The sequence below is a fragment of the Methanocaldococcus infernus ME genome, assembly GCF_000092305.1.
In the GTDB taxonomy this organism is placed as follows: domain Archaea; phylum AGJL01; class Methanococci; order Methanococcales; family Methanocaldococcaceae; genus Methanocaldococcus; species Methanocaldococcus infernus.
Map to the genome: position 1 here is coordinate 683,538 of NC_014122.1, position 113,938 is coordinate 797,475.

Sequence of the window (113,938 nt, forward strand, 5' to 3'; positions counted from 1 at the left end):
TAAGATCCTTACAGCTAAGCCAACAATTCTTAAGCCTGAAAGAATTAGGAGAGTTATCAAAATTACCAAAAAATACTTAATTGGAAAGCTAAAATAGATGTTAAAAACTATATTAAAGAATGAAACTACTCCAGAGAGTGCAAAAACACAAGAAAGCCACATAATAATGCCTGAAGCTATCCCAATCCTTTTACCAAGAGTGTCATTAATAAATTTATATACTCCACCACTCTCAGAAATTTTTAGTGTTGCATAGGAGAAGGGTAGAGCCATAACTAAGGCAGTTGGGATTAAGAGGATCCAGCCATATATGGAAGAGGAGCCAAACATTAAGTATGTTAGAGGGGCTAAGATAAATATCCCTCCTCCAACAATTGAAGTTATAGTTAAAAAGATAGCATCTTTTAATGTTAGCACACTCTCACCAACTAATTTAGATATAAAAATTTAGTGAAAAGTAAAATTTATATAACACCAAATAACTTTTTATCCTTTAGCCTCTTCTTGTGGGGGTGTGGTGTAGCCTGGCCTATCATCAGGGACTCCAGTTGCCTATAGGGCACTGGACCAAGGCAGGAGAAATCCCTGGACCTGGGTTCAAATCCCAGCACCCCCACCATTTTTTAAACCTTTGGGATTGTTATGGAACTTAATATTATTTTAAACAATATAAAAAATTTGGAGAATCTTGATGAGGAAATTACTTTTTTATCCAATAAAATCCTAAATGCTAAGAGGGTTTTTATTTTTGGTGTTGGCAGAAGTGGCTATATAGGAAGATGTTTTCATATAAGATTATTACATTTGAATATAGATTCATATTTTTTAACAGATGCTCCAGCATTTAAAAGAGGAGATCTTTTAATAGTTATCTCTGGGAGTGGAGAAACTGAGAGTGTTGTTAATGTTGCTAAGAAGGCTAAGGAGATAGGGGAAGTTATAGGAGTGGTTTGTAAGTGTGGAAATTTAAAAGATATTAAGTTAATAAAGCTTCCTGTGGAGAAGAATAGTTTCCTTCCAATGGGGACAGCCTTTGAGGAACTTGCCTTAATATTCTTTGATTTGGTTATAGCTAAACTCATGAGAAAACTAAATTTAAGGGAAGAGGATATAATAAAGAATCATAACAATCTTCTATAGTGAGAGTATGAAAACTCTTATATTAACATGTAAAGATATAAGGAAATTTTTGAACATGAGAGAAACCATAGATAAGATGGAAGAGGCTTTTAAGCTACATGCCCTTGGAAAGGTTCAGATGCCACCTAAATCTTACTTAATCTTTGATAAAGGAGATTTAAGAGCTATGCCAGCTTGTTTAGGAAAGTATGCAGGAATCAAGTGGGTTAATTCTCACCCAGAAAATTATAAGTTTGGCTTACCAACAGTTATGGCTGTTTATATACTAAATGATGTAAAAACTGGCTTCCCCTTGGCAATTATGGAAGCTTCTGAGCTAACCAACTATAGAACAGGAGCTACAGGAGGTTTAGCTGCTAAGTATTTGGCAAGGAAAGATAGTGAAGTTATTGGCTTTATAGGTTGTGGTAGGCAAGCATATACTCAATTCTTAGCATTGAAGGAAGAGTTTGAGATTAAAGAAGTTAAAGCCTATGACATAAATGAAAGCTCTGCTAAAAAATTTGTTGAGTTTGTTAAATCTCATGGCATTGAAGGAAAAGTTATGAGTGCTAAAGAAACTTGCCAGTGTGATATTCTTGTAACAACAACTCCATCAAGGAAGCCAGTGGTTAAAGATGAGTGGATAAAAGAGGGAATGCATATAAATGCTATTGGTGCTGATGGCCCTGGAAAGCAGGAGTTGGATGAGAAAATATTATTGAGAGCTAAGATAGTTGTTGATGACATTGAGCAAGCTGTACATGGTGGAGAGATTAATGTAGCTATATCTAAAGGACTTTTGAGGAGAGAAGATATTTATGCTACTCTTGGTGAAGTTATCTTAGGAAAGAAAGTTAGGGAGAGTGAGAAAGATATAACTATCTTTGACTCCACAGGCTTAGCTATACAGGATGTAGCCTTAGCATCTTTAATTTATGAGAAGGCTAAAAGGGAAAATGTTGGTTTAGAGATAGATCTATTTAACTTAGAATAAGGTTTATATATCTTGAGAGAGCCAAGTTTATAGTGTAGGTGAGCATAATGTTATCAGCAGTAGAAGATTTTTATGAAGAATCTACATTTAATGAACCTTTTGAGGATTTTTTATCATTTGTAGAGATAGATAAAGGTATATTTGATAGTATAGATAGAAATATAAAAAATTTTGTTAAAAAATATTTTTCTAATGTGAAGTGTAAAGTTAAATATGATGTTGAGCTTGGAGAAAATATTCCTAAGGTAACTATTTTAATCAATAAAAATTTATCAATCTCAGAAAAAACTAAATTTATAAAAGATCTTTGGAAATACTTAAGAGATAGGGGATATAAGAAATTTTTAAAAGATGTTGATATAATAGTGCTTACTTTTTAAAGGCTATTTTGAGGTGAAAGTTGTTTAAGAAACATTATTTTGACATTGGTGAGTTTAAAAAATTAGGAGATAAGTTATCTAATGAAGATAAAGAAGGTTGTTATAGAACTACTATAAGTAGATACTATTACTATGTTTATCTAAAAATAAGGGACACTATATTAAAATATGATGAAAAGAATTTTAAATATTTTTAAAAATTCATCATCTCATAGGCTACTTACATCTTACTTAAAAGCTTTAGATGACATACTTAACTTAGATGGTGAGCTTGAAGTTATTGTAAATTATCTTTCAAATTTAAGAGAGCTTAGAAATATAGCTGACTATGAAACCTCTGAGCGAGTTAGAGCATGTTAATGAAGCTAAAGAGTTGGCTAATATTATTATAAGAGAGTTGGAGAACTTGAAATACAATAGATATAGAGGGCTTGAATCAATATTAGATAGTTTAAAGATATCAAACAACTTCCCAAAATTTAAAAGAAAAAACAATAAATACTATTTTGAGTAAATTTATTTTCATAAATTTTTTATTTTAAATGTTAGGGGATAATTATGAGATATGAGATAAAAATAGATGAGTATGGATATAAAATTATTAGATATTCAAAGGTTATCACTGATGAAGGAGAGGAAGAGATAGAGGAGATTTACTTAGAGAGGACAGCTGATGATTATGAAAGTATCTTAGGAGTTTATGAGCCCTTTCCTAAGGATATGAGTTTAAGATATGTTGGAAACCTTGATGATCTAAAGATAGCTAAAGGAACTGAGATGAGAACCTCTGTTCCTATCCCCCTATCAATATGTAAAGCCAAATATTTAAAAAAGTTGGAATATGAAGATGAAAGAATTGTTTATTTAGACATAAATGGAGCCCCAATACAGAGGGGAATAATAGTAGGGATTGTTGTAGGAGTTCAACATAGGAAGACAAGTACAGGGAAAGACTATACAATATTTAGAGTCTTTGATGGCTATGACTGGGGAAGGTTAAGGCTATTTGGAATTAAGGCTGATCCTGAACTCTATACAGGTCTCTTTATTAGAGGGTTTGTTAGATTTGGCTATTTAGAATATGGAGATGAGGAAGAGAAAGTAGGGGTTAGTATAACTCTAAATGACATCCCTGTTATCATACAACCAAAGGAATACTTTGTCCATAAAAACTTTATAGACTCTTCCATCATACCAAGAATTAAAGAGGATACTGATGATAATAATAGTCTCTCCAGAGGCTAAGAGTGAGACAGTCTATAGAATAAAGAGAGAGATAGAAAATTTTAGGAAGGACTGTAAAATCTTAAAATTAGCTTCTTCAAACTTTTTTATGGATGATTCCTTTTTTTTAGAAAATGTTGAGCTGATACATTCAAGATGCTCCATAGGGTTTTATGAAAATAACTTAACCCTATTCTCCTGGCAAGTTCTTCAGGCTCTTGAGGTTCATGGCTATAAATTTATTAACTCCTTGGACACAGTATATTTAACTTCAGATAAATTTAAAACTATAAAGCTTTTGAAAAAAAATAATATCTTAGCTCCAAAAACAGCTTTAATTAGAGACTATGAAGATGCCTTAAAATTTATGGAGAAAAATAATTTAGAGTTTCCCATTATTATTAAGTGTTGCTTTTCAAAGTGTGGGGAAACAGTTTTTAAGGTTAATAATTTAAAAGAGCTAAGAGAGAGGACAGAAAAAGCTTTATGGAAGAGCTTGATAGCTCAGGAGTATATAGACTTTAAGGTTGGTGAGCTTTACAAAGATATTAGATTATTGGTTATAGATGATGAAATCTTTGGCTATAGTAGAGTTTCAAAAAATTTTAAAACTAATCTATACTGTGGAAATAAGGTTGAGCCTATAAAAATAAATGATGAGCTAAAAGAGATAGCATTTAAGTGTAAAGAGGTTAGTGGAGCTAAGATTTTAGGCATTGACATCCTTCCTTATAAAGATAAGTATTATGTGATTGAGCTAAACTCTGCTCCTGGGACTAAGGGATTTTTAAAGTTAGGGATGAATGTTGATAAAAAGATAGCTGAACTCTTTGTTAGGGAAGCTAAAAGTTAAGAACTTTCAAGCCTCTCTTTAAGTTTTAAAGCCTCTTCTATCTCATGCTCTTTTAATGGCCTCTCAGAGGCTATGATAACTATAGCATTGTCTATAAAACTCCTCTTTATCCTCATCCCCTCAGGGAAGACTCTAAATGAGAAATCCATAATTTTGTCTAAGAAGTCTTTACTTGTATCATAAATGTCCATATCTAAGTCTATCTCAGAGTCTGTTACAATCTCAAACCTTGAGGGTTGGTCAAGGACATGAATCTTTTTTAGTAGATAGGGGAGATAGGTTTCATCAGTTATCTTTAACTTATAAATTACTTTATCCCCCTCTTTCTTCTGCTCAACAATCTCAGCCATATCCCTTAACTTGATCATCTTCCTGGTTGCCTTTGGCAATATTCCCAATATAAAATATGGCTCCTTCTCCTTGCAAATAAAGTCAACTCTTATTATAGACTTACCCAAAATTAAATCTTCTAAGGCTGTTTGTATAACCTTTGTATATATTCTCTTACTATCCTCTTCCTCACAATAAACATATATTTCAGCCATTTTATCCCTTAGCTAATAATTTTATTTAGCATATCAAGCTTTAAAGCTAACTTTATCTCCTTAGCTATTCTCTGTCCCATACTTAATGGCTCTCCTGAATATAGGAAAGAGTAAGGTGAGCCATTCATAAAGCTATTTGTTCCTCCATCAATTCTGGCACTCATCTCAAAGGCCACTAACTCTAAATTCTCAGTACATAAAGTTTGTAAGCAGAATGGTCCTATTATTCCTGGAGGCACTATCTTCTTTGTAGCTTCAACTAAGTTATCTCCCATATTAAATACTTCTACCAATAAGCTCTCTCTTATAACCACTGGAATATTCCCAGTGATAACATAGCTTGGATTTGCTTTAATATCTAACTGATCCTTAGCTGGAATTCTTACTAAGCCATCTATATTACTCTCATATCTCCTATCTATTCCTAATAGCTCAGTTTCTTTAGTTATTGGAGAGTAGAAGAAGTGTAAGCAGAAGTTTGTTCCTATAACATACTCTTCTATATGTGCCTTCTCAACATCTTCATCATCTATTAAATTCTTACTCTTTAACATTTCAATTTTTTTATAAAACTCTTCCTTAGAGCTTGCTATGAAATAGCCCCTACCTCCCCTTGCTCCTGGGAATTTGACTATAACAGTCCTATCTATCTCCTCTGGAGAATTGAACTTCTTAGGAACTCTTATATTTGCCTCTTCCAAAATCTTCCTCTCAAGCTCTCTCTCAGCTTCCCATCTTAATATCTTCCTATTCCCAAACATTGGCACTAAGAAGTTATTCTCTATATTATCTAAGCCACAATAGGCTATAAATGAGCCATGCGGGATAACTATAGAGTTTAGATCCCTAAGCTTCTCTTGAACCTCTTCTTTTGCAACATCCTTAAAATTATCAACATAGATAAATTTATCAGCTACCTTAAACCTCTTGTAAGGAACATCTCTTCCTTTCACAGTTATACAGACTGTAGAAAATCCTTCTAATTTAGCCCCTTTTAATATATGTAAAGCTGTATGGCTTCCAAGTGTAGCTATTGTTATCTCCTCCTTCTTATAGTTTTCAACTATCTCCATAACTTCCTCTTTTTTTATCAACTTCCCACCTCTAAAAATAATTAGCGCCCCGGGGGGGATTTGAACCCCCGATCTCCGGATCCGCAGTCCGGCGTTTTGTCCAGACTAAACTACCGGGGCAAAAGAAAAAGATTAGCAGAGCTCTTTTAATTCTCTAACTAAATTCCTGTCAATTCTTCCCTTATTTCTATCTCCTCCCTTACAAGCAGCTCCTCTTACTCCAACTATATCAGTTCCTATCTCTTTTAATATAGGGATGTGGTCCTTCTTTATAGTGCCTGCTAAGGCACACTTTAAGCCATAATCATGAACTTCAGAAACAAACTCTTCCAAAATCTCTTTACTTAAAAAGTCAAATAATGTTTTCCCATCCTTTATAGCTGTGTCTAACATAGCTACATCTGCTCCAGAGTCTCTGGCTATCTTTGGGATGACTAAAGGATCAACAGCTCCAACTCTGTAGGCATCTGCATAACCAGCAGCTACAACTATCTTGTTATCATCAAAATCTTTAACAGCTTTAACCACACTCTTCATTAGCTCAACAGCTTGATTGTAATTTTTAACTCCATAGAGTCCAACCTTTATATAGTCAGCCCCACTCATCCCAGCCCCTAAGGCTGCTAAGGAAACAGTTCCTGGCTTGTAAGGAACATCTCCAACAGTAGCACTAACCAATAGAGATTTAGGGGTTATCTTTCTAACCTCCCTAATAACCCAGGGAAAGTTTGCTCCTAAAGAGCCTTCTTTAGGATTTTTCACATCTATTATATCAGCTCCTCCCTCTATAGCTTCTTTAGCCTCTTCTACATCAATTGGGCTAACTAAGAGTAGCATAAGAGAATCACCACAAATTTTATAAGAGAAGATATTTAAGCCTAAGTTTATAAATTTTAGCTAGGACTATTTTATTAAAAATATCAATATCTTTTATTTTTTATTTTGATAGTTCATATTTTGTGAAAATTTGTTCAAAATAGTAAAAGTTATATACTTAATTTGGTTAAGAATAAGTTCAGAATAAAATTGGAGGTGAATTTATGCATATTAAATATTTAATATACATAATATTTTCAATTATTCTCCTTTCTCCAGCTTTTGCTGAAGAAAATTCCATATTTTTCGTTCATATGGCAGATATTCACTTATGTAATGATAGTGAAGTAAATAAGATATTTGGAGGATCAATTCCACCAGTAACTACAATGAAGAGTATGGTAAAAGAGATTCTTGCTTTTCATCCTGATACTGTAGTTCAAACTGGAGACATTGTAGCATTAGCTGATAGATACGATTTAGATACTGATCAGAGATGGTATGAGTTGGTTAATAAAACTGTAGTAGCACCAATAAAAAATGCAGGAATTCCATTTATATTTGCCCCAGGAAATCATGACCCAGCAGCATATAAGTTAAATGTAAATAAGTCTGATTGGAGATATTATAACGGACTATTATTAAAATACGTAGATTGGGGACTTGGAGCAAATAATACTGATCATCATACATATTACTCATATACAATTGGAAACTATCACTTTGTAGTTATTGATCCTTATGAAACTCCTGAAAGTGGTTACAGAGCTGTTATGCTACCAAAGGATCAAGTAAATTGGCTAAAGTCAGATTTAGAAAATAACTCTAATAAGTTTATAATCATTTGTTATCACCAACCATTAGGATCATGGTATAATGATAGCATAAATGAATTTTTAGGAATAATATCTAAATACAAAGGTCATATAATCCTACTTGCAGGACATACTCATGATGTCAGAACTTTGTATTGGAATGGAATTCCAGAGTATCAGGATGGAGCTGCTTGCGGAGATTGGTGGCAGACTGGAAAAACCCCAGATGGAAAACCTATGGGTTATGCAATATACTACATTAAAAAATTGGATAACGGAAGTTACTGCATATATAGATTTTATAAAGGATTTAATTTATCTGAACAAATTAATTTAGTTTCTCCAGAGGATGTTGTATTAAACGAATCTAAACCTTTAATATTGGACATATATACTGGAAATAAACAAATTGCCAGTGTAACTTACAAAACAGACAACGGCAAAGAAAGTTCTTTAAACTTTACATTAATTAATGCAACAAAAGTTTATTGGTACCATGTTAAAGGAATAATTAAACCTTCAACTTTTGACAATAAAAACCACAATATTACAATAATAGTCCATTGCAAGGATGGAACTTCATTTAATAAAACAATAGTTTATAAATTTTCAAAGCACGTAATAATGCCTATAAAAGAAATTATTGATGATACCAACTTCAAAAACTATTATGGAAGATTTGTTGTGATAAATGGAACCATAATTAATGTAGCTTACTCAGGAAACTTGTTACAGATTTCAGATGATACAGGAGAAATTGTTGTATGGGCAGGAGATTGTCACCATAAAGAGTTTAAAATTGGAGATGAAGTAATATTAAGAGGACAAATTACACAATTCAAAGGTACTAAAGAGTTAAAGTTAGTAAGAGATGAGGATGCAATTATTTATGGCTATAAAAATATTACCTCTAAAGTTATAAAAGTACCAAATATTCAAACTCTCTATGATAATTTTACTCAGTTAGAAAATAAGTATGTAGAGGTTTCTGGAGTAGCTACTGCAGTGTTTGGTGATGAAGTAGTAATTCAAGATACTACAAGAGGGATACAGCTTTGGCTTGGAGAAATTAAACATCCTGAAGTCAAAATTGGAGATAAAATTGTAGTTAGAGGGTTATTATCTAAATACAAAAATATGCCAGAAATCGTAGTTGGTTTAGATAAAGACTTTATAATAAATGGTACTGGAAAGGTTCCTGAACCAAAGGTAATAACAATAAATGAGATCCCCGAAAATATCGGTAATTTAGTAACAATCAAAAACTTAAAGGTTATTTCAGTAGATGATTATAAGATTATAGTTAGTGATGGTAAAAATACAACAGTTATTTACTGTAAAAAAGCTAACATTAATCCAAAAACCATTGTGAAAGTAGGAGACAAAATAGATGTTATAGGAATAGCTTATATTTATGAAAGTATATATGAAATTTGTCCAAGATTTACAAGTGATATCACTGTATTAGAAAACAATGAAGGAATTGTATATTTAAAAAGAGGGTGGAACGCTATATCTATTCCACATAATGGTAATGTATCTTATGAAGATCCTAATGCAGTAATAACTATAATAACATATTATAATAATACTTGGCATCAAGTTACTAAATTAAAAACATTATATGGATACTTTATTTATTGTAACAAATCCACAATCATGCATATAATATTCGTTAATATTTCAAATCCAATAGCTCCACCAAAAAGACCTATAACCAAAGGATGGAACTTAGTAGGAGTTAATCCAGCAAAGAATGATGTAGATGGAGTCTTATTAAAATCATTTGTAATTCCAATTGAAGATATATGGGCTTATCTAATAGATATGGATGGAAACTGTTACGATAAATATAACTGTGATGATGTTAAGTTAAAGCCTTACGAGGCTTATTGGTTATACTCAAAAGGGTATGGAGAACTTTGTGGGAGATCTTTAAATTAATCTTCTAAATTTTTTATTCTTTATTTTTTATTAAATTTAAATATATATTTTTGGTGATAAATAATGAAAAAATATGTAGGAATTATACTATTATTATTTATTTCAAGTGTGTTTGCCATAACTCCCCCATCATTACCAGCAGTATATTATGGAGAGATAGTTTCTATCACTCCAGTAAATGGATATTTAATAGCAAAAATAGACAACAAAGTTGTTGGTAACATTACAGTAAAAAATGGAAAATTTGGTAATTCAACATACAAAATGTTAATATATTCTCCATCTGATGTTGGTAAGACTATTAAATTCTATCTTAATGGCTCTACACTTTTACATCCAACACTAAAATATATCCCAGGAGATGTTAGAGAATTAAAACTCTATTATAACATAAAAACTATTAAGAAAAAGAACATAAATGTTTCAATTATTCCATTAAAAGAAATTCCTGTAAATATAACTATTCCTTTAGTTAATGTATCTTTAGATAAAGTATTAGAAAAAATTAACGAATCTGCTATCGAAAAAGTGATAAATGTTGTAAAAGTTGTTGATGTAGATGTTGAAAATATTTCTGAGTATATTAAGCCTGTAGCTGTAGCTTCAGAAGGGTTTAATATAACAAAGACTGATACAAATGTTAATGAAACAATAGTTAATAACAAAAAAATCGTCAAAGGAAAAATAACAATGAATGTTGTAAATACTTCAAAGAAAGGGTTCATAACCATAATAATTCCAATAGGAAACGTTGTTAGCCTAAATGTTACCGTAGATAATAAAGAGTTAAAAGAATTCAACGATCCAGAGGTTAATACTTCCTTAGGATGGTATGTCTATCAAGAGGGAATCTTAGAGATAACATTAGTTAAGGATCCTATCTTAGAAGTTGAATTTGTTAAGGAGATAAATATAACTAAAGAAGAAACCTATGAAAGAAGAAACACTTGGAAAACTTCTCCAGCTATAAGATATCATGATGTAGCCGAAGATGTTAAGTCATACATATTAAAAACATTTATTCAAGTCTCTAACGTTTATGCTGGAAATGATATAGACTTAAACTTCGCTAAAGAGTTAAAGAAAAATCCAGCCTTAACTACAAATGAAAAGATAACTAAAGACACTATCCTAATCGGAGGGCCTGTAGCTAATCCATTAACCAAGAAGTTAATGGATAAGTTCCCGATTAAAGTAACTAATGAATATCCAGGAAAGAATAAGGGAGTTATTGAAATGATCAAGTTGAATGTTAAGATCTCCGATCATCTCTACAAAGAGGTTAAAGTTCTACTCTTAGCTGGTTCAGACAGATGGGGAACTAAAGCTGCCGTAGAGTACTTTAAAACCCTTGATAATATTCCAGAGGAACCAATCTTCGTAGAATGGAAAGACGGAAAGGCCGTTAGAATAGAGAAGCCTTAAGGCTTTTTTATTTTTTATTCTATTTTTTTATTAATAGTTTATTTTAATTTTTGTATAATAAAATTTTTAATATAACAAAATAAAAAAGAACTTTTGAAACCAAGTGCTCTATTTTTAGTAAATTATTTATCTTTGTAAAAATAAATGGAAATTATAGTTATTTTTTATTCCATATGGTGGAAGTTATGAGGGTTATAGGAATAGTGGGATATAAAGATAGTGGAAAAACTTCTCTTATAGAAGAGATTATTAAAAACTCCAATAAAAAATTTGGAGTTATTAAGCATGTTCATGAAGAGATTGATATTAAAGACAAGGATAGCTATAGATTTAAAGAGGCTGGAGCTAAGATAGTGGCTTTAACCTCTGATAAAGAAGAAGTTATATTTGAAAACCCCAAAGGTTTGGAAGAAATTCTTTCATATTTCTATATGAAAGAGCTTGACTTTGTTTTAATAGAGGGATTCAAGAAGGAGCTTAATAAGTTAAATATTCCTAAAATAGTTCTCTTAAGGGATAGGGAAGAAGGAGAGCTAATAGATGATTATACAGCCTTAGTTATTGAGAATAACTATAATATTGATGAAGTCTTAAAAGTTATTGAGGAGAAAGCCATTATTCCAACAATGAACTTAAACTGTAAGCACTGTGGCTACAATTGTAAGGGATTTGTTAAAGCTCTTATCAAAGGAGAGGCTAAATGGGATGACTGTGTCTTAGCCAAGGGAAGGGTTAAGTTAGTAGTAGATGATAAAATCATTCCATTATCCCCCTTTGTTGATGACATAGTTGGGAATACAATAATAGCTATGATAAAAACCTTAAAAGGAGTGAAGGATCCTAAAAAAATAAATATTTCAATTAATGTGAAGGGGTGAATTTGTTATGAGTAATGAAGATACTATGAAAATTGTAGTTTTTAAATTAGGAAAAAATGAGTATGGGTTGGAGGTTGAAGAAGTTAGAGAAGTGCTAAAATTAAAAAAATCTGATATAACTCCTTTACCAAATGCTCCAAGTTATGTGGTTGGAGTTACAAATATTAGAGGAGAGATAACCCCAATAATTGACTTAAAGGGAAAGCTTGGAATTTATAATGACTATGGTGAAGAGGAAGGAAAGAAGGATGAAATCTTAATTATGGTTGTTGAGATAGAAGGGCAAACCTTTGGAATTATTGTTGATGGGGTTAATGATGTTATGCAAATAACTAAAGATCAGATAACACCAATCTCAGCTATAAAAAGAGCTGCAGGAGGAGATTATATAGAAGGAATCATTAAAATAGATGACAGATTAATAATTTTACTTAATATATCAAGCTTATTAAACCTTGAAGAACAATATTAAAGATAAAATAAACTTTAAATAATATAAGAGGTAATTTTAAAATTAAAATTTTAATTTAAAAGATAAGGAGGGGTAGATTGGCTAACAAGAAAATTAGAGTTTTGGTAGTTGATGACTCTGCATTTATGAGAAAGGTTTTATCTGATATCTTAAACTCTGATCCTGAAATAGAGGTTATTGGAACAGCTAAGGATGGAGTTGAGGCTGTAGAGCTTGTCCAGAAGCTCGAGCCTGATGTTGTAACAATGGATGTAGAAATGCCCAGAATGAATGGTATTGAAGCTGTTAAGAAAATAATGGAGATAAGACCAACTCCAATAGTAATGGTTTCTGCTTTAACAAGAGAAGGGTCAAGGGCTACATTTGAAGCCCTTGAAGCTGGAGCTGTTGATTTTGTTCCAAAGCCTTCAGGTAGTATCTCCCTTGACATTAGGAAGATAGGAGAAGAAATCATTAGAAAAGTTAAAGCTGCAGCCAGAGCTAAGGTTTTAGTTAGAAGGAGAATTTCAAGGCCAACTACAACAACAGAAACTATAGCAAAGCCTGAGGAGAAGAGAGAGGTAGTTTCAGAGGTTGAGCCACTACCATATCCTGATGAAGTGCTAAAAAGGATGTGTGTCATTATAGGTTCTTCAACAGGAGGGCCACCAGTAGTTACTGAGATTATTTCCAAGCTTCCTGGAAGAATGCCTCCTATCTTTGTGGTTCAGCACATGCCTCCAGGATTTACAAAGTTATTTGCTGAAAGAATAGATGCAGTATCCAAGTTGAAAGTTAAAGAGGCTGAGCATGGGGAGAGAGTAGAGGCTAACACAGTCTACATAGCTCCAGGAGATTACCACATGCTAATTAAGAAAAGAGGAAGTAATGTTTATATCCACTTAGATAACCAAATGCCTAAGGTAAATGGTACAAGGCCAGCTGTTGATGTTACTGCTGAAACTGTAGCTGAGGTCTATGGTGGAAAAACTGTTGGAGTAATTTTAACTGGAATTGGTAAGGATGGAGCCTATGGATTTAAGAAAATTAAGGAGAAAGGAGGAAAAATAATAGCTCAAAGTAAAGAGACTTGTGTAGTCTTTGGAATGCCTAAGGCTGTTATAGAGTTGGGAATAGCTGACGCTATCCTACCCCCATCTGAGATTCCTAAGGCTATTGTGAAGTTCTGTAAAGAAATATTAGGATAAGGGGTAGTATGTCAGAGGTTGCAATGGAGTATTTAGATTTATTTATTTCTGAGGCTGAGGAGCATATACAAAATATTAATGAGTGTTTGCTGGAGCTTGAGAAGGATCCTAATAACCTTGAACTCATTAATCAAATTTTTAGATCAGCCCATACTATAAAAGGAGCAGCAAGAACTGTAGGTTTAGCTCATGTTTCTGATCTAACTCACCATATGGAAGATATCTTAGACTATATAAGAAATGGACAAATCCCAGTTACTGAGGAAATTATAGACCTTCTTTTTAAATGTATGGATGCTCTTGAACAAATTTTAGAGGAGGTTAAAGAGGGAATAGTTGAAACTGAGGTAGATGTTCAGTCAATTATTGAGGAAATAGAAAGGTTAAAAAAGAAATATTTGGAGGGTAAGGTAGAAGTTAAAGAAGAGAAGAAAGAGGAGAAGAAAGAGGAAGAGAAAAAAGAAGAGCCTAAAGAGGAGAAGAAGAAAGAGGAAAAAGTAGTTAAAAAAGTTATAAAAAAATTGATTGCTAAATTTAAGAATCCTAAGAGTAAGGTTAAGGTTAAGAAGGTAACTAAAGAGAAGATTGAGATTAGTGCTGAAGTCTATGATGAGGAGATAGATGAAAAGATAGAAACCATAAAAAAATCAATAACTGTTTTTGAGTCTTTAGCTTCTGCCTTAAATGACAATACTTTAAAGGAATTTGTTGAGATTGTTAAAGACTATTTGAAAAAGATTGAAGAAAGAGATTTAACTGGAAAAATTAGAGAGGCTATAGATTATTTAACCTCAACCATTGAAAAGATAACTTCAGCCATTGAAGAAGGGAAGAGCTTAGAGGAAATTATAAACTTAGAAGAACTTAAAAATAAGTTAGAAGATTCCTTAAAGGAGGAAGAAGGAGGAGAAGTAAAAGAAATTGAGAAAATTGTTGAAGAAGAGATAGAGATAGATCATGAAATCTTTGATCTCTCTGAATATGCAGAATTGTTAAAAGAGAAGTTAGAGAGTGGCTATAAACTCTACCATATTAGAGTTAAAGTTGAAGATGCCTGTGAGTTAAAGTCTGCAAGGTTAGCTATAGTACTAACAAGGTTAAAGAATCTTGGAGAAATTGTAATTTCAAAACCCACTGAGGGGGAACTTAAAGAGAAAAGTTTTGATGTGTTAGATGTTCTCTTTTTATCAGAGAAAGATGCTGAAGAAATTGAAAAAGAGTTAAGATTACCTGAAATAGAATATGTTGCTGTTGTTCCTGTAGAGGTTGAGTTTGAAGAGGTTGAGGAAGTTATAGAGGAAAAAGTAACTGTTGAAAAAGAGGAAGAGGAAGAAGAAGTTTTAGATGAAGATGTTTATAAGGTTGAAGTTATTTTAGATGATGAATGCCTTCTAAGGGCTGTTAGGGCTTATATGGTTATTAAAGAGCTTCAGGAAATTGCTGAGATTGTTAAGACTAAGCCTCCACTTGAGGTTATCCAAGAGGGAACATTTAATGATTTAAGATTTACTATTTACCTAAAGCTTAAGGAAGGATATGAAGAGGATGACATTAGGGAGAAGATAAAGAGCATCCCTGAAATTAAAGATGTAATCATTGAAAAACCTGGTGAAAAGGCAGAAACTAAGGAGGAGAAGAAAGAGGAGAAGAAGGAAGAAAAGGTAGAAGAGAAAAAAGAAGAGCCTAAAGAGGAGAAGAAGGAAGAAAAGCCTGTTCAAAAACAGCCTCCTAAGGCTCAGCCTAAGAAAGAGGAGAAGAAGAGTTCTCAAACAATTAGAATTAACATTGAAAAATTAGATAAATTAATGAACTTAGTAGGAGAGTTAGTTATTACAAGAGCTAATTTTGCCCAGATAGCCAATAAATACCAAATAAAAGAGCTCCAAAATGCAATAAATAGGCTAAGTATGCTTATTAATGAGTTGCAAGAAGAAGTTATGGCTATGAGAATGATGCCTGTTGCCTATGTCTTTAACAGATTCCCAAGGATGGTTAGGGATCTTGCTAAAGCCTTAGGGAAGGAAGTTGAGTTTATCATGGAAGGTACTGATATTGAACTTGATAGAACTGTCTTAGATGAAATATTTGAGCCATTGGTTCACTTAATTAGGAATGCCCTTGATCATGGAATTGAGCCTCCTGAAGAGAGGGAAAAGTTAGGTAAGCCAAGAAAGGGTACTTTAAAGTTAATTGCTAAAAGAGAGAGGGATCATGTTATTATCATAGTTGAGGATGATGGTAGAGGAATAGATCCTGAGAAAATCAAGAAAAAAGCTATTGAAAGGGGGTTAATTACTCCAGAAGAAGCTGAAAAGATGAGTGATCATGAAATTATTAACCTAATATTCCTACCAGGATTCAGTACAGCTGAAAAGGTTTCAGATGTTTCTGGTAGAGGAGTAGGAATGGATGTTGTTAAAACAAAGATTGAATCCTTAGGAGGTTCAGTTGTTGTCTACTCTGAAAAAGGAAAAGGGACAAGAGTGGTTTTAAAGCTGCCATTGACAATGGCTATTATTACAGCCTTGTTAATGAGCTTAGGAGATCAGATATATGCCATCCCTATAACAAGTGTCTTAGATGTTATTAGAATAAGACCTGAGGATATTAAGAATATTGAGGGAATGAAGGCTGTTCTCTACAGAGATGAGATTGTCCCAGTAATTAAGTTAAAAGATTTCTTAGGCATGTCCCACTTACCAGATAAGGAAGATGAGGATATTATTGTAGTAATAGTAGAGAGAAGTGATGGAAAACTTGGAGTTATTGTAGATGACGTTATAGGAAGAGATGATATAGTTGTTAAGTCATTAACTGGAATTCTTAAAAACATCCCAGGACTTGCTGGAGCTACAATACTTGGAGATGGTAGGGTAGCTTTAATATTAGACCTAAGTAATGCATAAAAAAAAGAAAAATTTATTCTAAAACCTCTATTATTTTAGCCATTATTTTCCCTTTTCCTCCTCTTGGCTCAGCTAAAACCTTTCCACAGGCTAAGCACTTAACAATAGTTGCAGGCCTATCAAAGATGATCTGTTCATTGTTACACTCAGGACACTGAACCTTTAAAAACTTAGATCTTGGTTTTGGGATTATATCTTCCAAAGATTCTCACCTCACAAAAAATTATTTTTCTACAAACTCAAACCTTCCTGATCTAAAGCATCCACTTGCCTTAGTATGCATCTTTCCACAGACTGTACATTTAAATCTTAAGTCTATTTTCTTCACTGGCTTACTTCTCCCCTCTGGCTTAGGTCTTGGGAAACCTCCATAACCAGCTGTTACCCTTCTGAACTGTCTTTGACCCCAGGTTAACTCACTTGGCTTCCCTTTCTTAGCCTTCTCAACTGTATGTATAGTATGTTTCTTACAGTATGGACAGTATCTCCTAACCTTCTTAGGAAACTTCATGGTTCCACCTTAAACCTCTTAACTATTGAGTGTTTTTCTAAAATCTTAGCTATTTTTTCATCAATTGATAAAATATCATTTTTTTCTAAGTTATATATTCTCTTACCATCAGTAAAAGAAGGGAAATTTAAAAGAACTCTCACAAGTTCAATATTGTTTAAAGTATATATATCTTTTGGTTCCTCCTTTTTCTCTTCTTCATGGATTTTTTCAATACTTTCCAAAATTTTAACTTCTTCTTCAACTAAATTATCCCTATCTCCATAAAAAGCTTTGTAAAGCCTTAACTTTCTAAGCTCCCTATAAAAATATAAAGCCCTCTCCTTCTCTTCTCCCTGGAGAGTTTTAACATAGTCCCTAACTTCCTCATAAAAATTATTCTCTAACTCTAATAGCTTATCTTCTTTAATTTCCATTATAAAGGCTTTAACTAATTTCTCATACATAGCCATTATTCCTCTATTCTTGGTGCTAATAGGAACATCAATTCACATCCAGCTAAGCTATACTCCATCTTTAGAGGCATGTCATTACCAAGGTAGAGCTTTACTATATCCCCTTTACTCACTCCTTTAACCATATCTAACAAGTATTCTAAGTTAAAGGCACTCTTAACCTCTTCCTCTCCCTCTATGCTTATGATAGCATCATCTTCAGAGGAAAACTCAGCTGTGAAGTCATTTAAGTCTCCCTTAGCCTCTATCTTAAACTCATATGGGGAGGCTCTCATGATAACATGGTCTGAGATGAGATCAGCATCTTTCAAAGCCTCTTTTAGGGCATCTCCTTTAATGGTTATTACATTATGATACTCAAGCTCTGGCACTTTTGTAGTGGCTCCAGAGAGATCTAATAGGGATAAGGAGAATTTCCTCTTCCCTTGGTTTTCAAAGATTACATTTAGCCTATTCCTCTCCTCATCAAGCTCTAAAATTAGCTTATCCTTAGCCTTGGCTCTATTCATGATCTTCTTGAATGCCTCTAACTCTATCCCTATCTCATGCTCATCAGCTTGATAGTCTTCAAAGGCTATCCTTGGGATGTTTAATGAGAGGAGAGCTACATGGCTGGGATCCATTGCTGCTGCTCTAACTCCTTCCTCATTAACCTGTAAGCAGATCTCATCTAACAGAGTAGCCATAGTATCTACAACTTTCTTAAACTCCTTGGCACTTTCTAACTTTGCCTTGAACATGGTTATCCCCAAAATTTATTTATTTTTGGCTCAGATCGGGTAAGTTTCATCATCAAGTCAGATAACCCTCTTCTCATCATTGCCCTATTTTTATATGATAAAATGATATTTAAATTATTTTGTAGCTTTGATAATTTTAAGTTGATGGTGATCACATGGATTTAGGGACAGCTAAGTATATTATTCATGCTGAACTTATAGCTGATGGCTATATTGAAAAGAATGATATCATTGGAGCAATATTTGGACAGACAGAAGGGTTATTAGGAGATGAGTTAGACTTAAGAGAATTACAAAAAAGTGGAAGGATTGGAAGGATAGATGTTGAGCTAACCAACATTAATGGGAAGTCAATAGCTAAAATATCTATTCCCTCAAGTTTAGATAGGGTTGAAACCTCTCTAATAGCTGCTGCCTTAGAAACAGTTGATAAGGTTGGACCATGTAATGCCAAAATAAAAATTATTGATATTGAAGACATAAGGAAGAGAAAGAGGAAGTATATAGTTGAGAGGGCTAAAGAGATCTTGTCTGAGATGATGGAAGATATTGACATAAATGCTATAATTGAGGAGATAAGGAATAGTGTCAGAGCTAAGGAAATTGTTGAGTATGGTGAGGACAAACTTCCAGCTGGTCCAAATGTTGATAAGGATGAGGAAATTATCATAGTTGAGGGAAAGGCTGATGTCTTAAACCTTCTTAAGTATGGAATAAAGAATGCTATAGCAGTTAATGGCTCTTCAGTGCCTAAAACTATTATAGATCTCTGTAAGAAGAAAATAGTTACAGTCTTTACAGATGGAGATAGAGGGGGAGAGCTTATATTAAAAGAGCTTTTACAAACCTGTGATATTGACTATGTAGCAAGGGCTCCAAATGGGAGGGAGGTTGAAGAGCTAACCAAGAAAGAGATAATAAAGTGCTTAAGAAATAGAATTCCTTCCTACCACTACATAATAAAGGAGGAAGTGAAAGAACCTAAAAAGATAAATAAGTTCTCTAACTATTATGAGAAGTACCTTAAGCTAAATGAGGGAGAACTCTTAGTTATTGGAGATGAAGAAAAGCTTATGAAGTTAGAAGAGTATTTAAAAGAGCCTTGTGAAGCTGAGGCTTTGATAGTTAAGGGAGATATAACACAGAGCTTAGTTGATGCAAGCTATGACAAGGTTAAATTTATTTTTGGAAAAAGTATTAAGGTGGCTAAAAAACCTTTAAACCTCTCTCTCATCCCTTTTGGTGGTTTAGATGAACAAAGATGAGCTGATACAATTACATCAGCTACTAATTTACATAAGAAAATACATTCAAAAAAAATATAATGTGAGTGATGAAAAATTTGAGGAATATGACAATTTACACATCTATCCACATCATATACACAAAACAAAGATAGAGCATATATATGCTATCTTTATTTTGTCCTCAATTATCTCAAGGATATTATCTGAGCATGAGAAAGTTCCTAAGAGTATATCCAACTTACTAATGAACTGTAGCCTAAAAATTAGCAAGGAGATAACAAGAAAGAGGAGGATGAGATGATACTATTTGCCCTACCAAATAAAGGAAGAATCTCTGAGCCAGTAATGAAAATCTTGGAAAAGGCTGGGTTAAAGATAACGGCCCAAGGAAGAAGTTTGTTTGCCAACACTGTTGATAAGGATGTAAAAATTATGTTTGCCAGGGCTAAGGACATTCCTGAATTTGTAGCTGATGGTGTAGCTGATATAGGGATCACTGGCTATGACTTAGTCTTAGAGAGAGGAGTTGAAGATAAGGTAGATTTTCTATTAGACTTTAACTTTGGATTTGCAAGATTAGTTTTAGCTGCTCCAGAGAACTCTGAGATAAAGAGCTTAGAAGATATTAAAGATGGAGTTAGGGTAGCTACAGAGTTTCCAAACCTAACAAGGAAGTTTTTTGAGAAGCTTGGGAAGAGAGTTGAGATTATAGAGCTAAGTGGAGCCACTGAGATAGCTCCATTTATTGGAGTAGCTGATATAATATCAGATTTAACATCAACAGGAACAACTTTAAGGTTAAATAAGCTTAGAGAGATAGCTGAGATAGTTAGGAGTACAACAAGATTAATAGGGAACAAGGAGAGCTTAAAAGATGAAAGGAAAAGGAGGAAAATAGAGCAGTTAGTTTTAGCTATAAAAAGTGCTTTATTTGCTGAAACTAAGAAGTTAATAATGATGAATGCTCCAAAGGATAAGGTTGAGGAGATAAAGAAACTAATCCCTGGGATGTGTGGGCCTACTGTAGCTAAGGTTTTAAGTAATGATGAATATGTAGCTATCCATGCTGTGGTTAATGAAGATGACATCTATAACTTAGTGCCAAAACTTCATGAGTTGGGAGCAAGAGACATTTTAATTGTGCCAATTGAGAGAATTCTTTAATAGGGTTGTCTTATGAATAAGGTTTATTTTGACTATGTTGATAGCTATGATAAACTAAACAATAAAATTTTAGACTTAATTTTTAAAGATATTGATGACAAGGAGTTAATTGTTGTCAAGCCAAATATTTTAAGGCCAAGTAAGCCAGAGAGTGGGGTAGTTACTCACTACAAATTTGTAGATTGGGTTCTAAAATATTTGAAAAAGGAATTCTCTGGGAAAATAGTAGTTGGAGAATCTTCTGGCTTCTCAACCAATAAGGCTTTTGAAGTCTCAAAAATAAAAGATGTCTGCTTAAAAAATGATGTTGAATTTCTAAACTTTGAAAAGGATGAGCATGAGCTTTACAATATAGAGGGTTATAAAATAGCTCTACCAAAGACTGTTTTAGAGAGTGATCTAATTGTCAATTTGCCAAAGCTTAAAACTCATGTCTTAATGAAATATACTGGGGGAGTTAAAAACCTATATGGCTGTGTCCCTGGAGGTTTGAAGCCTAAGCTACATGGAGCCTTTCCAAAAGAGGAGGAGTTTGCAAGGCTGTTAATTGAACTTTATAAAATTATAGCTAAGGATAGGGAAATAATTAGTATTATGGATGGCATTGTTGGAATGGAAGGAAATGGCCCATCTAATGGTAGGGTTAAGAAGGCTAATATAGTTATAGCCTCAGACAATCCAGTGGCATTGGATAAGTTTGCCTCTTACTATATAGGTTATAAACCAGAGGAAATTTTAACTAATAATTTAATTGATATAAAATATAAGTTGTATCACTTAGATAGAGAGATTGATCTTAAAGATGTGAGAAGGGTTAAGTTCAAAAAGCCAGACACCATATTTTTAAATAAAGTTCTTCCATCTTTTATAGTTAGGCTAATCTTTAAATTCTTCACATTAAAGCCAGAGATTGATAAAAGAAGATGTGTTAAGTGTGGAATCTGTGAAAAAATTTGTCCAGTTAAGGCTATAAAAGATTTAAAAGTGGATAAGAAGAAGTGCATCTCTTGCTATTGCTGTCATGAGCTGTGTAAGTACAATGCAATAAAACTTAAGAGAGGGATATTTTGAAAAAAACCAAGGTTATAGTGCTTGCAGATAATGCTAAAACCTCTCCAAGTAGATTATTAAGATATATAGCTTCTTTAAAAATTCCTGGGATTATAGCAAAAGAAACCTGCTTTGGTGGCTATATAGAGGGGGAAGCTGAGTTAGTGGATGAGTTGGCTAAGAAAATTAGAGAGTTTGAGAGAAATAGAATATTCTGCAGAGATAGGGGTTATCCAATCTGGGATAAAAGAAGATGTAGAGCCTTCAGAGGAGGGGGACCAAGAGAAGGGTTCCATCAACTGGAAGCTGAGCAGAAGGTTTTAGATAAGATAGGCTTAGCTTTGGATAAGATTGATAAATATGGAGTTATGCCAATGGATGAAGTTTTAAAAAAGGAGGAGAAGTTATTAAAGAAGGAAAAACCTTTAAGTGTTGAGAAGTTTAAGGAAATTGTGGAGAGGGCATTAAAGAATGTATAAGAGAGGATATAGGTTTGAGATAAAGCTTAAGGAAATGTTGGAAAGGGAGGGATATTTAGTTATAAGGAGTGCTGGAAGTAAGGGAGTTGATCTAATAGCTGGGAAGGGAAGTAGGTTAATGATCTTTGAATGTAAGGCTACAAAGAAAGAAATGCTCTACATTGATAAAGAAGATGTCTTTAAGTTGTTGGAATACTCAAGAGCCTTTAAAGCTGTTCCTTACATAGCTGTGAAATTTGGTAAAGATATTTTATTTTTTAGCCCATACAATATAGAGGAGAAGGGAAAAAGCTTTTTAGTTAGAGTTGAGGAAGGCTTAAAATTTGAGGATATTGTGAGATGATGGATTACTCTATAGTGAGAGTTGATGTTGAAGAGAAAGAGATTATTATAGATAAAGGCTCATTAAAAACTAAAAGGAAGTTCTCTTTTTTGTTGGAGGAGGGAGAGTTAATATTAGAGAAAGGAGAGTTTTGGGCAAATGATGAGGTTGAAGTTGTTGTAAGCTATAGCCATTCAGATGATAAAAGGCCAAAGGAGAAGATAAAAGTTTATAAAATTAAAAAAATAGAGAGGTTCTAAAGATGGATGTTGAAGGAAAGTGCTGTCTAATTCATACTATTGGAGGGCTAATATTTGGATACTTTGCCAACTATGTCTATACTTTGGGCTTAGGTTTCTTCAGTGGCTTGGCAACACTAATATTTATCTTTATTGGCTCAGTAATCTTTGGCCACATATCAGCAAGAATCTTAGGGGAGAATAGCATAGATCAAAAGCAATGGTTTGGCTGTGGAGTTTTACCATTTTTCTTAGTGGCTATATTAGTTTGGATATTAAAATATAATGGTGTTATTTAGTGATCAACTACATCATTGGCCTTCTCTGTCTAATTTTAGGGAGTATTCAAGATATAAAAAAGAGGGAGGTTGAAGATTATATTTGGTTAGCTATGGTTGGCTTTGGCTTTCTCTACCATCTATTTTTAACCTTAAAATTTGGTAATATCTCTTTTTTAATTCTCTTTTTTGAGTCTCTCTTTATCTCTTTTATTTTAGGCTATTTTATGTTCCTCTTAGGCTCAGGTGGAGCTGATGGAAAGGCTTTAATTGGGATAGGAGCATTAGTTCCAAGTATGAAAATGCCTATCTATTCCTCTATTTTTAAAGTTTTAAGCTTACTTAACTTCCCAACCTTTCCAATTCTTGTTTTTATTAACTCTCTCTTCTTAATTATTTTTTATCCAATAGTTATATTTTTAAGGAATTTGAGGAGAGGAAAACCAAGAAACTTAAAAGAGTTATTATTAATGTTTGTTGCTGAAAAAATGAGATATGAAGAGATAAAAAAAGAGAAGAGAATTATTTTAGGGAAAGATGAAGAAGTTGAGATTTTTAAGCATGGAGAAGAGGCTTTAAACTATAATGGATATAAAGATGATGATCTACTATGGGCATCTCCAGCAATTCCTTTTATATTTATTATTTTACTTTCTTATATTCTAACCCCTTATATGGGTGACATAATTATAGCTAAGCTACTGGAGTTTTTAGGAATTTAGGTTTTTGGTGAAGCTTATGAAAACTCTTAATGAAATTAAAAAGATTCTTTTAGAGCATAAGCAAGAGCTTAAGGAGAAGTATAAAGTTAAGTCTATTGCTATATTTGGTAGTTATGCAAGAGGAGAACAGACAGAAAAAAGTGATATAGATATTTTAGTTGAATTCTATGAGCCAATTGGCTTAAAAATTGCCAGATTTGAAAGAGTACTTGGAAGAGCTTCTAAATATTAAAGTAGATTTGATAACAAAAAACTCAATTAAAAATCCATATATTAAAAAATCTATTGAGGAGGATTTAGTTTATGTCTAAGAGGGATGCTAAAAGAACTTAAATAACTTAAATAGAAGTTTAATTAAAAAAGTTAAAGGAGGGTAAAGAATGTTTAAGTTCAGAAAAGAGATTCTTGAGGAGATTGATAAAGAGCTAAAAAAGTACTTAGATAAAGATAACAACCTATATAAAGCTGCTAAACACCTAACCTTTGCTGGAGGAAAGAGGATTAGGCCCTATCTTTCAATACTAACCTACAACCTAAAAAAAGACAATATAAATGAGATCTTGCCAGCAGCTGTTAGTGTTGAACTAATCCATAACTATACTTTAATTCATGATGACATTATGGACAATGATGAGTTAAGAAGAGGAAAGCCAACAGTTCATATAGCCTATGGGGAAGAGATGGCTATCTTAGCTGGAGATTTACTATATGCTAAGGCATTTGAAGCCATTGGAAATATAAAGGATGAGAAAAAAGCATATAAAGTTTTAAAAGTCCTCTCTAAGGCTTGTGTAGATGTCTGTGAAGGGCAAGCTATGGATATGGAGTTTGAGAGCTATTGGCCCACATTGGAAGAATACTTAGAGATGATAAAAAAGAAAACAGGAGCTTTATTAGAGGCTTCAGCTGAGATTGGAGGGATAATGGCTGAGTTTAATGAGGAGGAGATGAAAGCTATAAAGAGCTATGCTGAAAAGATAGGCTTAACTTTCCAAATACAGGATGATATCTTAGACATCATTGGGGATGAGAAGAAGATAGGGAAGCCTGTAGGAAGTGACATTAGAGAGGGAAAAAAGACAATAATTATAATTCATGCTATAAATACACTAAATGAGGAAGAGAAAGAGAAGTTATTAAGTATCTTAGGGAATGTGAAAAGTGAAGAAGATATTAGAGAAGCTATTAAGATATTAGAACCATCTATAAACTATGCTAAAGAGCTATTAAATAAATTGACTGAAGAAGCTATAAAGAGCTTAGAAATATTTGATAAATATAGAAGGAAAGAGTTGGAAGAGTTGGCTAAATTTATAGCCAATAGAATCTACTAAAAGGTGAGAGGTTGAGAATTCCTAAGCTTTATGTTGAAGGTGAAGAGGGAGAAGAAAAGGTGGTTATAGAGAAGGATGGAAAAATAATAAGATTTTTAGACAAGGGAGAGAGTTATGAAGGAGAAGGAAAGGTTTTAGGGAAGGTTATTTATGATGACTTCCCTAACTATATCCTAATGGGAGAGGCTACAAGAGATATGTTAATAGTCTATGAAGTGGGAGGATTAAAAAAGATCATGTATTTAAAGAAGGGAACCAAGCTTTTAGAGGTTCCAGCTGAAGGTTATAAGGTTTATCCTATAGTTGACCATGGCTGTAGAATCCTTGAAGGGCATAGATTAGCAGCCCTCCAGAGTAGAAAAGGAGATATAAGGTTTGTAAATACTCCAGTTAATGGGATAGTTGTATTCTTAAGGGAAGTTCCTTGTAAAAGAGAAAATTATGTCTTCTACATCTTACCAGATGAAGAGATAAAATTTGAGTAAATTTTATTCAGGAACATTCCCTCCAGGAGACATAACACTAACTCTTACTAACTTAACTCCCTTAGTGGCACTTAACTTATTTGCCATCTCTCTAATTTTTTTAGCATCTCCTTTAACTAAGATGGTTTCTAAGCAGTGGTCTTTATCTAAGTGTATGTGAAGGGTAGCAACAATAATATCTGAAAATTCATGTTGAATATCTATAACCTTTCCCATCACATCAGGAGAATTATGGTCATAGATGACACTAACACTCCCAGCCCTCTCTCCTTCCATACTCTGAAGCCACTTATATTTAGTAATATAGTCTCTTATAGCATCCCTTATAGCTTCACTTCTACTTGCATAACCCTTTTCTGAAATAACTTCATCAAATTCTTTTAATAACTTAGCAGGAATACTTATAGAAATTCTTTCCATACTTCTATCATTCTCAGCCATCACTGTCACCATTTATAATATTTAGCTTAGGTGAAAATATTACTTTATAATATTATAGTTGCTAAAGTTATATAAAAATAGTTATATTAATTTTGTAAATTTTTGATGAAAAGAGAAAAAGAGGTTATGGGTTACTACTGTTTATTATTTTTTCAGCTACTGAATTGGTTATATTAACATCTGAATTGTCTTCTATTATAATTTTTGCTCCACCATCATATTTGTTAATTATTAAGTTGTAAATATTTGAATTGTCAATTATTTCAATCCTTGCATTGCTATTTACATTACCTTTAATGTACAATAGTGTTATGAGACTTCTATTAATTATTACCTTCCCATCTAAATTTCCATAAATTTCTAAACATTTAATTTTTGAATTATTACTTAATATAAGCTTTCCTTTAATACTCTCATTAATAATTAGTGTGTCAATAGTAGATCCATCTTTAATAGTTATCTTTGAATCTAAATTGTTAATATTTATACAGTTATAGACATTTGATTTAGATATGATAAGTTCTGAATTTTGGTTATTAATATTTTTAATGTTTATATTACCTATATTAGAATTATTAATTAACAATTTAGCAGTACTATCTATACATTCAATTTGTATATTTTTAACTTCCGAATTAATGATGTCTACTTTTGAGTTTTCACTATTAAGATTGCTTATCTTTAGTTCGTCTATATTAGTGCTGTCAAATAAAACTTCTGCATTGTTATCTATGTTATTATTAATTGACACATTATGGATAATATTTCCTATAAATTCTGTATGACTATAGGGGTGTATATAACTAAAATACACATTTTTTATATAGTATAAATTACCAAAGTATAATTCTGCTTTGTTATTTTTATCACCATCATCAGTTTTTATATCTCCCCAGATCGTTCCGTTTGCATTATACTTACCGATATTGTTTTTATTCACCACAATGTTAATATTACCAGATTTGTATGTTCCATTAGGTATTATATCTTTTTTTAAGGAGATAAATGAATACTTACCAACACTAATACTTAAATATGACGAGTTTCCTGGTATTATTTCAGAATTGTTGTCATCATTAGAATCGTTATTGTTAGTAGTATTAACATATTTTAAAATTACATAATCAATGTTATTAGATTCGTTGCTTTCTTTGACTATATTGTTGTAATCAACATATGCTATTATACTATATTCATTTCCTAACATGCTTATACTACACCCATTTCCATAACAATTTCTATATCCATCTCCATATCCATATCTATATCTATATCTATGACAGTAACACTTACCACATTTTAATCCGTCTTTTGTTACATTTACTGTAAAGTTAAATGCTACAGTTTCATTTACTTTTGATCCATTAATAGGAAATGTTGCAATTGTTCTATTACTTGTTCCTTCATAAATTCTAACCCAAAATGTCTTATTAACGTCAGCTGAACCGATATTTGATACTTTTATTTTAATAATAATTTTATCTCCAACTTTAATTTTTCCATGTCTAAATCTATTCTGTAGTTGTTGATTCTCACCCCTATTTCTAACTCTATGTTTTCCATGACAGCATAAAGAGCCGTTTTCATAATATGCAGAAATACTTACAGTTAGATCTGGTAGTTTAGTGATATTATCCTCTTGTTCTCCATTATTCTGTTCAGTTGAGTTTTGATTAGTCTCGTTATTTGTATTGTCACTATTATTATTTTCTTGCTGCTCATTTATTATACTACCATTTTCCTGTCCAGTTCCAGAATTTGATGTTAAAGAACCTGGACCTAAAAATACTCCTATAATATCTTTTTTAGCTGGTTCAGAGGATAAATTTAAATCTTTAGCTGGCTGTACAAGTTGAGTAGTTACAATAGCTCCTCCTAAGATAGCCAATAACATTAAAATTACAAATTCTAAAGATAGCTGTCCTCTCATAGGCATCACCATAAATTATATATACTACTATAAATCAATAGTTTATAAAAAGAGGTATATAAAAATATTTATCACTAAATTTAAATATCTTTAAACATTAATTGCCTTAATATTTGTCCTAAAGGTCCTCCAACTCTTAACATCTTCCCCTTTCTCAACTTTTCTATAGCATTCTTTGTAGTTTCATAGTATCTTAAAACTTCCTTAACTTCACTCTCAGAAGAGCCTGAGCCTCTTGCTATTCTTCTGATCCTTGAGGCTTTAATTATCTTAGGATTTTCTCTCTCCTCCATTGTCATAGAGTCAATAATAACCTTATATCTCTTTATCTTAGCCTCTGTTAGATGTGAGAGCTCTTTAGGCATTCCACTTAAGCCAGGGATCATACTTAAGATTTTTTTCATTGAGCCCATATTTTCAATAGCTTCCAACTGAGCCTTAAGCTCATTCAATGTAAACTTACCCCTCATTATAGCTTCTACACTCTCCTCAGCCTTCTCATCTATAATTTCATCAGCTTTTTTGAGTAAAGTGTCTAAGTCTCCTAAGCCTAAGAGTCTTGAAATAAACTTCTTAGGGTCAAACTCTTCAAAGTCATCTATCTTCTCTCCAGTACCAATAAACTTTATTGGAGCCTTAGTTTCAGCAACAGCACTTAATGCTCCTCCCCCTTTAGCTGAACCATCTAACTTAGTAACTATTATACTTCCAATCTCTCCAACAGCATCTTTAAAAGCTTTGGCCTGAACCCTTGCCTGTTGTCCAATGGTTCCATCAATAACTAACATGATTTCATCAGGGTTAGAGATCTCTTTAATTCTTTTCATCTCCTCTAATAACCCCTTCTCCTCCTTATGCCTTCCAGCTGTATCAATAATTACTACATCAACATTTTTAAATTTATTTAGTCCTTCTTTAACTATATCTTCTGGCTTCTTACTTAGATCTCCATATATTGGCACATCTATCTTTTCAGCAAGTTGCTTTAATTGTTCATAAGCTGCTGGTCTATAAGTGTCAGCTGCTATTAGCCCAACTCTATAACCTTTCTTTTTTAAATATTTAGCCAACTTAGCTGCTGTTGTAGTCTTTCCACTCCCCTGAATACCAACAAGCATAATAACATTTCTCCTACCAGGCTCTATCTTTAATGGCTTAGCCTCTTCTCCTAAAAGTTTGACAAGCTCTTCATAGACTATCTTAATAATATGCTCTTTCTTTGAGAAGCCTTTAGGAGGCTCTTCCTCTAAGGCTCTCCTCTCTATCTCTTTGGTTATTTTTAGAACCAACTTGACATTAACATCAGCCTGTATTAAGGCTCTTTGGATATCTTTAACAACCTCCTTTATTAGCTTTTTATCCACAAACATGGCATTTTTTATTTTATTTATTGCCTTGTTTAAGTTCTCACTAAGTTTTTCTAACATGCTCTCCCCCTTCCTTATTGTTAAGACTATTTAATTGTTAAGCCTCTAAAATATTTATATAATACATTTGTCATTATTATTAATGATAAATTACTTAGTGATCCTCATGAAAAAGATTTCAAGGAAGAAGTGTATTCATGTCATGCTTGTCTATACTGGAGGTTGTAATGGTTGTGATATTGAAGCTGTTAATGCTGTTTTCTCTCCTTACTATGATGCTGAGCAATATAATGTTTTTTTAACCTTCAATCCAAGGGAAACAGATATCTTAATAGTTAGTGGTTGTGTAACAAAATTTGTTAAGGAAAGCTTAAGGAAAATTTATGAGAAGATTCCTGAGCCTAAGGCTGTTGTAGCCATTGGAAGCTGTGCCTTAACTGGAGGAGTATATAAAAATATAGGTGGAGACTTAGGAACCTCTGACTTTGTTGCTGGGCCTGTTGAAAATATTATTCCTGTTGATGTTAAAGTTCCTGGCTGTGCTCCAAGGCCAGAGGATATAATAAGTGGGATAGTTAAAGCTATTCCCTTGGTGGTGGAAAGATGATCATTATATATACAACATTTCCAAATATGGAGAAGGCTAAAGAGGTTTGTAAAGCTCTATTGGAGAAAAAATTAGTTGGTTGTGTAAACTTAAGAGAGCATCTTGCCTTATATTGGTGGGAGGGAAAGATAGAGGAAGATGAAGAAATAGGAGCTATTTTAAAAACAAGGGATGAGCTGAAAGATAAGGTTATAGAGGAGTTAAAAAAGCTTCATCCCTATTCAGTGCCAGCCATTATTTGGTTTAAAGTTAATGCCAATGATGAATACTTAGATTGGTTAAAGAAGGTGACTGAATGATAAAGTTCTTAGCTCCAATAATTGCCTTTGCCCTCTCTACCTATCTCCCAGGAATTCAGAGAAAGATTGAGGCAAGAATTCAACAGAGGATAGGACCAAGTATCTTAGCCCCAGGATTTTGGGCATTTTTTAAATTTCTATTTAAGGAGTGTAGAAATCCAGATAGTAAGTTGCCTAAGCTTTATAACTATCTTCCAATCCTCTCTATTTTAGTCCTTATAGTTATTATTTACTCATGCTCCTTCTACAATATCAAAGTGTTATCAAATATTATTGTTATCTTAGGTCTTCTAAAGATAGAGGAGATGATGTACATCATCTTAGGCTCTCTTTCCTGTTCCATTATGGGTTATAGAATGCCATATATTGATGAGTGCTTAGGAGCTAAGGTTTATGAAGTAACTAAGTTGTCCCTTGAACAACTTGGAGCAATAAGGAGCTTTAAGATGATAACTATAACATCCTTCCCACTATACTTAGCTATCTTCCTACCATTTGTGAATGAGAAAACCATATTCTTAGACAGCATTATAGGGAAACCTTTTATCCTCTCCTTAGCTGGCATTTTTGGAGCCATAACCTTCTTTATTGGGTATATTATAGCTTTAAGAGAATATCCTTTCTCTATAACCCATGCTAAAGTAGATATTATAGAAGGCCCTACTATGGAGTTGATGGGAAAGTTTAGAACCTTCTACTTAGCTCTAAAGGAGTTACTTCTAATAACCTTAGGAATTTTATTTACAACCTTATACCTTGGCATTCCACCAGATTCTTTAATTAACCTTGCTATTAACTTTGCCATAGCCTTAACTTTCCCAATTATGGCTGCTGTAGTTAGGGCATTCTCTCCAATGCTGTTATTTAAACATCTTTACCATATATCATTTATAGCCACACTTCTTGGCTCAGTTGGGTTTCTCTTAGCACTACTCTGGCAATGATGAAAACTTTTAACTCTGACTGATGATGAAGCCTGGGACAGCTGAGCCAACCTAAAATTTTTTTGGTGAGAGAATGAGACTTCTAACCTTAGAAGAAGGAGAATTTGCAGTTAGATATGCAAGGGCTGTTATAGAATCTCATTTATCTGGAAAAGAGCTTATTTTAGAAAGCTATCCTGAAATTTTCAATGAAAAAAGAGGGTGCTTTTGTACTCTCCACACATATCCAGAGAGGGAGTTAAGAGGCTGTATCGGAATTCCTGAGCCAATTATGCCACTGATTGAAGCTTTAAGAGAAGCAGCCTTAGGGTCAATAAGGGATCCAAGATTTCCACCAGTTACCTTAGAGGAGATGGATCATATTGTAATAGAGGTTAGTATCTTAACCCCTCCACAGCTTATAGAGGTTAGTAATCCAAAAGAATACTTAGAAAAAATAAAGATTGGAGAGGATGGGCTAATTATTGAGTATGGCCCTTACAGAGGCTTACTCCTCCCACAGGTTCCTGTTGAGTATGGCTGGGATGTTGAAGAATTTTTAGCCCATCTCTGCTTAAAAGCAGGCTTACCTCCAGATATGTGGTTAGTAGAAGGAGTTAAAATTTACAAATTCCAAGCTCAAATTTTTGAAGAGCTTGAACCAAGAGGAAAAATAGTTGAAAAGAAGCTAACCGGTCCTCATTAGAGGTTCCCGGTTAGCAATCTCTACTGTTACCAACTTTTAAGTACTTACCAAATAAGCTTCTTTTAAGCTCTATCTTTACACTACTAAGCCATTGCTGAGCCACTTTATCTAAGAAGATTTTAAATTCATTGTCATAAATTAACTTATCATCTTCCTTAGGCTCAGCAATGGCTACCCCAAACCTTGGGCCACATCATCCAAAGCCATCAAAGTAAATTATTACACTATCTGAACCTTTTTTCTTTAACTTCTCCAAGATGAAATTTTTAGCATCATTACTTATCTCAACCTTCATCTTTTACCACCTCTACGTATTAACTTAGCATTTCTTATATATTAAGTTTATGGTTGTGGCAATATTATGAACATATATTAAGAAAATTAATAATTATGGACATTGATGTGGTTTTTATTTGAGTTTATTAATTTATATGTTAGAGTGTAACTTTCAGATTGTTTCCATCCCCTTAGGGGCGTTATTTTACTTTTGTTAGAGCATTTAAAGGAGACATACTATTACGATGTTTCCATCCCCTTAGGGGCGTTATTTTACTAATGTAATATTGGATTTGTCAGTTGTTGAGAAGCTAAAATTTGTTTCCATCCCCTTAGGGGCGTTATTTTACTATTTAAATTTTTCAATTGATAACTTTTGAATAAATCCAAAGTTTCCATCCCCTTAGGGGCGTTATTTTACTTACCACCCATTTATTGTTTTGTCGGTTAATTACTTAGGTTTCCATCCCCTTAGGGGCGTTATTTTACCTTTATAAGTTAAAAAATAAAGAATACTACTTTATGTTTCCATCCCCTTAGAGGCGTTATTTTACAAGTTCATTAAAAACCATAGAAATTAGAATATTTAATTGTTTCCATCCCCTTAGGGGCGTTATTTTACAAGGCAAAATTTTGCTTGTTTATATCATTTGCTCTTATAGTATATAAGCTTTATCCCTAATCAACAGACTGAAGGTTAGGTTCTTCTATTTATCTAAAAAGATCCGAAGTTTGATAAAAACCTTTACTTTCCTTAATACTAAAATAAAACCAAACCTCTAAACCAAAAACGAAATTTCCAAAGGGAAAATAAAATTCTAAAAATAAATAACCCAAAAAACTAAAAAAGCCCAATAATTCACAAAAACCGAATATTCAAATTAATAACATTAAGCTACCCTCCGAAGCCAACTAAAAACCAAATAAAAACCAACAAAATCATCTAAAAACAACAAAAACCTAAAAACAAAAACTTTAAACAAGATAAAACTCTAAAATAACCTAAAATAAATTATAAACATTCACACCTAAAAGAGTAAAAAAAATCTGAATAAAATTAGTTAAAAAAAATATAGAATAGAACTTACCCAAACATTCAAAAAAACTTAAGGCTGGAACTCAATGTAGTCAATGGCATGCTTGAAAATTAATAAATTTCTATTTTCAACCTTAACTATTATCTCATAGTTTGAGACTCCTGTAACCTCAGCATCTAACACTTCTCCATTCCTTAAGAATATTTTAACATTCTTCCCTCTTAACTTCCTTGCATACTCAAAATTTTGTATTTGCTTTTTTTGAGTATTTCTTTTTCCCTTATTATTCATTTTCTTCACCATTTAACTTAAATTAAAAATTAGCTTCTTAAAATTTATGAAGTGATATATAAACTTAACCTTTAACCACTCCCATAGGTTTCATTCTTGCAACCTTTAAAGAAATTCCAGCCTTATGACAGGTGTCAGCTACTAAGTCTATACTTTTATAAGCCTCAGGGGCTTCTTCAGCTAAGACAGCCTTAGAGTCACTTAACGCTATAATTCCCATCTCTTCCAGCCTTCTTTTTATCTCTGAGCCTCTCCATAACTTTAATGCCTTTGCTCTACTCAACTTCCTCCCAGCCCCATGGGCAGTTGATCCAAAGGTTTCTTCCATAGCCTTCTCTGTCCCTTTCATAACATAGGAAGCTGTTCCCATGTCTCCTGGTAAGAGGACAGGCTGGCCAATATCTTTATAGTCTTTTGGTAAAACCTCATGCCCAGGAGGGAAGGCTCTTGTAGCTCCTTTTCTATGGACTACAACTTTAACTTTTTTCTTCTCAATTCTATGCTCTTCCTTCTTAGCTATGTTGTGGGCTACATCATAAACTATTTCCATCTCCAAGTCTTCAGCATGTATCTTAAACACTTCTTCAAAGCTTTCCCTAACCCAGTGAGTTATCATCTGCCTATTAGCCCATGCATAGTTTGCAGAGCAACACATAGCCTTATAGTAAGCTTGTCCCTCTTCAGATTCAAATGGAGCACAGGCTAACTGTCTATCTGGGATAGAGATGTTATACTTCTTATAAGCCTTCTCCAAGATTTTTAAATAGTCAGTACAAACCTGATGTCCTAACCCCCTTGATCCAGTATGGACAAGGATAACAACCTGATCTTTAAATAACCCATAAGCTTCAGCTGCCTCTTCATCAAATATTTGTTCAACATACTGAACCTCTAAGAAGTGGTTTCCACTTCCTAAGGATCCAAGCTGAGCTCTTCCTCTATCTTTAGCCTTTTCAGACACATAGGAAGAGTCAGCATCTTCCATACAACCATTTTCTTCAATATATTTTATATCCTCTTTCCAACCAAAGCCCTCTTTAACAGCCCACTTAGCCCCTTCCTCTAAAACATCATCCATAACATCCTTACTAAACTTTATAATTCCTTTACTACCTAAACCTGAAGGAACATTCCTGAATAGTGTTTTAACCAACTCCTTTATTTTTGGTTCAACCTCTTCTCTTGTTAAATTAGTTCTTATTAGTCTAACTCCACAGTTATGAACAACAATTCCATTAGCTATGAAGTTATGGGCTTTATCTACTATAGAGATGTCATACAACTTAGAGTTATATGGGATTACTTCTATCTTCTCAACTTCATCTAAAACAAATCCTCCCATAACTCCATACTCTTTTACAAACTCTTTATATGTTAAAAAGTTCTTTGGTACTCTAACATTTTCTACTTTTTCATAAATTACCCTCTCTATAAATCTTCTATTTACCCACGTATTCTTAATAGAGGAATAAACATTAGAAAGACTTTTATGTTCATAAAGCTCTATAGCCTTTTTTATAGCCTTCTTTCTTATGGCTTTAACATATTCTTTATATTTTAGATATGCATAAGCTAACAATCCTTCCTCTTTCTTGTCTTTTGAGTATTCATAACCTACTTTCCCTAAGAATTGCTTTATACTTTCTTCATTCACAATAGATAGCCTATAAGAAACTCTATTTTCCAGAGCCTTAATTTCATAAATTATACTCTCAACTCCAAACTCTAAGAGAATCTCTCTAATGTCTTCTAAGTAGGATAGGAGATTTTCTTTAAGGGAACTTATCTTAGACTGTGTAAGTGAGATTGGTAGAGGAGTGTATCTTTTAAAGAAAATCTTGCTACCATCAGCTCCAAACAATCCTGCTAAGAAATTTCTTTTAATCCAAAGTGGAGCCTCCTTTATCCACTCAGGAACTTTATAAGAAACTTCAGTCTTTTTTCCTATTGGCATTCCAAGCTTATGCATGAATAAGGCAAAAGCCTTAGATGATACCTTTATAAAGTTATCTTCTTTCTTATTGTATATTTTTGAAGCTTTTATTCCTAACTTTTCTAAATCTTTTTTAACCTCTAATAACTCCTCTTTCTTCCCATAGAATGCCAAATACAACTTTCCAGTTTTTTCTCTAACAATAATTCCATCTCCTAAGGCAAACCCTAACAATCTTGCAATTATTCCTATCTTCTCATGATTCATTCTTAGAGGGATCAATCCCCTATCCTTTAGATATTTAATTATTTGCTTATCACAATCTTTAAAGTCTTCTTCATCCAATATTATTTTATCAGAAGGCTCTTCATACTCAACCCCTTCAAAAGGATAAACCACTACTTTATCTCCCTCTCTTATCATTCCCATTGGAACATATCCATTAATTGTTAAAATTGGATGATCAGGACTTCCCTTTAAAACCTTTCCACTCCTTGTTTTTATCATAATTATTTTACCATCTCCCTCTCTCTCAGAAATAAAGAGAATATTAGAAAAGCTTTCTCTACCTTCTTCTATATTATATATCTTAAGCCTCTCTCTAAGATTTTCTTTAAGCTCCTTAATTTTTATCCAATATCCCTCCTCTGTTAGAACTTTACTATCCTCAGATAGGCAGTTGATATCAAATCCAACTCCACCAGGGCTTATAATTCCATTTTTTTGATCAAAGGCAGCAACCCCTCCAATACAGAAGCCATAGCCATAATGAACATCTGGCATAGCTATAGAATATTTATAAATTCCAGGTAGGCAAGAGACATTAGCTATTTGCTCTAAAACTTCACTCTCAAGCTCATCCAATAAAATCTCATTTAAGTAAATTCTCCCTGGAACTCTCATACATTCTTTATAATCCTTAGGCAATTCCCAAACAACCTCACCCACTCTCTTTAAAATCTCTTTCATCCTTAACCACCCTTTTACTTTCTCTGAAGCTTGTAAATTCTCTCAACATCTTCAAGTGTATTTATATCCTCTATACTCTTATCAAACCTAAACCTAACAATTCTTGGAAATCTGAGAGCATAGCCACAGGGGTATTTATCAGATTTCTGAATCTCTTCATAAGCCACTTCAACAACAATCTCTGGCTTAACTATAACCTCATCTCCAAGGTCTTTAACAACTATCTTATCAATCATCTCCTTAAGCATCTGTAAATCCTCTTCAGTTAAGCCAGTTCCCACATAACCTATAGGCTGTAAATTCCCATCTTTATCTTTAACACAAATCTCAAAAGAGCCATACCAATCCTTTCTCTTTCCCATTCCTCTCTTAGCCTTTGTTATGACAACATCTAAGTTTTCTAAGGTAGGTTTAAATTTATACATAGTTCTTACTCTACTCCCTGGAGTGTAAGGAGCATTTAAATTTTTGATCATAACTCCCTCATGTCCTATAGATAGAGACCACTTATAAAACTCTTTAGCCTCTCTTGGGTCATTAGTTACCAACTTATAAGAGATATCTATCTTCTTATCCTCCTTTAATTCCCTCTCTATCCTCTCCCTCTCTTTCCTCCAATCATTCTCATATCCTACAAGCTCTTCTAAAGCTTTCCTTCTCTCTTTAAAAGGTTTATCTATGTAAGATTCTCCATCCTTATATAGTAAGTCAAATAGATAAGCCCTTAAGTTAATCTTTTTCATAGCCTTTCCAATATCATGTTTCCTTCTAAATCTCCTTAGTATGTCTTGAAAAGGCCTTGGTCTTCCTTCCTCTATGGCTACACACTCACCTTCAACAATTAAGTCATGTTTAAACTTCTTTATCTCATTAACAATCTCTGGCAAGGCATGGGTAACATCTTCCAACTTTCTACTGTAAATTTTAACCTTATCTCCCTTCTTATGTATCTGGATCCTTGCTCCATCATACTTGGTTTCAAACTGAGGATGTCCCATCTCTATAATAGCTTCCTCTATTGAAGGAGCCAGCTGAGCAAGCATAGGTTTTATTGGTCTAAATAACTTAATGTTAAGTTCTTTATCATCAAGCTCATTCTTCATTAACTTCTCAGCCAATAAACCAATGTCATTAGTTACAGCATAAATTTTTTCTAACTTCTCTTTAGGGACATTGAAATAAATGGAAAGAGCTTCTAAAACTGTGGGAATGTTCATTCCTATCCTCATGTCTCCTAAAATAAGCCTTGCTAAGTATCTCCTCTCTATTGGGCTTGCTCTTAAAAATAGGCTTGATATAAGCCTCATCTTCTTTTTCTGGCTACCCTCTCCTTCAGTCTCAGCAACCTTCCTTAATGTCTCAAAAACCTCCTTAACTGTCAGTGGAGAGAAGAGAAGAGTTTTAACCTTCCCTTCTTCCTTAGCCTTCTCAGCAGCTAAGCCAATATCTCCAGTCTCTTTAATCTTCTCATAGAGCTTATCCTTATTAATTCCTGAGGAGATGATAGCATTAATCAATAACTTCTCCCCAACACCAAGCTCTCTCTCATCATACTCTGGGAAAACTCTTCCTATGGCTATATAGCAAATTCTTTTTAAATCCTCAGGATCTTTAACCTTCTCAAGCAATTTTATAAAGTAAGCTCTCTTATCTAACCTCTTAGTTGTATTCTCTATCTTGTTAAAAATTTCACAAACTTCTTTCCACAACATACTATAATCCCAGCCATCTTTTTATTCTGTCAAATAAGCTTTCCTCCTTTTTAATGGTTGGCACTTCAATATTTATAGGTTCTCCTGAGATTAGAGAGGCTAACTTTAAATAGGCTAAGGATGCTGGAGCATTCTTTTTATACTCAATAACTGTCATCTTCTTTAAGGCAGCATCTCTAACATACCTATCTTCAGGAACTTCAACAAGAACCCTTCCTTTAATAAGCATCTCAATCTCTTCCTTCCCAAGCTCTCCAAAGTCTCTCCCAACCCTATTTAAGACAATCCCTAAAAGAGGGGTTCCAACAGATTCAGCACTCTCCTTTAACCTTGAGGCATCAACAATAGAAAACATCTCTGGAGTTACAACCAATAAGAGTTTATCAGCTGTAGCCAAGTGTACAGTCATCTCCCTATTTAACCCAGCTGGAGCATCTATTAAGATGTAGTCAAACTCATCCCCAACCTCTTCTAAAACCTCTGGTAAAAGCTCTATCTCAGCCTTTTTATAGCCCTCTAAACTTAAACTTGTTGGAACTACATAAACTCCAGTCTTATGCTTATAGATAGCTTCTCTAATATCTGCTTCTCCACTTAAAACCTCATGTAAGCTTGGCTTTTTCTTATCTAAGTTAAATAATATGGCTAAGTTAGCCATAGATAAGTCTCCATCAATAACTAAAGTTTTTTTCCCTAACTTAGCTAAAGCCACAGCTAAAGAGGCTGTTGTAGTTGTTTTTCCAACCCCTCCCTTTCCTGAAGCTATGGTAATAATCATAACAAAGAACCTCAAACTTTTTATTTTTAGTTATTTTTAGTTTAAAGTGTTCTCCTATTTAATTCTTTATTGATATACTTAAAACAACAAAACCAAAACCTTTATATACTACTACAATAACATATACATACCGAAGTAAGAACCAAGTGAAAGGTGATAGGGATGGCAATGAACGCTCCAATAGTAGTTTTACCAGAGAATGTTAAGAGATACGTTGGAAGAGATGCTCAAAGAATGAACATCTTGGCAGGGAGAATAATAGCTGAGACTGTAAGAACTACCTTAGGACCAAAGGGAATGGACAAGATGTTAGTTGATGAGTTAGGAGATATAATAGTTACTAACGACGGAGTTACCATATTAAAAGAGATGAGTGTTGAACATCCAGCTGCTAAGATGTTAATTGAAGTCGCTAAGACTCAAGAGAAAGAGGTTGGAGATGGAACTACAACAGCTGTTGTTATCGCTGGAGAGTTATTAAGAAAGGCTGAAGAGTTGTTAGATCAGAATATACACCCAAGTGTTATAATAAACGGTTATGAGTTAGCAAGAAATAAGGCTATAGAGGAGTTAAAGAACATAGCTAAGGAAGTTAAGCCAGAAGACACTGAAATGTTAAAGAAAATCGCAATGACTTCAATAACTGGAAAAGGAGCTGAGAAGGCAAGAGAGAAGTTAGCTGAAATAGTCGTTGAAGCTGTTAGATCTGTCGTTGATGAAGAGACTGGAAAAGTTGATAAAGATTTAATAAAAGTTGAGAAGAAGGAAGGAGCTCCAATAGAAGAAACAACCTTAATAAAAGGAGTTGTTATTGACAAGGAGAGAGTTAACCCACAAATGCCAAAGAAAGTAGAAAACGCTAAGATAGCATTATTAAACTGCCCAATTGAAGTTAAAGAAACTGAAACTGACGCTGAGATAAGAATAACTGACCCAAGTAAGTTAATTGAGTTCATCGAGCAAGAAGAGAAAATGATTAAGGATATGGTTGATAAGATAGCTGCTACTGGAGCTAACGTAGTGTTCTGTCAGAAGGGAATTGACGACTTAGCTCAGCACTACTTAGCTAAGAAGGGAATCTTAGCAGTTAGAAGAGTTAAGAAGTCAGATATGGAGAAATTAGCTAAGGCTACTGGAGCAAGAATCGTTACTAAGATAGATGACTTAACCCCAGAAGACCTTGGAGAGGCTGGATTAGTTGAAGAGAGAAAGGTTGCTGGAGACGCAATGATCTTCGTTGAAAACTGCAAGCATCCAAAGGCAGTTACAATATTAGCAAGAGGTTCAACCGAGCACGTTGTTGAAGAGGTTGCAAGAGCTTTAGAAGATGCTATAGGCGTTGTTAAGTGCGCCTTAGAGGATGGAAGAATTGTAGCCGGTGGAGGAGCTGCTGAGATAGAGTTAGCTAAGAGATTAAGAAAATACTCTGAAAGTATAGAAGGAAGAGAGCAACTCGCTGTTAGAGCTTTCGCAGATGCATTAGAGGTAATTCCAAGAACCTTAGCCGAGAACTCAGGATTAGATCCAATTGACATGTTAGTCAAGTTAAGAGCTGCTCACGAGAAAGAAGGAGGAGAAGTTTACGGATTAGATGTCTTTGAAGGAGAAGTCGTTAACATGTTAGAGAAAGGAGTTGTTGAGCCATTAAAGGTTAAGACTCAAGCTATAGACTCAGCTACTGAAGCGTCAGTTATGCTCTTAAGAATTGATGATGTCATAGCTGCAGAGAAATCCAAGGGAGAAGAGAAAGGCGGAGGAATGGGAGGAGAAGATGAGGAGTTCTAAACTTCTCTAACTAATTTTTTATTTTATTTTTTTATTAGAGTAGATTGGTTAATTTAAATGAATAAATAAAAGTTAATAGGAGATATAAAAAAGCTCTACCAACCTGGTTAGAGAATCCTAATACATCTCCATTAATGCCTCCAAACTCTTTTTTTCCAAGATAGCTTACAAAAATTCCTATAATAATGGATGATAAAATAAGAATAGCTACTATTCTACCATTAGCTAAAAATAAAAGTGGGAAAGTTAGTATAAGCCCTAAGGTTAAATGCTTTATATCACTCTTCTTAATAAAGAGTTTTGCTGAACTCTCCTTCATTGGAGCTCCAAACACTGCAGTTGTGAGGAGAGACAATCTTGAAAGAACTTCAACAATTAGGATATAGAAGATATTTATTTTTAGAATATAAGATAGAGAAAATATTGAAAAGGCTAAGTAAAAAAATCCATATATAAAGGCTCCAGTCCCTAACCTTGTATCCTTTAAGATCTTTATTTTTTCCTCTTTACTTTTACATGCCATTAGAGCATCTCCAACATCTAAGAGACCATCTAAGTGCTGAAATCCATTTAAATATTCAACTAAAAAAATTATTAAGGTTGCTAAAAGAATTGGTGGAAGGAAAGAGAAGAGAAGAGAGATAAATAATCCTAAGATCCCAAATATATAGCCAACAAGAACAACAAGATAAAAATGCTTAGCCAATAATTCAATATCAAAACTCTCAGTAGAGATTGGGATCCTTGTAAAGAATATAAGAGCTAATTTAAAAGCCTTCATTGTCCTCCTTCTCTCAATTTTTTAACAATTTCTATTAGCTCCCAAAGATCCTTAATAGTGTAATCAGCTTTTCCTTCCATATCCTTATACTTCCCCCTTAAAATCCTTACTGTTATCATTCCAACCTTCTTAGCTGGCTCTATATCTCTATCTATCCTATCTCCAACATATATAACCTCTTCTCCCTTTAAGCCAAATCTCTTTAAACCATATTTAAAAAATTCTAAGTGAGGCTTCCCCAGCCCAAACTCTTCTGAGGTTATAACCTCATCAAAAAAAGTATGTATTCCTAACCTAATTAACTTCTCCCACTGCTTTATTGTTAGCCCATCAGTTAGAACCCCTAACTTTAAACTCATCTTCTTCAGCTCTATTAAAGTCTTTATTGTATTTGGATAAGGTCTTAAGAGGGCCACTTTAACATTGTGATAGGTTATAATTCCTGTGGCTATGATCATTGGATCATATCTACCAAGTACAGACTTAACAAGGTCATCAAAGTGCTTCCCATAGTTAGAGCCTTTATCCTTTATTATCTTATTTAGTATTTCCATAGCCTCATCTAAGCTAACATTAAGCCCAGCATCTATCATAGACTTTACAGCTTCCCTTCTTGCTATAGAGACAAACTCTGAAGAGTTATAGAGAGTGTCATCTAAGTCAAATAAGATCCCTTTTATCATGCTCTTAACCTTATTTTCTCTTTAACCATATTAAAGAGGCCAACAAAGTCATCATCCTCTTTAACTGGCACTATTATTAAACCAAGTTTCTCATGCTTCTCTATCCAAGAGATGTCATAGACAGGTACATCTATCTTTACAGGCTCATCCTTAGGATTGCCAACTATTATATTCCTATATGGGAATTTATAATCTCCATAAGGTAGAGTTCTCTCCCTAATATAGCCTCCAAGAGCCATAACATGCTTAGGTAAGATTAACATCTTAGGCATAATATCAACCCATAAATTTTATTAACTTAGTTTATCTAATTAAATTCTTAACATTGCCCTATATTTATTTGGTGATCTTAACATGGAATCTTATAGATTTTGTGGTATAATAAGTAATCCTTATGCAGATGGGATAAGGATAGGGAGTGAAATTAAAAATAAACTTAGTGGCTCATCCTTAATTTTAGTGTTCTCAAACATTGATGAGGAGAAGACTAAAGAGTTCTTATCCGGGTTAGGAAAGCATGTTCCTCTTGACAATGTTATAGGCTGTTCTGTAAGAGGAACATTTTTTTCAAATAATAAATATTATAGTGACAGTATCTTAATTTATGCATTCCCTCCTCATCTTAAATCAGCCATCACCTTTGGGAACTCTGGAGAGGAGTTACATGAAAATATTAGAGAGGAGTTAATTAGAAAATATTCAACAATCTCTGAGGCTGGTTATAAATACTTGGGAATTATGCTTTTAGATTGGGATGAAGATCCTAATGTAGGCTGTAAAATACTAAATGACTTTTGTAAGGCTTCAAGTATCCCTACAATTGGGGGAGTGGCTTCAGATGACTTCTCATTTAATAAAACCTTTTTAATTTATAAAGGTGAGATTTTAAAAAATACCTGTGTCCTTGGAGTTGTTGGAGGAAAGTTTAGATTTGACCTCTTCCAGATTCATGGTTATGAAGCAACTAACATTTACATGAAAGTTACAAGGTCTGAAAAAAATATAATTTATGAACTTGATGGCAAGCCAGCTTATGAAAGATATGTTGAAGGAATAGCTGAATACTTAGGATTATCAAAGAGCTATGTTGAAGAAAACTTATGTATTGGCTTCTCTACTTTAGATGAGGATAAGCTATTCCTCTCTATCTTCCATCCTGTTGGGTATATAAGCCTTGATGGTAAGATAGCCCCACTTTACATTATTGAGTCTGATGGAAAATACTTGAAGATTACAAGAGAGGTTAATGAAGGAATCTATTTATCCTTATTATCCTTTAATTTAAGCCTATTTTTAAGAAAGTTAAAGGATAAGCTTGAATACTACACAATGAACTTTAAAAGTCCCTCCATCTTACTATTTGAGTGTGCTGGAATTAACTTTATAAAAGAGAAGCTTTTGAATAGTCAAGTCCCTTACTTTAGGAGATATTCTCCAACAACTTTAGACTTTGAAAAGTACAAAAATGTATATGGATGGCTAACTTATGGAGAACTTCTTTCTAAGGATTTGGTTAGATGCTTTACTCACTTAACACTCTCTGGCTTGGTGGTTGAGAATTCAAGTATAGAATTTAATATAATTGAAGGCTTGAAAGCTTTTGAATTTAATGAGCTTGAGATTAAAATTATTCTTTTACTTTTAGGCTCTCCTCTATTCTTAGAAGATATTGCCAAAAAATTGAATATAAGTAAGTATGAGGCTGATCTTATATTAAAAAAGCTTATTAATAAAGGAATAGTTTCAAAGATTGGAGAGAAATATAGAATTGAGAACTTAAAAGAATCCTTAGAAAAGATTGATCAAGAGCTTGACCTTAAATATGTGGAGAACAAGCTAAAAAGATATTTGCTATTAAAACTACTCTGATTCCTCTTTTTTCTCCTCTTTCTTCTCTTCAAATTTAAACTCTTCATTAATTTTTATTACATAATCAGCTATTTTCTGTAAAGCCTTAGAAAAGCCTGGCTCTGCTCCTATGACAATTATCTTTTTCCCTTTTTCTTTAGCCTTTCTTATTGCTGGTAGAAAGTCAGCATCTCTTGTTACATAGGCTATAGTATCTATGTTGGGATTAAAAACCAACTCAGTGGCATCAACAGCCATCTCTACATCTACATCACCAGCTGAAATTTTTGGTTCAAATCCTTGGTTAATGACAGCCTCAATTAGCTTCTCAGAGGCATATTGGTTTAAGTAAACTCTCCCTATAACTATGTCACCAAATTCACTTAAGATTTCCCTAATTTTGTCAAGGTCAATATTAAATTCCTTCCTAAGCATGTTAGGACCATCTATTAACAGTGCTATCTTATGCCCTCCCTTTCTTTTAATAGTCTTTTCATAAATTTTACTTGTGATACTTTCCAACTTTTTCCACATGTCCCTCATCACCAAAAAAATTATAAAGAGAAAAAAATTAAAAACAGTAGGAAGTAAAATTAATATGGAATTTCACAATTAAAATTATTATTCTTTATCCTCTCTTATACTTAAATCTACTTGGTGGTTGAATGAAATGTCCCTACTGTGGAGGAAGCTGTATAAATGAAGAAGTGGCTAAGCTGTATTTAGAATCTGTTAAGGTGTTCTTTGAATTTGAGATTAGTAGGGCTGATAAAGAGTTGGAAGAGCTTGACACAAGAAAGTATCCTCCAGTTGGAGATGTTGGAGAGTGTAAAAAAACTCATGGGAGAATTTACTTATGCCCTTTTTGTAAAGAACCTTTTAAAGCTACTTATGAGCAGGGGAAAATAACTATTACTTGCCCAAACTGTAAGAAAGTTCTATGTCTCCCAGCAACAAATAGAACAATTTGTTAAGGTGATATTGTGAAGATAAAACTTAAAAGTATTGTTCATAAAATAGCTCTAACCTCAATAATATCAATTTTATTAACAATAATAATTGTTGGAGCTTTAACCTATACAACTACCTCTGGTAAAGTTGATGAGATATTATTTAAAAATTTAGAAGAAAGGGGAAAAGTAGTAGAAAAAGAATTATACTATATAAATCATGAATTTCTTTTATCATCTCACTATATTTCAGAGAATCCTAAAGTAATTTCAGCTATTGAGAATAAAAATGAAAAGCTTTTACATGATTTTGGGAAGGAAATAAAAGAAAAATTGGGCTGTGAGTTAGTCTTATTTTATGATAAAAATGGAAATTTAGTGGCAAGTTCCAATAGATTAAATGCTCTTGGAGATAAAGAGTTAGAGGATTTAATTAGTAAAGCTGGAGACTCTGCACTAATGGGATACTATGTTATTAACAAAGATGTTATGGAGAAAGAGAACTTAAAAAATTTATGGGTTGATGTAATTCCAACTGAGAATGGAGTTTCTGTAGATCCAGACATTGGAAAAAATGGACTTTCTTTAATAGCCCTACATCCAGTTAAAGAAAATAATAAAGTTATAGGTTATGTTTTAATTGCTGACGTATTAAACAAAAACTTAGACTTAGTTGAAAAACTAAAGCAAACCTCTGGAGCAGATATAACTATATTCTTAGATGGATTAAGAATAGCTACTACCATTAAAATAAATGGAAAGCCTGCCATTGGAACTACAATTTCTCCTAAAGTCTATGAAACTGTAATTAAAGAGGGGAAAATTTATAGAGGATTTGCTGATGTTGTTGGTAAAAAGTGTGCTGTTGAATATGTCCCTATAAAAGATGTTGATGGAAAAGTTGTAGGAGCCTATGCTGTAGCTGTTCCTGTAGAAACATTTGCCTCAGCCTTAACAGATATTAGGAATTCAGTGCTATTTGCTGGATTTATTGGCTTAATTATTGGAGCTGGAATATCTGTATACTTTGGAAGGAGATTAATTAAGCCAATATTCAGCCTTATGGAAGGGGTTGAGAAGGTTATTAAAGGAGACTACAATGCTAAAGTTGAAGTAGATTCTGATGATGAACTTGGAAAGCTTGCAGAGATGTTTAATAAATTGGTAGATACATTAAAAGAGAAAGAAGAAGAGATAAAAAGAAGAGGGTTGCTAACCAAGTGGTTAATTGAAGATTTAAAGAGAGTTATGACAAGAGTAGCTGAAGGGGACTTCTCTGTAAGGATGGATACAACAGAGGTTAAAGAAGGAATAAAAAGAGATGTAAGAATTCAGAAGTTAATAAATAAAGCTTTAGACATGATCTCAGAACTTATTAAAAAATTAAAAGAAGACGTTGATAGGCTACATGAAAAGCTTAAAACCTTGGAAGAAGAGGCAGATAGAGTTAAGGAAGTTTCTGATCAAGTTGCCGATGCTGCTAACCAAGTTGCTGTAGCTGCAACAGATCAGTCTAATAAGTTACAAGATATAACTCAAGAGTTAGAAGATGTTAATAAGTTAGCCAACGATGCTTACAACTCAGCGTTAGAAGGAGTTGAAGCTGTTAAATCTGTAGAAGAAGCTTCTCAGGTTGGAGTTGAGAAGGTTGAAAACGCTATAGAAACAATGCAAAGAATAGCTAACGTTATTGATGAGTTAGGAAGAGCGTTAGAAGAGCTTGGTAAGAAGAGTCAGAAGATTAATGAGATTACAGCTTTAATTAAAGATATCGCCGAGCAAACAGGTTTATTAGCTTTAAACGCTTCTATTGAAGCAGCAAGGGCTGGAGAGGCTGGAAGAGGTTTCGCTGTAGTTGCAAGTGAAATTAAAGGCTTAGCCGAAGAGATTGGAAAGTCTGTAGACGACATCAATAAGACGGTTGAAGAGATAAGAGAGGCTATAGAGAAAACTATAGACTTAGGATTAACTGGAAAGAATGAAGTTGATAATGGAGTTGTTGCTATAGATGAGGTTAATAACGCATTCTTAAAGATAAAAGAGGCTGTTGATAAAGCTCATGAGAAAATGGAAGTTATTAAACAAGCTGTCCAAAACGTAACTGAGAATGTTGAAAAAGCTCTAAGAGATGTCCAAGATGTTGCTTCAATCTCAGAGGAGTTCGCTGCCACCGCTGAGGAATTAACAGCTTCAACTGAAGAGTTGAACGGAGCTATTGAGCAAATAGATAATGCTGTAAAAGAGTTAGAACAGATAGTTGATGATATTAAGAAATCTTCAGATAGATTTAAGGTTTAAATCTCTTTTTAATCTTTTCAACCAATATCTTTAAATCTTCTATATTTGAGGTTCTTATATCTCTATTTTGAGGAAATTTTAATATGATGTCCTCAAAAATTGAGGTGTTTATGGGCTTTTTTATTAGATAGTAGTATCTTGCTAAGATATTCATCCTGTAGGTTATAATTTGACTTAAATATTTTAAAGCTGTCTCTTCAGTTGTTACTCCATACACATCTTCTCTTAAAAGAGCTAACCCAACTAAAACCTTTACTATATCAAATTTAATAAATTCTGTACTTTCCCTCTGAGTTCTAAGAACTTCATATAAGTAGATAGTTAGTTCTCTCAAAGACTTCCATGGAAGGTTTAGATCTTCAACCTCTTCTAAGCTCTTACACTTCCATAGAGGAATTTTTTTATCTTTAACCTTAACTTCATGCTCTAAACAGAGGTTATAGAGTGTTTCATAAACATCCATTAGTATCACTCTAAGATATATCTACCATACTTTATATAAGCCCCTAACCCCTCTTTTTTTAGTTTAAATGTAAGTTCTCTAACCAACTCATCAAACCATCTTTTCTCAATTTTAACCCCTTCATGAGCTTTCTTTAAGGGATAGATGTAGCCAGAGACCACATGAGATAGAATATTACTTATTAACTCCTCATCAATGTCAAGATTTGACTGAATGTTAAATATATAACCTCCTTTCATAGCCCTAATGAAGGCTAAGGGAACCCCTAAATTTATATATTTATTTATATTTGGGAAATACTTCTCTATAGCCTCAGGCAATCTATGAGAAACCTTAGCCCTCTCCTTTGGTATGAAATATCCTTCTTTTTCCTCATTAAAGTTCTTCAATATATAGAGCTCTATTAAAGGAATATCTAACTTCTCAGATATTACTCTTGAGTAAAAGCTTTTAGCCACATAAACCAATTTTTTATTTAAAACTTTATCTAAGGAGTAGAGATACTCTAAATAGTTTAGAACTACATGAATAATTTCCCTACTCTCCTCTAAGTTAAAGCTCATCTCTCTATAGTATTCTTCAAAGTTCTCTAATATATTGTCAGATAAAATTGTATTCTCTCTAACCTTTTTATTTTCCTTTATTTTATCTTCTAACTCAAGATAATGACTATCTAAAAGCTCTATAAACTCTTTTATCATCTCCTTTAACTTACTTTCTCCTAACTCCTTATTTATAGTCTTTATTCCCTCAATACATTCAGGATAAACTGGAGGTCTTGTTAATGATCCTGTTAAGGTTCCATCCATAAAGATTAGATAATTAGAGTCTCCAACAAAGTAAGCTAACTTATTCTCTAAGGTTTCCATCTGTAACCTTATAATTTGGTCAGAAATTCTATAGTTGTAAATTAAAGCATTTGTATGGCTTAAATATTTACTCTTCCCACAGCCAAAGGCATATGAGGCTACAGAGTAAAGGATGGTTCCACTTAATCTTTCTCTTCCTAAGCTTCCATCTACAGCATAGCACTTACACTCCTTTTTTTGAGGAAGCTCATTCCACTCTATTTTTTTATGCTTAAGCTCTTCCTCATATCTCCTTAAATCCTCCTTTAACACCTTAACTATTCTCTCTATATTTTCCTTAGATATCATTCTACCTCAACCTTAGACACTCCATTATTTAGTGAAACTCTTATAACCCTATCAGCAGCATCTTTTAACTCTTCATCATGGGAAACAATAATAACCTGTGGGATCCTCTTTAAGTATCTCTCAATAATGTCAACTAATCTTCTTCTTCTCTCTTCATCTAAGTAAGGAGTAGGCTCATCCATAATTAGAAGTGGAATATTTCCAGCTAAGTATAGTGAGAGAGCCAACCTAAAGGCTAAACCTAAAGCTACTTTCTCTCCTCCACTTAGGAAGTTTAAATTTCTCTCCTTTCCTTCATAAATAATATTTACTATTAACTTGTTTCCCTTCTCTTTAATGGCTACTCCAGAATACTTTTCCTCTGTCAATTCTTCAAAAATTTCACTTGCTATCTCACTAACCTTTTGGAAGGCATGACACTTAAGTTTATTTTTAAATTCCTTCACCTTCTTTCTCAACTCTTCAACAAACTCTAAAGCTTTTTCTAAGCTTTTAATCTCTTCCCTATACTTACTTATCTCATCAAGGTCTCTCTTTAGGTTATCTAAGTCCTTTATTATCTCCTCTAACTGGCTATTTAGTTGTTTAAACTCCTCATCCTTCCTTGAATACTCTCTTTCCAACTCTAAAAATTTATTTTCTAAGTTCTTATGCTCCTCTTCACTGTAATTCTTATTTAGCTCTTCCAATCTCTCTTTAAGTTCTCTTAAGGCTTTATCTTTTACATCAATATATTTAGAAATCTTTTCTACCTCATTAGCTAACTTCTTAATCTCTTCCTCTTTCTCCTCCTTCTCTTTAACACTATCTTTTAACTTTATATACTCTTCATAGATAGGCTTTAATCTCTCTATCTCCTCTTTAACCTCTTCCTCACAGCTGAATCCTAAATTTTCTAACTCTTTTATTAGTTTTTTAAGTTCTTCCTCTTTCTCCTCTTTCTTATTTTTGAGTTCCTCTAATCTCTTAATTAATTCTTCTTTCCTCTCAATCTCTTTTTTTAATGTGCTTATCTTTGATCCTATCTCAATACTTTTCCTTTTTAAGGTTTCAAGTTCCCTATACTTTTCCTCAACTTCTTCCTTATTTATCTTACCTAACTCCTCTTCCAAGCTCTTTAGTTGGTCATATAAACTTTCATTTTTTCTAATTTCAGGCTCTTTAAGTAAAAAAGTCTCAATATTCTTAGCCTCTTTCTTTAACTCACTAATTTTCTCTTCAATTTCTTTCTTTCTTTTTAATAGATCTTTAATCTCCTCTTTATACTCATTTATTAATCTCTCCTTATGCTCCTCTGTTAGCTCAGCCCCACAGACTGGACATTTCCCCTTAGCTTCCTTCAGTTCATTGATAGCTTTCTTTTTTTCTTTAATTTCCTTTTCAATATTTCTAATTTCAGCCTCTAACTTAGAGATCTCTAAGGTAACTTCTTCCTTTCTTTTTTTAGCCTCTTCTAATTTTCTCTTAGCTTCCTCTATATTGTTGATTGTTATCCTTTTTTTAATGTTGTTTAGCTCATTCTCCTTAGCTCTTACTTTATTAAATAGCTCTTCCCACTCCTTTAATTCTTCAACTCTTCTCTTTAACTCTTTAAATTCTTCAGAGAGCTTCTTAACCTCTTCCTCCTTACTACTGATTTCACTTAACTTCTCTTCAACCCCTTCTATTAATTGTGAGTATTTTTCTAACTCCTTACTTATTTTATAGCTTCTCTCTTTATAGTCTTCATAGAACTTACTTATCTTAACATATGTTAAGGCTTCTTCTTCAATCTCTTTAACCCTCTCAATGTTCTTCTCCAACTTTTTTATTTCTTCTTCTTTCTCTTTTATTCTCTCCTCAATTTCTCCAAGTTTTATTTTTAAAGCTTCAATCTCCTTCTCTAACTTTAAATTTTTCTCCTTCTTCTCATTTATCTCCTCCCTTAATTTATCATACTTCTCCTTCTCTCTTCTAACCTTCTCTCTCTCCTCTTCTAATTGCCTAATTTCATCATTTAAGAGCTTAACTCTCTTCTCTATCTCTTCCTTCTTCTCCTCCTTCTCCTTTAACCTCTTTTTTATCTCTTCCTCCCTACTTAAGAACTTCTCAATATTGTCCATTTTAAAGTTTATAAGTTTTTTAATATTTTTTAGCCTTTCATCAGCCTTCTCATACTTATCTAAACCTAAGATTTGCTTAACAACTTTCTCTCTCTCCTCATCACTCTCAATTAGCTTATTTATTTCCCCCTGCCTTATATAGATGGCTCCTAAGAATATCTCATAAGGAATGAAGCTTTCAATTTCCTCAGTGGTTTTCCTATGTCCATCTCTCTCATTGAGATAGCTGTCACTGTATCTTAGGTAAGCTGTATTCCTTGGAAAGCTTCTTAATAGCTTACAACTTCTATTGTTAAGCTTTAACTTCATCTCAATCTCAGCCTTCTTTCCATCTCTATGAAAATCCTTTATCTTATTCCTTGGCTTATCCCAGTATAAGCCAACTAATATAGCCTCTAAGATAGAGCTTTTCCCACTACCATTAGGACCAACAATTAAATTTATTCCATCTGTAAATTCCAATACTGAACTCTTATGACTTCTGAAATTTATAATTTTTAATTCCTCTATCTTCATAGTTGATCCCAAAAATAATTTTTAGCTTAAGTAGACATCAAGGGTTCCACCTTTTACTTTCACCTTCTTACTCTCCTTATATCCAAAGTTCTCCAAGATTAGTTTTAAAATTTCATCATCACTCCAATCTTGGCTTATCTTTTCAATAACTTTCTTTTCAAAGTCTTCAAAATATTCATCTTCATTAATTTTTTCATCTTTCTCCTCTAAATCAGAGCTTTGCATCTTAACCCTTGTAACTATATGCTCAGCCTTAAAATAACTCTTAATAGCTTCTAACTTTTTAATTATTGTTGAATCTCCAATAACAGAGATTCTTAAAAAAGCCTCTTTTGGAACTCTCTTAGTTAAAGTTATCAACTTATCAATATTCTCCTTATCTACATGGATATCTATGAAGGGTCTGACATCTAACTTAACAAACCTTGGTTCAAAGTCTTCAACTATGAAGAAGCCTTTTTCACTTCCCTTAGTTTCATGTAACTTTCCATCTTCTAATCTGTACCTCACTGAGTAATCTCCAAAGTCCCATCTCTCTAAGGAGCCAGGATAAGCAACTTTCCCATAGCCTTTAGAGTCTATATAGCTCTTATGTATGTGCCCAAGAGCATAGTATAGAAAGTTTTCAGGCAAGTCTCCAAGGGATAGCTCATAGCCAATATTTGGGCTTAACTCCTTAATCCCTTGGTGGAGCATTAATACACTCTCTCCCTCTGGTTTGAAATAGTCACTTAACTTATTCCTCTCAAACCATGCACTACTCATATACTTCATTCCATAAATCACTACTTCATCATTCCCCTTACTAAAGATTCCTCTACAGATAAGCCTATTTTTGATTTCAATGGTTTCTAAGTATTCACTTTCCTTTTTCTCTTCAGTGAAGCCTATTAAATTTAATAAGCCTAAGTCCTCAAGCAACTTATGGATAGAAACCTTCCTTAGAGTTCTATCATGGTTCCCTTCTATTGAAAAGATTGGAATGTCATGTTCCTTAGGAATCGAAAGAACTTCTATAGCATCTCTTATAGTTTGAGGGCTTGGCTTTGAACTATGAAAGAGATCTCCAGAGATTAGGATAAAGTCAACCTTTTCTTCTACAGCTTTCTCTATAGCCTTTTTAAAAGTCTCTTTAAATTCCTCAGCTCTAAAGGGAAGCTTATATTGCTCAAAGCCTAAGTGTATGTCTGCAAGATGAGCAAATTTAAAGCTCATCTATCTCAACCCCTTCCTCCTCTTCCTCTCCCCATCTCTCTATTATATCTATATCTCCTCCTCCATAGTCTCCTCCAAGCTCTTTAAAGTTGTAAATCTTAACCAATGCTGGCAAGGAGATAGCTTGACCAACTATAACAGCCTCTCCCTTCCCTAAGGATGGAATATCCCTTAGAAGATCTTCACTCAACTGCTCACTTGCCTCTAAGACATATCTCTGATCCCTTGGATTGACAATTCTTAAAATAATCTTTGTATTTGTTTGGCTTAAGATATCTTCATTTAACTTATTTGGCCTCTGTGAAACTATCCCCAACCCAACTCCAAACTTTCTCCCTTCTCTTGCAATCTTACTTAATATTAAGGAAGCATCATTCTCCTCATCCCTTGGAGCAAAGATATGGGCTTCTTCAACAATAATCAAGATAGGTTTAGTTAAAGCCTTACTTCTCTCTCTTATTCTCTCCAACTCCTTCTCCATCTCCTCTCTTATAGGAACCTTTGTAAATTTAAATCTCTCAAGATTTTTTAATATCTTCTCATAACTCACTCTCTCCTCAAAGATCTCCTTTAATAACCTTCCTCCCACTATTCTCATCTGTTCCTCATTTAAAGCTCCTAAGTCAATAACATTAACCTTTCCTTCCTCAATTTTTCCTATTAAGTCCTCACCACTCAAGAGAGAGCCATAGTTTCTTAAAAACCTCTTTATTCTCATTACAGCCCTTCTTATGGTTTCAGCATCATTTGCTGAAATCTCTTCATCCTTCATTATCTTCTTGTTTGGGTCATAGTAGTTAATTGTCCTTATATTAACCCAATCCTCTAACTTCTCCATAACCTTCTCTATTAACTCTCTCCCTCCAACACTTCTCTCATACTTCACAGTTTCCAAGGCTTTAGCTAAGAAACCTCTCTGAATACTTGCCTCTTTCTTTATTCCTATTAGATCAGCCAATTCTTCATAATCCATATCATTTGGGTTAATTTTAGCCTCAATAATATTTACTTTCTCATATCCTGTCTTAGGAAGCTTTAACTTTATGTAATCTCCATGAGGGTCTAAGATAACAACAGTTCCATTGTAGTTTTCAACCAACTTACTAACTATAACTGAGATGGCATTTGACTTACCAGCTCCAGTAACAGCTAAGACAGAGAAGTGTCTTGATATTAGATCATTTACTTTTAATCCAACAGGAACCTCTTCTCTATTAATTAATGTTCCTATATCTATACAGCCCTCAGCATTGTACAACTTTTTTAAAATCTCACTGTCTAAGAAATAAACCCTCTCTCCTGGAGGGATTGGAACTCTATTAGGTAGGATATCTATCTTTTCCCCATTCTCCCTTAACTTTCCTAAAACCTTAACAGTGGCTATAAGCTCTTCACACTCTTTTAAGCTTTCTCCATACTGCTTTATATCCATCTCTAAAGAGAGATAGTTATCCCTACTTGACTGAAGTAAAAAGTTTCTTTCCATAATATCTCTAACTGTTCCTATAACCATCTCTCCCTTCTTATTCCTTGTAACTACATACTCTCCAAATTCCACTATCTCCTCAGGATTAATTGAAAATTCAAAATAGTTAATGTTAGATTCTCCTCTGACAATTCCTATATGGCTCATAGACATCCCTTTAAATAAATTCTTTTATCTTACTTCTTAAAATTTCATTTACCATCTTACCATCAGCCTTTCCTCTAAGCTTAGCCATAGCTCTACCCATAAGCATGCCAAGAGCCTTTTCTTTCTTTTCTTTAACAACCTCAATATTTTCTTTAATAATTTCCTCAATGATTTTTTCAACTTCTTCCCTTGAAAGTCCTTTTAATCCTTTAATTTCTAAGATCTCATCTATTTCCTTCTCAGGCATCTCACAGAATCCTTTTAAAACCTCTGGAATTCCTTCCTTAGCTAACTTCCCTTCAGAGAGAGCTTTAAATAACTCTCTTAAGTGGCTCTCTTTGATGTTCTCTATATTATAGCCCTCTCTCCTAATCTCTTTTAATGTTTCTTCTAAGGTTTTAGCTATTAAGGTTGGCTTTATATTTTTAAACTCCTTACATAGCTCTTCAAAAAGGTCAACATAGTAGCTTAAAACCATCTTCTTAGCAAGCTCTTCACTCAACTTATACTCCTTTATAAACCTCTCAACCTTTTCCTCAGGAAGTTCTGGCAAATTACTTTTAATTTCATTTATTAGCTCTTCAGTAATGTAAATTGGAGGAATGTCTGTTTCAGGATACATCCTTGCAGCTCCTGGGAGGGGTCTTAAGTAAGAGGTTGTTCCATCATCTAAAGCTCTTCTTGTTTCTTCAGGAACTCCCTCTATAGCTTCCTTAGCCCTCTCAATTACTGCTTCTAATGCCTTTATAGCCTTCTCTTCTTCATCAGCAACTATAATTATTGTGTCTTCTTCCTCAGCCTTTAACCTCTCTCTCAGCTTTTTAACATCTTCATCAGTTATCCCATAATTTGGAAGCTCATCAGTGTGGAATATTCCACCAACTCCAGCTATAACTTTAGCCCTATCAGAGAACTCTGTCCCTAACCTTCTTCCAGGTTGTATTTCCTTCCCAACCAAGCCTGAAAATTTCTTTAAGATAATAGCTTTAACCTTCCCTCCTCTCTCTATAGCTCTCTTTATAATCCTTGATTTACACTCTTTAAAGAGATCAGTGACATCATAAATTTCCTCTATGACATAAGCTCCTCTACTTTTAAGCTCATCCCTAATCTTTAGTAAATTAACCTGTCTTAGTACTTCATACTCAACAACCTTATCTATTAAGTTTAGCTCAGAAACCCCTTTTATCTCAACCCTTGCCCCATCCTTTATAGAGATATTGATATCCTGCCTTATTGTCCCTATTCCTCTCTTAACCTTCCCAGTAGCTCTTAAGATTTCTCCAATTCTCTTAGCTACATCCTTAGCCATCTTTGGACTCTTTATATCAGGAGCTGTTGATATCTCAACTAATGGAATTCCTAACCTGTCTAAGTTATAAACCACTATTCCCTCTCTCTCCTCCACTTTCCTGGCAGCATCTTCTTCTAAACATAAACTCTCTATTCTAACTTTCCCATCCTCAGTTTCAACATATCCATCTCTTGCTAAAAAGATAGTTCTCTGAAATCCTGAAGTGTTTGACCCATCAATAACTATCTTTCTCATTACATAGGCTAAATCAACAGGTTTCATGTTCATTAAAAGAGCCACTTCTAAAGCTATTTTTAAAGCCTCTTCACTTGGCTCATGTGGTGGCTCCTCATCAAGCTCAACTAAGCAAGTGCTGTCATTATAGTATTGATATAAAAATTTCTTCCCCTTCCTTGCCTCTAAAAGAGCTGCTCTATCTATCTCTCCAACTTCACTAAGTGTAGGTCTTAAAATTCTTAAAATCTCTCCATCTGGCTCATCATCTCTTAAAATTGTAGGACAGTGGCAAAAGAGTTTTCTTTCAGTATTTAACTGCTGATGTATTTCCAAACCAACCTTTAAGCCTAATTTTTCATAGTCCATCCTTTCACCCTTTATATACTTTTATATATATCTAAGTTCATACTATAAATAGAGCCCCATATAAATAAAGTTAATTAGGTGCATTATTATGTGTGAGATAAAAATAGTTAATGTTGTAGTCTCCACAAAGATAGCTGATAGCATAGACTTGGAAGAAGTTGCCTTAGTCTTAGAAAATGCTGAATATGAGCCTGAACAATTCCCAGGGTTGGTTTGTAGGTTAAATGATCCTAAGGTTGCTCTACTAATGTTTAGAAGTGGTAAGGTTAACTGTACTGGAGCCAAGAGTAAGGAAGAGGCTGAGAGAGCTATAAAGAAGATTATTAAAGAGCTTAAAGATGCTGGCTTTGATGTCAATGAAAATCCAGAAATTAAAGTTCAGAACATGGTGGCTACAGCTGATTTAGGCTTTGAGCCAGACTTGAATGAGATAGCTATTTATGTGGATGAAACAGAGTATGAGCCTGAACAATTCCCAGGGTTGGTTTATAGGCTAAATGACCCTAAGGTTGTTGTTCTCATCTTTGGTAGTGGTAAAGTTGTTATCACTGGGCTAAAGAGTGAGGAAGATGCTAAGAAAGCTTTAGAGAAGATAAAAGAAACAATTAGAGAGATTCAGGAGATGGAGGATGATTGGGATAATAGACTATAATGCAGGGAACTTAAGAAGTATCTTGAAGGCTGTTGAACTCTTTGATAAGGCTAAGATTATAAAAAGTGAGGAGGAAATTTTAAGCTCAGATAAATTGATCCTTCCAGGGGTTGGGAACTTTGGAAGTGCTATAAAAAACTTGTCTCCTGTTAAGGAAGCTATAGTTAAGGCTATTGATGAAGGGGTTCCTTTCTTAGGCATCTGTTTAGGGTTACAGATACTATTTGAGTGGAGTGAAGAGGCTAATGAAGAAGGGTTAAAGATTATTAAGGGAGAGGTTTTAAGATTTAGGAAGGGAAAGGTTCCACATATGGGATGGAATACAGTTAAAATTTTAAAAGACTCACCTATCTTTGAGGGAATAAAGGATGAAGAATATTTTTACTTTGTTCATTCCTATTATGTTGTCCCAAGGGAAGACTGTGTTGTTGGAGAAACTAACTACTATATAAATTTCCCATCAGTTATACAGAGAGATAATTTATTGGCTACTCAATTCCATCCTGAGAAGAGTGGTAAGATTGGGCTAAGGTTGTTAGAAAACTTTATAGAGCTATTTTAAGTGATCCTTATGCTATTTGTATATGAAGTTAAAACAAAAAAGAGAGAGGAGTTAGTTGATATAACTAATTATCTCTTAGATGCTGTAGAGAAGAGTAGAGTTAGAGATGGAATAGCCATTATTTACTGCCCTCACACAACAGCAGCTATAACAATTAATGAAAATGCTGACCCAACAGTTAAAGAGGATATAATAAACTTTTTATCCCACCTAATTCCTAAAAATTTTAACTATAGACATTTGGAGGGAAACTCTGATGCACATATAAAAAGCTCTTTAATAGGCTCATCTGAAACCATCATTATTAAGGATGGTAAGCCACTATTAGGAACTTGGCAAGGCCTATTCTTTGCAGAATTTGATGGACCAAGGACAAGGAAGGTTTATATAAAAATTATTGAGGGATAGACATGAAGATCTTAGGCATCAGTGGAAGCCCAAGGGCTGAGGGAAATACAACATACTTGGTTAAGTTAGCCTTAGAAGAGGCTAAGAAGTTAGGAGCTGAAGTAGAATTCATAAGCTTAGCTGGAAAGGAGCTGAATCCTTGTATAGCCTGTAATAAGTGTAAAGAGACTGGAAAGTGTATAATTGAGGATGATGTTGAAGACATCTTAAAGAAGATGTTAGAAGCTGATGGAATCATCTTAGGCTCTCCTGTCTATTTTGGTGGAGTTACCGCTCAGCTAAAGATGATTATGGATAGAAGTAGGCCACTGAGATCAGGGTTTCAGTTAAAAAATAAGGTTGGTGGAGCCATCTCAGTAGGAGGAAGTAGAAATGGTGGCCAGGAAACAACAATAGAGCAAATACATAACTTTTTCTTAATTCACTCTATGATTGTTGTAGGAGATGCTGAACCAACAGCTCACTATGGAGGAACAGGCTTTGGCAGAGCTCCAGGAGATTGTGAGAAGGATGAGGTTGGAATAGAAACAGCTAAGAATGTAGGTAGAAAAGTGGCTGAGATTGTTAAGCTCATAAAGGGAGAATAAATGATAACTCTAAAGAACTCTAAGATAGTGAATATTTTTAGTGGTGAAATCTTAGAGGGAAATGTTATTTTCTCCAACAATAAAATAATTTTTGTTGATTACAACTCTCTTTTAGAGAAGGGGAAGGTTATAGATTTAAAGGGAAAGTATTTAGCTCCAACATTCATAGATGGGCATATTCATATAGAGAGTTCTCACCTAATCCCTTCAGAGTTTGAAAAATTAGCCTTAAAGTTTGGGATCTCTAAGGTTGTTGAGGATCCTCATGAAATAGCCAATGTCTTAGGCTTAGAGGGAATAAAGTTCTTAATAAACAATCCAAAATATTTAGATTTGTATATAATGGCTCCCTCCTGTGTGCCAGCAACTGAGTTGGAGAGTAGTGGAGCCAAGTTAGGGGTTAAAGAGATTGAAGAGCTTTTAAAGTTAGATAAGTGCTTAGGCTTAGGAGAAGTTATGGACTACCTTGGAGTTATAAATGAAAAAGAAGAGCTTTTAAAGAAGATAGAGTTGGCTAAGAAGTATAAAAAGGCTGTAGATGGACACTCTCCTGGGCTGAGAGGAGAGGATTTAGAGCTTTACCTCTCCAAGGGAATTATGAGTGACCATGAAGTGTTAGATGGAGAAGAGGCTTTAGAGAAGTTAAGACTTGGAGTTAAGGTTATGTTAAGATATGGAAGTGTCTCAAAAACAATTAACTTATTAGATGGCATTAAAGAGAGGGACTTAAGGAATGTAATCTTAGTTAGTGATGACATAAACTTAGAAGATTTAAAAAGAGGCTACTTAATAAATGCTCTAAAAGAAGCTGTTAAGTATGTTGATCCAGTAAAGGCTATTCAGATGGTGACAATAAACCCAGCTGAGTACTTTGGCTTAGACATTGGAATAAAGCCAGGAGGGGAAGCAAGCTTTATAATTTTTGAAGACTTGGAGAGCTTTAAGATAGATAGGGTTATTATTAAAGGTAAGTTTTATGAAGAGTTGAACTTTGAGAGGAGAGACTTTAAAGTTAAGAAGTCAGTAAATATAAGCTATAAAAAAGAGGATTTAAAGATTGAACTTAAAGGAAGGGTTAGGGTTATAAAGCCAATAAAAGGCTCTCTTTTAACTGAAGAGCTAATTTTAACAGCTGAGGAAGCTAAGGCCCTATTGGAAAAAAATAAGATTAACAAAATTTATGTCTTAGAAAGGCATAAGGGTTTAGGGAATGTTGGGAAAGGCTTAATTTATAACTTTTTAAAGAAGGGAGTTTTAGCTTCAACCTATGCACATGATTCTCACAACTTAATAGTTGTTGGGAATGATGAGAGAGATATAGAATTAGCTATAAAAACAATAAAAGAGATTAATGGAGGGTTTGTAGCTGTCCATAATGGGGAGGTTAAGGCTATTAAATTGGAGGTTGCTGGACTTATGAGCTCTTCCTTAGAGAGATTTGAAAAAGAGAGAGAAGAGCTTTATAATTTTATTGAGGGATGGTCAGACTTTGAAGATCCCTTCTTATCCCTATCTTTCTTCTCCCTTCCAGTGATTCCAAAGTTAAAGATAACTGATAAGGGGTTAGTTAAAGATATGGAGTTAGTTAGCCTATATCTTTAATCTTCTTGTTGCTCTTCTATGTGCCCAGCAGTTTATACAAATTCCAACTGGTAAGGAAGCTGTATGAGTTCCAGCAACCTCTATAAAGACATCTAAGGCTGTTATCTCTCCACCTAATCCCATAGCTCCAATTCCTAAGCTATTTATCTTCTTTAAAAGCTCTTCCTCTAACTTAGCTATCTCCTCATCTCTATGCCTCTCTCCAATCTTCCTTAATAGTGCCTTTTTAGCCAGCTTTAAAGCTAAGTCTGAACTTCCTCCTATCCCTATGCCAACCACTATAGGAGGACATGGCTTTCCAGAGGCATTAACAACAGTTTCTAAAACAAACTTTTTTATCCCACTAACTCCCTCAGCAGGAGTTAGCATTTTTAAAGCACTCATATTTTCACTACCAGCTCCCTTAGGGAAGACAGTAATCTCTATCTCTTTTTCAAGGGAGTGGTCAAATTCATAGCTTATATAAGGAATATCTAAACCAACATTTCCTAAGTTTTCTCTACTTATTGGATGGACAACATTAGGCCTTAATGGAATCTCTTCAGTTGCTCTCTTCACTCCCTCTCTTATCTCATTGACAATTTTTAATACTTCTTCTCCTTTTACACCTCTGCCAATCTTTAAAAAAACTATTGGTAATCCAGTATCTTGGCATAAGGGAATATTCTCTCTCTCAGCAATCTCAATATTTTTCAATATTGCCTTTAATGTTTCCTTTGCCAACTTACTACTCTCTTTTTCATAACTCTCTTTTAGAGCTTTTTTAACATCCTCTGGTAATTTAACAACAGCCTCTCTAAAAAGCTCTATTACAGTTTCTTGAATCATGAAGAATCACTTAAATATTTTTATCTATGAGCATAGCAACAAGTTATTACATCTCCAACATCATCAACTCTACAAAATCCAAATCTTTCAAATTGTATAATCTCTCCAACCTCTGGGTTGAAGTTGATCTCAGCTAACCCCTCTTTAACTTCTCCATCAGGCATTAGTACTTTAACTCTCTTAGTTTCTTCAGTTGGGATCCAGTGAATAATCTTAGCCTTATTTTTTCTTGCCTCTTTAAAGTCATCTGAGTGGTACTTAGCTTTAACAATGTCTCCAACCTCTTCAACTACAACATTAAACAGCTCCATCAGCCTGTAAAATCTACCCTCTTCCATCTCATCCCTAACTACATAGGCTGAGCCTTTAAATTTTAACACTCTATAGCCATAATCTACCTCAGGATGTAACCTTATCTTAACCTCTCTCTCCTCGGAACCTTCAACCAACATCTTAACAGGATTCCAGACAAAGAAGAATCTCTTAGCCTCTTTATCTATCAACTCCTTGTTAATAGCATAGAGATTTTTCCATGAGAAGGTTATGTCAGCTTGTTTAATCCCAATGTCTAACATAATCCTATAAATGGCTTCTGGCTTAATTCCTCTTCTTCTTAAAGCTCTTAAGGTTCCTAATCTAACATCATCCCATCCTTCATAGATCCCCTCTTTAATACCTTCATAAATCTTAGAGGTTGAGAGGACAGTATCTTCTATCTTCAAAATTCCATAGTGTATAAACTTAGGCATCTCCCAATTGAAATATTTATAAATATATTTTTGTTTCTCAGTATTTACTAAATGGTCTTTCCCTCTTAAGACATGAGTTATTTCCAAAAGATGGTCATCTACAGCAACAGATAGATTCATTAGAGGATAGACAAAGGCTTCAACCCTTGGATGTTTCTCTTTCTCAACCCTGAATATTGGAAAGTCTCTTATAGAAGGATTCTTATGCTTAATATCTGTCTTTAACCTAACAACAACATTCTCTAACTCACCATTCAGCATTTTTTCCCAAAGCTCTAAGTTTTCCTCTACTTCTCTGTCTCTACATGGACAAGCTATTCCCTTATTTCTTAGCTCTCTAAACTCCTCAGGAGGACATTCACAGACATAAGCTTTACCCATCTTTATTAGCTCTTCTCCATGCTTGTAATAAATCTTTAACCTATCTGACTGTATAACCTCTTCATCAATCTTCACATTTAGCCAATCTAAATCCTCTCTTATCATGTCATAAGCTTCAGACAAAACTCTTTTAGGATCAGTATCTTCAAACCTCAAAATAAACTTCCCACCATATTTTTTAGCAAAGTAGTCATTGAGTACTGCAACCCTTGCATGCCCTATATGTAATGGGCCAGAGGGATTAGGAGCAAATCTTAAGATAACTTTATCTTCAACCTCTGGTAACTCTAACTCTCTCCCTCTCCTCTTTCCTTTAAAGCTCTTATTCACTTCCTCAACAATCTTCTCAACAATTGGCTTTATCTCATTAACCTTCTCTCTATACTCCTTATTTTGAGATAGGAACATTCCTAAGACAGCTTTAACTTGAGCCTTCCCATACTTCTCAGCATTTTTTATAGCCAACTCTCTAATCTTCTCTTCTATCAAAGTTATCACTCTTTTTTATTTTTTAAATACTCTTTAACAATCTTTTTAATTTCTTCAACACTTTTATCACTCTTTCCTTGGGCTAAATCCTCTCTTCCTCCTCCTCTACCAAAGAGGTTAATAAGCTCTCTAACATCTAACTTTACTTCCCCTCTCTTACAGATTACAAAGTTTCCATTTGTTAGGATAACTAACCTATTCCCTAAGGCTAAGTGGTCAGCAAGGTTTAAAAGCTCTTTTGGATTCCCTTCAACCTTTTCGACTAAAAGTTCAACATCTCCAACTTTCTCAAATTTGTTAATTAACTCATATTTTTTAAGCTCTCCAACTTTCTTTTCAAGCTCTTCAACTCTCTTCCTAAGCTCTTTCCACTCATTAACAAACTTGTCAAGAACTTTAACAACATTCTCAGGCTGACACTTTAGTGTTTCACTTACACTTAATAGATTATCTTCTAACTCCTGAACCTTCTCTAAAGCCTTTAATCCAGCAGAGTAGATTAATCTCTCTACCCCATCCTGAACTCTCTCAGTTTTCAATATCTTTATAAGCCCTACATCTCCAGTTTTTGAGCAGTGTGTTCCTCCACAGGCTTGGACATCTATATCATCTATTTTAACTATCCTTATCCTGTCTCCAGGAACTACTCCACCTTGATAGATGGAAAAGCCATATTTTTCTTCAGCCTCATTTCTATCCATAAATTTAGCTTCAATATTGTAATTTCTTACAACTATCTCATTGGCTATTCTCTCAATCTCCTTAATTTCTTCTCTACTCAACCTCTTGTAGTGAGTTATATCCAACCTTGCCTTATCTATATCAACATCTGAACCAGCTTGATTAACATGCTTCCCTAAAACCTTTCTACAGGCTGATCCTATGATGTGAGTGGCTGTATGGTGTCTCATTAAGCTCTCTCTCCTATCCCAATCTATAACTCCTTTAACCTCATCTCCTTCTCTTAACCCTTCAACACTCTCAAGCTTATGAGCTATAGCCTTCCCAAACTTTTGGACATCTAAGACTCTATACTTCTTATTGTCCTTTATTAAATAACCAGTATCTGCCTTCTGCCCTCCACCTTCAGGATAGAAGGCTGTTCTGTCTAAGATAACAAAGTTATCTATTATCTTAACAACCTTAGCCTTAAATTCTTTAAGGTTTTCATAGTATAAAGGCTTAGTTTCAATGTCTAAGCTTAACTCTTCCTTCTTCTCCCCTTCTCTCACATTCTCATGTCTCTCAGCAACAATTGTATAGAAGTTATCAGGAACCTTAACCTTGGCTATCTCCTCAATTAAATCAACTGGAATCCCATGGCTGTCATAAAGCTCTATGATATCTTCTAAATCTAAGCTCTTCTTTTTCTTTAATAGCCTTTTTATAATTCCCTCTCCTCTCTTTAATGTCTCTTTATATCTCTCAGTTTCTAAGGCTAAAACTTTTTCCATATAGTCTTTCATATCCAAGAGTTCAGGATAGAGAGCTTTAAGCTCTTTTAAGTGTAGCTCAACAACATCAAATAAACTTAAATTTAGATTTAATTTATTTAAATGTCTTAAGCTCTTCCTAATTAGCATTCTTAATAGATAACCTTCCTTAACATTTGAAGGAACTACTCCATCCCCTAAGAGGAAGGTTATGGCTCTTGTATGATCTACTAAGGCATAGAGATTTTCATAAGGCTCTAAAATTCTCTCTAACTCTTCTACATCTAAACCAACTCTCTTAGCCACAACTTCCCTTAACTTTCTCAAGTCTCCAACATCTTTAACATCCATCAAGCCAGAGAGTTCTGTTATCTTAGCCAAGATCTCCTTATCAATCTCCTCTATCCCAGCCTCTTTTTTCAACTTCTCAATAATATCTTTAAAGAGTGCATCATAGATAGTTGGCTCTCCAGTTGAAACCCAGACAAACCTCTCTATCCCATAGCCAGTATCCACAATCTTTAGAGGAATCTCCTTATACTCATTTCCAACCTTTTCATACTGCATAAAGACTAAGGTGGCAAGCTCAACCCCATGGGTTAAGACTTCAAAACATGGCCCAGCATTTCCTCCTCCTTCCCACCAGCTCTCTATGAAAGTTATAGATTTTTCATCTATCCCTAAGTTTTTAAAGAAGTTAAAGCAGAGTTCAACAGTCTCATCTATCCAATATTTAAACTCTTCTTCAGAGTTAAAGGCATGATGCCCTCCCATGGTGAAGCAGGTTAGATGCCTTCCAGTTCTTCCAACATTGTCAATATCATTGAGCCTAATACATGGCTGGGCTATAACCAATGGATTGGCCTTAGGCTTGACCAAACCCTTAGTAACCCAAGGCTGAAATACAGCTATGGAGGCTATTGTTAGTAAGATGTCATCCCTCCATCTCTTAGCAACAACTGGAGCCCTCTTTATTGGCTCATGCCCATGCTTTTTAAAGAAGTTGATGAACTCTTCAACCATCTCCTTATAGCTATATTTTTTCTTTGTTATTGGCTTTCCTATGAAGCTATAGACATCACAAGGAGCATCTCCACAGGTTTCCCTCTCTTCTAAGCTCCAAAAGTACTTTCCACACTTCTTACACTTTCTCCTCTCAAATCCTAACTCCTCAAATAGCTTAGCTTTTATCATGCTCTCCCTTAACTATTTAAATTTTGAAATCTATGGCATTTTTCTTACAGGCACTTTTACATTCAAAGCATCTTATACATTCTTTCTGATCAACTTTTTTAGTTAATGTTATTTGCATTGGACATTTAAATTCACACAACTTACACTTTACACAGTTCTCATTTAATTTAATTTTAAAGATTGGTGATATGGAGAAGAGGGATAAGAAGGCTCCTAATGGACAGATGTATCTACAAAACCCACGGGGGATAAATAAAGATAGTGCTAAGAAGAATATCAATAAAATTAGGGCTAATAGTGTTCCTGAGAGATTGGTTAAAAAGCCTATTGGACAGATCTTACAAAAGGCTAATGTGACTAAGTAGTATGAGAGTATTAAAAAGATAACCATAATAAAGTACTTTATGTATATTAACTTATTGTGTAAGCTTTCTCTAACCATGGGCAGTTTTTTTCTAAATCTTAGCTTATAAGTTAAATCTTGTAAGAAACCAAAGGGACAAATCCAGCCACAGAAGACTCTACCTAATATGATGGTTCCAATAACAACAATAACTAACTCTATTATTAAGTTTTTCCCAGAGCCTATAAAAAGTGCCTGTAAAACCCCATAAAAGCATATACAGAAGCTTGCAGTTATAACAAACCTAAAAAAGAAGAAGCTTTGAACTATTTTTCTAAATATCTGTAGTTTGTCCAAGCTTTCACCCTAAAAGTTTTATAATAATTTAAATAATACTAACTGGGGCTATAAAAAAGTGTTATAGAGAAGTGCTAAAAGAAAGGGCAAAAAAGAAATTAGTCAGACATATTATTTTATATTTAGTTATTAATTCAATATTAGCAATAATTAATATAGTTTATTCTCCAAGTAATCTCTGGTTTCCATATGTATTACTTGGCTGGGGAATATTTCTATTAATCCATATGATCAAATATTATTGTAAGTTAGATGAAGAACTTGACTATATAGAGTTTAAGGTTGAGCATAAATTAAGAGATCCAACCAATTATAAGCTCTCTTAAGTTTATTGGTGAAAATAATATTGAGAGAATCTTATCAATAATTGACTCACTCTTATTTGAAATTTTATCTTCCTTAACTGGAATTTCATCTTCTTTTTTAGAGCTTTCATTTATACACTCAGCTATAATATTCTTAATTTCCCTCATAGGGATATTATATTTTTCCTTAATTTCTTCAAATTTAGTATTATCAGAAACATCAATTCCAAGCTTCTCCTTTAAGATTTTAGGGTCTATATTATACTTCTCACAAATCTCTTTTATTGTCATTTCTTTTAATACACTGCCAGGAATTTCAAGTTCTCCATTATTTACCTCATTTATGTTCTCCTCTTTTGTATTTTCTTCTGTATTAGGCTCTGGTTCACTGTGATCACAGATTCCATTATGGTTAGTGTCAATATATAAACCACACTTTCCTGGGTAAGTACAATTTACCCTTCCATATGGACAATCTTCCCAGGCATAAATATATGACAAAAAGAATAATAGAAGTAAAAAAGTAAATAATTTTTTCATGGCCATCCCCCTAAGAATAAATTTTAGTGGTGTCCAAAGCCATGTCTATATCTATAATTATGTCTTTTACAGTGACAGTATTGACAACATTCCTCATTTTTACAGTAACAATTTTCGTTACAGTATTCATTGTTACACTCATTACAACAAGTTTCATTATTTAAGCAATATTGATGGCTATGATTGTATTGATAACTATAATTGTAGTTATGATATTGGCATGAACTATTACAGTATAAACAAGTTTCATTAGGTTTAAACATTTCTTCTGTAGCAGCAAAGACTCCTGAAGCTATTAAGATTCCTCCAATAAGTAAGATAATGAAATCTCTAACTTTCATGGCTTTCACCTCAGTATCTTATTTGATATATATGTAGTCATTTAGCTACATATCATAAAAGCAATATATAAACTTTTTTATTTTATTAATTTAAATTAATAAATTAAGTAGATAAGAATATATGCTTCATTATTTAATAGTAAGTTTAAAACTCTAAAAAGGGGGAAGTTATGCCTTACTGGGGACATGGATTTATATATAATTCTAATTGGTTGCCCTTTAATATAATCATAATTTTACTAATCTTATTACTAATTATAATTTTAGCTCTACAGCTCTATATTATTTTCAAAAAACCAGAAGAGGCTAAATTGGTTAAGATAGAGAAAGATGTTGAAGAGGTTAAGGAGATTGTGAAAGAGTTAAAGAGAAAGTGGGAAGAAATCTAAATAAAGGGTTTAAAAAATGAACTTGGAGAAGGTTGTTAAGTTATGTGATGCTCTCTCTCATCCTCTGAGATTGGAAATATTATATATACTATCAGAGAAACCTATGAATATTTATGAGCTTTCTAAAACATTAAAGGTGTCAAGGCCTGTTATCTATGCACACTTAAAGAAGTTGGAGGCCAGTAACTTGGTAGAGAGTGAAGTTATATTAGAAGGGAACAGGGCTAAGAGGATCTATAAAGCTAAGGAATTTAGCTTCTATATTGACAATGAAAAAATAAAAGAATTATTTAAGCACTAAATATTCTCACATCTTCTCCCTATGAAGTGTAACTTCCCTGGGATAAAATGGAGGCTTATCCCATAAAACTAACTAATTGATCAATACATAAACACTATAATACATGCACCATAAATTATTTATATACTATAAAATTAAATAGTAGATTTATGGCCATATTAGATTAGTAAATAATATTAATATGTTAAAGTTTAAATAATAAGGTGTAAATATGAATTATTTTTTGAAAATGGTAGCTATAGTGTTATTAATATCAATGGTAGCTTTTTCAGGGTGTATGGCTAATACAGACAATAATAATAATCAAAATATAGATAATCAAGTTAATACGCCAAATAATGTCCAAACCAATCATCATAATAATAGAAATGTGGTAAATAACAATGGTGATATAAATACAACAATAATGCATACAATTATTGCTTCATATCCTAAACAAGAATTAAGTGAAAAAGAAAAAGAAGGATTAATTGAAATGAGAGAGGAGGAAAAATTAGCAAGAGATGTTTATTTAGCATTATATAATAAATGGAAAATACCTATATTTCAAAATATAGCAAATTCAGAACTTTCACACACTACTTCAATAAAAATATTATTAGATAAATATGGTATAAAAGACCCTGTTGTGGATGATACTCCTGGCAAATTTACAAATCCAAAATATCAAAAATTATACAATGATCTAATAGAAAAAGGATATAAATCTGTAATAGATGCATTAATTGTTGGATGTACTATTGAAGATTTAGATATCAAAGATTTACAATATTGGGCATCTATTACAGATAATGAAGATATTAAATTTACATATGCAAATTTAGAAAAAGGTTCAAGGAACCATATGAGGTCATTTTATAGACTATTAAAAAATTATGGAGGGAATTATACACCAAAATATATTAGCCAAGAAGAATTTGAACAAATAATAAATAGTCAAATAGAAAGAGGACCTGTTAATAGGTAAATTATTTTTTATAATATTAGGTGGAATATCAAACTTTCACCTTAATAGTTTATAATTTAATCAATATTCTCACAAAGATATTTTAAAGCCTCTTCCTCCATGAAGTGTAACTTCCCTGGGATGATAATGGAGTGTAATGGCTTGCCAAAGTCATAGTTTAATAAATCCTTTATCTTCCCATAAACTAACTTTGGCTTTAAGCTTCCAGCTCTTGCTAAAACTATAACTTTCATATCCTCTGAAATAACTCCTTCTTTTTTTCTCTTCTCAAGCTCCAACAAGATTTTTAAAGCCTCATTTGCTGTCATGAATCTATTTTCTTCTGCATGGATATCCAATAAGCAGAGAGTATGACAACCCCTTTCTAAGTTCTCCTTTATCACATTGTAAGGAGTTTCTGGAAAGTAGTTTTTTTCTGGAAATACTATAGAGGCTGTCCTCCCAAACTTGTAGAGTTGTAAGCCTGTAATTCCAACAGCTGAATAGATGGAAGGGGCATTAATTATTATTAATTCAACTCCTTTCTTTTTAGCTTCAATGGCCAAATCTACATGTGTTGTAGCAACCATTGGATCCCCTGCAGTTAGGAACATAATATCCTTTTCCTTAGCCTCCTCAACTAACTTCTCACTTCCATACTCTACCTTTTTTCTATCTAAAACCTCTATCTCTCTACCTAAAACCTTCTCTATCTTCTCCACTGTTGTCCCTGTTAAGGCAGCAGTGTAAAATTCAGCATAAATTTTATCTACCTTCTTGGCAAATTCTAAAACTTTTAGAGGCATATCTTTTTCATCATAAAGTCCTAAGCCTGCTAAGATTAGCAAGATCTCACCCTAAGGAGGTTAAAGAATGGTTAAGTTAATGTTAGCATTAGACTTAGATAAGGAGAGAGCTTTAAAAGTTGCTGAAGAAGTTAAAGACTATGTTGATGCTATCAAGGTTGGCTACCCTTTAGTGTTATCATCAAGCTTAGAAATTGTTAAAGAGATTAAAGATATTTGTGAGAAAGAGGTTATCTTAGATTTTAAAGTTGCTGACATTCCAGCAACAAATGAGAAGATAGCTAAGCTCTCATTAAGATATGGAGATGGAATAATAGTTCATGGATTTGTTGGAGAAGATAGTGTTAAAGCTGTGAGAGATGTGGCTAAGCCATTGAATAAAAAAACCATCTTAGTTACAGAGATGAGCCACCCAGGAGCTTTAAGGTTCATTCAGCCAATAGCTAATGAGTTAGCTATAATGGCTAAAAAATTGGAGTTAGATGGAATAGTGGCTCCATCAACAAGACCTGAGAGGTTGAGAGAGCTTAAGCATCTTTCAAACTTGCCAGTCTTAACTCCAGGAGTTGGAGCACAGGGAGGAAGGTTAGAGGAAATTATAAAAATTTTAGATGAAAATGACTATATTATCATTGGAAGAGCTATTTATAACTCAGAGGATCCTAAGAAGATGGCTAAATATTACAAAGAGAAAATTAGAGCATTGAGTAAATAATACTTCCTATTATTATCCACCAAACTAAGAGAGTTATAGAGTTTATAACTTTATCATCTAATACTCTCTCTAAGAATTCTCCTAACCTGTATGATCTCTCTTTAACCAACTCTGGGAGAGCTGTAAGGACATAGTAACCATCTAATGGCTTTGCTGGAATTAAGTTGAAGAGAGCCAATATAAAGTTAAAGAAGGATGTCCAATAGAGAATATTGATAGCTTCTACTAACCCTTTATTAGTTGGAGCTACTAAGATCCCTAACCTTCCTAAGTCAGAGCTTTTTATATTAAACTCTAAAACTTTATTATCTCTCAGGACAGTTATTTTATATATTTTATTTGGCTCTATTTGCTTAGCTACACTTTTAAAATCTTCAAGGTTATTTATTTTCATATCATTTATTTTTAAAATAATATCTCCCTTCTTTAAGTACTTACTTGCTGGCTCTTTAACATCTAAGATCTCTAAGTTTGTTGGAGCAAAGTTAGCTAAAACAATTAGGAGAGAAGCTAACAGATAAATAAATAGGTTTGCCAATGGGCCTGCTGAGGCTATAGCTCCTCTAATCTTTTTATCAACTTCCTTAAATTTATCATCAAGCTCTACAAAGGCTCCTAAGGGAATACCTAAGAGAAAGATAACTCCAGAGCTCTTTATTTTTATATTAAAGGATTTTGCAAAGATGCCATGAGCTAATTCATGAATTGTTATAGCTACAATTAAGCCAATCAATCCCGGAATCCAGGGAATGAGGGTTCCAAATAAAAAGATTACTGGCTTAGCCTCTTCCTTTGAGACATGTCCAAGGGCTAAATTTACACTCATTATAGTTAAGTTAATTAGCATAAAGATGCCCAAGATTGAGCATATGGGAATAGAAAGAATTCCTATTTTTCTCCAAAACTTATATTTCCCTAACTTCTCTATAATTCCAAACCCTAACTTTGTTCTCAAAATTCCAAAAATTCCATAATAAACCTTTAAATTTGTCTTCTCCCTTACTGTATATAGGACAAGCCAAAGAATAATAAAGATTAATATTAGATACTTCATAAGCAAAACCTCTTTTTGGTGATCATTGTGAAGCTATTTGAAAAACCTGGGAAAGAGAATACTGACGAAACCTTAAGGATAGCTGTTGAAAGAGCTAAGAAGGGAGATATAAAAAGTATAGTTGTAGCTTCATCAACTGGAGAGACTGCTAAGAAGCTCTTAGATTTATTAGAGAAGGAGAAGTTAAATTTAAATGTTGTTGTTGTAACCTACCATCAAGGTTTTCATGGGGAGGATAAGATATCAATGCCTCCAGAGGTTGAAGAAGAACTTAAAAAAAGAGGGGCTAAGGTTTTTAGAGGAACACATGCCTTAAGTGGGGTTGAGAGAGGGATATCTAATAAATTGGGTGGCTATGGGCCTGTTCAAGTGATAGCTGAAACCTTAAGAACCTTTGGGCATGGAGTTAAGGTTTGCTATGAAATTGTTGTTATGGCATGTGATGCTGGCTTAATAAAGGCTAAAGAAGAAGTTATAGCCATAGGAGGGAGAGGTAGAGGAGCTGATACAGCTATGGTTATAAAGCCTGCTAATATGAACACCTTCTTTAACATAGAGGCAAGAGAGATTTTATGCATGCCAAGGTTAAAGAAATAAAACTCTTTTTAATATTTTTTGGTGATTGAATGAAATTTTTTGACAGAGAGGAAGAAATTAAAGAGGTTTTACACATCTTAAATAGAGAGCCAGAGGATATATAAATTATATTTCAGTAAGTTATTTATTAAGGCTCTCTAATTGTTATACTTAACTCTTTAACAGTCCAAATTTTAAAAACCTAAAGGGGGTGGATCTATGAGGTTGAAGGCTATAAAGGTTGAGGGAAGATGGGGAACCTTCTTAAGATGTCCAAGGTGTGGCATGCTCTTTAAGGATCAAAAACAATATTCAAGACATGTAAATAAGGCTCATAGACACTTATTTAAAAAAGAGGAATAATTTTTAATTATTTTTTTGTGGAACTATGAAAAAGGTGGTTGTTGGAGGAACCTTTGATATCTTACATAAAGGGCATAAAGAGCTTCTAAAGTTTGCCTCATCCTTGGGAAAGCTTATAGTTGGAATAACTTCAGATGAGTTTGCTAAGAAATATAAGAAACATGAGATAAACCCATTATCCATTAGATTAAAAAATTTAAAATATTTTTTGAACCAGATAAATGCTGAGTATGAGATAAAGGTTATAGATGATCCTTTTGGAGATGCTGTAGAAAAAGACTATGACATAATTGTTGTCACTGAAGAAACCAAAAAAAATGCTGAGAAAATTAATGAGATGAGAGTTAAGAAAGGGCTAAAACCTTTAAAAATAGTTGTCTTTAACTATATCTTGGCTGAGAATGGGAAGCCTATAACAACAACAAGGATAAGAAAGAGAGAAATTGATGAAGAAGGTAGATTATGGAAGTAGTTCTTATCATCTTAATGCTTATTGGCAGTGGCTATTTTTTAAAAATTTTAAATATTTTAAAGGAAGAGGACAGAGTTACTTTAAATAATATAGTTATTTACTTGACAATGCCTTCAACCATTTTCTTAACTATTTTAAAGCATGCTAAGCAAGCTGAGCTCTTAAATTTTTTAAAATTGCCAGTAGCTCTTTTTTTAACCAATCTACTTATAGCTCTTATTGTTTATTACCTTGGAAAGCTCTTAAAATTGGACAAAAAACTTTTAGGCTCTTTGATCTTAGTTTCTATGCTTGGAAATACAGGATTTTTAGGTTATCCTGTGGTTTTAGAGATGTTTGGAGATGAAGGGTTATTAAGGGCTATCTTCTGTGACATGGGTGGAGTCTTTGCCACTATGTTATTGGGAACCTATGTAGGAATAAGCTTTGGAGAGAATAAGGGAAGTGTAATTAAAGAACTTCTAAAGTTTCCTCCTCTTATAACTATGGCTTTCTCAGTTCTTTTAGTATATTTTGGATTTAACTTAAGTTATTTGCCAGAGTTTATATTAAAATTTTTAAAGTATTTATCTTCAGCCACTGTTCCCTTAATTATGATGTCTTTAGGCTTATCTCTATCTCCATCAGCTCTAAAATTTGGAGTAAAGTATGGCTTGGTAGCAAGTTTTTTTAGATTTATCTTTTCTCCAATGTTAGCTTTAGCTCTCTCCTTTCTCTTTAATATTCAAGGCTTGGAAAGGAATGTTTTATTAGTGGAGAGTTCTATGCCCTCTGCCATGATGTGCTTAGTGCTTGGAACTCTATATAAGTTGGATGTTAAAGCCATAGCTTCATCAATATTTATAACTACAACTCTCTCACTGTTGGTTATAGCATTCTGGAGCTTTCTTTTTAGCTAATCTTTCTAAGGTTAATACTAAAAGAAAGCCAGAGAGCAAGATAATGGTTGAGGTTAAGCTAAAGCTAACCTTGGATAGTGGATATCTCAAAGCTCCTAACATCACTCCAACTAAGAAAGATAATATTAAAGATCTATATTTTTCAAAGGCATAACTCAAAATTTTTGAAAAGATGAATAGTCCTAAAAAGGCTCCTAAGCCAAAAATAGATAGTTTTAAAATATCTAAATTTTTAACTAAATTAATCACATATTCATACTGATTTAGGAATAACAAGATGTAAGAGCCAGAAATTCCTGGGAGGATCATGGCACAACTTGCTAAGAAGCCAGAGAGGAAGAGAGTTAGGGGAGATCTTGTTAGCATTATTGAGGAAGAGCCTGAGATAAAGAAAGCTAAGAGGAAGCCAAGGAAAAAGAAAATAACTGAGAAAATATTTATCTCCTTAATTTCTCTGTAAATTAGGATTGAAGAGCCAATAATTAAGCCAGAGAATAGAGAATAGACTAAAGAGCTATAGCTCTGTAATAAGAAGGCTATAATGTGAGACATAACTAAGAAAGCTGAACCTATCCCAAGAGCTAAAGGAATAAAAAGTTGGAAATCTATTTTTTTAAGATAGTGCTTAGCTCTCTCAATATCTCCTTTTATAAGATAAATGAGAAAGTGAATATTTAAATTACTAATTGCCTTTATTAACCTCTCATAAATTCCTGTTATAAATGCTATTGTCCCTCCAGAGATCCCTGGAATGATGTCAGCAATTCCCATAAGTATACCTTTTAGAAATATCTTTAACTCTTCTTTCATTAATATTCCTCCTTTACTACTGGCTTAACATTAATTCAGAACTTTTAATATAAATACATAATTATTGAAAAAATTAGTTAAGCTACAACAAGTAATAGAAGATCCAAATAAATTTTTAGGAGGCACTATTAAGTATCTAAGAGCACAATACTTAATTAATTGAAAAATTAAAATTGTTAGGTGGTATAAATGGCTTATTGGCTTTGTATAACAAATGAGGATAACTGGAAAGTTATAAAAGAAAAGAAGATTTGGGGAGTTTCTGAAAGGCATAAGAATAGCATAAATAAGGTTAAGGTTGGAGACATCTTAGTTATTTATGAAATTCAGAGAAGTGGGAAAGATTATAAACCACCTTATATAAGAGGAGTTTATGAAGTAGCTTCAAAAGTTTATAAGGACTCAACAAAAATTTTTAAACCCACTCCAAGAAATCCAAATGAAAGGTTCCCTTGGAGGGTTAAGTTAAAAGAAATTAAAGTTTTTGAGCCACCAATTAACTTTAAAGACTTGATCCCAAAACTTAAATTTATCACAAATAAGAAAAAGTGGAGTGGACATTTAATGGGAAAGGCCATGAGAGAAATTCCAGAGGAGGATTATAAATTAATCTGTGAGAGCTATGAAGGTTTATGTTGAAGGATATGGCTGTGTTCTAAACAAGGCAGACACTGAAATTATTAAAGAGTCTTTAATTAAGGAAGGATTTGAAATAACTGAGAGCTTAGATGAAGCTAATATAGTAATTATAAACACCTGTGTAGTAAGACTTGAAACAGAGAATAAGATGATGCATAGAATTAACTATCTAAACTCCCTTGGAAAGCTTGTTATAGTTGCTGGCTGTTTGCCAAAGGCTTTAAAGGAGAAGGTTGAAGGATTCTATCATATCTATCCTAAAGAGGCTCATAGAGCTGGAGAAATTCTAAAGGATATATTAACCAAGAAAAAGAAAGAAGATAGGGGAGAGGAAAAAGAACTTTATAAAAAGCTTAACTACCTTAAGCCCAAGCTTGTAACTCCACTACCTATTTCAGAAGGTTGCTTAGGAAATTGCTCCTACTGTATTGTTAAGATAGCAAGAGGTAAACTAATTTCCTATCCAAGAGAATTTTTAGTTAGAAAAGCTGAGGAGTTAGTAAAAGGAGGGGCTAAGTGCTTACTTATCACTGCCCAAGATACTGCTTGCTATGGGTTGGATAGAGGAGATAACTTAGCTAACTTACTTAAAGATCTATGTCAAATTGAAGGAGAGTTTATAATGAGAGTTGGCATGATGCATGCTAAATATCTTTCTCCAATATTAGATGAGATTATAGAGCTTTATAGAGAAGAGGAAAAGATTGGGAAATTTTTACATCTCCCTCTACAGAGTGGAGATGATGAGATTCTTAAGTTAATGGGAAGAGGTTATAGTGTTGATGAATTTATTAGCATTGTAAAAGAATTTAAAAGAAAGGTTAAAGACCTCTGTTTTACAACTGACGTTATTGTTGGCTTTCCAGGGGAAACAGAGGAAGCTTTTAACAACACTTTGGAAGTGCTAAGAAAGTTAAAGCCAGACTATATACATGGAGCTAAATACACCCAGAGGAAGGGAACAGAAGCAGCAAGAATGAAGCAGTTAGATACAAAGATAAGAAAGAGAAGGACAGAGATCTTAGACAAGTTGAGAAGAGAGCTTAGCTATCTAAATAATAAAAAATATGTTGGTAGGGAGATGAGAACTTTAATAATAGAGAAAAATAAAGGATACACTGAAAACTTTAAAGTTGTAAGGTTTGAAAAAGAGCAAGAAGTTGGAAAATTTAAAAAAGTTAAAATTAAAGATGCTACAACATTCACATTAAGGGCTTAGCATTTTTTATGCTTCTCTAAAACCTTTAAAGCTGATGGTAAGATATCAGCTAATGGACCAAAGCACATACTGTCAGCAGTTCCTAATAGTGCTCCTGGGTCTAAGGCTTCTTCCATATTTGCTATTCCCTTCTCCTTCATTAACTCCATCAATCTCTCTAAGGATTCTTCAGCCATCATCTGAGCAAAGTCAGCTGGAGCTCCTAAGATCTTGGTGACAGCATCTCTATAGGCTAATAAACCAGCATAAACTACAGCTGTAACAGCTGATCCCATGTCACAGACAGGGCTAATTAACTTAGCTGGCATTCTGTAAGCATTTCCTCTTGCCTTCTTAGCTATCTCATATAACTTATCTATAGCCTCTGGCTTAGCATAACCTTCAGCTATATAAACTTGTCCCTTCATCTCAGGAACACATCCTGGATGGTAAGAAGAGACATTTAAATCCTTTCTTCCTAAGTCTTCAAAGATCTTAGCAAACTTGACAGTAGGGATGGTACAGGCATGGGTTATAATAGCTCCTTCTGGGATGTCATTGATAAACTTCTTTATTATATCTGGCTGTTTCTTTCCTTTTGGTAGCCAGGTTAAGATAAAGTCCGCATCTTGGACAGCTTCACTATCACTTTCAGCAACCTTTAAGCCAACGTCTTCAGGATGGACAAAGTGGATACATGCCTTAGGTGGCTTTGGTAACTCTTTAGCTTTAGCTAAAACAGTTTCTCTTATCTTTGGCATTATACTCTCAGGATCTCCATTTAAGTGTGCTTCCATAACCTCTTTAGGATCAAACTCATCAATAATAACTAACCCTGGCTCCTCTTTAAAGCATGGGTCAGCAACAACAACCTCTTTAACCTCTGGAACTAAGTGTAAAAGTTCTGCAGCCATGGTTATACTTGAGTGGGTTAAAGCTATCTCTGGCTTACCAACCTCTTTAGCAACTTGGCAAGCTCTCATGAAGTTGGTTATCCCTGCTGATGCATGGGTTCTGTAACATCCTATTCCCAAAACTGCAACTTTCATTCTTTCACCTTTTTAAAGCTTTTTTATTATATAATTAGTTTAGGACAATCATTATATATTTTTCTATTTTTCTCCTAAAAAATCTATTACTTATTCAAAAATTTATTAGGTGATATTTATAAGCTTAATAGAGTTTTCTAAATGGACAAAGGAAAAGAGAAAGTTGAATAACTTGGAAGAGCTAAAAAGAGATATATTAGAGCAATTTAAAGAAAATAACTGCTTAAATAAGAAAATAGTGGCTATGGTTAGTGGAGGAAAGGATAGCTCAACAGCCTTAGCTTTGGCATTAGATTTAGGTTTAGAGGTTAAATATTTAGTTCACTTCACCCATAGATGGAGCTGGGACATTTGTAAAGAGGAAGTTATGAAATTAAGTGATAGGTTTGGGATAGAGGTTAAGTTTATAGATATAACAGAAGAGCTTTTAAAGAGGATAAAGGGAGCTAAGCCAAGTAGCATATGTAGGATATGTAAAAATATTATGAAGGATAAAGCTGTAGATATAGCCAAAAGAGAAGACTCCATAATTTTAACTGGAGATTCTGCACTTGAAAAGGTTTCTGGAGCTATTATGAACTATCTAAGGAGGAAGTATGGAGAAGTTAAATATAACAAGATGGAGCTAACAAAGGTTCCTGAGAAGTATAACATTTTCTTCTTTAGACCACTAATTAGGTTAGCCTATGAAGATGTTCTAAAGTTGATGAAATACTATAACTTAAATATAAGGAGGGTTCATGAAGTAGGAGATAAAAAATTTTGGAGAGAGGGTTGTTGCTTACAGTATGCTAAGAAACTTGATGAGGAAACTTTTAATAAACTCTATTTGTATAATAAAATAGCTACAGAGGTTGCAAGAGAACACAACTTTAGAGCTTCAGTAAAATATCCTCCATTAGAAATTATCACTGTTCCAAATAAAGAGGAGTATAAGGAGTTAATTATGAAAAGATTGAGGGAATTAGAATGAAAATTTATAGACTGACTGGAATTAAAGCACTTCTCTTTTTATTAATCTTTTTTACAGCCTTATTTATCTTAATCTCTATCTCTTTAGTTTTAATACTCCCAATAATTATTATTTTTTTAATCTACATTCTCTACAAAGTAAAGATAAAGAGATTTTTTAAAAAGCTCTGGTGGAGGATTAGAAGAAAAAGAATTAAGATTAAAGATCTCTCTGACAATGGAGAGGTTAAAATTCACTTTCCAAGGAGAATAGAGGTTGAGGATGAAAAGGATGAGTTTATTAAATACTTAATAAGCTTAGGAGGAAAAAAAGAGGGGAAATTTGTAGTGTTTAAAGGATATAAATGCTTTCCAATATATAAGGAAAGTTATCCTGTTAATGAAATCATCTCCCTAAACTACCCAGAAGATTGTGAAGCTGTTATTTTAGGGCTAAAGGGTTCTCCAGCTAAGCCCAAGTTTTTATATTTAATTCCTAAGGAATACTTAAAGAGGAGAATGAGCTTAGAGGAAATTAAGAGGTTTATGGTCTAACATAAGCCATATTGTAATAGACTATATCTCCATCATCATCAACTATAGCTATCAAAAGCTTTTTTCTTACAGAATGGGCTACTCTAACAAAGCCAGTTAGCTCATTAATAAAAATTTTGCCATTTTCAGGGAAAACTCTAACTAAGTATTCTGAATGCTCCTCCATCTTCCTATAAAGTCTAAAGTCAGAGCCATACTTTAGCCCAGTCTTCACTATATAGCCCCTATTTCTAAGATCTTTATAAACTAAGTATTTGATGCATAAATACTCTTCAATTTCTTTAGCATATAAATAAAGCTCTTCAAAGCTAAGCTCTTTTTTTCCTTTTTTTACAGTTATCCAGCCCATCTCAACCAAGTAGAGAGCTTCAATTAAAGAAAGGGATAAAAAGTTTTTCTCAAGCTTTCCATAGTGTCTTGAAGTTAGCTTACTTACATTTTTGTTAAATATAACAACTCTATCTTTATCTAAATAGCCAACAATCTTACTCATGCTTGAGCATCTCCTCCTTCTCTTCCTCAGTTAGTAGCTTAACTATCTTATCTGGCTTATCTACAGCCACTAACTTCCCATTCCTCATTAATCCAGCTCTATCACAGACATTTAACACAAAGTCCATGTCATGGGAAACAATAACATAGGTTTGCTCTAACTCAATTCTTGACTTTAATATTGATTCAGCCACTATATTCCTTGTAATTGGGTCCATGGTTCCAGTTGGCTCATCTAAGATAACAACCCTTGGCTCCTTTATTAGAACTTGGGCTAATGCTACTCTATGCCTCTCCCCAACACTTAACTCATTAGGATACTTATCTAATAGCTCTTCAGCTTCTTCCTCTGAAAAACCAACTGATGTTAAGACATGTATAGCCTTCATCCTTGCAAATTCATCAGGAAGCTCTAAGCCTATGGCTTCAGTTAAGTTCTGTAAAACAGTTCTGTGTGGATATAAGGCATATTCTTGGAACAGTATTCCAATATATCTCTTAGCCCTTCCTCTCCCTAATAATCCTGGTTTTGTCATATCTACCCATTCATCTCCAACTCTAAACCAATACTCTCCCTTTGAAGGGGTTAGAACTCCAGCTATTATCTTGGCCAGTGTTGTTTTTCCAGCTCCACTTTTTCCAACAAGTCCAAAGATTTCCATCTCTCTTATGTTTAAGGTGACATTATCAACAGCCTTTATAACCCCTCTCTCAACTGAACAATAATGTTTAGAGATATTTTTAAGCCTAATAATATCTTCTTTAATCTCAACTTCAACCTCTGGCTTCTCCAACTTCTTAACTTGTTCCAAGAACTTCTTAACAATCTCTTCAGAAGAGCCTTCAGCTATTATCTCTCCCTTCTCTAACCAGATAGCTCTCTCTGTAAGCTCAGCTATTACTTCTGGCCAGTGAGAAGTTAAAACTAAACTAATATTGTTATTAATAACCAACTTCTTAAGAGATTCATGAACCAACTTAGCAGTCTGAGGGTCTAAGGTTCCAGTTGGCTCATCAGCTAAGAAAATAAAAGGCTCTTTAGCTATCTGTCTCGCTAAGACAACCCTCTGTTTTTCCCCTCCACTTAGATCCCTTGCTATATGGGTTATTCTATGCTCTAACTTAACCATCTTTATTAACTCTATAGCTCTCTTAATAGCCTCTTCTCCCTCATATCCAGCATTGTGTAAAGCTTCTAAGATGTTTTCAAGAACTGTTTTCTCTCCATAGAGAGCAAAGGTTCTCTGTAGCATAATAGCTATCTTCTTTTTCAAGATATGGCTATATTTCTCATCCTCCCAAAAATTAACCTCTATCTTCTTCATCTTACTTCCACATTTCTTACAAATCTCTTTAGATGGCACATCTACATATTTACATTTGTCACAGTAGGAGACATGATAAATAATAGAGCCTTCAGTTGGCTCATAACCATCCATTCCTCTAAGCATGTGTAAGAGAACACTCTTCCCAGCCCCACTTTTCCCTAAGATTCCTAAGCTTTCTCCTTCATTTAGAGTGAAGGAAATATTTTTTAAAACCCACTTATCACCAAACTTCTTAGAGACATTCTTAACCTCTAATAGGATCATAATCTCCACCCTCTACAGTGTCTTTTTGGCCCTATGCATCTTTCACAGGTTCTTAACTCAAAGGTTCCTCCTTCTATTCTAATAGTTTTCCCATGAATTAGAGCATCAGCTATTTTTTTCCTTGCAGAAGTTAAGAGGTTCCATAAAACTCTTCTTGAGATTCCCATTAGCTTAGAAGCTTCTTCCTGGGTGTAGTCAAGATAATCAACTAATCTAATAGCCTCTAACTCCTCAAAGGTTAAAACCACTTCTCCACAGCTAACCTCTGGCTTAAAAACTCTAATCTTTGGCAGCTCAGTTATTAACCTTGGAATCTTTGGTCTTCCTCTCAAGCTTATTTCACCATATTCACAATAATTCCTTCCAATGGAATCTCAATAATTGTATATTTACACTCCTTTAACTTCTCATCTATTATCTTCTCAATCTCTAAAATCTTCTTATCATCAACAACTGTCCCTATCATAACAGCATTTTGAGAGAGATCATTAACAGCCTTTATAGCCATCTCAGGATCTTCATCCAATAAAAAGCCTTTCCAGTCTTGTGGGGACATTCCCTTATAGTCCATTAAGAAATAACCTGAAATGTCTCCTTCAGAGAGAGCATTTAAAGCCTTTCCTAAGTTCTCACTCTCAACAAATAGATATAGTAGGATTTTCATAAGCTTTCACCTTTAAACCCTATGAACTTTCACTTTCAGCACAGGAACTATTAAAAGTTTCCAATCTTCATTTTTTAACTTTTCCTTTAAGTTTTTCTCTATCTTCTCAGCTGTCTTCTTGCTAACAACAGTTCCAACTATAGCTATCTCTTCTCCTTCTTCTTTAATAACTTGATAAGCTTTTAAATAATCTTCTTCTTTCAATTCTTTAATGCCTTTACAGTACTTAACATAAAATCCAGTGATGTTACATAAGGTTAAGATATTAATAATCTTCCCAACATTTTCCTTGTTAGAGATAACTTTAACTAAAAATTTCTTTTCCATAGAATTCACCTTTAAACACATATGAGATAAAGCTATAAATAATTTAATAAATAATTATGAAAAATAGGTATTAAAAAAATTTTATTTCTTGGCTCAAAATAATTAAAAAAAGAGAGGTTTTAAACTATTCTCTTCCTATTAACCTTCTTGTTCTGCCATGAATATTTTCTCATTCTCTTGTTTGGATAGCCACAAGCTGCACATCTCTTTTTTCTGACATGGTAAGCCCTTCTCCCACATCTTGGACATCTTATATGATAACTTCCCTTGTTTCTCTTACCCATTGATGGAGTACCTTTTGACATTTGGCTTCACCTAAAACCCTTCTATTTCTATAAACTCATCCACCATCCAGAGTTTTTCAGGATGTTTTTTATAGAGTTTATAGAGCTTTTCCTTTGTTTTTATGTTGTCTCTTTTAAAGATCTCTTCAACCACTATAAAATAGCACTCTTCTTCCTCTATGTCATTTTTTATCATTAGCTCTATGAGTTTTAAAAGCTCTTCATCACTTGCTCTATTGATAAAGACATTCCTTAAAAAGGAGATAAATGTATATATATTTTTCCTTTCCAAGGGAATTATTTTTATTAAATCTTGAGCTTTTTTTAGTAAGCTTTCTTCACCTAAGAATTGCTCCCAGAGGAATTCTTTAACAACTATATCCTTTAAGATTTTTATTATCTCTTCCTTATCTTTCTCCTTTAACTCTTTAAAGATTAACTCTCCATCTATATAGTCATTATTTTTATATGCCAATATTAAGGCATATGCATGCTTACAGTTATATTTATAGGGACAGCTACAGAGGCCAGAAAGATCTTTTAAGTTAACCTTAACTTTATATTCTTCAGAGCCAATAACCTTACCATATAGATAGTTCCCAAGCTTCACACAATATTTAACTAACCCACTCTTATAGTAATGTTCTCCTCTCCTCTTTATTATCTCATCATACATAATAAAGTCACTCTATTGGAAACCTTAGTAAGCCAGCTATTCCTCCAAGAGCCTTTAACTGTTTTCCAGCATCATGCTCACTTGAAACTATTATAACCTTTGCTCCAATCTCTTCAGCTTTTTTTATAATTTCTTCTATCTCCTTATCTCTAACAAGATCATCAGAGACTAAGAGGGTTTCAACAGCAGAGTAGTCAATAGCTTTTAAAACTTCATCTTTCCCATAGACAGCTAAACCATTCTTAGCTATTTCTTCAATTAGCTTCTCTATTAGCTGTGTCTCTTTAGCTACTCTTGACTCTTTATAAATTCTATTTATTAAGCCTCTCTTAAAAGCTTCATTTAGCCCAGCCCTTGATGTGGTTGAGACACTCTCAACCAATATCTTATTTTTTAGCTCAGGATAATTCTGAGAGATGAAGTTATAGAAGGTGTTTTTAGCAAATCCTGGACCTACAACTAAGATGTTGTCAGTCTCATACTCTTTTAAAACCTTGGCTATCTCATGGTAATACTCTTTTTTAAGCTCCTCATTGATTTTATGGTCTAACCTCTTGGAAGAATGAGACTTTATAGAGCAAATTTCCTTAACACAGTAATCCCTAACCTCATAGATCTCAGCTTCCTCATCATCCATAACCACAACCAAAATTTTAGGCCTCTTTGAAGATTCTAAAGCTTCATTTATCCTCTCAATTTGCCATCTCTTCCAATCCTTCTGGATGGAGATTTCATCAAAGGGCTTTATTTCAATGGTGTGGAAACTTCCCAATGGGACATCATCAGGAGCATGAACAATATTTCCTAAAACTCTTACTCTCTTGGTGTTCTCATCAAATTCCACATTCTTAACCTTAACTCCTAAGAACATTTTTCTCTTAACTCCTCTATCAGCTCTTATCATATCTCCCTTGTCTTGAACCCTCCTCTCAGTGAGAGCATAGATTACATCATCCTCTTCTATAATGTTATAGAGAACCCATAGGTCATCTAAGTTCTCAGGCATTATTTTAATAATGTTTTTTTGTGGAATTTCTTCAACTATTTTCATTTTCAGCTTCACCTGAGACTTTTAGAAGGAAACTTTTAGAAAAAGTTTCATCAAAAGGAATTAGTTTGATGGGTTTTTATTTTTTGTTATTAGTTATTTGGATATCGTTATTAATGTTTTTAATTAAGTTTTTCTTTGAAACTTTTAGGAAAAGTTTCATCAAAAGGGTTTAGCTTGATGAGTTTTTGTTATTAGTTATTTGGATATCGTTATTAACGTTTTTAATTAAGTTTTCTTGCTTTTATATAGGGGTTGTTGGAAATTGGTACGAGAAAATTGGGAAAAAGTAATACTGATTTTTTCGTTGGAGAATTGTGATTTTTTAGTTTGTTGGATTGTTTGCTGTTATTTTATTGGTTTTAGGTTTAATTAGACTTTATTTTTAGTGAAATAAGGGTTAATTGCTGAGCTTTGTTTTAACGGTTGTGCATAGTATTTTTAAATGGAGGGAACAATCTTTCTTACTTTTATATAGGGGTTCAATAACCAACCAGTAAGAAAACTCGGGTTTAAAAAGAAAGTTTTTTATAGGAGTTTCGATATAAAATAAGAGCAGACATTAAGGGTTTGAATCACCAGTCCATTAAAACAAGGATGGAAACATAAATAGATTAAAGGGGCTGGGATTGATTGATAGGTTTGAATCACCAGTCCATTAAAACAAGGATGGAAACGAAATAATTACCCATTACTTCCTTAAAAAAGCTTAACGTTTGAATCACCAGTCCATTAAAACAAGGATGGAAACAGCTATGTTAGGGTATTTGTACTCCAGTAGTCTGAGCGTTTGAATCACCAGTCCATTAAAACAAGGATGGAAACAGGATCAGTATGTCTGGTCTATATAGTTCAAGAATTTTGTTTGAATCACCAGTCCATTAAAACAAGGATGGAAACGTGGGTTTGGAGTAACTACTCATTCATGATCACCTCGTTTGAATCACCAGTCCATTAAAACAAGGATGGAAACTTGTTTTTTGTATCTATTGATATGAATACTCCAGTTCCATGTTTGAATCACCAGTCCATTAAAACAAGGATGGAAACCCTCCTTTAGTTTTTCTACGTAAACCTCTTTGAGCGTTTGAATCACCAGTCCATTAAAACAAGGATGAATAATAAAACAAAAAAATCATAAAACTCTTTTTTCAATAAATTTCAAAGCTAATAAGCTAAGGATGAAAGATATTAAAGAAGAGACTAATTCTCCAAGTATCAATCCAATAAAGATAAAGAACAGGTTAATAGCTAAGAGATATGGGAAAATTACTCTTAAAAAGTTCCTAAGCAAGGATAGAAAGAAAGCTTTTTCTCCCTCACCTATTCCCTGATATAAAGAGGTTGAGATAAAGAAGGGAGGCATAAATAGGAGATAGAGGGAAGCTATTTTTATATAAAAAACTAAATCTTTGTATATATTAGAGTTTTCAAATGTGAAGAGTAGAGCTAAGTAAGGGGATAAGATAATTAAGAGAACAACTATAAGAGCTTCCATAGCTAACCCTAACTTTATAGAAAAAAAGTAAGCCTCTTTTAGCCTTTTAATATCCTTAGCTCCATAATAGGCCCCTATAACTGATGTAGCCCCACTGGCTAAGCCAATGATTGGGATGAAGCCAAGGTCAGTAACCCTTAAAGATGCTGTATATATAGCTAAACCGTAATTTCCAGAAACCTTAGAAACAAGAGATGTTAAAAAGAAAAAAATTACTGCTGTTGATAGGTCTATAAATGTTGTTGGTAGCGAAACCCTTAACAAATCCTTAGCTATTTTAAAATTAAATCTTAAATGTAATTTAACTGATGACTTTACTGACAAGGCTCCAATTATTAATGAGATTAAAGTAGCGTAAGCTGCTCCAGCTATGCCAAGGTTTAGGGTGTAAATAAAAATTGGATCCAATATAATATTTAAGAAGCTTCCTATAACACTAACCTTCATAACCTTCTTACTCTCCCCCATTCCCCTCAAAATTCCTAAGACAATGTCAAAGAAGATAAAAATTATAGAAAACTTTAATATAGGAGCTATGTAAGAGATTGAAAGTTTCTTCACTTCTCCATAAATTCCCATAAGGGAGTAGATATCAGAGAGAAATAGAGAAACAATAAAGAGGAGAATAGAGAATAATAAACCTAACACTACAGAAGTTCCAATAACCTCTTTTATCTCCTCTTCCCTCTTAGCCCCTATTCTCCTTGATATTGCTGAACTAACCCCTATTCCCAAACCCCAACTGATAGCATAGAGTAAAATAAGTAGTGGAAAACTTGCTCCAATAGCTGATAAAGCTAAGGTTCCCAACTTTGAAACCCAGATGGTGTCAACAATACTATAAATAGACTCTACAAATGTAGCTAAGATGATTGGCTTTGAAATGTTTATAACTGCTCTTCTTGGATTCTCATCAAGTAACAATGTTTCAACCCTTTTCAGTGATCTCTATGATTATTATAGATTGCTTAGCTGTTGGAGATGGAAAAAAATTACTAACAAGGGATGTTATAGGAGCTGGCCCAAGGACAGTTAAGGGAATCTTAGAAAGTGAAGGCTTTAAAGTTAAAATTGTCCCTTATGAAGATTTTAAATCTATAGATAGGGAAGATATAGTCTTTATAAGTGCTATGTCCTCTGACATAAGGGCTGTTAAAAAGCTTGTAGATAAAATTAGGATGAAAGTAGATAAAATTATCTTAGGTGGACCTATAGCCAATGATCTCAACATCTTGAATAAGGTTAATGCTGACATCTCAATAGTTGGAGAGGCTGAGCTTACACTGAGAGAGTTGATAAAGAAAGACTTTAATCCTGAGGGAGTTAAGGGAGTAACTTACTGGAAAGACTTTAAGGTTTATAATAATCCTCTAAGAGAGGTTTTAAAAGATTTAAGCTTAATTACTCCATCAACAAAAATAAAAGACTATAAAAATTACTTCTCTGCAAGGGTTTATGTTGAGGTTGTAAGGGGCTGTAGCAACTTTAAAAGAGCTCTTCTTTTATGTAAATCTTACTGTGGAAAGTGTGAGAGAGGAACTTTAAGTTGTCCTCAGCATATAAACCCTGGTTGTGGCTTCTGCTCTGTTCCTTCAGTGTTTGGCTATGCAAAGAGTAGGGATGAAGATACTATAGTGGAAGAGATAGAAGAGCTTTTAAAGGAAGGGGTTAAGAGAATTGTTCTATCAGCTCCAGACTTCTTAGACTATGGTAGAGACTCTTATAACCCTTATGAACCTGTAAATTATGAAGCTATAGAGAGCTTACTAAGTAGATGTAAAGAGCTGTCAGAAAGGTTTAATAGTAAGATACTAATTGAGAATGTTAAAGCTAACCTATTTGATGAGAGAGTGGCTAAGATAATAAAAGAATATTTAGGCTCAACAACAATTTATATAGGATGTGAAAGTGGAGATAAAGAGCACTGCAATCTTTTAGGAAGGCCTTCTGAGCCAAGAGATGTTTTAAAAGCTGTGAAGATAGCTAAGAAATATAATTTAAAGGCTCAGGTTTATTTTATCTATGGCCTTCCTGGAGAGAATGAGAGGAGTAGTAGAAACACTATAAGATTTATGCACAAGCTTAAGCCTTATATTGATAAGATCACTGTTTATAAGTTTAGACCTCTCCCCATGTCTGCATTCCAAAATTTTAAGCCTAATGTAACTAAGTTCTCCTTAAAGATTAAGGAAACTGCAAGAAGGATAAACTTAGAGATTAAGAGAAAATACTTAGGGAAGAGGTTAGAGGTTATCATAGCTGAGAAACACTTTAATAAAAAGGAGGATGCTGTAGGTTATTTAAAAGATAGTGGTTTATTAGTTGTAGTGAAAGATGGAGCTAAGTATATTGGTGAGGTTAAGAAGGTTAGGATAAAAAAGGTTTATGAAAAATACTTAGAAGGTGTGATAGATGGAAGCTAAGGATAAGTATTATTTTAAAAAACTACTAAAGGAGCTGAAGAAGAAGAAAGGTAAAGGGACAGAGTTAATTAGCCTCTACATTCCAGCTGGTAGAAGAATATCTGATGTAGCCCAACATTTAAGAGAGGAGATGAGTCAAGCAGCCAATATTAAAAGTAAGAGTACAAGGAAGAATGTTCAGTCTGCTATAGAGTCTATCTTACAAAGGTTAAAGTTATTAAAAGAGCCTTTAGAGAAAGGGGTAGTAATTTTTGCTGGGATGATCCCAAGATCTGGTCCTGGAACAGAGAAAATGGAAACCTATGTTATAGAGCCACCAGAACCTATAAAGACTTATATATATAGATGTGACTCTGAATTTTACTTAGAGCCATTAGAGGAATTTTTAGAGGATAAGGATGTTTATGGAATCATCTTAGTTGATAGAAATGAGGCAACAATAGCATTAGTTAAAGGTAGGAATATACAGATATTGAAAAGACTAACTTCAGGAGTTCCTGGGAAGTTTAAAGCTGGAGGTCAGTCAGCAAGGAGATTAGAGAGATTAATAGACTTAGCTGCTCATGAGTTCTTACAGAGGGTTGGGCAAAAGGCTAATGAGCAATTTTTACCACTACTACAAGAGAAGAAATTAAAAGGAATCTTAGTAGGTGGTCCAGGGCATACAAAGAATGAGTTTGTTGAAGGAGACTATTTACACCATGAGCTTAAAAAGATAGTGCTAAATACTTATGATCTATGCTACACTGAGGAGTTTGGAATTAGAGAGCTCTTAGAAAAGGCTGCTCCTCTTTTAAAGGATGTTGAGTTAATGAAAGAGAGGGAAGCTGTCCAAAAGTTTTTAAAAGAACTTATTAAGGAAGATGGTGGGTTAGCAGCTTATGGAGAAAAAGAGGTTTTAAATGCCCTACTTATGGGAGCTGTTGACACTCTAATAGTCTCTGAGAATATAAATAAATATAAAGTAATTATTAAGTGTAACAATTGTGACTACACTGAGGAGAGGACAGTTAATAAAGATGAGCTCTATAAATTAGAAGAAGAGATAAAAAATTTATCTTGTCCAAAGTGTGGAAGTGCTCTATCAATAGTTGAAGAGAAAGATTATATTGAATATCTCTCAGAACTCTGTGAGCAGAGTGGAACTAAATTAGTGACAGTTTCCTCAGAGACTGAGGAAGGAGCTATGATAGAAAAGGCTTTCAAGGGAATAGCTGCTATTTTAAGATATAAGGTTCAATAAAAAAAGAGAGTTAATTTAGTGACAACTCCATATTTGTCTAAACTTCTCTATAGCTTCAACAACATCCTTTAACTTATTAACTGGGAATGCCACTATAACCTCTTCTGGCTTGATCTCAGCATATTTTCTTGATCCATTACATCCAAGTGTCATGTTAGGAGCTTTTCTTACATAAACAGCTGCTACTGCATCAGCACATAGGGATTGGATTCCTGCAAAGTCTGCTTGGAATCTAATTCCTTGGTGGTAGAGGAGAGCTTGAACCAATCTTAAAGCATACAATGGTAAGCCTATAAAGACTATAGAGTCTGGAATGAAGTCAGTTTCATCTAATGGAGCATAGACAGTAGCATAAATTTCTTCCTTAACCTTTGGAATTGCATCAACAACCTTCTTAGCAACATCTTCATTTATGTAGTTCCCTAACTTAACATAAAGCTTTCCTGTAGCTAATGGCTCTGGTGGGTTTCTAAAAACTCCAAGGGCATAGGCTCCTCCTTTACAGAGGTGTTTATCTACTGTTGCATACAACTTCTTTCTCTCTAATCTTGCCTTTTGTATCATTTCACAGTGTCTCATCTCTTTCTCTGGCTCTTCATAACCTTCTGGAATCTCATCCTTAGACTTGGCTAATTTAACAGCAACAAATGGCTTGTCTAACATCATTAATTCCATTAACTTCTTTCCTAATTCTCTAACTTCTTTGACATCCATCTCTTTCACCTTTTCATGGTTGTGTAGTTATTACGAACTATTATATCATGTTAATCCTTTATATATTTTTTGATATTTTCTATTATTTTATTTATAATTGTAAATATTAACACTTATTGTATATAAGTACTTTGGTAATACCGATCCCGGCGTAATTTTCAGATGGGTTATGACTTAGTAATGAGTTATTAAATTGTATTAAGACTTAATAGTACCAAACTATAAAAATAATATGATATCATAATAAAATCACTACAGTATAATAAGATTTAGTAATTTTAAGTCCCGTGAAATTTTAGGTATATTATGATTAAGTAATAATTATTAAAGAAAATTAGGATCTAATAATACCAACTATAAAAATTATAGTATGATTTAGTTATAAAATATTGTAATAGAGTAAGATTTAGTAATTTCAAGCTCGACGTAATTTTCAGATGTATTATGAATAAATAATAAATTATAAGTTTTTATTATTACTAAGTTGATATATAATCTAACTACTATAAAGATAACAAATTTTAAGTCCAAGTTTCAAAAGTTTTGTAAATAAATGCCAAGGGAGGTTTAAAGTCATGATAAATAAAATATTAAGTATTTTCAAAAAAGAAAGTAATAAAAATGAAAAGTCTAAAATTGAAAATTCTAAAAATAGTAAAAAGAGAGAAATATATATAGATTATAATTATTGTAAAAACTGCTTAGCATGCTATAGAGCTTGTAAGCTCAATGTTTTTGATTTAGTAGACAATAGAGTTAAAATAGTTAATAAAGAGAATTGTGTTTTTTGTGAAGCTTGCTTAAAAGTTTGTAGATATGGAGCCTTAAAAATTCTAAACTAAGGTGAGAGTGATGAAAAAAGTAGGAACTGACTTATTAAAAAAGGGATTTGCTAAGATGGTTAAGCATGGAGTGGTTATGGATGTTACAAATGTTGAACAGGCTCAGATAGCTGAAGAGGCTGGAGCTGTTGCTGTCATGGCATTGGAGAGAGTTCCAGCTGATATAAGAGCAAGTGGTGGAGTAGCAAGAATGTCTGATCCAGCTTTAATAGAGGAGATAATGGACTCTGTTTCTATTCCAGTTATGGCCAAGTGTAGAATTGGACATATAAAAGAGGCTGAAGTGTTGGAAGCTATAGGAGTGGATATGATAGATGAGAGTGAAGTCTTAACCCAAGCTGATCCATTCTTCCACATCTATAAAAAGAGGTTTAAGGTTCCATTTGTCTGTGGAGCAAGGAACTTAGGAGAAGCAGTAAGAAGAATCTGGGAAGGGGCAGCCATGATAAGAACCAAGGGAGAGGCTGGAACAGGGAACATAGTTGAAGCTGTTAGGCATATGAGGTTAATGAATGAAGCTATAAGACAAATTGGAGAGATGGAAGAAGAAGAGATTCATGAAGTAGCCAAAACCTTTGCTATGAGATATGCAGAGCTTGCTAAGATGGTTAGGGAAAGCTTAGGGTTAGAGCCAATTGTTTTAGACTGTGAGCCAATCTATGAAGGCTTCACCTTAGAAGAGATAATAGAGGGAATTTATAAAATATTGATGGAGATAAAGAAGATTAACAGGTTGCCAGTTGTTAACTTTGCTGCTGGTGGTGTGGCAACTCCAGCAGATGCTGCTTTAATGATGGCTTTAGGCTCTGATGGGGTCTTTGTAGGTTCAGGAATCTTTAAGTCAGAGAATCCTTTAGAGATGGCTAAGGCTATTGTTGAAGCTACCTACAACTATGATAAACCAGAGATAATAGCTGAGGTTAGTAAAAACTTAGGCTTACCAATGAAAGGAATTGATGTTACCCAACTAAAAGAAGAGGAAAAAATGCAATATAGGGGAGATTAATCCTCTTTATAATCTTCTAAGCACTCTTCACATAAGTATTTTCCTTGATAGTATCTAACTCTCCCCTGAGCTCCACAACTTTCACAGATTCCATAGGTTACTTCTTCCTCACTATACTTTGGAGGCTCTGAAATCTTAATATAGTCTTGTAAGATTTCAATAATTTTTGGTGACACCCTAACAATGTCATCCTGGGTTATGATTCCAACTACTTCATTGTTTTCAACAACTGGAAGCCTCTTAACATTATGCTTACTCATTATCTTAGCTGCTTCAGTTAGTGTTGTATTCTTAGGAATAGTGATAATATTCTTAGTCATCACTTCCTCAACCAAAACCTCTTTTGGCTTTAAATTCTTGGCTACAACTTTCTTTAATATATCTCTCTCAGTTAATATTCCCACTGGCTTCTTGTTTTCAACAACTACAACAGCCCCTATGTCTTTTTCACACATAATATTGGCTGCATCATAGACAGTATCTTTTTTACTTACTGTATAGACAGGGACTGACATCACTTCATAGACTGGGATTTCAACATTTACATTCATAAACCTTCACCCTAACCTTGTTGTAAGCTTCCTCTATACTTATATTTGTAGTATCAATAACTATAAAATTAAATCTCTTAGCAAGCTCTAAATACTTTTCCTGAACCTTCTCCAAAAAATTTTTATTTTCAAATATATCTTTACCCTTAACTCTCTTCATAGCTTCATCAACATCTACAACAAGTAAGAAGACAAGATCAGGCTTTATAGCATATTTGTTAATCTCCCATAGGAAATTTTCTTCCACTCCTAAGGAGGATTGATAGGCTATTGAAGAATATAAATATCTGTCACAAATAACATCCCTTCCACTATTAAGAACTTTCTCTATCTCTTTACAATGCTCTACCCTATCAGCAGCAAAGAGTAGGGAGAGGGAAATGTTATCAATATTTCCTGAACTTAAATAACTTCTTATTAACCTTCCTATCTCTCCATCAGTTGGCTCACAAGTCCAATATCCTGACAACTCCTTAGCCAACATCTTAGACAGTGTAGTTTTCCCACTCCCATCTATTCCCTCAAAGACTATAAACAAAGTAGCTCACCAAAATATATTTAATAATATTTTGTCATTATTAATCATTATAGATTTTTGTTAGGTGAAGCTCATTGATTAGAGAGCTTTTAATATTAATAGCATCTATAGGAATTCTTGTAGCATCTTATAGGCTGTGGGTTGAGAAGGATAGAAAGAATATAGTTTATGCAAGAATTCACATATTAGGAGTTATAGATTGTGCCTGCTTTCTCATCTTCTTAGCCTTAGGGGAAACTTTATTAGCCTTCACTTACTTAATATTAACTCCCTTCTTAGCCCATGCTATAGCCAATGCCTCTTATAAAGATGAATTGAAGGAGGAAACATGATAAACTATATAAAGTTAAGTGCTATCTGTCATGCAACTGAAGATGAGGAAAAAGTTTTAGAGGCTATCTCCTTTTTTATCCCTGAAAATGTTGATGAGGAAAAGGTAGAGGTTGAGGTTGTAGAAACTGAGGGACACTTTAGAAACCCAATAAAAATTATTAGTGTAAATGTTAAAGATAAAGAGGCTAAGAAAGTCTTTAAGCACATTGTAAATTTAATAAAGTCTAATCCTAAAAACTTGGAGAAGTTAAAGAAAGATTTAGATTTAAGAATTGAGGATAATAAATTTTTTGTTAGATTTGACAAGCAAAAGGCTTATTTAAAGGAGTGTAAAGTGATGGATGGAGATGACATTGTAAGAGTTGTATTTAACTTTAAAATTTTCTCTCCTAAGGAGAAGGAGAAGAAAGTTAAAGAACTCTTAGAGAAAGAGCTTTTCAGTTAAAAAGACTCTCAATGATGAAACCTTTAAGCTGAGTGGTGATGATCCCTTCGGGGTAACTGAGGGAGTCTTTTTTATAGGGTGGTTAGATGTTTGAAATTAAATATAGAGATGCCTTAGGAAGAATTGGAATTTTAGACATAAATGGGAAAAAAATAGAAACTCCAACAATTATGCCAGTGATTCACCCAAATCCTAAAAAGCAAGTGGTTCCAATTGACTTTATAAAGAAGCTAACAGATATCATTATTACAAATTCATACATAACCTATATAACTAAAAGCTTAAGAGAGCTTGCTTTAAAAGTTGGAATTCATAAGCTTATAGGCTTTGATAAGGTTATAGTTACAGATAGTGGCTCTTTTCAGCTTGGAACTTATGGAGATGTTAAGGTTTCTCCAAGGGAAATTATTGAGTTTCAAGAGAAGATAGGGGTAGATGTTGGAACCATCTTAGATATTCCAACACCTCCTGATGTAGAGAAGGAGAAGGCTGAGAAAGATTTAGAAGAAACCTTAAGGAGGGCTAAGGAAGCCATAGAGTTAAAGAGAGAGAAGAACTTTAAAATGCTGTTAAATGGGACTATTCAAGGTTCTACATATTTAGAGCTAAGACAGAGAGCTGCAAGGGAGATGGCTAAGCTAAACTTTGACATCTACCCTATAGGAGCAGTTGTCCCACTAATGGAAAGCTATAGGTTTAAAGAGGTTGCTGAAATTATTATAAATAGTAAGATGAACCTCCCAACTAATAAGCCTGTCCATCTCTTTGGCTGTGGCCATCCTATGCTCTTTGCCTTAGCTGTAGCTTTAGGCTGTGATCTTTTTGACTCTGCTGCTTACATCTTGTATGCAAAGGATGACAGATACTTAACAGAGAGAGGAACTCTAAGCTTAGAAGAGCTTAAAGATTTAAAAAGCTTTCCATGCTCTTGCCCAATCTGTTCCCAATACACTCCAAAAGAGCTTTATCAATTAGAGAAGAAGGAGAGGGAAAGGATTTTAGCTGAGCATAACTTATATGTAACCTTTGAAGAGATGAATAGAATTAAAGAGGCTATAAAAAATGGCTCTCTTTGGGAGCTTGTGGAAGAGAGGGTTAGAGCTCATCCAAAGCTCTTAGAGGCTTACAGAGTTTTAAAAAATTATATGTACTATATAGAGAGATTTGACCCAGTCATAAAAAAGACAGCCTTCTTTTACTCTGGAGTAGAATCTCTTTTCAGGCCAGAGGTTTATAGGCATAAGAAGAGGTTGAAGAGAATAAAGTATGAGAAAGTTTATATTACAACAGTCTCAAAGGATATTGAAAGACCTTACAGTGAAAACTTAAATGTTAAAGAGACAGATGTTGATATCTTAATAAAGCATCCTATTTTTGGATACATCCCTTACTATATAGACACTATCTACCCTCTCTCACAACATGAGGCTCCTGAACTCTATGACTTTGAGAAAGAAATAAATAAGAAGTTTCAAGAAGAGTTTTTAGAATTTTTAAAAAAGAAAGGAGTTAAAGTCTTGAATATTGTTGAATATAATTATTATATAAACTCCATTGGTAAGTTTAACTCTGACAGCTTTAGAATAAAGAGGATGCTTGAGTATCAGTATGGCTATGACATCATAAAGGATAAGAAAATAAAAGTTGTTAGAAGTAAGAATACAGGAAGGCTAAGACAAGTTTTAGATGAGAATGATAATATTTTATTCTCAGTTAGAAGCCATGACAATCTCTTAATCCCTTCTAAGTTAGGAGCTAAATTACTCTGGGAAAATATTCCTTTCCCTAAGTATAGGGTTGTGGTTAATAAAGAGGCTGAACCCTTCATTAGAGAGGGGAGAAATGTCTTTGCCAAGTTTGTTATAGATTGTGATGAAGACATTAGACCTTATGAAGAGGTTTTAGTTGTTAATGAAGATGATGATCTATTAGGCTATGGGACAGCTATATTAAATGGAATAGAGATGAAAGAGTTTTCAACAGGATTGGCTGTCAAGGTTAGAGGTGGAATAAAATGTGTGGAATAATAGGCTTTGTCAGTAGAAAGAAGAGAATGATAAGTGGAGAGAAGATAGCTTTAGCTTTAAACTCTTTAAAAGAGAGAGGGAATGGAAGAGGCTCTGGTTATGTTGGTTATGGAATATATCCAACAAAGTATAAGGATTGTTATGCCTTCCATATCTTAATTGACAACAACCCAAAGTTTGAAAAAATTAAGGTTGAGGTTGAAAATGTCTTAGAACAGTATGGAACAATTATAAAAGATGAGGAAATTCCTACTGAGGAAGGGATTATTGAAAAAGTACATATTCCTTGGAGATACTTCTATGAGGTTGATGAGAAATACTCTGAGAGAGAGGAAGATGTTATAGTTGATATAGTCATGGAAATTAATGATAGGGTTGATGGAGCCTATGTTATCTCAAGTGGAAAAGACTTAGGAGTTTTTAAAGCTGTTGGCTGGCCTAATGAAGTAGCAGAGTTTTATAGAATAGATAGGTATGAAGGCTACCTATGGTTAGCTCATGCAAGGTATCCAACAAACACAAAAGCCTGGTGGGGAGGGGCTCATCCATTTAATCTATTAAATTGGAGTGTTGTACATAATGGAGAGATAACAAGCTATGGAACCAACAGAAGGTTTGTTGAGAGCTATGGTTATAAGTGTAGATTATTAACAGATACTGAGGTTGTAACCTATATTATGGACTTACTGATGAGAAAGCATAAACTTCCTGTTGAATATGCCTTAACAGCCATGGCTCCAAGATTTTGGAATGAGATTGATGACATGCCAGAGGAAGAAAGGGAGTTACATAAAGCTATCAGGATGGTTTATGGGGGAGCCATGTTAAATGGTCCATTTGCCATAGCTGTTGGAACCCCTAAGGGATTAATATTTATGAATGGAGACATTTCAAAGGAAACAACCATGATAGGCTTAACTGATAGGATAAAATTAAGGCCATTGGTTGCTGCTGAAAAAGATGACTTACTATTTGTTTCAAGTGAAGAAGCAGCAATAAGGAGAATTTGCCCTAACTTAGATAGAGTTTGGATGCCAGATGCTGGAATTCCTATAATTGGTAGAGTAGAATAAACAAAAATTTTTTCTATTTTAAGGTTTTAATGGTGATCTAATTGAAATTCTACAATAGAGAGAAAGAAGTTAGATATCTAAAAACTTATTGCCAGTTGGAGCCAAACTCTATTTTATTCGTTTATGGCCCTAAATCTTCTGGAAAATCTACAGTAATAAGGAAGGTTATTAAAGAACTTGAAGATAGTGATATCGTATTTTTTTATTATAATTTAAGAAAGTATGCTACGCCAACAAAGGAAGAGTTTTTTAAAATATTTTTTGAAAGATCTGATAAAAAATATGTTCCTAATAAGCTGGAATTTAACTTAGGAGTTTTTAAATTCGGAGTTGAGAGAGAGCTAAATTTTAAAGAGTTCTCTTTAAACGATGTCTTTGCTAAGATAAATGAAAGCATTAATGAAGTTATAAAAGAGGGAAAGAGGCCTGTCTTAATTATAGACGAGCTTCAAAAGTTGAAGAATATTTACTTTAATGGAGAAAAATCTCTATTAAATGAGCTATTTAACTTATTCGTCTCTCTAACCAAGATGGAACATCTTTCCCATGTCATCTGCTTAACTTCTGACACTCTATTCATAGAAGAGATCTACAATAATTCAACACTAAAGAACGCTTCCGAATATTATTTAATTGATTGGTTAGAAAAAGAAGACATTAAAAAAATCTTAAAAGAAGAGAACTTCAGTGAAGAGGAGATAGATTACGCTATAAACTACCTCTCTTTACCATATGAAATAACTGAACTAATAAATAATAAAAAACTTGGCTTAACAGTTGAAGAAACCATAAAAAGATGGATAAATATTGAAAAGAATGGAATAAAGTATCTTATAGATTCAGTAGATTTAGATGAAGAAAAGCTCTATAAAGTTTTATCAAAGTTTAAAGATAAAATAAAGATTTCCTATAACAAGGAAGTTAAAAAAGAAGAAATGAAATATATAAAATTTTTAATTGAAAATGAGATCCTATTCTACGACGTAATTAACGGCATAATAAAACCAACGTCAATTATTGAATGGCACGCTATAAGAGAACTTATATAACTTTTTCACGCAAAAAGCTTTATATTGAAAATTAAAATTTTCAACAACACTAAATAAGAGAAAGAGGGAAAAGATGATTCCAAGCTATGTGCCACCTAAGTATAAGCCAATAATAGATAGAGAGAAGTGTATGCTCTGTGAAAGATGTACTGTTGAGTGCTCATGGGGAGTCTATAGAAGAGAAGGAGATAGAATAGTTATATATGCTAATAGATGTGGAGCCTGTCAAAGATGTGTTTCCATGTGCCCAAGGGATGCTATAAAGATTGTTGAGTATAAGGAATGTTGGAGATCCCATCCATTATGGACAGAGGATGTTAGAAGAGATATTTATAACCAAGCAAAGACTGGCTGTATCTTATTAAGTGGAATGGCTAATGCCATGGATCATCCTAACTACTTTGACAGGATTGTCTTAGATGCTTGTCAAGTTACTAACCCATCTATAGACCCTCTAAGGGAGCCAATGGAGTTAAGAACTTACATAGGAAAGAAGCCAAAACAGCTTGAATTTGACTTTATTGAGGAAGATGGGGTTAAAAAGGCTAAGTTGAAAACAAAGATAGCTCCAAATTTGAAGTTAGACACTCCTATAATGATAGCCCACATGTCCTATGGAGCTCTCTCATTAAATGCTCATCTATCCTTTGCCAAGGCTGTTAAAGAATGTGGAACTTTTATGGGAACTGGTGAAGGAGGACTACCAAAGGCTCTCTATCCATATGCTGATCACATTATAACCCAAGTGGCAAGTGGAAGGTTTGGGGTTAATGAAGAATACTTAATGAAAGGAGCAGCCATTGAGATTAAGATAGGACAAGGAGCTAAGCCAGGGATTGGTGGGCACTTACCAGGGGAGAAGGTTACAGTTGAGATATCTAAGACAAGAATGATCCCAGAAGGTTCTGATGCCATTTCTCCAGCTCCTCATCATGATATCTACTCTATAGAAGACTTAGCTCAATTAGTTAGAAGTTTAAAAGAGGCAACAAGATGGAAAAAACCTGTCTTTGTTAAAATAGCAGCTGTCCATAATGCTCCAGCTATAGCTGTTGGAATAGCTACAAGTGATGCTGACGCTGTAGTTATTGATGGATATAAAGGGGGAACAGGAGCTGCTCCTAAGGTGTTTAGAGATCATGTTGGAATCCCTATAGAGATGGCTATAGCTGCAGTTGATCAGAGGTTGAGGGAAGAAGGATTAAGGAATGAGATTAGTATTATAGCAAGTGGAGGAATTAAGAGTTCAGCAGATGTTTTTAAAGCTATAGCCTTAGGGGCTGATGCTGTCTATATAGGAACTGCTGCAATGGTAGCCTTAGGTTGTAGAGTCTGTGGAAGATGCTATACTGGCCTATGTGCCTGGGGAATAGCTACACAGAAGCCAGAGTTGGTTAAGAGGTTAGATCCAGAGGTTGGAGCAAGGAGAGTAGCTAATTTAATAAAGGCTTGGACACATGAGATAAAAGAGCTTTTAGGGGCAAATGGAATTAATGCCATTGAAAGCTTGAGAGGAAATAGGGATAGGTTAAGAGGAGTTGGACTAAATGAGAGAGAGTTGAAAGTATTGGGAATAAAGTTAGCTGGTGAATAAGGAATGGAAGTAGTAGAGATAGATGCTAAGGACATGGATTATAGAGAATTGAATGAGAAAATTCATAAAATTTTAGAGGAGAACCCTGAAGTGAAAAAAATAATTATTAAAAATGTTTTAGGACAGAGGTTTATAGGAAATGGCTTACAGAAGAAAGATTTAACAATAGAAATTTATGGAATCCCTGGGGGAGACTTAGGAATGTTCATGAGTGGGCCTACAATAATAGTTTATGGAAATGCTGAGTTTGCCCCAGGGAATACAATGGATGATGGAACTATAGTTATACATGGAAACAGTGGAGATGTTACAGCCCACTCTATGAGAGGGGGTAAGGTTTTTGTTAGGGGAGATGTTGGTTATAGAAGTGGCATTCACATGAAGGCTTATAAGGATAAAGTCCCTGTCTTAGTTATCGGTGGAACAGCCAAGGATTTCTTAGGAGAATATATGGCTGGAGGTTTAATTATTGTATTAAATATAGATGAGAAAGGAAATGACTTAGGAAAGATAAAAGGAAGGATGATAGGAACAGGGATTCATGGAGGTTCTATATACATAAGAGGGGAAGTTGATAAAAAACAGCTTGGTGTTGCTGCTGACATAAAGGAATTCACAAAGGAAGACTTAGAGAAGATAAAGCCATACATTGAAGAGTTCTGTAAATGGTTTAATTTGTCAGAGGAAGTTAAAGATAAGTTGATAAATTCAAAATGGACAAAGATAGCTCCTATATCTAAGAGGCCATTTGGAAAGCTCTACACTCCTGACTTAATGTAAGAAGGTGAAACAGTGAGAAGCTATAAGGATTTAGAGAGGGAAGTTTGGCTAAAAAATAGATGCTCTGGCTGTGGAGCCTGTACAGCTGTTTGCCCAGCCAACAATTTATATTTTAAAGAGGAGAGTCCTGTAAAGTTTAACTGTACAGAGTGTTACTGTGAAATTGTTCCTCCTGAAGACATTGAACACCCAATCTCAGCAGAGTTTTGTAAGACAACAGTCTATGATGTCCCCTGTGGAGCTTGCCATGATGCCTGTCCAAGGGTTGAAGTTAGAGAGATGGAAGATAAATACTTAGGAATTTATAGAGCTAAAAGTAAATTGGAAATAAAGAATGCTCAAAATGGTGGAGTAGTTTCAGCTATCTTAATTAATGCCTTAGAGGAAGAGCTAATAGATGGAGCTATTGTTATTAAGCAGGATAACTGGACTTTGGAGCCAATCTCTTACTTAGCCACTACCAAGGAAGAGGTAGTTAAAGCTGCAGGAAGTAAGTATTTAAGAAAAGTATCTCCATTAAATGCCCTAAAAAAGGCTGTTATGGAGGAGAAGTTAGAGAGATTAGCCATAGTTGGAACTCCTTGTATAATTGAGGCTATGGCTAAAATTCAAAGTAGTGTAAATGATCTACTAAAACCTTTTAGAAAGGCTATTAGACTAAAAATTTCTCTCTTCTGCTTTGAAATTTATGACTATGCTAAGATGTTAAAGAAGTTAGAAGAAGAAGGAATAAATCCTTGGGATATCAAAAAGATGGAAATTGAGAGAGGGAAATTTTTACTTTACTTAGTTGATGGTTTCATTAAGGAATACAAGATAAAGGAATTGGATCCAGTGATGAGAGAAGGATGTAAGAGTTGTATAGACTTCACTGGCTTATACTCAGATATCTCAGTTGGTAATGTGGGAACACCTGAGGGCTACTCAACAGTTATTATAAGAAATAAGTGGGGAGAAGGGTTCTTTAAAAGAGCTTGCTACAATGGGTTAATTGACTTTGACAGCAGTGTGAAGATAGAGGAGATTAAAAAGTTGGCTGAGCTGAAGATGAAAAGAAAAAATTATAAATAATTTTTCTCTAAAAATTTAATTTGATATACTACAAAAATTAAGAGGGAGGAAAGATGGAGATAAATGGAGTCTATATAGAGGATACATTTGCTGAAGCTTTTCCAATATGGGTTTCAAGAATTTTAATTACAGCAGCTACTAAAAGATGGGCTAAGATAGCTGCTACTGAAGCTACTGGATTTGGAACCTCTGTTATCATGTGCCCAGCTGAGGCTGGAATTGAGAAGTATGTGCCACCATCAAAAACTCCAGATGGTAGGCCAGGGTTTATAATTCAAATTTGCCATCCTAAGAAGAAAGGTTTAGAGGAGCAAATGTTAGAGAGAATTGGACAGTGTGTCTTAACTTGCCCAACCACTGCAGTCTTTGATGCTATGGAAGAGGAAGATGAAAAGGTAAAAGTTGGATTTAAGTTAAAGTTCTTTGGAGATGGATTTGAGAAGAAAGATGAGTTAAATGGAAGAAAGATATATAGAATTCCAATTATGGGAGGAGAGTTTATAACTGAATCAAGCTTTGGAATTAAAAAAGGAGTTGCTGGAGGTAACTTCTTTATAATGGCTGACACCAATGCCACTGCCTTAATGGCTGCTGAGGCTGCAGTGAATGCTATACAGAGTGTTGATAAGGTTATAACTCCATTCCCAGGAGGAATAGTAGCCTCTGGAAGTAAGGTAGGGGCAAGCAATCCTAAGTATAAGTTTATGGTGGCTACAACAAACCATAAGATGTGCCCAACCTTAAAGGATGTTGTTGAAGACTCTGAAGTACCAGAGGATGTTAATGGAGTTTATGAAATAGTTATCAATGGTTTAACTGAGGATGCTGTAAAGATGGCTATGAGAGAAGGAATATTAGCAGCTACAAGGGTTAAGGGGGTTAAGAAGATAACAGCAGGAAACTATGGAGGTAAGTTAGGACCTTACCAAATAAAGTTAAGAGAGCTTTTTGAATAAAATTTTTTTTAATCTCCTATTTTTTGAGGGTTTTACAATGTTAGAGCCTATTGTTTATGATGTTGGTAGGCTATGTAAGTTTAAAGATTCCTACACTCCAAATATAATAAATCTAAATATTGAAATTGATGAGCCTAAGCTTCTTTATGACACACCTGAACCTCTTTTAGAGAAGTTTAAAAAATCTTTTATTGGAGAGCTTAAAATTGATGGAGAAACTTATAAGTATCAAGTTCTAAACTATGGGAAGTATATAGAGAGAGCTAAAATAGAGGAAGTTGATCTCTATATCATAGCTGACAGGAAGATTATTGAAAGAAAAGAGCTTACTTACATAAAAAAATTGAGAGAAAAGATTTCTCCAAACTCAGCTATCTATTTTCCCTTAGCCAATCCTTGGGAAATTCCTCTTTTAGCTTACTTAGGAGCTGACTTTTTTGGAACTCTCTCTGAGTTTTATGCTGTTAAGGGATATAAATTAACTAAGAATAGGGCTATAAAGAGTGATAAGAGCTTTGAAGAACTTATAGAGGAGAATAATAAAGTCTATCTTGATATTATTGAAGAGGTTCAAGAGGTTATAAAAAAAGGATATCTAAGAAATTTGGTTGAGGAAACCTCTATCTCTCATCCATATCTCTGGGCTAACTATAGAAGATATGAGCCAGATTTAAGGAATATTTCAACCTTTAAGAAGCATAAGGTTATAGTTACAGCCAATATAAAGATTCCAGAGGTTAAAAAATACTTGGAAAGGTTAAAAAATTATGAGCCTTACACAAACATTATTCTCCTTCTCCCTTGCTCTTCAAAGAAACCATATTCAGAGTCTAAGACACATAGGAAAATAATTAAAGCCATAGGAAAGGCTGTAGTTGAAGAACTCATCCTAACCTCTCCCTATGGATTAGTGCCAAGAGCCTTAGAGTTGGCTGTAAATTATGACATTCCAGTGACAGGAGAGTGGAGCTTAGAGGAAATAGAGTTAATAAATAAGCTATTAAAAGAGTTTTTAAAGAAGGTTGAGGAGAAGTTTGGAGATTATAAAGTAATTTCCTATCTTCCTGATCACTACTTAGAGATCTTAGAGGTTGAGAGCTTAGTTGTTAAAGACCTTGAAGAGCTAAGAAAAATTTTAAAAGAATATAGAGGGGATAAGAGGAAACAGAGGGTTCATAACTTAAAAGAGCTTTGTAGATATCAATTTTATCATAACTTCCTTCCAGACAATATCTATATAAATAGGAAAAATCAGATAATCTATAAAAATAAAATTTTAGCTACTTTGAAAGATAAATTTATCCTCTCCTTAGAGGGAGGAAAGCTTATGTGGGAAACCCTTGGTAGGGATAGCTTTTATGTTGAAACAAACTTTGATGTAAAGAAAGGTTCTCTCTTCCCTCCTGGATTTGTTGATTGTAATGAAAAGATTTCTTATGATGATGAAGTCATCCTAATTAAGGATAATAAATTTTTAGGTGTTGGTAGGGCTAAACTTCCAGGACATGAGATGAAAAAGGCTAAACATGGAGCTTTAGTAAATATAAGGAAGGTTTTGTAGTATGGAGGAAATTATAGAGAGAATAATGAGGGGAGAGATAAAGGATGAGGAAGTATTAGAAATTTATAAAGAGTATTTAAAGGTTAAGGATGAGGTTAGCTACTTAGAAGACTTGTTAGATGACCTTGAACTCCTCTGTAGAAGGTTTGAGGAGATTAAAGATAGTGTGAAAGGCTTAAAATATCTAATCCCTAAGGTTAGTAAATATTTAAATTGTAAAGAAAGTGTTGAAGAAACCTTAAGAGTGTTAGATAATTTTGAAAAGCTTGATCTCAACCACTACTATGAAGTGAGAGCAAGATACTTTAATGAACTTGAGACTCTAAAGAAAAAACTTAACCAATTGGAGAAAAAATTAAAAGAGGCTGTAGATGGAAGAGAATGAAATAATAGAGTTGGCTAAAACTATCTTATCTAAGAATTTTGATTTTCTTGTAAAGGGAATAGGTGATGATGCAGCAGTAATAAGGTTAGAGGATAACTATCTATTGCTAACCTCTGACATGATGGTTAAAGAAACTCACATCCCTTCCATCCTTAGCCCTTCTGAAATAGCTTTTAGAGTTTTTACAGCAAATGTTTCTGACATTGTGGCTATGGGAGGAAAGCCAATATCTTTTTTAATCTCCTTAGGTTTTAAAAAGGTTAGTAGAGAATTCTTAGAAAGCTTTTATTTGGGATTAAGAGAAGCTTCAAACCTCTACAACTGTCCAGTTGTTGGGGGGGACACTGTTAGGGCTGAAACCTTAATTTTATCAGGCTTTTGCTTAGGCTTAACTGAAAAGCCAATATATAGAGAGGGAAGGGTTGGAGATAAAATTTATGTCACTGGAAACCTTGGGAGAGTTTTCTCCTCTTTATATATTTATTATAACTTTAAAGACAAAATTAAAGAGTTTGAAGAGAGTTATCCAGAGATGTTTAAGAAGCTAAGGAAACCTGTAGCAAGGGTTGATATGCTAAAGGATAAAGAGCTATTTACTGGAGCCACAGATATCTCTGATGGCTTGGGAAGAGAGATAAATTACTTTAAAAATTTTCAGATATATTCTGAGAAGATCTTTAAGCTAATTCCTAAGGATGTCTTAGACTTCTGTGAAGAGTTTAACCTAAATCCCTTAGAAGTGGCTTTAAACAGTGGAGAAGAGTTTGAGCTAATTATAACTTCAAAATATAAAATTAAAAAAGCTGTAGAGATAGGAGAAATTATAGAGAGAGGGAGATACTTAGATGACAAGCCATTCAAAGGAAGGGGATATATACATAAATTTTATTAGAGTGAATACTCTAAAAATCTCTCCATCTGCACTAAAAGAGAGGCTTGAAAAGAAGGGAGTTAAGTTAGAGAAAACTTTTTTAGACTATGCCTTTAGAGTTATAGAATCTCCTTTTTCTATTGGAGCTACTCCTGAGTATCTATTTGGTTACTATATGCCTCAATCTCTCTCTTCTATGATCCCACCTATAACTCTAAACCCCTCTCCCAAGGATAGAGTTTTAGATATGTGTGCTGCTCCTGGTGGGAAGACAACACACTTAGCTCAACTTATGGGAAATGAGGGAACTATCTTAGCTGTTGAGATTAGTAAGGAGAGAGTTAAAGCTTTAAAATCCAACATAAATAGGATGAATATCTTAAATACTATCATTATAAATAAAGATATGAGAAAATATAAAGAATATTTAATGAAGAAAAAAATACTCTTTGACAAAATTTTACTTGATGCTCCCTGCTCAGGGAATATAATAAAGGACAAAAATAGAAAAGTGGATGAGAAAGATATTGAATATTGCTCACTTAGACAGAAAGAGCTTTTAAATATAGGTTTGGACTTATTAAAACCTGGTGGAGAGTTGGTTTATTCAACATGCTCAATGGAAGAGAAAGAAAATGAGGAAGTTATTGAACATGTATTAAAAAGTAGAGATGACATAAAATTAATAAAATTATCTCCAATTGCCAATTTTATAAGACCTGGGAAGATAAAGGGAACTTTAAAGGTTTATCCCCCCTATGAGCCATTTTTTATAGCCAAGATAAAGAAAGAGGGATAAGTAATGAGTGAGACATTTAAAGAGTTTAAAGAGCATTCTGTAGCTGAATTCTTTAGGAAGAATAAACACATGCTTGGATACAGTGGAAAAATTAGAAGTATGACCACTATAGTCCATGAGTTGGTAACTAACAGCTTAGATGCCTGTGAAGAAGCTTTAATATTGCCAGAGGTTAAGGTGGAGATAGAGAAGTTAGGAACTGATCACTATAGGGTGGCTGTTGAAGACAATGGTCCAGGAATCCCTCCAGAGTTTGTTCCTAAGGTTTTTGGTAAGATGTTGGCTGGATCAAAGATGCATAGGCATATTCAGTCAAGAGGACAGCAAGGAATAGGGGCAGCTGGAGTTTTACTATTTTCACAGATCACAACAGGAAAGCCTTTAAAGGTTATTACTTCATTGGGAGATGGGAAGATCTATGAGATGAAGGTTAAGATGGATGTTGAGAAAAATGAGGGAAAGATAGTTGAGATGAAGGTTAAAAAAGGAAATTGGAGAGGGACAAGGGTTGAAGGAGAATTTAAAGAAGTCTCTTACAATAGAGGAGAGTATGGACCTTATGAATATTTGAGGAGAATAAGTATAGCTACACCACATGCTAAGATTATACTTAAAGATCCTTATGGAGAAGTTGTCTTTGATAGAGTTATAGATGAGATTCCAACAAAGCCTAAAGAGTTAAAGCCACATCCTTATGGCTTGACAGTTGATGAACTCCTCTACATAGCAAGGAAAACTAAGGCTAAGAAAGTTTCTTCCATGCTCACCTCAGAGCTTTCAAGGGTTTCATCTAAGAAGGTTAAGGAACTTGAGAGACATATTTTAAGAGATTTAATATTAAAAAACTTTAAAGGTTCTATCTTCTTTGATAGGGTTGTTAATCTCTATTTAAATTACAATGTTAAAGGCTTAGTCAAGAAATTTAAAGAGTATCTCTCAGAGGAAGAGGTTGAATATGTAAAATCCTTAATAAATTCTCTACCAGAGAGCTTAGAAGAACTGAAAGATTTTGTCCTAAAATACTTAATAATGGATTATTTACTCAAGAAGTTGAATAAAGAGGAGATAGAGAAGATTAAGAATCACTTTAAAAAGTCCCCTGACAAGTTTATAGAGTGGGCAGAAAAGAATTATCTCTCAGCAACAACCATAAGTGAGATGAACAAGAAAATTAAAAAGCTTGTTAGAGATCCTGAAGAGTTCTTAGAAGAGATAAAGAAGAAAAAACTTATTTCTAATGAAGAAATTAAAAAACTTGAGGAGAAGGTTAAAGAGCTTTTAAATAAGGAGCCAAGAGCATTAACCTGGGAAGAGGCTGAGTTAATAGTTAGATGTCTCCAAAACATGGAGTTTAAGGCTCCACCAACCTCTGGACTAAGGCCTATAGGTGCTGAAAACATAGAAAAGTCTTTAAAAGAGCTATTAAAGCCAGACTTTGTTAAGGCAATAACAAGGAATCCTAAAACCTATAGGGGAGGAATTCCCTTTATTGTTGAGGTTGGCTTAGCCTATGGAGGAGAGGCTGGAAGGCAGGGAGATGAAGGTAGAAAGATGGAAATTATGAGATTTGCTAACCATGTTCCTCTTCTATATGATGCCTCAGCCTGTGGTATAACAAGGGCTGTTAAGAGTATAAATTGGAAGAGATATGGAATTAAGGAAGATGCTCCAATAACAGTTTTTGTTAATTTAGTCTCTACCTTCATCCCATATACTTCAGCAGGAAAGCAAGCTATAGCCTGTGGAGAGCATGAGAATGAAGAGATATACAATGAAATTAGACATGCTCTAATGATCTGTGCAAGGGAGTTGGAGAAGTATCTATCAAGGATAAGGAAGGAGATGGAGGAGGAGAAGAAGAGAAAGTATGTTATGAAATATGCTAAAATCTTTGCTGAAGCTTTAGCAAATATCTTAAATAAGCCAGTTGAGGAGATAGAGGAGAAAGTTATTAAGCTATTAGAAAAATCTTAAAGAAGGTTTTCTCCTATGGAAATTGGGCTAAGTATTGAAGCTAAGAATGAGATAGGAGTTTTACATAAAATAACTGGGGTAATCTCTGAGTTGGGGGGAAATATAGTTTATACTCAACAGTTTATTAAGGATGGAAACATTGGCTTCATCTATATGGAAATTGAGAACTTGGAGAATATTGAAGAGCTGAAAAAAAGGTTGGGAAATTTTAATTTTATATATTCCTTTGAGATTCACAACTCTCTAAAAAAGATCTTTGGGAAGAGGGTTATTATCATAGGTGGAGGAGTTCAAGTAGCTGAAGTTGCAAGAGGAGCCATAAGTGAGGCTGATAGGCACAACATAAGAGGAGAGAGGATAAGTGTTGACACCCTTCCAGTGGTTGGAGAGGAAAACTTAGCTGAGGCTGTTAGAGCTGTAGCCAACTTACCAAGAGTAGGAATCTTAGTATTAGCTGGCTCTCTAATGGGAGGGAAGATAACTGAAGCTGTAAAAGAGCTTAAAGAGAAAACAGATATTCCAGTGATAAGCTTAAAGATGTTTGGCTCTGTCCCACAAGTGGCTGATTTAGTTGTTAGTGATCCTCTACAAGCTGGAGTTTTAGCTGTGATGGCCATAGCTGAAACTGCAAAGTTTGATATTAATAGAGTTAGAGGGAGAGTTTTATAATTATAAAATATTCTATAAAATTTTAAAATATTGTATGGTTATTTTATATGAGGAAATAAAGAGGTGAAATTATTAAAAAATTATTATTTCTCTTATTTTTACTCCTATTTTTACCTTATGGATCTTCTTTATCTATTGGAGATTTAAAGATAGACAATGAAAGTTTAGAAGCTTCAAAAACCTTTACAATTGAGAAAAGTGAAAATTTAGAATATTTTATCAGTTTCCAACATTATGGGACAAGGACCAAGGATATTACTTATGGAGTCTATTTAAATGGAGAATTAATTTATTCAATAAAGCCCGTGCATATAAAAAATAAGCCATATCCAGTAGTTAAAATTAATGTATCTAAACTATTAAAAAATGGTTCTAACACTATAACCTTAAAGTTAGAGAAAGGAGATATTAAAGGAGGTTACTATAAGTTAAATGACATATCCTTAGAAGTTAAAGCCTCAGCTCCTATTCCTATATTGGCTATAGCTTTAGTTTCATTAGTTGTTCCTCTTTTAGTGGTGAGACAATGAAATCTCTTAAAATACTAATTCTTATTTTTATTTTGTTATCTGGTTGTTTATCCTTTCATTCTTCTAAAGAATATTATCATGGAAAAGTTGTTAAGGTTGTTGATGGAGATACAATTTATGTTAATGTCAATGGTTCCCTTTGGAAAATTAGGTTACTTGGAGTAGATTGCCCAGAGATTCATAAAAAGAATAATCCTTATGAGTATAAGATTGATGGGAAATATATAACAAACCTGACCTACCTTTATATATGGGGGCTTAAGGCTAAAGAATTTGCTGAGAGAGAGCTTGATCATCATGAAGTGTTAATAGCCTTTGATCCTGAAGCTCCAAAGGAGGATAGATATGGAAGATACTTAGCCTACATTTACATAAATAAGTCTGGAAAATTAATTAATTTTAATGAAGAGCTTTTAAAATATGGATATGCAAGGGTATATATTTCAAAATTTACTTTACTGCATAAGTTCTTAGAGTTGGAGAAAGAGGCTAAAAGGGAGAGGAGAGGGATGTGGAATTATGAAAACACATGAAAAACTTTTACTAAGTCTAAGTAGCTTAAGAAGCTTTTCCTTAGAGCTTAAGAGAGCTATGCAAGAGTTTAATCTATCTTTAAAAGAGTTATCTGAACTCTCTGGGATTCCATATAGTACATTACATAAAATTATAAAAGGTAGAGACTTTAGGGTTTCAACACTAATTAAGATAGTTAATACTTTCAAAAAACTTGAAACTGTTGAAGAGCCATTTATTGCTGTAATTGCTGCAAGGCCAGTATTAAATAAGATAACTCCAAGAAAACTAACCATAAATGGAGAGGAATTTTTAATTAAAGAGTATCCTGCAAACACCTTAGAAGAGTGTATCATCTCAGCTATAAAGGCTGAGAAAGAGGGAGCTAAGGGAATAGTTTGTGCTCCAATAGTTAGCTCAACCATTGAGAAGGTTGTTAGCTTACCTGTAGCTGTAGTTATCCCTGAAGAAAAAGCTTTCTTAACAGCTCTTGAGATATTAGCTAAAAAAATAAAAGAGGTTTAAATTATGAATATTTTGAGAGGGAAAAGGTTAAAGGAGGTTAAGGAGGAAGTAGCAAGATATACAACAAGCTTAAGCTTTGATAAAGAAATTTTTGAGTCAGATATACTTTGTGACATTGCTCACACCTTTATGTTGTATAAGGTTGGAATTCTTAAAGAAGATGAGGCTAAGAAGATAATAGAAGGTTTAAAAGAGATCTATAAGAAGGGATATGAAAATCTAAACTTGGATCCTTCTTTAGATGACATACATATGGTTATTGAGAATGAGCTTCATAAATTAGTTGGAGATGTAGCTGGAAAAATGCATACAGGGAGAAGTAGGAATGATCAAGTAGCTACAGACTTGAGATTAGCTTTAAGAGAGAAATTATTGGAGATCTTAGAATTATTATTAAGGATGCTAAAAGACTTAACAGAAAAAGCTGAGGAGTATAAAGATGTAGTAACTGTTGGTTATACACACTTACAACATGCTCAACCTATCACTTATGGTCATCTATTGTTAAGTTATGTCTCCTCCATATTAAGAGATGTTGAAAGACTATTAGATTGTTATAAGAGGGTTAACATCTCTCCACTTGGCTGTGGAGCTTTAGCCACAACAGGGTTTAAAATTGATAGGGAATTAACTAAAGAGCTTTTAGGCTTTGATGACTTAATAAAAAATTCAATAGATGGAGTGGCTACAAGAGACTTTATATTAGAAACTCTCTCATCTCTATCAATTTTGGGAACTAACTTATCTAAGATCTGTGAAGAGCTCATCTTATTTTCAACCTATGAATTTAATACTATTGAGATAGCTGATGAATACTGCTCAACCTCTTCCATCATGCCACAAAAGAAAAATCCTGATGTTGCTGAGATAGCAAGGGCTAAGCTAAGCTCAATCAATGGAAACTTGGTTACTGCTTTAACCATCTTAAAAGCTCTACCAAATGCCTACAATAGAGATTTACAGGAACTTACTCCCTATTTATGGGACTCTATTTATAAAATGAGAGATACTATAAAGATGGTTCATGGTATGTTAAAAACTCTAAAAATTAATAAGGAGAGGATGGAAGAGTTAGCTAAGAGTAACTACTCAACAGCCACAGAGTTGGCTGACACTTTAGTTAGAGAAACTGGAATTTCCTTTAGAAAGGCACATAATATAGTTGGAGAAATAGTAAGGAAGAGTATTGAAGAAAAGAGAGATATCATAGAAGTGGCTAAGGAAGTTTTAAGACATTATCAATTAGAAGTTTCAGAAGATTCTTTAAAGAAGGCTTTAGATGTTCATGAAAATGTTAAGCTTAGAGGCATTATAGGAGGACCAGCTCCTAAGGAGGTTGAAGAAAGGGCTAAGGAGTTTAAAGAAATTATTGAAAAGTATAAAGAAGAAGTTGAAGAGAAAAAAGAGAAAATTGAAAAAGTTAAGGAAAATTTATTAAATATTTTTAGTAGATAATGCTTAAATAATAAATATATAGAAAATTAACATTTATAAGTTAAATATTTAAAAGGGTTATAAAGTTCATGGATGTGATAGTATGGTAAAGAAAATTGTAATATTTTACATTTTTTTAATTTTAGGATTAAATGTAATTTATGCTGAATACTTAGAAGATATTCTAAAGGATAATGTAAAAATTAATGGAGATCTTGAGGGTAATGTTTATGGAAAAGTTACAGGTTTTGGAGTTAATTTAGATATAAATACAAAGATACCGCAAGGATTTTTAAATGGTGAAATTAAAAATGGTAAAATTTCATTAAATATCAAAGGAAACGTTTTGGGTAATATAGTTGGGGATTTTCCATTAATTGGATATAAAAATATAAACTTAAAAGATGCTAAATTTGTAGGGTCTATTGACGGAACTATAAATAATGGAAATATAATTGGAACTTTTAATGGAGAAATTGTTGGGAAAGTAGGAAGCTTTGATTTTAATGAAGTTATCTCTGGAGAATTTAATGGATATATAAGTGGTAACACTATTAAAGGAAGCTATAAAGGTAAAATTTCTGGAATAGTAAATGGAGACTGTTCAGGAAATGTAGAATTTAAGATTGTTTCTTTAAATATAAACAAAGAAGAAATAGATACAAAAGAGAATGGTGACATTAAAGAGGCAAGTACAAAGGAAGCTAAAGACATTAAAAAAATAGATACAAAGGATCTAAAAAAATATTTTATAAATAGAGCCGAAATTGTTGCTGGTAAAGGAATAGATTTAAAATTTGGATATGAGTTAAAAAAATATGATCTAACATTAATTTCAAAAAATATAGAAATAACAAAAGACACTATCCTAATCGGAGGGCCAGTGGCAAACCCATTAACCAAGAAGTTAATGGATAAGTTCCCGGTTAAAGTAACTAATGAATATCCAGGAAAGAATAAAGGAGTTATTGAAATGATTAAGTTGAATGTTAAGGTCTCCGATAACATTTACAAAGAAGTTAAAGTTCTACTCTTAGCTGGTTCAGACAGATGGGGAACTAAAGCCGCTGTAGAGTACTTTAAAACCTTAGATTACATTCCAGAAGAACCAATCTTCGTAGAATGGAAAGACGGAAAGGCTGTTAGAATAGAGAAGCCTTAAGGATTTTTCTTTTTTTAATCTTATTTGTTCTTTAATACTTGTTTTAAGTTATATAACTTGGTTGAACTTTTAAAATAAAACTATAAAAAGCATAAAAATATAAAAACTAAAAGGGGTAGATGATGACGTTTATCCCCGGCTGATTGATGATGAGTAGCAAGCCGGCTGATACCCCTCTTTTAATAAAAAATAAAAAAGTAAAATTAGAATTTTTCACATCTTAGCTCAAAGTATTTTCTTGGATGTGAACAGGAAGGACACTCTTCTGGTGGCTCATTGGCTTTATGTACATAGCCACACTTCATACATACCCATTCAACTTCTTCATCTTTCTTATATATTTTTCCTTCTTCTAAGGCTTTTAAGATAGCTTCATATCTCTCCTTATGATGCTTTTCAGCTATTGCTATAGCTCTCAATCTATCAGCAATTTCTTTAAGACCTTCTTTTTCTGCTATCTCAGCAAATTCTGGATACATGCTTTCATATTCATAAGATTCTCCTTCAATAGCAGCTTTAAGGTTCTCTTTAGTATCTCCTAAAACTATTGGAACCTCAACCTCTATTTTTATAGGCTCATCTATATTATACTTCTTTTTTAGTTCAGTAGCTAAGTAGTAAAGCCATTTAGCATGCTCTCTTTCATTTTCAGCAGTTAGTAAGAATATCTCAGCTATCTTCTCATAACCTTCTTGCTTGGCAATCTTGGCAAAGCATGTATATCTATTTCTTGCCATACTTTCTCCAACATAGGCCTTAGCTAAGTTTATTAAAGTTTCTTTCATTCTCTCACCTTTAAATTCTTCTTTTGTCTAATCTTGCAACTAACTTAGGGTCATAACCTTGACAGCCACACTCTGGAGTGTAGCAAGTGACATCATAGAAGGTACAAACTTCTCCACAGCTTGGACATCTCTCTGGAGGCTTGTCAGCTTCAAATAGATAACCACAGTTAGAGCATTTCCACCATGTCATAGAGATCACTTCTACTCTATTTTAACCTCTTTCTTAAACTCCCAAATTCCATGTAGGTTACATCTCATTAAAGCCCTTAAGGTAAAGGACTTATGCCCCTTAGATGGAGCCTTAACAACAAACTTAACCTCTGGCTTAACAAATTGGGTAAAGTCAGCTCTTGCTAAGTAGATATCTGACATGTAAAGCTCTACCCACTGGATATAGTGAGAATCCTCTATTGGGTGTGGATAACCAGTTTTTATAGTAACTTCAAAAAACTCATCTGGCTTAACTGTGTCTGGACATTCAATAAATGGAGTATGCTTTCTCTCAAACTCTGTTCCTTCTTTCATCCTATTTATACCACAGAAATAATTCATAGTTAAACACCTTCTCCTAATTTAAGGGCAAAGTCATAAATCTTTTTTAGATCTTCTTCTTTTGGAACAAATCTGACTTTTAAGCAACTATCTTCAATAATCTTAAAGTTTAATTTCTTGAAGACCTCTTTTATTTCCTCAGTAGCCATCTCCATCCAACCATAGGAGCCAAAGGCCACTCCTATTTTCCCCTCTGGCCTT

127 protein-coding genes, 2 tRNA genes, 1 pseudogene and 2 CRISPR repeat arrays (2 of these 132 only partly in view) are annotated in these 113,938 nt (G+C 33.7%); of the genes and pseudogenes, 77 read left to right on the plus strand and 53 right to left on the minus strand.

The annotated features are described in order from the left end of the window. A protein-coding gene (locus tag METIN_RS03785; RefSeq protein WP_013100172.1) for an APC family permease crosses the window boundary here: on the minus strand, positions 1-417 show its beginning. 666 nt of this gene lie to the left of the window's left edge; the window shows 417 of its 1,083 coding nt (coding positions 1-417); the start codon lies at positions 415-417; its stop codon lies off the left edge, out of view. Between the two features lie 91 nt (positions 418-508). On the opposite strand from METIN_RS03785, the gene METIN_RS03790 reads away from it, so the two are divergent. From METIN_RS03790 to cofF, 9 genes are all read left to right on the plus strand, one after another. Further along, positions 509-619 (plus strand) — tRNA-Trp (locus METIN_RS03790). Between the two features lie 23 nt (positions 620-642). Continuing rightward, positions 643-1,140 (plus strand): SIS domain-containing protein, encoded by a 498-nt coding sequence (locus METIN_RS03795; RefSeq protein ID WP_013100173.1) that lies wholly within the window; start codon positions 643-645, stop codon positions 1,138-1,140. A 7-nt stretch (positions 1,141-1,147) separates the two neighbouring features. After that, a complete protein-coding gene (gene ala, locus METIN_RS03800) occupies positions 1,148-2,116 on the plus strand; it encodes an alanine dehydrogenase (RefSeq protein ID WP_013100174.1) in 969 nt (322 codons plus the stop codon). A gap of 47 nt (positions 2,117-2,163) precedes the next feature. Next, complete coding sequence (locus METIN_RS03805; protein ID WP_013100175.1) at positions 2,164-2,496, plus strand: hypothetical protein; 333 nt, start codon at positions 2,164-2,166, stop codon at positions 2,494-2,496. 20 nt (positions 2,497-2,516) lie between these two features. Beyond that, positions 2,517-2,693: a hypothetical protein gene (locus METIN_RS07655; RefSeq protein WP_157198815.1), complete on the plus strand. Its 177-nt coding sequence runs from the start codon at positions 2,517-2,519 to the stop codon at positions 2,691-2,693. Beyond that, complete coding sequence (locus tag METIN_RS07660; RefSeq protein WP_157198816.1) at positions 2,665-2,856, plus strand: hypothetical protein; 192 nt, start codon at positions 2,665-2,667, stop codon at positions 2,854-2,856. The genes METIN_RS07655 and METIN_RS07660 overlap by 29 nt, the downstream gene beginning before the upstream one ends. After that, positions 2,825-3,010 carry a hypothetical protein gene (locus tag METIN_RS03810; protein ID WP_048203358.1) on the plus strand — a complete coding sequence of 62 codons (186 nt, stop codon included), beginning with the start codon at positions 2,825-2,827 and terminating at the stop codon, positions 3,008-3,010. The genes METIN_RS07660 and METIN_RS03810 overlap by 32 nt, the downstream gene beginning before the upstream one ends. Before the next feature lie 44 nt (positions 3,011-3,054). Further along, positions 3,055-3,741 carry a hypothetical protein gene (locus tag METIN_RS03815; RefSeq protein WP_013100176.1) on the plus strand — a complete coding sequence of 229 codons (687 nt, stop codon included), beginning with the start codon at positions 3,055-3,057 and terminating at the stop codon, positions 3,739-3,741. Beyond that, positions 3,713-4,573 (plus strand): coenzyme gamma-F420-2:alpha-L-glutamate ligase, encoded by an 861-nt coding sequence (gene cofF / locus METIN_RS03820; protein ID WP_013100177.1) that lies wholly within the window; start codon positions 3,713-3,715, stop codon positions 4,571-4,573. The genes METIN_RS03815 and cofF overlap by 29 nt, the downstream gene beginning before the upstream one ends. On the opposite strand, the gene METIN_RS03825 is transcribed toward cofF, so the two are convergent. From METIN_RS03825 to METIN_RS03840, 4 genes are all read right to left on the minus strand, one after another. Then, positions 4,570-5,118 (minus strand): methanogenesis marker 17 protein, encoded by a 549-nt coding sequence (locus METIN_RS03825; RefSeq protein WP_013100178.1) that lies wholly within the window; start codon positions 5,116-5,118, stop codon positions 4,570-4,572. The genes cofF and METIN_RS03825 overlap by 4 nt on opposite strands. Positions 5,119-5,126: 8 nt before the next feature. Then, the gene (locus METIN_RS03830) at positions 5,127-6,212 is read right to left on the minus strand and encodes a formate--phosphoribosylaminoimidazolecarboxamide ligase (RefSeq protein WP_013100179.1); all 1,086 of its coding nucleotides are present in this window, start codon (positions 6,210-6,212) and stop codon (positions 5,127-5,129) included. A 24-nt stretch (positions 6,213-6,236) separates the two neighbouring features. Next, positions 6,237-6,311, minus strand: a tRNA-Arg gene (locus METIN_RS03835). Between the two features lie 12 nt (positions 6,312-6,323). Further along, positions 6,324-7,028, minus strand: coding sequence for a (5-formylfuran-3-yl)methyl phosphate synthase (locus METIN_RS03840; protein WP_013100180.1), 705 nt, complete (start codon positions 7,026-7,028; stop codon positions 6,324-6,326). 203 nt (positions 7,029-7,231) lie between these two features. Between METIN_RS03840 and METIN_RS03845 the strand changes: the two genes are divergently transcribed. From METIN_RS03845 to METIN_RS03870, 6 genes are all read left to right on the plus strand, one after another. Then, positions 7,232-9,766 (plus strand): metallophosphoesterase, encoded by a 2,535-nt coding sequence (locus METIN_RS03845; protein WP_013100181.1) that lies wholly within the window; start codon positions 7,232-7,234, stop codon positions 9,764-9,766. Between the two features lie 63 nt (positions 9,767-9,829). Further along, positions 9,830-11,191: an S-layer protein gene (locus METIN_RS07760; RefSeq protein ID WP_013100182.1), complete on the plus strand. Its 1,362-nt coding sequence runs from the start codon at positions 9,830-9,832 to the stop codon at positions 11,189-11,191. A 185-nt stretch (positions 11,192-11,376) separates the two neighbouring features. Continuing rightward, positions 11,377-12,069 (plus strand): molybdopterin-guanine dinucleotide biosynthesis protein B, encoded by a 693-nt coding sequence (mobB, locus tag METIN_RS03855; RefSeq protein WP_013100183.1) that lies wholly within the window; start codon positions 11,377-11,379, stop codon positions 12,067-12,069. 7 nt (positions 12,070-12,076) lie between these two features. Continuing rightward, positions 12,077-12,541 carry a chemotaxis protein CheW gene (locus tag METIN_RS03860; RefSeq protein WP_013100184.1) on the plus strand — a complete coding sequence of 155 codons (465 nt, stop codon included), beginning with the start codon at positions 12,077-12,079 and terminating at the stop codon, positions 12,539-12,541. A 125-nt stretch (positions 12,542-12,666) separates the two neighbouring features. Beyond that, positions 12,667-13,728, plus strand: a complete 1,062-nt coding sequence (locus METIN_RS03865) for a protein-glutamate methylesterase/protein-glutamine glutaminase (RefSeq protein WP_048203538.1) — start codon at positions 12,667-12,669, stop codon at positions 13,726-13,728. Between the two features lie 8 nt (positions 13,729-13,736). After that, the gene (locus METIN_RS03870; protein ID WP_048203362.1) at positions 13,737-16,634 is read left to right on the plus strand and encodes a chemotaxis protein CheA; all 2,898 of its coding nucleotides are present in this window, start codon (positions 13,737-13,739) and stop codon (positions 16,632-16,634) included. 13 nt (positions 16,635-16,647) lie between these two features. Here METIN_RS03870 and METIN_RS03875 read toward each other — a convergent pair whose 3' ends face one another. The 4 genes from METIN_RS03875 to METIN_RS03890 are packed head-to-tail and all read right to left on the minus strand — an operon-like array spanning position 16,648 to position 18,340. Then, on the minus strand, positions 16,648-16,836 hold the full coding sequence (locus tag METIN_RS03875) for a 30S ribosomal protein S27e (RefSeq protein WP_013100187.1): 189 nt from the start codon (positions 16,834-16,836) through the stop codon (positions 16,648-16,650). Between the two features lie 21 nt (positions 16,837-16,857). After that, a complete protein-coding gene (locus METIN_RS03880) occupies positions 16,858-17,145 on the minus strand; it encodes a 50S ribosomal protein L44e (RefSeq protein ID WP_013100188.1) in 288 nt (95 codons plus the stop codon). Continuing rightward, positions 17,142-17,597 carry a hypothetical protein gene (locus METIN_RS03885; RefSeq protein ID WP_232156300.1) on the minus strand — a complete coding sequence of 152 codons (456 nt, stop codon included), beginning with the start codon at positions 17,595-17,597 and terminating at the stop codon, positions 17,142-17,144. Before METIN_RS03885 ends, METIN_RS03880 begins: the two co-directional genes overlap by 4 nt. Continuing rightward, entirely contained in the window at positions 17,597-18,340 is a 744-nt protein-coding gene (locus METIN_RS03890; RefSeq protein ID WP_013100190.1) for a DNA polymerase sliding clamp, read from the minus strand. The genes METIN_RS03885 and METIN_RS03890 overlap by 1 nt, the downstream gene beginning before the upstream one ends. A gap of 155 nt (positions 18,341-18,495) precedes the next feature. Between METIN_RS03890 and dnaG the strand changes: the two genes are divergently transcribed. From dnaG to METIN_RS03950, 12 genes and pseudogenes are all read left to right on the plus strand, one after another. Further along, positions 18,496-19,605 carry a DNA primase DnaG gene (dnaG, locus tag METIN_RS03895; protein WP_013100191.1) on the plus strand — a complete coding sequence of 370 codons (1,110 nt, stop codon included), beginning with the start codon at positions 18,496-18,498 and terminating at the stop codon, positions 19,603-19,605. Continuing rightward, positions 19,592-19,888 (plus strand): UPF0058 family protein, encoded by a 297-nt coding sequence (locus METIN_RS03900; protein ID WP_013100192.1) that lies wholly within the window; start codon positions 19,592-19,594, stop codon positions 19,886-19,888. The genes dnaG and METIN_RS03900 overlap by 14 nt, the downstream gene beginning before the upstream one ends. Then, on the plus strand, positions 19,885-20,751 hold the full coding sequence (gene hisG, locus METIN_RS03905; RefSeq protein WP_013100193.1) for an ATP phosphoribosyltransferase: 867 nt from the start codon (positions 19,885-19,887) through the stop codon (positions 20,749-20,751). Before METIN_RS03900 ends, hisG begins: the two co-directional genes overlap by 4 nt. 12 nt (positions 20,752-20,763) lie before the next feature. Continuing rightward, positions 20,764-21,822 (plus strand): DUF362 domain-containing protein, encoded by a 1,059-nt coding sequence (locus METIN_RS03910; protein WP_013100194.1) that lies wholly within the window; start codon positions 20,764-20,766, stop codon positions 21,820-21,822. Next, a complete protein-coding gene (locus METIN_RS03915; RefSeq protein WP_013100195.1) occupies positions 21,819-22,280 on the plus strand; it encodes a methanogenesis marker 6 protein in 462 nt (153 codons plus the stop codon). The genes METIN_RS03910 and METIN_RS03915 overlap by 4 nt, the downstream gene beginning before the upstream one ends. Beyond that, positions 22,273-22,623, plus strand: coding sequence for a Holliday junction resolvase Hjc (gene hjc / locus METIN_RS03920; protein ID WP_013100196.1), 351 nt, complete (start codon positions 22,273-22,275; stop codon positions 22,621-22,623). Before METIN_RS03915 ends, hjc begins: the two co-directional genes overlap by 8 nt. Next, positions 22,623-22,862: a hypothetical protein gene (locus METIN_RS03925; RefSeq protein WP_048203364.1), complete on the plus strand. Its 240-nt coding sequence runs from the start codon at positions 22,623-22,625 to the stop codon at positions 22,860-22,862. The genes hjc and METIN_RS03925 overlap by 1 nt, the downstream gene beginning before the upstream one ends. Before the next feature lie 2 nt (positions 22,863-22,864). Continuing rightward, the gene (locus tag METIN_RS03930) at positions 22,865-23,140 is read left to right on the plus strand and encodes an EMC6-like membrane protein (protein ID WP_013100198.1); all 276 of its coding nucleotides are present in this window, start codon (positions 22,865-22,867) and stop codon (positions 23,138-23,140) included. Then, entirely contained in the window at positions 23,140-23,841 is a 702-nt protein-coding gene (flaK, locus tag METIN_RS03935; RefSeq protein ID WP_013100199.1) for a preflagellin peptidase FlaK, read from the plus strand. The genes METIN_RS03930 and flaK overlap by 1 nt, the downstream gene beginning before the upstream one ends. A 16-nt stretch (positions 23,842-23,857) precedes the next feature. Then, positions 23,858-24,152 (plus strand): annotated as a pseudogene (locus tag METIN_RS03940) (nucleotidyltransferase family protein). A 69-nt stretch (positions 24,153-24,221) separates the two neighbouring features. Further along, positions 24,222-25,175 carry a polyprenyl synthetase family protein gene (locus METIN_RS03945; protein ID WP_013100200.1) on the plus strand — a complete coding sequence of 318 codons (954 nt, stop codon included), beginning with the start codon at positions 24,222-24,224 and terminating at the stop codon, positions 25,173-25,175. Between the two features lie 11 nt (positions 25,176-25,186). Next, positions 25,187-25,660: a DUF2118 family protein gene (locus tag METIN_RS03950; RefSeq protein WP_013100201.1), complete on the plus strand. Its 474-nt coding sequence runs from the start codon at positions 25,187-25,189 to the stop codon at positions 25,658-25,660. Between the two features lie 3 nt (positions 25,661-25,663). Here METIN_RS03950 and nikR read toward each other — a convergent pair whose 3' ends face one another. The 3 genes from nikR to METIN_RS03965 all read right to left on the minus strand — a co-directional run bounded on the left by nikR (position 25,664) and on the right by METIN_RS03965 (position 29,458). Next, positions 25,664-26,101 (minus strand): nickel-responsive transcriptional regulator NikR, encoded by a 438-nt coding sequence (nikR, locus tag METIN_RS03955; RefSeq protein WP_048203367.1) that lies wholly within the window; start codon positions 26,099-26,101, stop codon positions 25,664-25,666. A gap of 124 nt (positions 26,102-26,225) precedes the next feature. Beyond that, positions 26,226-28,031, minus strand: coding sequence for a CARDB domain-containing protein (locus tag METIN_RS03960; RefSeq protein WP_013100203.1), 1,806 nt, complete (start codon positions 28,029-28,031; stop codon positions 26,226-26,228). A gap of 80 nt (positions 28,032-28,111) precedes the next feature. Then, positions 28,112-29,458, minus strand: a complete 1,347-nt coding sequence (locus tag METIN_RS03965) for a signal recognition particle protein Srp54 (protein WP_013100204.1) — start codon at positions 29,456-29,458, stop codon at positions 28,112-28,114. A 106-nt stretch (positions 29,459-29,564) separates the two neighbouring features. Here METIN_RS03965 and METIN_RS03970 point away from each other — a divergent pair, with 106 nt between their 5' ends. The 4 genes from METIN_RS03970 to METIN_RS03985 all read left to right on the plus strand — a co-directional run bounded on the left by METIN_RS03970 (position 29,565) and on the right by METIN_RS03985 (position 31,933). Continuing rightward, the gene (locus METIN_RS03970) at positions 29,565-30,005 is read left to right on the plus strand and encodes an NADH-quinone oxidoreductase subunit B family protein (RefSeq protein ID WP_232156301.1); all 441 of its coding nucleotides are present in this window, start codon (positions 29,565-29,567) and stop codon (positions 30,003-30,005) included. Further along, complete coding sequence (gene cutA, locus METIN_RS03975) at positions 30,002-30,304, plus strand: divalent-cation tolerance protein CutA (protein WP_013100206.1); 303 nt, start codon at positions 30,002-30,004, stop codon at positions 30,302-30,304. The genes METIN_RS03970 and cutA overlap by 4 nt, the downstream gene beginning before the upstream one ends. Then, complete coding sequence (locus METIN_RS03980; RefSeq protein ID WP_013100207.1) at positions 30,301-31,248, plus strand: respiratory chain complex I subunit 1 family protein; 948 nt, start codon at positions 30,301-30,303, stop codon at positions 31,246-31,248. Before cutA ends, METIN_RS03980 begins: the two co-directional genes overlap by 4 nt. Positions 31,249-31,321: 73 nt before the next feature. Further along, positions 31,322-31,933 (plus strand): TIGR00296 family protein, encoded by a 612-nt coding sequence (locus tag METIN_RS03985; RefSeq protein ID WP_013100208.1) that lies wholly within the window; start codon positions 31,322-31,324, stop codon positions 31,931-31,933. A gap of 10 nt (positions 31,934-31,943) precedes the next feature. On the opposite strand, the gene METIN_RS03990 is transcribed toward METIN_RS03985, so the two are convergent. From METIN_RS03990 to minD, 5 genes are all read right to left on the minus strand, one after another. Next, positions 31,944-32,228 (minus strand): HesB-like protein, encoded by a 285-nt coding sequence (locus METIN_RS03990; RefSeq protein WP_013100209.1) that lies wholly within the window; start codon positions 32,226-32,228, stop codon positions 31,944-31,946. A 160-nt stretch (positions 32,229-32,388) separates the two neighbouring features. Further along, a CRISPR array of direct repeats spans positions 32,389-32,831; the repeat unit is 30 nt; unit sequence GTTTCCATCCCCTTAGGGGCGTTATTTTAC. A gap of 484 nt (positions 32,832-33,315) precedes the next feature. After that, the gene (locus METIN_RS03995; RefSeq protein WP_048203370.1) at positions 33,316-33,537 is read right to left on the minus strand and encodes an RNA chaperone Hfq; all 222 of its coding nucleotides are present in this window, start codon (positions 33,535-33,537) and stop codon (positions 33,316-33,318) included. A gap of 64 nt (positions 33,538-33,601) precedes the next feature. Continuing rightward, complete coding sequence (locus METIN_RS04000; RefSeq protein ID WP_013100211.1) at positions 33,602-36,439, minus strand: intein-containing RctB family protein; 2,838 nt, start codon at positions 36,437-36,439, stop codon at positions 33,602-33,604. A gap of 14 nt (positions 36,440-36,453) precedes the next feature. Further along, the gene (locus METIN_RS04005; RefSeq protein WP_013100212.1) at positions 36,454-38,151 is read right to left on the minus strand and encodes an ATP-dependent DNA ligase; all 1,698 of its coding nucleotides are present in this window, start codon (positions 38,149-38,151) and stop codon (positions 36,454-36,456) included. A 1-nt stretch (position 38,152) separates the two neighbouring features. Then, positions 38,153-38,929 (minus strand): cell division ATPase MinD, encoded by a 777-nt coding sequence (gene minD, locus METIN_RS04010; protein WP_013100213.1) that lies wholly within the window; start codon positions 38,927-38,929, stop codon positions 38,153-38,155. Positions 38,930-39,091: 162 nt separating this feature from the next. Here minD and thsB point away from each other — a divergent pair, with 162 nt between their 5' ends. Further along, positions 39,092-40,714 (plus strand): thermosome subunit beta, encoded by a 1,623-nt coding sequence (gene thsB, locus METIN_RS04015; RefSeq protein WP_013100214.1) that lies wholly within the window; start codon positions 39,092-39,094, stop codon positions 40,712-40,714. A 34-nt stretch (positions 40,715-40,748) separates the two neighbouring features. Here thsB and cobS read toward each other — a convergent pair whose 3' ends face one another. The 3 genes from cobS to ehbP are packed head-to-tail and all read right to left on the minus strand — an operon-like array spanning position 40,749 to position 42,450. Further along, the gene (cobS, locus tag METIN_RS04020; RefSeq protein WP_013100215.1) at positions 40,749-41,495 is read right to left on the minus strand and encodes an adenosylcobinamide-GDP ribazoletransferase; all 747 of its coding nucleotides are present in this window, start codon (positions 41,493-41,495) and stop codon (positions 40,749-40,751) included. Beyond that, positions 41,492-42,178, minus strand: a complete 687-nt coding sequence (locus METIN_RS04025) for a TIGR02253 family HAD-type hydrolase (RefSeq protein WP_013100216.1) — start codon at positions 42,176-42,178, stop codon at positions 41,492-41,494. The genes cobS and METIN_RS04025 overlap by 4 nt, the downstream gene beginning before the upstream one ends. Further along, a complete protein-coding gene (gene ehbP / locus METIN_RS04030) occupies positions 42,175-42,450 on the minus strand; it encodes an energy-converting hydrogenase B subunit EhbP (RefSeq protein WP_013100217.1) in 276 nt (91 codons plus the stop codon). The genes METIN_RS04025 and ehbP overlap by 4 nt, the downstream gene beginning before the upstream one ends. An 82-nt stretch (positions 42,451-42,532) precedes the next feature. On the opposite strand from ehbP, the gene METIN_RS04035 reads away from it, so the two are divergent. Continuing rightward, entirely contained in the window at positions 42,533-44,047 is a 1,515-nt protein-coding gene (locus tag METIN_RS04035; protein WP_013100218.1) for an FIST N-terminal domain-containing protein, read from the plus strand. On the opposite strand, the gene METIN_RS04040 is transcribed toward METIN_RS04035, so the two are convergent. Next, a complete protein-coding gene (locus METIN_RS04040; protein ID WP_013100219.1) occupies positions 44,039-44,560 on the minus strand; it encodes a TIGR00288 family NYN domain-containing protein in 522 nt (173 codons plus the stop codon). The genes METIN_RS04035 and METIN_RS04040 overlap by 9 nt on opposite strands. Positions 44,561-44,691: 131 nt before the next feature. On the opposite strand from METIN_RS04040, the gene METIN_RS04045 reads away from it, so the two are divergent. Then, the gene (locus METIN_RS04045; RefSeq protein WP_013100220.1) at positions 44,692-45,000 is read left to right on the plus strand and encodes a hypothetical protein; all 309 of its coding nucleotides are present in this window, start codon (positions 44,692-44,694) and stop codon (positions 44,998-45,000) included. A gap of 9 nt (positions 45,001-45,009) precedes the next feature. Further along, complete coding sequence (locus METIN_RS04050; RefSeq protein ID WP_013100221.1) at positions 45,010-47,274, plus strand: methyl-accepting chemotaxis protein; 2,265 nt, start codon at positions 45,010-45,012, stop codon at positions 47,272-47,274. Here METIN_RS04050 and METIN_RS04055 read toward each other — a convergent pair. From METIN_RS04055 to gatE, 6 genes are read right to left on the minus strand one after another with little or no spacing between them, the layout of a single operon-like run. After that, positions 47,264-47,737, minus strand: coding sequence for a hypothetical protein (locus METIN_RS04055; protein WP_013100222.1), 474 nt, complete (start codon positions 47,735-47,737; stop codon positions 47,264-47,266). The two genes, METIN_RS04050 and METIN_RS04055, sit on opposite strands and share 11 nt — an antisense overlap. Positions 47,738-47,742: 5 nt before the next feature. Then, entirely contained in the window at positions 47,743-48,894 is a 1,152-nt protein-coding gene (locus METIN_RS04060) for a DNA double-strand break repair nuclease NurA (protein WP_013100223.1), read from the minus strand. Then, positions 48,891-51,512, minus strand: a complete 2,622-nt coding sequence (rad50, locus tag METIN_RS04065) for a DNA double-strand break repair ATPase Rad50 (protein ID WP_013100224.1) — start codon at positions 51,510-51,512, stop codon at positions 48,891-48,893. Before rad50 ends, METIN_RS04060 begins: the two co-directional genes overlap by 4 nt. A gap of 21 nt (positions 51,513-51,533) precedes the next feature. Next, entirely contained in the window at positions 51,534-52,727 is a 1,194-nt protein-coding gene (locus METIN_RS04070) for a metallophosphoesterase family protein (protein WP_013100225.1), read from the minus strand. Beyond that, a complete protein-coding gene (locus METIN_RS04075; protein ID WP_013100226.1) occupies positions 52,717-54,360 on the minus strand; it encodes an ATP-binding protein in 1,644 nt (547 codons plus the stop codon). Before METIN_RS04075 ends, METIN_RS04070 begins: the two co-directional genes overlap by 11 nt. Before the next feature lie 10 nt (positions 54,361-54,370). Continuing rightward, on the minus strand, positions 54,371-56,257 hold the full coding sequence (gatE, locus tag METIN_RS04080; RefSeq protein ID WP_013100227.1) for a Glu-tRNA(Gln) amidotransferase subunit GatE: 1,887 nt from the start codon (positions 56,255-56,257) through the stop codon (positions 54,371-54,373). A gap of 88 nt (positions 56,258-56,345) precedes the next feature. Here gatE and METIN_RS04085 point away from each other — a divergent pair, with 88 nt between their 5' ends. The 5 genes from METIN_RS04085 to ade are packed head-to-tail and all read left to right on the plus strand — an operon-like array spanning position 56,346 to position 60,068. Further along, on the plus strand, positions 56,346-56,909 hold the full coding sequence (locus METIN_RS04085; protein ID WP_013100228.1) for a TATA-box-binding protein: 564 nt from the start codon (positions 56,346-56,348) through the stop codon (positions 56,907-56,909). Continuing rightward, positions 56,887-57,471, plus strand: a complete 585-nt coding sequence (gene hisH, locus METIN_RS04090) for an imidazole glycerol phosphate synthase subunit HisH (RefSeq protein WP_013100229.1) — start codon at positions 56,887-56,889, stop codon at positions 57,469-57,471. Before METIN_RS04085 ends, hisH begins: the two co-directional genes overlap by 23 nt. A 9-nt stretch (positions 57,472-57,480) precedes the next feature. Continuing rightward, complete coding sequence (locus METIN_RS04095) at positions 57,481-57,879, plus strand: secondary thiamine-phosphate synthase enzyme YjbQ (protein ID WP_013100230.1); 399 nt, start codon at positions 57,481-57,483, stop codon at positions 57,877-57,879. A 2-nt stretch (positions 57,880-57,881) separates the two neighbouring features. Next, a complete protein-coding gene (locus METIN_RS04100) occupies positions 57,882-58,466 on the plus strand; it encodes a flavodoxin family protein (RefSeq protein WP_013100231.1) in 585 nt (194 codons plus the stop codon). Next, positions 58,467-60,068, plus strand: coding sequence for an adenine deaminase (ade, locus tag METIN_RS04105; RefSeq protein WP_013100232.1), 1,602 nt, complete (start codon positions 58,467-58,469; stop codon positions 60,066-60,068). On the opposite strand, the gene METIN_RS04110 is transcribed toward ade, so the two are convergent. Genes METIN_RS04110 through METIN_RS04125 form a run of 4 tightly spaced genes read right to left on the minus strand, consistent with a single transcriptional unit; the run spans position 60,057 to position 65,842 of the window. Beyond that, complete coding sequence (locus METIN_RS04110; protein ID WP_013100233.1) at positions 60,057-60,896, minus strand: fumarate hydratase; 840 nt, start codon at positions 60,894-60,896, stop codon at positions 60,057-60,059. The two genes, ade and METIN_RS04110, sit on opposite strands and share 12 nt — an antisense overlap. 20 nt (positions 60,897-60,916) lie before the next feature. Further along, positions 60,917-62,512 (minus strand): glutamate--tRNA ligase, encoded by a 1,596-nt coding sequence (locus METIN_RS04115; RefSeq protein ID WP_048203544.1) that lies wholly within the window; start codon positions 62,510-62,512, stop codon positions 60,917-60,919. Between the two features lie 8 nt (positions 62,513-62,520). Beyond that, positions 62,521-65,142, minus strand: coding sequence for an alanine--tRNA ligase (alaS, locus tag METIN_RS04120; protein ID WP_013100235.1), 2,622 nt, complete (start codon positions 65,140-65,142; stop codon positions 62,521-62,523). A gap of 16 nt (positions 65,143-65,158) precedes the next feature. Then, positions 65,159-65,842, minus strand: coding sequence for a 4Fe-4S binding protein (locus METIN_RS04125; protein WP_013100236.1), 684 nt, complete (start codon positions 65,840-65,842; stop codon positions 65,159-65,161). 71 nt (positions 65,843-65,913) lie between these two features. Between METIN_RS04125 and METIN_RS04130 the strand changes: the two genes are divergently transcribed. Then, the gene (locus tag METIN_RS04130) at positions 65,914-66,168 is read left to right on the plus strand and encodes a 2TM domain-containing protein (RefSeq protein ID WP_013100237.1); all 255 of its coding nucleotides are present in this window, start codon (positions 65,914-65,916) and stop codon (positions 66,166-66,168) included. Here METIN_RS04130 and METIN_RS04135 read toward each other — a convergent pair. Together METIN_RS04135 and METIN_RS07665 are read right to left on the minus strand one after the other, a co-directional pair. Beyond that, a complete protein-coding gene (locus METIN_RS04135) occupies positions 66,136-66,687 on the minus strand; it encodes a hypothetical protein (RefSeq protein ID WP_013100238.1) in 552 nt (183 codons plus the stop codon). The genes METIN_RS04130 and METIN_RS04135 overlap by 33 nt on opposite strands. Before the next feature lie 23 nt (positions 66,688-66,710). After that, entirely contained in the window at positions 66,711-67,028 is a 318-nt protein-coding gene (locus METIN_RS07665) for a hypothetical protein (RefSeq protein WP_013100239.1), read from the minus strand. 170 nt (positions 67,029-67,198) lie between these two features. Between METIN_RS07665 and METIN_RS04140 the strand changes: the two genes are divergently transcribed. The 3 genes from METIN_RS04140 to METIN_RS04150 all read left to right on the plus strand — a co-directional run bounded on the left by METIN_RS04140 (position 67,199) and on the right by METIN_RS04150 (position 68,685). Then, positions 67,199-67,417 carry a hypothetical protein gene (locus METIN_RS04140; RefSeq protein WP_013100240.1) on the plus strand — a complete coding sequence of 73 codons (219 nt, stop codon included), beginning with the start codon at positions 67,199-67,201 and terminating at the stop codon, positions 67,415-67,417. A 16-nt stretch (positions 67,418-67,433) separates the two neighbouring features. Continuing rightward, the gene (locus METIN_RS04145; RefSeq protein WP_013100241.1) at positions 67,434-67,718 is read left to right on the plus strand and encodes an ArsR/SmtB family transcription factor; all 285 of its coding nucleotides are present in this window, start codon (positions 67,434-67,436) and stop codon (positions 67,716-67,718) included. A 211-nt stretch (positions 67,719-67,929) separates the two neighbouring features. Then, positions 67,930-68,685, plus strand: coding sequence for a DUF2202 domain-containing protein (locus METIN_RS04150; protein ID WP_013100242.1), 756 nt, complete (start codon positions 67,930-67,932; stop codon positions 68,683-68,685). A 56-nt stretch (positions 68,686-68,741) separates the two neighbouring features. On the opposite strand, the gene dph5 is transcribed toward METIN_RS04150, so the two are convergent. After that, positions 68,742-69,512 (minus strand): diphthine synthase, encoded by a 771-nt coding sequence (dph5, locus tag METIN_RS04155; protein ID WP_013100243.1) that lies wholly within the window; start codon positions 69,510-69,512, stop codon positions 68,742-68,744. Positions 69,513-69,537: 25 nt separating this feature from the next. On the opposite strand from dph5, the gene pyrF reads away from it, so the two are divergent. After that, positions 69,538-70,185, plus strand: coding sequence for an orotidine-5'-phosphate decarboxylase (gene pyrF, locus METIN_RS04160; RefSeq protein WP_013100244.1), 648 nt, complete (start codon positions 69,538-69,540; stop codon positions 70,183-70,185). On the opposite strand, the gene METIN_RS04165 is transcribed toward pyrF, so the two are convergent. Continuing rightward, the gene (locus METIN_RS04165; protein ID WP_013100245.1) at positions 70,166-71,239 is read right to left on the minus strand and encodes a site-2 protease family protein; all 1,074 of its coding nucleotides are present in this window, start codon (positions 71,237-71,239) and stop codon (positions 70,166-70,168) included. The genes pyrF and METIN_RS04165 overlap by 20 nt on opposite strands. A gap of 27 nt (positions 71,240-71,266) precedes the next feature. On the opposite strand from METIN_RS04165, the gene METIN_RS04170 reads away from it, so the two are divergent. From METIN_RS04170 to METIN_RS04185, 4 genes are all read left to right on the plus strand, one after another. Beyond that, complete coding sequence (locus METIN_RS04170; protein ID WP_048203374.1) at positions 71,267-71,836, plus strand: pyruvate kinase alpha/beta domain-containing protein; 570 nt, start codon at positions 71,267-71,269, stop codon at positions 71,834-71,836. Positions 71,837-72,034: 198 nt separating this feature from the next. Then, positions 72,035-72,178: a nucleotide-binding protein gene (locus tag METIN_RS04175; RefSeq protein WP_013100247.1), complete on the plus strand. Its 144-nt coding sequence runs from the start codon at positions 72,035-72,037 to the stop codon at positions 72,176-72,178. Between the two features lie 25 nt (positions 72,179-72,203). Next, a complete protein-coding gene (locus METIN_RS04180) occupies positions 72,204-72,650 on the plus strand; it encodes a phosphopantetheine adenylyltransferase (protein WP_013100248.1) in 447 nt (148 codons plus the stop codon). After that, entirely contained in the window at positions 72,641-73,549 is a 909-nt protein-coding gene (locus tag METIN_RS04185; protein ID WP_013100249.1) for an AEC family transporter, read from the plus strand. Before METIN_RS04180 ends, METIN_RS04185 begins: the two co-directional genes overlap by 10 nt. Here the strand turns inward: METIN_RS04185 and METIN_RS04190 are convergent. Then, positions 73,508-74,359 carry a DUF368 domain-containing protein gene (locus tag METIN_RS04190; protein WP_013100250.1) on the minus strand — a complete coding sequence of 284 codons (852 nt, stop codon included), beginning with the start codon at positions 74,357-74,359 and terminating at the stop codon, positions 73,508-73,510. The two genes, METIN_RS04185 and METIN_RS04190, sit on opposite strands and share 42 nt — an antisense overlap. A 189-nt stretch (positions 74,360-74,548) precedes the next feature. Here METIN_RS04190 and METIN_RS04195 point away from each other — a divergent pair, with 189 nt between their 5' ends. Continuing rightward, a complete protein-coding gene (locus METIN_RS04195; protein ID WP_013100251.1) occupies positions 74,549-74,998 on the plus strand; it encodes an EVE domain-containing protein in 450 nt (149 codons plus the stop codon). Then, a complete protein-coding gene (locus METIN_RS04200) occupies positions 74,982-76,217 on the plus strand; it encodes a tRNA (N(6)-L-threonylcarbamoyladenosine(37)-C(2))-methylthiotransferase (protein WP_013100252.1) in 1,236 nt (411 codons plus the stop codon). The genes METIN_RS04195 and METIN_RS04200 overlap by 17 nt, the downstream gene beginning before the upstream one ends. Here METIN_RS04200 and hmd read toward each other — a convergent pair. Beyond that, on the minus strand, positions 76,214-77,245 hold the full coding sequence (gene hmd, locus METIN_RS04205) for a 5,10-methenyltetrahydromethanopterin hydrogenase (protein WP_013100253.1): 1,032 nt from the start codon (positions 77,243-77,245) through the stop codon (positions 76,214-76,216). The two genes, METIN_RS04200 and hmd, sit on opposite strands and share 4 nt — an antisense overlap. Positions 77,246-77,372: 127 nt before the next feature. On the opposite strand from hmd, the gene METIN_RS04210 reads away from it, so the two are divergent. Next, complete coding sequence (locus tag METIN_RS04210) at positions 77,373-78,218, plus strand: phosphoadenosine phosphosulfate reductase domain-containing protein (protein WP_048203548.1); 846 nt, start codon at positions 77,373-77,375, stop codon at positions 78,216-78,218. After that, on the plus strand, positions 78,215-78,751 hold the full coding sequence (locus METIN_RS04215) for a hypothetical protein (protein ID WP_013100255.1): 537 nt from the start codon (positions 78,215-78,217) through the stop codon (positions 78,749-78,751). Before METIN_RS04210 ends, METIN_RS04215 begins: the two co-directional genes overlap by 4 nt. On the opposite strand, the gene endA is transcribed toward METIN_RS04215, so the two are convergent. The 9 genes from endA to METIN_RS04260 all read right to left on the minus strand — a co-directional run bounded on the left by endA (position 78,741) and on the right by METIN_RS04260 (position 86,256). Continuing rightward, entirely contained in the window at positions 78,741-79,244 is a 504-nt protein-coding gene (gene endA, locus METIN_RS04220; RefSeq protein WP_013100256.1) for a tRNA-intron lyase, read from the minus strand. The two genes, METIN_RS04215 and endA, sit on opposite strands and share 11 nt — an antisense overlap. Continuing rightward, positions 79,237-80,835, minus strand: a complete 1,599-nt coding sequence (gene atwA, locus METIN_RS04225; protein WP_013100257.1) for a methyl coenzyme M reductase system, component A2 — start codon at positions 80,833-80,835, stop codon at positions 79,237-79,239. Before atwA ends, endA begins: the two co-directional genes overlap by 8 nt. After that, positions 80,832-81,173: a DUF134 domain-containing protein gene (locus tag METIN_RS04230; protein WP_048203376.1), complete on the minus strand. Its 342-nt coding sequence runs from the start codon at positions 81,171-81,173 to the stop codon at positions 80,832-80,834. Before METIN_RS04230 ends, atwA begins: the two co-directional genes overlap by 4 nt. Further along, entirely contained in the window at positions 81,170-81,499 is a 330-nt protein-coding gene (locus tag METIN_RS04235; protein WP_013100259.1) for an MJ1244 family protein, read from the minus strand. The genes METIN_RS04230 and METIN_RS04235 overlap by 4 nt, the downstream gene beginning before the upstream one ends. 12 nt (positions 81,500-81,511) lie before the next feature. Then, complete coding sequence (locus METIN_RS04240; RefSeq protein ID WP_013100260.1) at positions 81,512-81,826, minus strand: MJ1244 family protein; 315 nt, start codon at positions 81,824-81,826, stop codon at positions 81,512-81,514. 119 nt (positions 81,827-81,945) lie between these two features. Continuing rightward, complete coding sequence (locus tag METIN_RS04245; RefSeq protein ID WP_013100261.1) at positions 81,946-82,131, minus strand: 50S ribosomal protein L37e; 186 nt, start codon at positions 82,129-82,131, stop codon at positions 81,946-81,948. 10 nt (positions 82,132-82,141) lie between these two features. Next, positions 82,142-82,786: an SWIM zinc finger family protein gene (locus METIN_RS04250; RefSeq protein ID WP_013100262.1), complete on the minus strand. Its 645-nt coding sequence runs from the start codon at positions 82,784-82,786 to the stop codon at positions 82,142-82,144. Between the two features lie 7 nt (positions 82,787-82,793). Continuing rightward, positions 82,794-83,837 carry an mRNA surveillance protein pelota gene (locus METIN_RS04255; protein ID WP_013100263.1) on the minus strand — a complete coding sequence of 348 codons (1,044 nt, stop codon included), beginning with the start codon at positions 83,835-83,837 and terminating at the stop codon, positions 82,794-82,796. A 565-nt stretch (positions 83,838-84,402) separates the two neighbouring features. Continuing rightward, a CRISPR array of direct repeats spans positions 84,403-84,956; the repeat unit is 37 nt; unit sequence GTTTGAATCACCAGTCCATTAAAACAAGGATGGAAAC. Between the two features lie 13 nt (positions 84,957-84,969). Beyond that, positions 84,970-86,256 carry an MATE family efflux transporter gene (locus METIN_RS04260; protein ID WP_013100264.1) on the minus strand — a complete coding sequence of 429 codons (1,287 nt, stop codon included), beginning with the start codon at positions 86,254-86,256 and terminating at the stop codon, positions 84,970-84,972. Positions 86,257-86,276: 20 nt separating this feature from the next. On the opposite strand from METIN_RS04260, the gene METIN_RS04265 reads away from it, so the two are divergent. Together METIN_RS04265 and prf1 are read left to right on the plus strand one after the other, a co-directional pair. Continuing rightward, positions 86,277-87,755, plus strand: coding sequence for a B12-binding domain-containing radical SAM protein (locus tag METIN_RS04265; protein WP_157198845.1), 1,479 nt, complete (start codon positions 86,277-86,279; stop codon positions 87,753-87,755). Further along, positions 87,745-88,998, plus strand: coding sequence for a peptide chain release factor aRF-1 (prf1, locus tag METIN_RS04270; protein ID WP_013100266.1), 1,254 nt, complete (start codon positions 87,745-87,747; stop codon positions 88,996-88,998). The genes METIN_RS04265 and prf1 overlap by 11 nt, the downstream gene beginning before the upstream one ends. Before the next feature lie 15 nt (positions 88,999-89,013). Here the strand turns inward: prf1 and METIN_RS04275 are convergent, their stop codons facing one another. Further along, a complete protein-coding gene (locus METIN_RS04275; protein WP_013100267.1) occupies positions 89,014-89,712 on the minus strand; it encodes a DUF169 domain-containing protein in 699 nt (232 codons plus the stop codon). A 575-nt stretch (positions 89,713-90,287) separates the two neighbouring features. Between METIN_RS04275 and METIN_RS04280 the strand changes: the two genes are divergently transcribed. Together METIN_RS04280 and pdxS are read left to right on the plus strand one after the other, a co-directional pair. Continuing rightward, positions 90,288-90,554 carry a 4Fe-4S dicluster domain-containing protein gene (locus METIN_RS04280; protein ID WP_013100268.1) on the plus strand — a complete coding sequence of 89 codons (267 nt, stop codon included), beginning with the start codon at positions 90,288-90,290 and terminating at the stop codon, positions 90,552-90,554. A 10-nt stretch (positions 90,555-90,564) separates the two neighbouring features. Continuing rightward, positions 90,565-91,560: a pyridoxal 5'-phosphate synthase lyase subunit PdxS gene (gene pdxS / locus METIN_RS04285; RefSeq protein ID WP_013100269.1), complete on the plus strand. Its 996-nt coding sequence runs from the start codon at positions 90,565-90,567 to the stop codon at positions 91,558-91,560. Here the strand turns inward: pdxS and METIN_RS04290 are convergent. Continuing rightward, positions 91,557-92,111, minus strand: a complete 555-nt coding sequence (locus METIN_RS04290) for a CBS domain-containing protein (protein ID WP_013100270.1) — start codon at positions 92,109-92,111, stop codon at positions 91,557-91,559. The genes pdxS and METIN_RS04290 overlap by 4 nt on opposite strands. Further along, positions 92,095-92,649, minus strand: a complete 555-nt coding sequence (tmk, locus tag METIN_RS04295) for a dTMP kinase (protein WP_013100271.1) — start codon at positions 92,647-92,649, stop codon at positions 92,095-92,097. The genes METIN_RS04290 and tmk overlap by 17 nt, the downstream gene beginning before the upstream one ends. A 74-nt stretch (positions 92,650-92,723) precedes the next feature. Between tmk and METIN_RS04300 the strand changes: the two genes are divergently transcribed. The 20 genes from METIN_RS04300 (at position 92,724) to METIN_RS07450 (ending at position 112,400) form a co-directional block, all read left to right on the plus strand. Then, positions 92,724-92,981 carry a cation:proton antiporter gene (locus METIN_RS04300; RefSeq protein ID WP_013100272.1) on the plus strand — a complete coding sequence of 86 codons (258 nt, stop codon included), beginning with the start codon at positions 92,724-92,726 and terminating at the stop codon, positions 92,979-92,981. Beyond that, positions 92,978-93,427, plus strand: coding sequence for an RNA-binding domain-containing protein (locus METIN_RS04305; protein WP_013100273.1), 450 nt, complete (start codon positions 92,978-92,980; stop codon positions 93,425-93,427). The genes METIN_RS04300 and METIN_RS04305 overlap by 4 nt, the downstream gene beginning before the upstream one ends. An 86-nt stretch (positions 93,428-93,513) precedes the next feature. Beyond that, positions 93,514-95,454 carry a tRNA guanosine(15) transglycosylase TgtA gene (gene tgtA, locus METIN_RS04310; RefSeq protein WP_013100274.1) on the plus strand — a complete coding sequence of 647 codons (1,941 nt, stop codon included), beginning with the start codon at positions 93,514-93,516 and terminating at the stop codon, positions 95,452-95,454. Beyond that, positions 95,442-96,527 (plus strand): class II glutamine amidotransferase, encoded by a 1,086-nt coding sequence (locus METIN_RS04315; RefSeq protein ID WP_013100275.1) that lies wholly within the window; start codon positions 95,442-95,444, stop codon positions 96,525-96,527. The genes tgtA and METIN_RS04315 overlap by 13 nt, the downstream gene beginning before the upstream one ends. A gap of 41 nt (positions 96,528-96,568) precedes the next feature. After that, positions 96,569-97,576: an ATP-binding protein gene (locus tag METIN_RS04320; RefSeq protein WP_013100276.1), complete on the plus strand. Its 1,008-nt coding sequence runs from the start codon at positions 96,569-96,571 to the stop codon at positions 97,574-97,576. Positions 97,577-97,649: 73 nt separating this feature from the next. Next, positions 97,650-99,170 carry a glutamate synthase-related protein gene (locus METIN_RS04325; protein WP_013100277.1) on the plus strand — a complete coding sequence of 507 codons (1,521 nt, stop codon included), beginning with the start codon at positions 97,650-97,652 and terminating at the stop codon, positions 99,168-99,170. A 3-nt stretch (positions 99,171-99,173) separates the two neighbouring features. Then, entirely contained in the window at positions 99,174-99,950 is a 777-nt protein-coding gene (locus METIN_RS04330) for a GltB/FmdC/FwdC-like GXGXG domain-containing protein (RefSeq protein WP_013100278.1), read from the plus strand. Between the two features lie 12 nt (positions 99,951-99,962). Continuing rightward, a complete protein-coding gene (locus METIN_RS04335; protein WP_013100279.1) occupies positions 99,963-101,021 on the plus strand; it encodes a Coenzyme F420 hydrogenase/dehydrogenase, beta subunit C-terminal domain in 1,059 nt (352 codons plus the stop codon). A 53-nt stretch (positions 101,022-101,074) separates the two neighbouring features. Then, positions 101,075-101,977: a formylmethanofuran--tetrahydromethanopterin N-formyltransferase gene (fhcD, locus tag METIN_RS04340; RefSeq protein WP_013100280.1), complete on the plus strand. Its 903-nt coding sequence runs from the start codon at positions 101,075-101,077 to the stop codon at positions 101,975-101,977. Between the two features lie 37 nt (positions 101,978-102,014). Further along, complete coding sequence (locus METIN_RS04345) at positions 102,015-103,538, plus strand: DUF5591 domain-containing protein (RefSeq protein ID WP_013100281.1); 1,524 nt, start codon at positions 102,015-102,017, stop codon at positions 103,536-103,538. A 1-nt stretch (position 103,539) separates the two neighbouring features. Further along, the gene (locus METIN_RS04350) at positions 103,540-103,923 is read left to right on the plus strand and encodes a hypothetical protein (protein WP_013100282.1); all 384 of its coding nucleotides are present in this window, start codon (positions 103,540-103,542) and stop codon (positions 103,921-103,923) included. Beyond that, positions 103,910-104,815, plus strand: a complete 906-nt coding sequence (locus METIN_RS04355; protein WP_013100283.1) for a thiamine-phosphate kinase — start codon at positions 103,910-103,912, stop codon at positions 104,813-104,815. The genes METIN_RS04350 and METIN_RS04355 overlap by 14 nt, the downstream gene beginning before the upstream one ends. Further along, positions 104,769-105,593 carry an NOL1/NOP2/sun family putative RNA methylase gene (locus METIN_RS04360; protein ID WP_013100284.1) on the plus strand — a complete coding sequence of 275 codons (825 nt, stop codon included), beginning with the start codon at positions 104,769-104,771 and terminating at the stop codon, positions 105,591-105,593. Before METIN_RS04355 ends, METIN_RS04360 begins: the two co-directional genes overlap by 47 nt. 3 nt (positions 105,594-105,596) lie before the next feature. Further along, positions 105,597-107,567, plus strand: a complete 1,971-nt coding sequence (locus METIN_RS04365; protein ID WP_013100285.1) for a DNA topoisomerase VI subunit B — start codon at positions 105,597-105,599, stop codon at positions 107,565-107,567. 15 nt (positions 107,568-107,582) lie between these two features. Beyond that, complete coding sequence (locus METIN_RS04370) at positions 107,583-108,236, plus strand: DUF5612 domain-containing protein (protein ID WP_013100286.1); 654 nt, start codon at positions 107,583-107,585, stop codon at positions 108,234-108,236. Positions 108,237-108,541: 305 nt separating this feature from the next. Beyond that, positions 108,542-108,766 (plus strand): hypothetical protein, encoded by a 225-nt coding sequence (locus tag METIN_RS04375; RefSeq protein WP_048203379.1) that lies wholly within the window; start codon positions 108,542-108,544, stop codon positions 108,764-108,766. Next, on the plus strand, positions 108,763-109,299 hold the full coding sequence (ecnA, locus tag METIN_RS04380; protein ID WP_013100288.1) for a calcium-activated nuclease EcnA: 537 nt from the start codon (positions 108,763-108,765) through the stop codon (positions 109,297-109,299). Before METIN_RS04375 ends, ecnA begins: the two co-directional genes overlap by 4 nt. Next, positions 109,286-109,804 carry a helix-turn-helix domain-containing protein gene (locus tag METIN_RS04385; RefSeq protein ID WP_013100289.1) on the plus strand — a complete coding sequence of 173 codons (519 nt, stop codon included), beginning with the start codon at positions 109,286-109,288 and terminating at the stop codon, positions 109,802-109,804. Before ecnA ends, METIN_RS04385 begins: the two co-directional genes overlap by 14 nt. 3 nt (positions 109,805-109,807) lie before the next feature. Further along, positions 109,808-111,259 (plus strand): argininosuccinate lyase, encoded by a 1,452-nt coding sequence (argH, locus tag METIN_RS04390; RefSeq protein WP_013100290.1) that lies wholly within the window; start codon positions 109,808-109,810, stop codon positions 111,257-111,259. An 82-nt stretch (positions 111,260-111,341) separates the two neighbouring features. Next, the gene (locus tag METIN_RS07450; protein ID WP_013100291.1) at positions 111,342-112,400 is read left to right on the plus strand and encodes an S-layer protein; all 1,059 of its coding nucleotides are present in this window, start codon (positions 111,342-111,344) and stop codon (positions 112,398-112,400) included. Between the two features lie 203 nt (positions 112,401-112,603). On the opposite strand, the gene rbr is transcribed toward METIN_RS07450, so the two are convergent. The 4 genes in view from rbr to METIN_RS04415 are tightly spaced (at most 11 nt apart) and all read right to left on the minus strand, a layout consistent with a single transcriptional unit that may run on beyond the window. Beyond that, positions 112,604-113,185, minus strand: coding sequence for a rubrerythrin (gene rbr / locus METIN_RS04400; protein ID WP_013100292.1), 582 nt, complete (start codon positions 113,183-113,185; stop codon positions 112,604-112,606). Positions 113,186-113,195: 10 nt separating this feature from the next. Then, positions 113,196-113,375, minus strand: a complete 180-nt coding sequence (locus METIN_RS04405; protein WP_013100293.1) for a rubredoxin-like domain-containing protein — start codon at positions 113,373-113,375, stop codon at positions 113,196-113,198. Between the two features lie 11 nt (positions 113,376-113,386). Next, entirely contained in the window at positions 113,387-113,737 is a 351-nt protein-coding gene (locus METIN_RS04410) for a class II SORL domain-containing protein (RefSeq protein WP_013100294.1), read from the minus strand. Positions 113,738-113,739: 2 nt separating this feature from the next. Continuing rightward, positions 113,740-113,938, minus strand: the 3' portion of a protein-coding gene (locus METIN_RS04415) for an FprA family A-type flavoprotein (RefSeq protein ID WP_013100295.1). 962 nt of this gene lie beyond the right edge of the window; only the last 199 of its 1,161 coding nucleotides appear in the window; the start codon falls outside the window, past its right edge; the stop codon is at positions 113,740-113,742.

Excerpts from the sequence above, each read along its gene's own strand:
- METIN_RS04055 (WP_013100222.1), bottom strand. The coding sequence starts at position 47,737 with ATGGATGTTTATGAAACACTCTATAACCTCTGTTTAGAGCATGAAGTT.
- METIN_RS03970 (WP_232156301.1), top strand. The coding sequence starts at position 29,565 with ATGAAAAAGATTTCAAGGAAGAAGTGTATTCATGTCATGCTTGTCTAT.
- METIN_RS03795 (WP_013100173.1), top strand. The coding sequence starts at position 643 with ATGGAACTTAATATTATTTTAAACAATATAAAAAATTTGGAGAATCTT.
- METIN_RS04250 (WP_013100262.1), bottom strand. The coding sequence starts at position 82,786 with ATGTATGATGAGATAATAAAGAGGAGAGGAGAACATTACTATAAGAGT.
- METIN_RS04200 (WP_013100252.1), top strand. The coding sequence starts at position 74,982 with ATGAAGGTTTATGTTGAAGGATATGGCTGTGTTCTAAACAAGGCAGAC.
- METIN_RS04085 (WP_013100228.1), top strand. The coding sequence starts at position 56,346 with ATGTGTGAGATAAAAATAGTTAATGTTGTAGTCTCCACAAAGATAGCT.
- METIN_RS07450 (WP_013100291.1), top strand. The coding sequence starts at position 111,342 with ATGGTAAAGAAAATTGTAATATTTTACATTTTTTTAATTTTAGGATTA.
- METIN_RS04110 (WP_013100233.1), bottom strand. The coding sequence starts at position 60,896 with ATGATTCAAGAAACTGTAATAGAGCTTTTTAGAGAGGCTGTTGTTAAA.
- hjc (WP_013100196.1), top strand. The coding sequence starts at position 22,273 with ATGTATAAGAGAGGATATAGGTTTGAGATAAAGCTTAAGGAAATGTTG.
- METIN_RS04150 (WP_013100242.1), top strand. The coding sequence starts at position 67,930 with ATGAATTATTTTTTGAAAATGGTAGCTATAGTGTTATTAATATCAATG.
- METIN_RS04405 (WP_013100293.1), bottom strand. The coding sequence starts at position 113,375 with ATGACATGGTGGAAATGCTCTAACTGTGGTTATCTATTTGAAGCTGAC.
- atwA (WP_013100257.1), bottom strand. The coding sequence starts at position 80,835 with ATGATCCTATTAGAGGTTAAGAATGTCTCTAAGAAGTTTGGTGATAAG.
- METIN_RS03885 (WP_232156300.1), bottom strand. The coding sequence starts at position 17,597 with ATGGCTATGTATGAGAAATTAGTTAAAGCCTTTATAATGGAAATTAAA.
- METIN_RS04070 (WP_013100225.1), bottom strand. The coding sequence starts at position 52,727 with ATGAGCTTTAAATTTGCTCATCTTGCAGACATACACTTAGGCTTTGAG.
- METIN_RS03870 (WP_048203362.1), top strand. The coding sequence starts at position 13,737 with ATGTCAGAGGTTGCAATGGAGTATTTAGATTTATTTATTTCTGAGGCT.
- minD (WP_013100213.1), bottom strand. The coding sequence starts at position 38,929 with ATGATTATTACCATAGCTTCAGGAAAGGGAGGGGTTGGAAAAACAACT.
- ehbP (WP_013100217.1), bottom strand. The coding sequence starts at position 42,450 with ATGCCTAAGATGTTAATCTTACCTAAGCATGTTATGGCTCTTGGAGGC.
- METIN_RS03815 (WP_013100176.1), top strand. The coding sequence starts at position 3,055 with ATGAGATATGAGATAAAAATAGATGAGTATGGATATAAAATTATTAGA.
- METIN_RS03960 (WP_013100203.1), bottom strand. The coding sequence starts at position 28,031 with ATGAGAGGACAGCTATCTTTAGAATTTGTAATTTTAATGTTATTGGCT.
- METIN_RS04005 (WP_013100212.1), bottom strand. The coding sequence starts at position 38,151 with ATGTTGTGGAAAGAAGTTTGTGAAATTTTTAACAAGATAGAGAATACA.
- argH (WP_013100290.1), top strand. The coding sequence starts at position 109,808 with ATGAATATTTTGAGAGGGAAAAGGTTAAAGGAGGTTAAGGAGGAAGTA.
- METIN_RS04345 (WP_013100281.1), top strand. The coding sequence starts at position 102,015 with ATGTTAGAGCCTATTGTTTATGATGTTGGTAGGCTATGTAAGTTTAAA.
- pdxS (WP_013100269.1), top strand. The coding sequence starts at position 90,565 with ATGAAAAAAGTAGGAACTGACTTATTAAAAAAGGGATTTGCTAAGATG.
- METIN_RS04025 (WP_013100216.1), bottom strand. The coding sequence starts at position 42,178 with ATGATAAAAGGGATCTTATTTGACTTAGATGACACTCTCTATAACTCT.
- fhcD (WP_013100280.1), top strand. The coding sequence starts at position 101,075 with ATGGAGATAAATGGAGTCTATATAGAGGATACATTTGCTGAAGCTTTT.
- cutA (WP_013100206.1), top strand. The coding sequence starts at position 30,002 with ATGATCATTATATATACAACATTTCCAAATATGGAGAAGGCTAAAGAG.
- METIN_RS04035 (WP_013100218.1), top strand. The coding sequence starts at position 42,533 with ATGGAATCTTATAGATTTTGTGGTATAATAAGTAATCCTTATGCAGAT.
- METIN_RS04100 (WP_013100231.1), top strand. The coding sequence starts at position 57,882 with ATGAAGATCTTAGGCATCAGTGGAAGCCCAAGGGCTGAGGGAAATACA.
- METIN_RS04185 (WP_013100249.1), top strand. The coding sequence starts at position 72,641 with ATGGAAGTAGTTCTTATCATCTTAATGCTTATTGGCAGTGGCTATTTT.
- METIN_RS04275 (WP_013100267.1), bottom strand. The coding sequence starts at position 89,712 with ATGGATGTCAAAGAAGTTAGAGAATTAGGAAAGAAGTTAATGGAATTA.
- METIN_RS04000 (WP_013100211.1), bottom strand. The coding sequence starts at position 36,439 with ATGAAAGAGATTTTAAAGAGAGTGGGTGAGGTTGTTTGGGAATTGCCT.
- ade (WP_013100232.1), top strand. The coding sequence starts at position 58,467 with ATGATAACTCTAAAGAACTCTAAGATAGTGAATATTTTTAGTGGTGAA.
- METIN_RS04175 (WP_013100247.1), top strand. The coding sequence starts at position 72,035 with ATGAGGTTGAAGGCTATAAAGGTTGAGGGAAGATGGGGAACCTTCTTA.
- METIN_RS04075 (WP_013100226.1), bottom strand. The coding sequence starts at position 54,360 with ATGAGCCATATAGGAATTGTCAGAGGAGAATCTAACATTAACTATTTT.
- METIN_RS04095 (WP_013100230.1), top strand. The coding sequence starts at position 57,481 with ATGCTATTTGTATATGAAGTTAAAACAAAAAAGAGAGAGGAGTTAGTT.
- METIN_RS04360 (WP_013100284.1), top strand. The coding sequence starts at position 104,769 with ATGACAAGCCATTCAAAGGAAGGGGATATATACATAAATTTTATTAGA.
- METIN_RS04280 (WP_013100268.1), top strand. The coding sequence starts at position 90,288 with ATGATAAATAAAATATTAAGTATTTTCAAAAAAGAAAGTAATAAAAAT.
- hisG (WP_013100193.1), top strand. The coding sequence starts at position 19,885 with ATGATACTATTTGCCCTACCAAATAAAGGAAGAATCTCTGAGCCAGTA.
- METIN_RS03985 (WP_013100208.1), top strand. The coding sequence starts at position 31,322 with ATGAGACTTCTAACCTTAGAAGAAGGAGAATTTGCAGTTAGATATGCA.
- METIN_RS04255 (WP_013100263.1), bottom strand. The coding sequence starts at position 83,837 with ATGAAAATAGTTGAAGAAATTCCACAAAAAAACATTATTAAAATAATG.
- ala (WP_013100174.1), top strand. The coding sequence starts at position 1,148 with ATGAAAACTCTTATATTAACATGTAAAGATATAAGGAAATTTTTGAAC.
- hmd (WP_013100253.1), bottom strand. The coding sequence starts at position 77,245 with ATGAAAGTTGCAGTTTTGGGAATAGGATGTTACAGAACCCATGCATCA.
- rbr (WP_013100292.1), bottom strand. The coding sequence starts at position 113,185 with ATGAAAGAAACTTTAATAAACTTAGCTAAGGCCTATGTTGGAGAAAGT.
- METIN_RS04180 (WP_013100248.1), top strand. The coding sequence starts at position 72,204 with ATGAAAAAGGTGGTTGTTGGAGGAACCTTTGATATCTTACATAAAGGG.
- METIN_RS03980 (WP_013100207.1), top strand. The coding sequence starts at position 30,301 with ATGATAAAGTTCTTAGCTCCAATAATTGCCTTTGCCCTCTCTACCTAT.
- METIN_RS04385 (WP_013100289.1), top strand. The coding sequence starts at position 109,286 with ATGAAAACACATGAAAAACTTTTACTAAGTCTAAGTAGCTTAAGAAGC.
- METIN_RS03865 (WP_048203538.1), top strand. The coding sequence starts at position 12,667 with ATGAGAAAGGTTTTATCTGATATCTTAAACTCTGATCCTGAAATAGAG.
- METIN_RS03930 (WP_013100198.1), top strand. The coding sequence starts at position 22,865 with ATGGATGTTGAAGGAAAGTGCTGTCTAATTCATACTATTGGAGGGCTA.
- METIN_RS03805 (WP_013100175.1), top strand. The coding sequence starts at position 2,164 with ATGTTATCAGCAGTAGAAGATTTTTATGAAGAATCTACATTTAATGAA.
- METIN_RS04135 (WP_013100238.1), bottom strand. The coding sequence starts at position 66,687 with ATGAAAAAATTATTTACTTTTTTACTTCTATTATTCTTTTTGTCATAT.
- METIN_RS03810 (WP_048203358.1), top strand. The coding sequence starts at position 2,825 with ATGAAACCTCTGAGCGAGTTAGAGCATGTTAATGAAGCTAAAGAGTTG.
- METIN_RS04195 (WP_013100251.1), top strand. The coding sequence starts at position 74,549 with ATGGCTTATTGGCTTTGTATAACAAATGAGGATAACTGGAAAGTTATA.
- nikR (WP_048203367.1), bottom strand. The coding sequence starts at position 26,101 with ATGGCTGAGAATGATAGAAGTATGGAAAGAATTTCTATAAGTATTCCT.
- endA (WP_013100256.1), bottom strand. The coding sequence starts at position 79,244 with ATGAGTAAGATTGTTGGCTATTTAGATAAAGATAGAGTTGTTATATTT.
- METIN_RS03880 (WP_013100188.1), bottom strand. The coding sequence starts at position 17,145 with ATGAAGTTTCCTAAGAAGGTTAGGAGATACTGTCCATACTGTAAGAAA.
- METIN_RS04370 (WP_013100286.1), top strand. The coding sequence starts at position 107,583 with ATGGAAATTGGGCTAAGTATTGAAGCTAAGAATGAGATAGGAGTTTTA.
- METIN_RS04410 (WP_013100294.1), bottom strand. The coding sequence starts at position 113,737 with ATGAATTATTTCTGTGGTATAAATAGGATGAAAGAAGGAACAGAGTTT.
- METIN_RS04190 (WP_013100250.1), bottom strand. The coding sequence starts at position 74,359 with ATGAAAGAAGAGTTAAAGATATTTCTAAAAGGTATACTTATGGGAATT.
- METIN_RS04245 (WP_013100261.1), bottom strand. The coding sequence starts at position 82,131 with ATGTCAAAAGGTACTCCATCAATGGGTAAGAGAAACAAGGGAAGTTAT.
- METIN_RS04060 (WP_013100223.1), bottom strand. The coding sequence starts at position 48,894 with ATGATATCTAAGGAAAATATAGAGAGAATAGTTAAGGTGTTAAAGGAG.
- METIN_RS07665 (WP_013100239.1), bottom strand. The coding sequence starts at position 67,028 with ATGAAAGTTAGAGATTTCATTATCTTACTTATTGGAGGAATCTTAATA.
- cobS (WP_013100215.1), bottom strand. The coding sequence starts at position 41,495 with ATGAAGGCTTTTAAATTAGCTCTTATATTCTTTACAAGGATCCCAATC.
- dnaG (WP_013100191.1), top strand. The coding sequence starts at position 18,496 with ATGGATTTAGGGACAGCTAAGTATATTATTCATGCTGAACTTATAGCT.
- tgtA (WP_013100274.1), top strand. The coding sequence starts at position 93,514 with ATGTTTGAAATTAAATATAGAGATGCCTTAGGAAGAATTGGAATTTTA.
- METIN_RS04040 (WP_013100219.1), bottom strand. The coding sequence starts at position 44,560 with ATGTGGAAAAAGTTGGAAAGTATCACAAGTAAAATTTATGAAAAGACT.
- METIN_RS03945 (WP_013100200.1), top strand. The coding sequence starts at position 24,222 with ATGTTTAAGTTCAGAAAAGAGATTCTTGAGGAGATTGATAAAGAGCTA.
- METIN_RS04240 (WP_013100260.1), bottom strand. The coding sequence starts at position 81,826 with ATGGAAAAGAAATTTTTAGTTAAAGTTATCTCTAACAAGGAAAATGTT.
- ecnA (WP_013100288.1), top strand. The coding sequence starts at position 108,763 with ATGAAATCTCTTAAAATACTAATTCTTATTTTTATTTTGTTATCTGGT.
- METIN_RS04315 (WP_013100275.1), top strand. The coding sequence starts at position 95,442 with ATGTGTGGAATAATAGGCTTTGTCAGTAGAAAGAAGAGAATGATAAGT.
- cofF (WP_013100177.1), top strand. The coding sequence starts at position 3,713 with ATGATAATAATAGTCTCTCCAGAGGCTAAGAGTGAGACAGTCTATAGA.
- METIN_RS03910 (WP_013100194.1), top strand. The coding sequence starts at position 20,764 with ATGAATAAGGTTTATTTTGACTATGTTGATAGCTATGATAAACTAAAC.
- METIN_RS04350 (WP_013100282.1), top strand. The coding sequence starts at position 103,540 with ATGGAGGAAATTATAGAGAGAATAATGAGGGGAGAGATAAAGGATGAG.
- gatE (WP_013100227.1), bottom strand. The coding sequence starts at position 56,257 with ATGGACTATGAAAAATTAGGCTTAAAGGTTGGTTTGGAAATACATCAG.
- METIN_RS03995 (WP_048203370.1), bottom strand. The coding sequence starts at position 33,537 with ATGAATAATAAGGGAAAAAGAAATACTCAAAAAAAGCAAATACAAAAT.
- thsB (WP_013100214.1), top strand. The coding sequence starts at position 39,092 with ATGGCAATGAACGCTCCAATAGTAGTTTTACCAGAGAATGTTAAGAGA.
- METIN_RS03840 (WP_013100180.1), bottom strand. The coding sequence starts at position 7,028 with ATGCTACTCTTAGTTAGCCCAATTGATGTAGAAGAGGCTAAAGAAGCT.
- METIN_RS03925 (WP_048203364.1), top strand. The coding sequence starts at position 22,623 with ATGGATTACTCTATAGTGAGAGTTGATGTTGAAGAGAAAGAGATTATT.
- rad50 (WP_013100224.1), bottom strand. The coding sequence starts at position 51,512 with ATGAAGATAGAGGAATTAAAAATTATAAATTTCAGAAGTCATAAGAGT.
- METIN_RS04165 (WP_013100245.1), bottom strand. The coding sequence starts at position 71,239 with ATGAAGTATCTAATATTAATCTTTATTATTCTTTGGCTTGTCCTATAT.
- METIN_RS04330 (WP_013100278.1), top strand. The coding sequence starts at position 99,174 with ATGGAAGTAGTAGAGATAGATGCTAAGGACATGGATTATAGAGAATTG.
- prf1 (WP_013100266.1), top strand. The coding sequence starts at position 87,745 with ATGGAAGCTAAGGATAAGTATTATTTTAAAAAACTACTAAAGGAGCTG.
- hisH (WP_013100229.1), top strand. The coding sequence starts at position 56,887 with ATGATTGGGATAATAGACTATAATGCAGGGAACTTAAGAAGTATCTTG.
- METIN_RS04145 (WP_013100241.1), top strand. The coding sequence starts at position 67,434 with ATGAACTTGGAGAAGGTTGTTAAGTTATGTGATGCTCTCTCTCATCCT.
- METIN_RS03860 (WP_013100184.1), top strand. The coding sequence starts at position 12,077 with ATGAGTAATGAAGATACTATGAAAATTGTAGTTTTTAAATTAGGAAAA.
- METIN_RS03900 (WP_013100192.1), top strand. The coding sequence starts at position 19,592 with ATGAACAAAGATGAGCTGATACAATTACATCAGCTACTAATTTACATA.
- METIN_RS07760 (WP_013100182.1), top strand. The coding sequence starts at position 9,830 with ATGAAAAAATATGTAGGAATTATACTATTATTATTTATTTCAAGTGTG.
- pyrF (WP_013100244.1), top strand. The coding sequence starts at position 69,538 with ATGGTTAAGTTAATGTTAGCATTAGACTTAGATAAGGAGAGAGCTTTA.
- METIN_RS07660 (WP_157198816.1), top strand. The coding sequence starts at position 2,665 with ATGATGAAAAGAATTTTAAATATTTTTAAAAATTCATCATCTCATAGG.
- METIN_RS04235 (WP_013100259.1), bottom strand. The coding sequence starts at position 81,499 with ATGAAAATCCTACTATATCTATTTGTTGAGAGTGAGAACTTAGGAAAG.
- METIN_RS04305 (WP_013100273.1), top strand. The coding sequence starts at position 92,978 with ATGATAAACTATATAAAGTTAAGTGCTATCTGTCATGCAACTGAAGAT.
- METIN_RS03825 (WP_013100178.1), bottom strand. The coding sequence starts at position 5,118 with ATGGCTGAAATATATGTTTATTGTGAGGAAGAGGATAGTAAGAGAATA.
- METIN_RS04355 (WP_013100283.1), top strand. The coding sequence starts at position 103,910 with ATGGAAGAGAATGAAATAATAGAGTTGGCTAAAACTATCTTATCTAAG.
- METIN_RS03845 (WP_013100181.1), top strand. The coding sequence starts at position 7,232 with ATGCATATTAAATATTTAATATACATAATATTTTCAATTATTCTCCTT.
- alaS (WP_013100235.1), bottom strand. The coding sequence starts at position 65,142 with ATGATAAAAGCTAAGCTATTTGAGGAGTTAGGATTTGAGAGGAGAAAG.
- METIN_RS04325 (WP_013100277.1), top strand. The coding sequence starts at position 97,650 with ATGATTCCAAGCTATGTGCCACCTAAGTATAAGCCAATAATAGATAGA.
- mobB (WP_013100183.1), top strand. The coding sequence starts at position 11,377 with ATGAGGGTTATAGGAATAGTGGGATATAAAGATAGTGGAAAAACTTCT.
- METIN_RS04045 (WP_013100220.1), top strand. The coding sequence starts at position 44,692 with ATGAAATGTCCCTACTGTGGAGGAAGCTGTATAAATGAAGAAGTGGCT.
- METIN_RS03890 (WP_013100190.1), bottom strand. The coding sequence starts at position 18,340 with ATGTTCAAGGCAAAGTTAGAAAGTGCCAAGGAGTTTAAGAAAGTTGTA.
- METIN_RS04215 (WP_013100255.1), top strand. The coding sequence starts at position 78,215 with ATGAAAATTTATAGACTGACTGGAATTAAAGCACTTCTCTTTTTATTA.
- METIN_RS04365 (WP_013100285.1), top strand. The coding sequence starts at position 105,597 with ATGAGTGAGACATTTAAAGAGTTTAAAGAGCATTCTGTAGCTGAATTC.
- METIN_RS04140 (WP_013100240.1), top strand. The coding sequence starts at position 67,199 with ATGCCTTACTGGGGACATGGATTTATATATAATTCTAATTGGTTGCCC.
- METIN_RS04290 (WP_013100270.1), bottom strand. The coding sequence starts at position 92,111 with ATGAATGTAAATGTTGAAATCCCAGTCTATGAAGTGATGTCAGTCCCT.
- METIN_RS03965 (WP_013100204.1), bottom strand. The coding sequence starts at position 29,458 with ATGTTAGAAAAACTTAGTGAGAACTTAAACAAGGCAATAAATAAAATA.